Origin of the sequence: Microcoleus sp. EPA2 (genome assembly GCA_020882975.1) — a bacterium.
Lineage (GTDB): Bacteria > Cyanobacteriota > Cyanobacteriia > Cyanobacteriales > Microcoleaceae > Microcoleus.
The window spans coordinates 126,403-241,745 of sequence record JAHRFD010000003.1; the positions used below are offsets into that span (position 1 = coordinate 126,403).

The 115,343-nt window shown below is 44.4% G+C and carries 100 protein-coding genes, 1 tRNA gene and 4 pseudogenes (2 of these 105 only partly in view); 56 read left to right on the top strand and 49 right to left on the bottom strand.

The window, feature by feature from the left end:
• The 14 genes from AAFP14_RS04840 to AAFP14_RS04905 all read right to left on the bottom strand — a co-directional run.
• On the bottom strand, positions 1-1,210 hold the 5' portion of the coding sequence (locus tag AAFP14_RS04840; RefSeq protein WP_341731178.1) for a hypothetical protein. 119 nt of this gene lie to the left of the window's left edge; only the first 1,210 of its 1,329 coding nucleotides appear in the window; the start codon lies at positions 1,208-1,210; its stop codon lies off the left edge, out of view.
• 26 nt (positions 1,211-1,236) lie between these two features.
• Positions 1,237-2,598: a hypothetical protein gene (locus AAFP14_RS04845; protein ID WP_341731179.1), complete on the bottom strand. Its 1,362-nt coding sequence runs from the start codon at positions 2,596-2,598 to the stop codon at positions 1,237-1,239.
• A gap of 13 nt (positions 2,599-2,611) precedes the next feature.
• A complete protein-coding gene (locus AAFP14_RS04850; RefSeq protein WP_341731180.1) occupies positions 2,612-3,844 on the bottom strand; it encodes an SGNH/GDSL hydrolase family protein in 1,233 nt (410 codons plus the stop codon).
• A 4-nt stretch (positions 3,845-3,848) separates the two neighbouring features.
• On the bottom strand, positions 3,849-4,013 hold the full coding sequence (locus tag AAFP14_RS04855) for a DUF5989 family protein (RefSeq protein WP_190734603.1): 165 nt from the start codon (positions 4,011-4,013) through the stop codon (positions 3,849-3,851).
• Complete coding sequence (locus AAFP14_RS04860; RefSeq protein ID WP_341731181.1) at positions 4,014-4,421, bottom strand: SxtJ family membrane protein; 408 nt, start codon at positions 4,419-4,421, stop codon at positions 4,014-4,016.
• 181 nt (positions 4,422-4,602) lie between these two features.
• Positions 4,603-6,546, bottom strand: coding sequence for a carbamoyltransferase family protein (locus AAFP14_RS04865; protein ID WP_341731182.1), 1,944 nt, complete (start codon positions 6,544-6,546; stop codon positions 4,603-4,605).
• A gap of 308 nt (positions 6,547-6,854) precedes the next feature.
• Positions 6,855-7,343, bottom strand: a complete 489-nt coding sequence (locus AAFP14_RS04870; protein WP_341731183.1) for a hypothetical protein — start codon at positions 7,341-7,343, stop codon at positions 6,855-6,857.
• Between the two features lie 564 nt (positions 7,344-7,907).
• Positions 7,908-8,729, bottom strand: a complete 822-nt coding sequence (locus AAFP14_RS04875) for a biotin--[acetyl-CoA-carboxylase] ligase (protein WP_341731184.1) — start codon at positions 8,727-8,729, stop codon at positions 7,908-7,910.
• Positions 8,730-8,778: 49 nt separating this feature from the next.
• Positions 8,779-9,735 carry an FTR1 family iron permease gene (locus tag AAFP14_RS04880; protein ID WP_341731185.1) on the bottom strand — a complete coding sequence of 319 codons (957 nt, stop codon included), beginning with the start codon at positions 9,733-9,735 and terminating at the stop codon, positions 8,779-8,781.
• A 278-nt stretch (positions 9,736-10,013) separates the two neighbouring features.
• On the bottom strand, positions 10,014-10,448 hold the full coding sequence (locus AAFP14_RS04885) for a ferritin-like domain-containing protein (protein WP_293153590.1): 435 nt from the start codon (positions 10,446-10,448) through the stop codon (positions 10,014-10,016).
• 116 nt (positions 10,449-10,564) lie between these two features.
• A complete protein-coding gene (locus tag AAFP14_RS04890; protein ID WP_341731186.1) occupies positions 10,565-11,191 on the bottom strand; it encodes a hypothetical protein in 627 nt (208 codons plus the stop codon).
• Between the two features lie 21 nt (positions 11,192-11,212).
• Positions 11,213-11,686: a hypothetical protein gene (locus tag AAFP14_RS04895; RefSeq protein WP_341731187.1), complete on the bottom strand. Its 474-nt coding sequence runs from the start codon at positions 11,684-11,686 to the stop codon at positions 11,213-11,215.
• 37 nt (positions 11,687-11,723) lie between these two features.
• Complete coding sequence (locus AAFP14_RS04900; protein WP_341731188.1) at positions 11,724-12,359, bottom strand: hypothetical protein; 636 nt, start codon at positions 12,357-12,359, stop codon at positions 11,724-11,726.
• Between the two features lie 352 nt (positions 12,360-12,711).
• Positions 12,712-12,963 (bottom strand): hypothetical protein, encoded by a 252-nt coding sequence (locus AAFP14_RS04905; protein WP_341731189.1) that lies wholly within the window; start codon positions 12,961-12,963, stop codon positions 12,712-12,714.
• 103 nt (positions 12,964-13,066) lie between these two features.
• On the opposite strand from AAFP14_RS04905, the gene AAFP14_RS04910 reads away from it, so the two are divergent.
• The 3 genes from AAFP14_RS04910 (at position 13,067) to AAFP14_RS04920 (ending at position 15,513) form a co-directional block, all read left to right on the top strand.
• Positions 13,067-13,993 carry an energy-coupling factor ABC transporter permease gene (locus AAFP14_RS04910; RefSeq protein ID WP_341731190.1) on the top strand — a complete coding sequence of 309 codons (927 nt, stop codon included), beginning with the start codon at positions 13,067-13,069 and terminating at the stop codon, positions 13,991-13,993.
• The gene (locus tag AAFP14_RS04915) at positions 13,986-14,645 is read left to right on the top strand and encodes an energy-coupling factor transporter transmembrane component T family protein (RefSeq protein WP_341731191.1); all 660 of its coding nucleotides are present in this window, start codon (positions 13,986-13,988) and stop codon (positions 14,643-14,645) included. Before AAFP14_RS04910 ends, AAFP14_RS04915 begins: the two co-directional genes overlap by 8 nt.
• A 133-nt stretch (positions 14,646-14,778) precedes the next feature.
• On the top strand, positions 14,779-15,513 hold the full coding sequence (locus AAFP14_RS04920) for an energy-coupling factor ABC transporter ATP-binding protein (protein ID WP_341731192.1): 735 nt from the start codon (positions 14,779-14,781) through the stop codon (positions 15,511-15,513).
• A 70-nt stretch (positions 15,514-15,583) separates the two neighbouring features.
• On the opposite strand, the gene AAFP14_RS04925 is transcribed toward AAFP14_RS04920, so the two are convergent.
• The gene (locus AAFP14_RS04925; protein ID WP_341731193.1) at positions 15,584-15,940 is read right to left on the bottom strand and encodes a zinc ribbon domain-containing protein; all 357 of its coding nucleotides are present in this window, start codon (positions 15,938-15,940) and stop codon (positions 15,584-15,586) included.
• A gap of 215 nt (positions 15,941-16,155) precedes the next feature.
• Here AAFP14_RS04925 and AAFP14_RS04930 point away from each other — a divergent pair, with 215 nt between their 5' ends.
• On the top strand, positions 16,156-16,482 hold the full coding sequence (locus tag AAFP14_RS04930) for a phasin family protein (protein WP_341731194.1): 327 nt from the start codon (positions 16,156-16,158) through the stop codon (positions 16,480-16,482).
• A 222-nt stretch (positions 16,483-16,704) separates the two neighbouring features.
• Positions 16,705-17,301 (top strand): FKBP-type peptidyl-prolyl cis-trans isomerase, encoded by a 597-nt coding sequence (locus AAFP14_RS04935; RefSeq protein ID WP_341731195.1) that lies wholly within the window; start codon positions 16,705-16,707, stop codon positions 17,299-17,301.
• A gap of 263 nt (positions 17,302-17,564) precedes the next feature.
• Here AAFP14_RS04935 and dnaB read toward each other — a convergent pair whose 3' ends face one another.
• From dnaB to gloB, 3 genes are all read right to left on the bottom strand, one after another.
• Positions 17,565-18,887, bottom strand: coding sequence for a replicative DNA helicase (gene dnaB / locus AAFP14_RS04940; RefSeq protein ID WP_341731196.1), 1,323 nt, complete (start codon positions 18,885-18,887; stop codon positions 17,565-17,567).
• A 138-nt stretch (positions 18,888-19,025) separates the two neighbouring features.
• Complete coding sequence (gene rplI / locus AAFP14_RS04945) at positions 19,026-19,484, bottom strand: 50S ribosomal protein L9 (protein ID WP_341731197.1); 459 nt, start codon at positions 19,482-19,484, stop codon at positions 19,026-19,028.
• A gap of 97 nt (positions 19,485-19,581) precedes the next feature.
• Entirely contained in the window at positions 19,582-20,355 is a 774-nt protein-coding gene (gloB, locus tag AAFP14_RS04950) for a hydroxyacylglutathione hydrolase (RefSeq protein WP_341731198.1), read from the bottom strand.
• A 97-nt stretch (positions 20,356-20,452) separates the two neighbouring features.
• On the opposite strand from gloB, the gene AAFP14_RS04955 reads away from it, so the two are divergent.
• The 11 genes and pseudogenes from AAFP14_RS04955 to AAFP14_RS05005 form a co-directional block, all read left to right on the top strand.
• Positions 20,453-20,656, top strand: a complete 204-nt coding sequence (locus AAFP14_RS04955) for a hypothetical protein (RefSeq protein ID WP_341731199.1) — start codon at positions 20,453-20,455, stop codon at positions 20,654-20,656.
• A gap of 60 nt (positions 20,657-20,716) precedes the next feature.
• Complete coding sequence (gene galE, locus AAFP14_RS04960; RefSeq protein ID WP_341731200.1) at positions 20,717-21,715, top strand: UDP-glucose 4-epimerase GalE; 999 nt, start codon at positions 20,717-20,719, stop codon at positions 21,713-21,715.
• A 193-nt stretch (positions 21,716-21,908) separates the two neighbouring features.
• A complete protein-coding gene (locus AAFP14_RS04965) occupies positions 21,909-22,832 on the top strand; it encodes an alpha-1,2-fucosyltransferase (RefSeq protein WP_341731201.1) in 924 nt (307 codons plus the stop codon).
• A gap of 139 nt (positions 22,833-22,971) precedes the next feature.
• Positions 22,972-23,808 carry a hypothetical protein gene (locus AAFP14_RS04970; protein ID WP_341731202.1) on the top strand — a complete coding sequence of 279 codons (837 nt, stop codon included), beginning with the start codon at positions 22,972-22,974 and terminating at the stop codon, positions 23,806-23,808.
• An 83-nt stretch (positions 23,809-23,891) separates the two neighbouring features.
• Entirely contained in the window at positions 23,892-24,689 is a 798-nt protein-coding gene (locus AAFP14_RS04975; RefSeq protein ID WP_341731203.1) for a class I SAM-dependent methyltransferase, read from the top strand.
• Between the two features lie 11 nt (positions 24,690-24,700).
• Positions 24,701-25,858, top strand: coding sequence for a glycosyltransferase family 4 protein (locus tag AAFP14_RS04980; protein WP_341731204.1), 1,158 nt, complete (start codon positions 24,701-24,703; stop codon positions 25,856-25,858).
• An 85-nt stretch (positions 25,859-25,943) separates the two neighbouring features.
• The gene (locus AAFP14_RS04985) at positions 25,944-27,947 is read left to right on the top strand and encodes an ABC transporter ATP-binding protein (RefSeq protein ID WP_341731205.1); all 2,004 of its coding nucleotides are present in this window, start codon (positions 25,944-25,946) and stop codon (positions 27,945-27,947) included.
• 117 nt (positions 27,948-28,064) lie between these two features.
• Positions 28,065-29,264 carry a glycosyltransferase family 4 protein gene (locus tag AAFP14_RS04990; RefSeq protein ID WP_341731206.1) on the top strand — a complete coding sequence of 400 codons (1,200 nt, stop codon included), beginning with the start codon at positions 28,065-28,067 and terminating at the stop codon, positions 29,262-29,264.
• A gap of 106 nt (positions 29,265-29,370) precedes the next feature.
• On the top strand, positions 29,371-30,327 hold the full coding sequence (locus tag AAFP14_RS04995) for a glycosyltransferase family 10 domain-containing protein (protein WP_341731207.1): 957 nt from the start codon (positions 29,371-29,373) through the stop codon (positions 30,325-30,327).
• A 619-nt stretch (positions 30,328-30,946) separates the two neighbouring features.
• Positions 30,947-31,684 (top strand): response regulator transcription factor, encoded by a 738-nt coding sequence (locus tag AAFP14_RS05000; protein ID WP_340517458.1) that lies wholly within the window; start codon positions 30,947-30,949, stop codon positions 31,682-31,684.
• Between the two features lie 266 nt (positions 31,685-31,950).
• Positions 31,951-32,394 (top strand): annotated as a pseudogene (locus tag AAFP14_RS05005) (transcriptional repressor); the annotation flags it as partial.
• On the opposite strand, the gene AAFP14_RS05010 reads toward AAFP14_RS05005, so the two are convergent.
• The 3 genes from AAFP14_RS05010 to AAFP14_RS05020 all read right to left on the bottom strand — a co-directional run bounded on the left by AAFP14_RS05010 (position 32,367) and on the right by AAFP14_RS05020 (position 33,854).
• Entirely contained in the window at positions 32,367-33,218 is an 852-nt protein-coding gene (locus AAFP14_RS05010; RefSeq protein WP_341731208.1) for an Npun_R2479 family HD domain-containing metalloprotein, read from the bottom strand. The pseudogene AAFP14_RS05005 and the gene AAFP14_RS05010 sit on opposite strands and share 28 nt — an antisense overlap.
• Positions 33,219-33,344: 126 nt before the next feature.
• Complete coding sequence (locus AAFP14_RS05015; RefSeq protein WP_341731209.1) at positions 33,345-33,548, bottom strand: hypothetical protein; 204 nt, start codon at positions 33,546-33,548, stop codon at positions 33,345-33,347.
• A 150-nt stretch (positions 33,549-33,698) separates the two neighbouring features.
• Positions 33,699-33,854 (bottom strand): hypothetical protein, encoded by a 156-nt coding sequence (locus AAFP14_RS05020; RefSeq protein WP_341731210.1) that lies wholly within the window; start codon positions 33,852-33,854, stop codon positions 33,699-33,701.
• 108 nt (positions 33,855-33,962) lie between these two features.
• Between AAFP14_RS05020 and rpsL the strand changes: the two genes are divergently transcribed.
• The 7 genes from rpsL (at position 33,963) to AAFP14_RS05055 (ending at position 40,218) form a co-directional block, all read left to right on the top strand.
• Positions 33,963-34,346 (top strand): 30S ribosomal protein S12, encoded by a 384-nt coding sequence (gene rpsL / locus AAFP14_RS05025; protein ID WP_106150480.1) that lies wholly within the window; start codon positions 33,963-33,965, stop codon positions 34,344-34,346.
• A gap of 138 nt (positions 34,347-34,484) precedes the next feature.
• The gene (rpsG, locus tag AAFP14_RS05030) at positions 34,485-34,955 is read left to right on the top strand and encodes a 30S ribosomal protein S7 (protein WP_006632196.1); all 471 of its coding nucleotides are present in this window, start codon (positions 34,485-34,487) and stop codon (positions 34,953-34,955) included.
• A gap of 334 nt (positions 34,956-35,289) precedes the next feature.
• On the top strand, positions 35,290-37,362 hold the full coding sequence (gene fusA / locus AAFP14_RS05035; RefSeq protein ID WP_341731211.1) for an elongation factor G: 2,073 nt from the start codon (positions 35,290-35,292) through the stop codon (positions 37,360-37,362).
• Positions 37,363-37,463: 101 nt separating this feature from the next.
• The gene (gene tuf, locus AAFP14_RS05040) at positions 37,464-38,693 is read left to right on the top strand and encodes an elongation factor Tu (RefSeq protein WP_341731212.1); all 1,230 of its coding nucleotides are present in this window, start codon (positions 37,464-37,466) and stop codon (positions 38,691-38,693) included.
• 237 nt (positions 38,694-38,930) lie between these two features.
• On the top strand, positions 38,931-39,248 hold the full coding sequence (gene rpsJ / locus AAFP14_RS05045; protein ID WP_442921454.1) for a 30S ribosomal protein S10: 318 nt from the start codon (positions 38,931-38,933) through the stop codon (positions 39,246-39,248).
• Positions 39,249-39,698: 450 nt separating this feature from the next.
• A complete protein-coding gene (locus AAFP14_RS05050; RefSeq protein WP_341731213.1) occupies positions 39,699-39,887 on the top strand; it encodes a hypothetical protein in 189 nt (62 codons plus the stop codon).
• Positions 39,888-39,897: 10 nt separating this feature from the next.
• Entirely contained in the window at positions 39,898-40,218 is a 321-nt protein-coding gene (locus AAFP14_RS05055) for a DUF433 domain-containing protein (protein ID WP_341731214.1), read from the top strand.
• A gap of 294 nt (positions 40,219-40,512) precedes the next feature.
• Here the strand turns inward: AAFP14_RS05055 and AAFP14_RS05060 are convergent, their stop codons facing one another.
• Positions 40,513-40,713 carry a hypothetical protein gene (locus AAFP14_RS05060; protein ID WP_341731215.1) on the bottom strand — a complete coding sequence of 67 codons (201 nt, stop codon included), beginning with the start codon at positions 40,711-40,713 and terminating at the stop codon, positions 40,513-40,515.
• Between the two features lie 584 nt (positions 40,714-41,297).
• On the opposite strand from AAFP14_RS05060, the gene AAFP14_RS05065 reads away from it, so the two are divergent.
• Complete coding sequence (locus AAFP14_RS05065; RefSeq protein ID WP_341731216.1) at positions 41,298-44,939, top strand: leucine-rich repeat domain-containing protein; 3,642 nt, start codon at positions 41,298-41,300, stop codon at positions 44,937-44,939.
• A 233-nt stretch (positions 44,940-45,172) separates the two neighbouring features.
• Positions 45,173-45,814, top strand: coding sequence for an LON peptidase substrate-binding domain-containing protein (locus AAFP14_RS05070; protein ID WP_341731217.1), 642 nt, complete (start codon positions 45,173-45,175; stop codon positions 45,812-45,814).
• A 164-nt stretch (positions 45,815-45,978) separates the two neighbouring features.
• On the opposite strand, the gene AAFP14_RS05075 is transcribed toward AAFP14_RS05070, so the two are convergent.
• Positions 45,979-46,620 (bottom strand): pentapeptide repeat-containing protein, encoded by a 642-nt coding sequence (locus AAFP14_RS05075; protein WP_341731218.1) that lies wholly within the window; start codon positions 46,618-46,620, stop codon positions 45,979-45,981.
• 53 nt (positions 46,621-46,673) lie between these two features.
• Positions 46,674-47,594: a prephenate dehydratase gene (pheA, locus tag AAFP14_RS05080; protein WP_341731219.1), complete on the bottom strand. Its 921-nt coding sequence runs from the start codon at positions 47,592-47,594 to the stop codon at positions 46,674-46,676.
• 222 nt (positions 47,595-47,816) lie between these two features.
• Between pheA and AAFP14_RS05085 the strand changes: the two genes are divergently transcribed.
• Complete coding sequence (locus AAFP14_RS05085; protein WP_341731220.1) at positions 47,817-48,395, top strand: DUF1997 domain-containing protein; 579 nt, start codon at positions 47,817-47,819, stop codon at positions 48,393-48,395.
• Positions 48,396-48,457: 62 nt separating this feature from the next.
• On the opposite strand, the gene AAFP14_RS05090 is transcribed toward AAFP14_RS05085, so the two are convergent.
• The 4 genes from AAFP14_RS05090 to pgl all read right to left on the bottom strand — a co-directional run bounded on the left by AAFP14_RS05090 (position 48,458) and on the right by pgl (position 51,510).
• Positions 48,458-48,895 (bottom strand): FHA domain-containing protein, encoded by a 438-nt coding sequence (locus AAFP14_RS05090; protein WP_341731221.1) that lies wholly within the window; start codon positions 48,893-48,895, stop codon positions 48,458-48,460.
• 230 nt (positions 48,896-49,125) lie between these two features.
• The gene (locus tag AAFP14_RS05095; protein ID WP_341731222.1) at positions 49,126-49,569 is read right to left on the bottom strand and encodes an FHA domain-containing protein; all 444 of its coding nucleotides are present in this window, start codon (positions 49,567-49,569) and stop codon (positions 49,126-49,128) included.
• Between the two features lie 124 nt (positions 49,570-49,693).
• Complete coding sequence (locus AAFP14_RS05100; protein ID WP_341731223.1) at positions 49,694-50,485, bottom strand: FHA domain-containing protein; 792 nt, start codon at positions 50,483-50,485, stop codon at positions 49,694-49,696.
• Between the two features lie 296 nt (positions 50,486-50,781).
• Positions 50,782-51,510 (bottom strand): 6-phosphogluconolactonase, encoded by a 729-nt coding sequence (gene pgl, locus AAFP14_RS05105; RefSeq protein WP_341731224.1) that lies wholly within the window; start codon positions 51,508-51,510, stop codon positions 50,782-50,784.
• 326 nt (positions 51,511-51,836) lie between these two features.
• On the opposite strand from pgl, the gene AAFP14_RS05110 reads away from it, so the two are divergent.
• Positions 51,837-53,192, top strand: coding sequence for a hypothetical protein (locus tag AAFP14_RS05110; protein WP_341731225.1), 1,356 nt, complete (start codon positions 51,837-51,839; stop codon positions 53,190-53,192).
• A gap of 410 nt (positions 53,193-53,602) precedes the next feature.
• Here the strand turns inward: AAFP14_RS05110 and AAFP14_RS05115 are convergent, their stop codons facing one another.
• The 3 genes from AAFP14_RS05115 to AAFP14_RS05125 form a co-directional block, all read right to left on the bottom strand.
• The gene (locus tag AAFP14_RS05115) at positions 53,603-54,769 is read right to left on the bottom strand and encodes an LptF/LptG family permease (protein WP_341731226.1); all 1,167 of its coding nucleotides are present in this window, start codon (positions 54,767-54,769) and stop codon (positions 53,603-53,605) included.
• 67 nt (positions 54,770-54,836) lie between these two features.
• Positions 54,837-55,565, bottom strand: coding sequence for an LPS export ABC transporter ATP-binding protein (lptB, locus tag AAFP14_RS05120; RefSeq protein WP_341731227.1), 729 nt, complete (start codon positions 55,563-55,565; stop codon positions 54,837-54,839).
• Between the two features lie 314 nt (positions 55,566-55,879).
• A complete protein-coding gene (locus AAFP14_RS05125; RefSeq protein ID WP_341731228.1) occupies positions 55,880-56,350 on the bottom strand; it encodes an LptA/OstA family protein in 471 nt (156 codons plus the stop codon).
• Positions 56,351-56,987: 637 nt separating this feature from the next.
• Between AAFP14_RS05125 and msrB the strand changes: the two genes are divergently transcribed.
• The 6 genes from msrB to AAFP14_RS05155 all read left to right on the top strand — a co-directional run bounded on the left by msrB (position 56,988) and on the right by AAFP14_RS05155 (position 63,974).
• Entirely contained in the window at positions 56,988-57,386 is a 399-nt protein-coding gene (gene msrB, locus AAFP14_RS05130; protein ID WP_341731229.1) for a peptide-methionine (R)-S-oxide reductase MsrB, read from the top strand.
• A 148-nt stretch (positions 57,387-57,534) separates the two neighbouring features.
• Complete coding sequence (gene pyrH / locus AAFP14_RS05135) at positions 57,535-58,263, top strand: UMP kinase (protein WP_340520084.1); 729 nt, start codon at positions 57,535-57,537, stop codon at positions 58,261-58,263.
• Entirely contained in the window at positions 58,250-58,798 is a 549-nt protein-coding gene (gene frr, locus AAFP14_RS05140; RefSeq protein WP_340520040.1) for a ribosome recycling factor, read from the top strand. The genes pyrH and frr overlap by 14 nt, the downstream gene beginning before the upstream one ends.
• Before the next feature lie 83 nt (positions 58,799-58,881).
• Positions 58,882-59,976, top strand: a complete 1,095-nt coding sequence (locus tag AAFP14_RS05145; RefSeq protein ID WP_341731347.1) for a geranylgeranyl reductase family protein — start codon at positions 58,882-58,884, stop codon at positions 59,974-59,976.
• Positions 59,977-60,161: 185 nt separating this feature from the next.
• Positions 60,162-60,623 (top strand): NADAR family protein, encoded by a 462-nt coding sequence (locus AAFP14_RS05150; RefSeq protein ID WP_341731230.1) that lies wholly within the window; start codon positions 60,162-60,164, stop codon positions 60,621-60,623.
• A gap of 282 nt (positions 60,624-60,905) precedes the next feature.
• On the top strand, positions 60,906-63,974 hold the full coding sequence (locus AAFP14_RS05155) for a GAF domain-containing protein (RefSeq protein WP_341731231.1): 3,069 nt from the start codon (positions 60,906-60,908) through the stop codon (positions 63,972-63,974).
• A 79-nt stretch (positions 63,975-64,053) separates the two neighbouring features.
• On the opposite strand, the gene AAFP14_RS05160 is transcribed toward AAFP14_RS05155, so the two are convergent.
• Complete coding sequence (locus tag AAFP14_RS05160) at positions 64,054-64,827, bottom strand: pentapeptide repeat-containing protein (protein WP_341731232.1); 774 nt, start codon at positions 64,825-64,827, stop codon at positions 64,054-64,056.
• Between the two features lie 1,088 nt (positions 64,828-65,915).
• Between AAFP14_RS05160 and AAFP14_RS05165 the strand changes: the two genes are divergently transcribed.
• A complete protein-coding gene (locus AAFP14_RS05165; protein ID WP_341731233.1) occupies positions 65,916-66,353 on the top strand; it encodes a helix-turn-helix domain-containing protein in 438 nt (145 codons plus the stop codon).
• A gap of 559 nt (positions 66,354-66,912) precedes the next feature.
• On the opposite strand, the gene AAFP14_RS05170 is transcribed toward AAFP14_RS05165, so the two are convergent.
• Both AAFP14_RS05170 and tnpA read right to left on the bottom strand, forming a co-directional pair.
• Positions 66,913-67,266, bottom strand: a complete 354-nt coding sequence (locus tag AAFP14_RS05170; RefSeq protein ID WP_341731234.1) for a metal-sensitive transcriptional regulator — start codon at positions 67,264-67,266, stop codon at positions 66,913-66,915.
• A gap of 92 nt (positions 67,267-67,358) precedes the next feature.
• Positions 67,359-67,754 (bottom strand): annotated as a pseudogene (gene tnpA / locus AAFP14_RS05175) (IS200/IS605 family transposase); the annotation flags it as partial.
• Between the two features lie 50 nt (positions 67,755-67,804).
• On the opposite strand from tnpA, the gene AAFP14_RS05180 reads away from it, so the two are divergent.
• Together AAFP14_RS05180 and AAFP14_RS05185 are read left to right on the top strand one after the other, a co-directional pair.
• Positions 67,805-69,031, top strand: a complete 1,227-nt coding sequence (locus tag AAFP14_RS05180) for an RNA-guided endonuclease InsQ/TnpB family protein (protein WP_341731235.1) — start codon at positions 67,805-67,807, stop codon at positions 69,029-69,031.
• 24 nt (positions 69,032-69,055) lie between these two features.
• A complete protein-coding gene (locus AAFP14_RS05185) occupies positions 69,056-70,258 on the top strand; it encodes an HhoA/HhoB/HtrA family serine endopeptidase (protein ID WP_341731236.1) in 1,203 nt (400 codons plus the stop codon).
• Between the two features lie 428 nt (positions 70,259-70,686).
• Here the strand turns inward: AAFP14_RS05185 and AAFP14_RS05190 are convergent, their stop codons facing one another.
• From AAFP14_RS05190 to AAFP14_RS05200, 3 genes and pseudogenes are all read right to left on the bottom strand, one after another.
• On the bottom strand, positions 70,687-70,818 hold the full coding sequence (locus AAFP14_RS05190; RefSeq protein ID WP_341731237.1) for a hypothetical protein: 132 nt from the start codon (positions 70,816-70,818) through the stop codon (positions 70,687-70,689).
• Positions 70,819-70,912: 94 nt separating this feature from the next.
• A pseudogene (locus AAFP14_RS05195) lies at positions 70,913-71,191 on the bottom strand (IS701-like element ISAcma42 family transposase); the annotation flags it as partial.
• A gap of 76 nt (positions 71,192-71,267) precedes the next feature.
• On the bottom strand, positions 71,268-74,267 hold the full coding sequence (locus tag AAFP14_RS05200; RefSeq protein ID WP_341731238.1) for a DUF4347 domain-containing protein: 3,000 nt from the start codon (positions 74,265-74,267) through the stop codon (positions 71,268-71,270).
• A 511-nt stretch (positions 74,268-74,778) separates the two neighbouring features.
• On the opposite strand from AAFP14_RS05200, the gene AAFP14_RS05205 reads away from it, so the two are divergent.
• Complete coding sequence (locus AAFP14_RS05205) at positions 74,779-74,922, top strand: hypothetical protein (protein WP_341731239.1); 144 nt, start codon at positions 74,779-74,781, stop codon at positions 74,920-74,922.
• Positions 74,923-75,092: 170 nt separating this feature from the next.
• Here the strand turns inward: AAFP14_RS05205 and AAFP14_RS05210 are convergent, their stop codons facing one another.
• Complete coding sequence (locus tag AAFP14_RS05210) at positions 75,093-76,307, bottom strand: glutathione S-transferase family protein (RefSeq protein WP_341731240.1); 1,215 nt, start codon at positions 76,305-76,307, stop codon at positions 75,093-75,095.
• Positions 76,308-76,346: 39 nt separating this feature from the next.
• Here AAFP14_RS05210 and AAFP14_RS05215 point away from each other — a divergent pair, with 39 nt between their 5' ends.
• Complete coding sequence (locus tag AAFP14_RS05215) at positions 76,347-76,556, top strand: hypothetical protein (protein WP_341731241.1); 210 nt, start codon at positions 76,347-76,349, stop codon at positions 76,554-76,556.
• Between the two features lie 547 nt (positions 76,557-77,103).
• On the opposite strand, the gene AAFP14_RS05220 is transcribed toward AAFP14_RS05215, so the two are convergent.
• The 5 genes from AAFP14_RS05220 to AAFP14_RS05240 all read right to left on the bottom strand — a co-directional run bounded on the left by AAFP14_RS05220 (position 77,104) and on the right by AAFP14_RS05240 (position 84,754).
• Positions 77,104-81,627, bottom strand: a complete 4,524-nt coding sequence (locus AAFP14_RS05220) for an Ig-like domain-containing protein (protein WP_341731242.1) — start codon at positions 81,625-81,627, stop codon at positions 77,104-77,106.
• An 87-nt stretch (positions 81,628-81,714) separates the two neighbouring features.
• Positions 81,715-82,923, bottom strand: a complete 1,209-nt coding sequence (locus AAFP14_RS05225; RefSeq protein ID WP_341731243.1) for a trypsin-like serine peptidase — start codon at positions 82,921-82,923, stop codon at positions 81,715-81,717.
• Positions 82,924-82,973: 50 nt separating this feature from the next.
• Entirely contained in the window at positions 82,974-83,465 is a 492-nt protein-coding gene (locus tag AAFP14_RS05230; RefSeq protein WP_341731244.1) for a DUF1036 domain-containing protein, read from the bottom strand.
• Between the two features lie 71 nt (positions 83,466-83,536).
• Positions 83,537-84,109: an RICIN domain-containing protein gene (locus AAFP14_RS05235; RefSeq protein ID WP_341731245.1), complete on the bottom strand. Its 573-nt coding sequence runs from the start codon at positions 84,107-84,109 to the stop codon at positions 83,537-83,539.
• Positions 84,110-84,196: 87 nt separating this feature from the next.
• On the bottom strand, positions 84,197-84,754 hold the full coding sequence (locus AAFP14_RS05240; protein WP_341731246.1) for a DUF1036 domain-containing protein: 558 nt from the start codon (positions 84,752-84,754) through the stop codon (positions 84,197-84,199).
• 223 nt (positions 84,755-84,977) lie between these two features.
• Here AAFP14_RS05240 and AAFP14_RS05245 point away from each other — a divergent pair, with 223 nt between their 5' ends.
• A complete protein-coding gene (locus AAFP14_RS05245; RefSeq protein ID WP_341731247.1) occupies positions 84,978-88,610 on the top strand; it encodes a WD40 domain-containing protein in 3,633 nt (1,210 codons plus the stop codon).
• Positions 88,611-88,815: 205 nt separating this feature from the next.
• Here the strand turns inward: AAFP14_RS05245 and AAFP14_RS05250 are convergent, their stop codons facing one another.
• On the bottom strand, positions 88,816-89,691 hold the full coding sequence (locus AAFP14_RS05250; RefSeq protein WP_341731248.1) for a tetratricopeptide repeat protein: 876 nt from the start codon (positions 89,689-89,691) through the stop codon (positions 88,816-88,818).
• 268 nt (positions 89,692-89,959) lie between these two features.
• The gene (locus AAFP14_RS05255) at positions 89,960-93,175 is read right to left on the bottom strand and encodes a hybrid sensor histidine kinase/response regulator (protein WP_341731249.1); all 3,216 of its coding nucleotides are present in this window, start codon (positions 93,173-93,175) and stop codon (positions 89,960-89,962) included.
• Between the two features lie 395 nt (positions 93,176-93,570).
• On the opposite strand from AAFP14_RS05255, the gene AAFP14_RS05260 reads away from it, so the two are divergent.
• The 3 genes from AAFP14_RS05260 to kaiC all read left to right on the top strand — a co-directional run bounded on the left by AAFP14_RS05260 (position 93,571) and on the right by kaiC (position 96,632).
• Positions 93,571-94,512 carry a circadian clock protein KaiA gene (locus tag AAFP14_RS05260; RefSeq protein WP_341731250.1) on the top strand — a complete coding sequence of 314 codons (942 nt, stop codon included), beginning with the start codon at positions 93,571-93,573 and terminating at the stop codon, positions 94,510-94,512.
• A gap of 105 nt (positions 94,513-94,617) precedes the next feature.
• The gene (gene kaiB, locus AAFP14_RS05265; protein WP_340520079.1) at positions 94,618-94,932 is read left to right on the top strand and encodes a circadian clock protein KaiB; all 315 of its coding nucleotides are present in this window, start codon (positions 94,618-94,620) and stop codon (positions 94,930-94,932) included.
• A gap of 137 nt (positions 94,933-95,069) precedes the next feature.
• Entirely contained in the window at positions 95,070-96,632 is a 1,563-nt protein-coding gene (kaiC, locus tag AAFP14_RS05270; protein WP_341731251.1) for a circadian clock protein KaiC, read from the top strand.
• Between the two features lie 204 nt (positions 96,633-96,836).
• Here kaiC and AAFP14_RS05275 read toward each other — a convergent pair.
• A pseudogene (locus AAFP14_RS05275) lies at positions 96,837-96,974 on the bottom strand (transposase); the annotation flags it as partial.
• Positions 96,975-97,136: 162 nt separating this feature from the next.
• On the opposite strand from AAFP14_RS05275, the gene AAFP14_RS05280 reads away from it, so the two are divergent.
• The 10 genes from AAFP14_RS05280 to AAFP14_RS05325 all read left to right on the top strand — a co-directional run bounded on the left by AAFP14_RS05280 (position 97,137) and on the right by AAFP14_RS05325 (position 105,511).
• On the top strand, positions 97,137-98,570 hold the full coding sequence (locus AAFP14_RS05280) for a hypothetical protein (RefSeq protein ID WP_341731252.1): 1,434 nt from the start codon (positions 97,137-97,139) through the stop codon (positions 98,568-98,570).
• 161 nt (positions 98,571-98,731) lie between these two features.
• Positions 98,732-99,130 (top strand): hypothetical protein, encoded by a 399-nt coding sequence (locus AAFP14_RS05285; protein WP_341731253.1) that lies wholly within the window; start codon positions 98,732-98,734, stop codon positions 99,128-99,130.
• Positions 99,127-99,639 carry a hypothetical protein gene (locus AAFP14_RS05290; protein WP_341731254.1) on the top strand — a complete coding sequence of 171 codons (513 nt, stop codon included), beginning with the start codon at positions 99,127-99,129 and terminating at the stop codon, positions 99,637-99,639. Before AAFP14_RS05285 ends, AAFP14_RS05290 begins: the two co-directional genes overlap by 4 nt.
• Positions 99,623-100,117, top strand: a complete 495-nt coding sequence (locus tag AAFP14_RS05295; RefSeq protein ID WP_341731255.1) for a hypothetical protein — start codon at positions 99,623-99,625, stop codon at positions 100,115-100,117. The genes AAFP14_RS05290 and AAFP14_RS05295 overlap by 17 nt, the downstream gene beginning before the upstream one ends.
• Positions 100,114-100,383, top strand: coding sequence for a hypothetical protein (locus AAFP14_RS05300; RefSeq protein ID WP_341731256.1), 270 nt, complete (start codon positions 100,114-100,116; stop codon positions 100,381-100,383). The genes AAFP14_RS05295 and AAFP14_RS05300 overlap by 4 nt, the downstream gene beginning before the upstream one ends.
• The gene (locus AAFP14_RS05305; protein ID WP_341731257.1) at positions 100,371-100,922 is read left to right on the top strand and encodes a hypothetical protein; all 552 of its coding nucleotides are present in this window, start codon (positions 100,371-100,373) and stop codon (positions 100,920-100,922) included. Before AAFP14_RS05300 ends, AAFP14_RS05305 begins: the two co-directional genes overlap by 13 nt.
• Before the next feature lie 225 nt (positions 100,923-101,147).
• Positions 101,148-101,555 (top strand): hypothetical protein, encoded by a 408-nt coding sequence (locus AAFP14_RS05310; RefSeq protein WP_341731258.1) that lies wholly within the window; start codon positions 101,148-101,150, stop codon positions 101,553-101,555.
• Between the two features lie 130 nt (positions 101,556-101,685).
• Positions 101,686-104,706 carry a DUF5906 domain-containing protein gene (locus tag AAFP14_RS05315; RefSeq protein WP_341731259.1) on the top strand — a complete coding sequence of 1,007 codons (3,021 nt, stop codon included), beginning with the start codon at positions 101,686-101,688 and terminating at the stop codon, positions 104,704-104,706.
• Positions 104,707-104,846: 140 nt separating this feature from the next.
• A complete protein-coding gene (locus AAFP14_RS05320; protein WP_341731348.1) occupies positions 104,847-105,194 on the top strand; it encodes a hypothetical protein in 348 nt (115 codons plus the stop codon).
• A 122-nt stretch (positions 105,195-105,316) separates the two neighbouring features.
• A complete protein-coding gene (locus tag AAFP14_RS05325) occupies positions 105,317-105,511 on the top strand; it encodes a hypothetical protein (RefSeq protein ID WP_341731260.1) in 195 nt (64 codons plus the stop codon).
• A 66-nt stretch (positions 105,512-105,577) separates the two neighbouring features.
• On the opposite strand, the gene AAFP14_RS05330 is transcribed toward AAFP14_RS05325, so the two are convergent.
• A tRNA-Arg gene (locus tag AAFP14_RS05330) sits at positions 105,578-105,650 on the bottom strand.
• Positions 105,651-106,087: 437 nt separating this feature from the next.
• Between AAFP14_RS05330 and AAFP14_RS05335 the strand changes: the two genes are divergently transcribed.
• The 4 genes from AAFP14_RS05335 to AAFP14_RS05350 all read left to right on the top strand — a co-directional run bounded on the left by AAFP14_RS05335 (position 106,088) and on the right by AAFP14_RS05350 (position 113,506).
• Positions 106,088-108,961 carry a hybrid sensor histidine kinase/response regulator gene (locus tag AAFP14_RS05335; RefSeq protein WP_341731261.1) on the top strand — a complete coding sequence of 958 codons (2,874 nt, stop codon included), beginning with the start codon at positions 106,088-106,090 and terminating at the stop codon, positions 108,959-108,961.
• The gene (locus AAFP14_RS05340) at positions 108,954-110,387 is read left to right on the top strand and encodes a hybrid sensor histidine kinase/response regulator (RefSeq protein WP_341731262.1); all 1,434 of its coding nucleotides are present in this window, start codon (positions 108,954-108,956) and stop codon (positions 110,385-110,387) included. The genes AAFP14_RS05335 and AAFP14_RS05340 overlap by 8 nt, the downstream gene beginning before the upstream one ends.
• Positions 110,388-110,507: 120 nt before the next feature.
• Entirely contained in the window at positions 110,508-110,900 is a 393-nt protein-coding gene (locus AAFP14_RS05345; RefSeq protein WP_341731263.1) for a response regulator, read from the top strand.
• The gene (locus AAFP14_RS05350; RefSeq protein ID WP_341731349.1) at positions 110,900-113,506 is read left to right on the top strand and encodes a PAS domain S-box protein; all 2,607 of its coding nucleotides are present in this window, start codon (positions 110,900-110,902) and stop codon (positions 113,504-113,506) included. Before AAFP14_RS05345 ends, AAFP14_RS05350 begins: the two co-directional genes overlap by 1 nt.
• 22 nt (positions 113,507-113,528) lie before the next feature.
• On the opposite strand, the gene AAFP14_RS05355 is transcribed toward AAFP14_RS05350, so the two are convergent.
• Entirely contained in the window at positions 113,529-114,617 is a 1,089-nt protein-coding gene (locus AAFP14_RS05355) for a hybrid sensor histidine kinase/response regulator (RefSeq protein WP_341731264.1), read from the bottom strand.
• A gap of 91 nt (positions 114,618-114,708) precedes the next feature.
• On the bottom strand, positions 114,709-115,343 hold the 3' end of the coding sequence (locus AAFP14_RS05360; protein ID WP_341731265.1) for a sensor histidine kinase. The gene runs 874 nt beyond the window's last position; the window shows 635 of its 1,509 coding nt (coding positions 875-1,509); its start codon lies off the right edge, out of view; the stop codon is at positions 114,709-114,711.

Sequence of the window (115,343 nt, forward strand, 5' to 3'; positions counted from 1 at the left end):
CAGCATCTTTAGTCTTGTCAAAAACCTTAACCCCATTAAATATATTAATCTTATTTTTTTCTAAATTAGGCAACTTTTTAAACAGAGCCGGATATCCAATTTCCACTGCCTTAGCATAGGGAGTATCCTGATTAAAAGCAATCTGCTTTTCTGCTGGGCTAAACACCCTTTTTGTCTGATAATACTGATTGGGCTGGAGTACATGAACATAAGGCACATTGCTAGCCGACAAAACTTTGTGCATAAAAATTGAACTCTTCGCCCAATTCCATGCCATTTCTTCAAATGCTACCGCATCCTGTGCCACAGATTTATTAGTATTAAGGTAAATAACGCTCCCATCGTCTTGTTGTTTAGTGCGTTCTTTTTCAAACTTAATCACATCGGTTTTATAATTATTTACTAAGTTTTGAATATACACTGAATAGAAAGCATCACACGCCGCCAAACTACAGTGTTGCAAACTTTCCAAAGCCTGATTAATCTTAGCTTTATTTTCTTTAATTCTGATAGTTGCTTTCATCGCTTTTGTAGAAAGGCTATTATTCGCCAAGTTAGTCAACGGCAAGACATGCTGAATGCTTGGCATCGCTAAATCGACCTTATTTTTATTGTTTAAATTAGAAAGGGCTACTTCATTGAAGCCATCTATATTTACAACCAGATCGAATTCTTGACGAAGGGCTAAGAAATAGTTTAAAATTAACAATTGTTGGGGCTGTTTATAGCCTCCGGTAGCAAAAGACAAAATTACAAATTCTCGATTTTTCAAACTAGGCAACTGCTTGATATATTCAGGCAAAATTTTATTCTGGATTTCAAATATTGAATAATTAGAAGCAACAGAACCGCCAAATACCCCAATAATAAATTGATTTTTGTTAGTCTTTTTCAAAGGGTAATCGTAAGGAGAAATAAACCCATAGTTATTTACTTTAAAACCGGGGCGAAAATCCGCACTCGGTTTTTGAACAAATCCGAAAAAAGGATGAAATCTTTCGACTATAGACTGATTTAGCCGGACTCCTTCTAAATTAATGCCCAAGGCAGATTTATCTAACGGCTTTTGTCTGGTATAGAAAAATTGCTTGTGCTTGACAAAATACCATCCCAAGGAACCCACCTCTAGGAAAGCCAGTAACAACAGTAAATTAATCAAAGCAATTTTGATTATTTCTTGGTTTTTATTAAAAAAATTTAAATTTTTCATGTCTTTTTATAGCAATAAATAATTGTTTATTTTTTGGGGCTTTCTTTGACTGGTGTGCTAGTTGCTGCTGCATTTCTCACTACTTTAATAATTGAACTGGAAATATAGTTGGCAAATAATTCCTGTCCTACTAAATTATAGTGACAGCAAGCATCTTTGTAAACAATTTCTTTTGTATTGTCCAAGATATTCACTCCACTAAATACATTTACTCCCGCTTTTTGCAAATCATCAACTTTTGACAAAAGCAGCGGATAGCCTTTTGTTACCCCTTCCATGTAAGGACTATCTTTGCTAATGGCAAATGCTTTTTCCTTTTGGGGAAATATCCGTTTGGTTTGATAATATTGGTTGGGCTGAATAAAGTGAAAATAAGGAATTCTTCTACTTGATAAAATTTGATTCATCATTATCGAAGAGTCGTACCACATGGATACCATTTTGCTAAAAGCATCAGTATCATCTAAAACAGTATCAGATTTGGGAATATAGACAGTACCGCTATTTTTGGGGTCGCTTTTAGACTCTTTTACTTGTTTGTCGTACTTGAGAATTTCTTGTTGGTAATCTTTGAGTAATAGCCTCACCTGTATTGAGATAACAGCATTACACAACGCCAATCTACAATTTTGTAATTGAGCAATGGTTGTTCTCAATTCTTTTTTATTTTCATTTATTTTCACGATGGCAGCCATAGCTTCCGGCGACAAGTTATCATTAGCTAAATCCGTTAATGCCTGTACGTGTTGAACGCTGGGCATTCCTAGGTCTAATTGGGATTTGTTGTTTAAATTTGACAAAGCTACTTCGTTAAAACCGTCAATATTAACTACCATGTCAAACTCTTGACCAACAGCTAGAAAGTAGTTTAAAATCAATAATTGTTGGGGCTGTTTGTAACCACCATTGGCAAAATTTAAAACAATAATTTCTTTGTTGGCAAATTCTGGATAAGTTTTTAACTTCCTAGATAACATGGTACTTTCGTATTCATCCACGGCGAGGTTGTTGGCTACCGAACCGCCAAAAATCCCGATAATAAATTGATTTTTACTGGTTTTAGCAAAAGGATATTGTAAGGGAGTATAAAAACCGCTCTTGTTGACTTTTAAATTATATTTTTTATTGCTAAAAGCACCTTGTTTAATGACATAGCCAAAAAACGGGTGCAGTCTTTCAATGGTGGAGTCATCTAGCCGAATTCCGATTCTTTGAATGTCCTCTACTACTGGTTCTTTTGTTTTATTTCGGGTATAAAACAATTGATTTTGAGTGAGGAAATAAAAAGCTAGGGACAAAGATTCCAGGCAAATAAATATGATGGTAAAATTAATAGCGATTACACTAAAGAAATTTTTGCCTTTGTTTATAGCTGTTGAATCTTTCATCAGATTTGACATACTAGCGTTGACCCTTTGAAAGTTGAGATTGTTTCAAATTTTCACATAAATTTCGATTAATCATGATGCTAGCTAGCCGATGTCCAAGTTGATTCCAGTGGCCTCCACAGTTGACATAATTCTCGAAACCGTGGGCGCAAACCTGATGTTTGTCAGTGTATGCTTGAAACTGTTCGGCTAAACTCAGCACCCTAAAACCCTGGGTTCTACCCAAGTTGTCTAGTCGGCGATTGGGGTAAAACAAGTCCTGAATGTTGTTTTCTTTGATGAACTTTTGTCGCATGGCAACATCTGGGTGAACCTGAGTTGGATCGCCTATGGTTACAACTAAGAAATCAGCTTTTTTTTGGACTACTTCATCCCGCATTGTCAAAATCAAACCCTCTGTAATTTTCCAAGCATCTTGCCAAGCTGCATCGGTTGGGGCCTTAAAATTCTGGGTGCTTAAGTTTGTAAAATCATTCGATAACTGTTGCTTTTTTCTCTCTAATTCTACCTTTTTCACAACTTGCAAAATGCGGGAGTTGTTGACTAACCAAGTGGGTAGTTTGTCGATCGCAGAAACGGCATAACGGTTGCGATCGATGGGAAGTAGAGTCCGAAAAGACATATCTGGAACTAACTTACCACTAGCATCATACACAAAAAATGGTCGATAGCGATCGTATTCTAGTTGGGGTGAATTATTAATGACATCATTGCCAATAAAAAAAGCCAGGACTACAATATCAGGACTGTAATCCCACACTTTTTTCCGCAACATAACTAATTCTTGAGCTGTGCTGTAACCCTGGACTCCAAAATTGATGACTTCAACTTTTTTGCGTCCTTTGACGGCTTCGCAATTGGTCAGTTTCCGTTCTAATTTTGACCAGAAAGTTTCTTCGATAGGTACGTGAATGGCTTCGGTGAAAGAATCCCCCAAAACTGCTACTCGCAAAGTATTTGGAGGTTTAGCTTTGGTGTGTTCGCGATCGCGCAAACCGTCGCTATTCACCTGCACAAAACTCGCGCCTTCGCCCTTCCACTCCCCTGACACACCGGGTTTGAGTTTCCAGCCCAAATCGCGATCGGCAGTATGGAAACCTGTTGGTGCAGAGTCTACCAAATCTCCTATTTTGGGATAGCCTTGAATCCCAGCAACTCGCAATCCCAATTCACCAATTATCACCCCCATTAATAAACCGCCGAGTGTCAAACCTAAGTTGACGCCCAAAGTCTTCAACTTGCTCATTCTGTCAAAACAAAGTGTAAATAAAGGGAGCAATTACAGAACCTTGACTGAGGACAATCAAAGCTCCTAAAAATACTAAAGTGACAATTAAGGGCAACAGCCAATACTTTTGGCGTTCTTTCATAAACGCCCACAAGTCTTTGAGAAAGTCTAATGTTGATTCAAACACTTAAAAAGGACGCTCCATACTAACTTTGTTTCTGGCTTTACTGGGGACGCGGTAAGTATCCATTTTGGGATTTAGTTTACGTCGCATTGCATCTTCGCCAAATAGGCTTTTAATTACTCCCATTGGCCACACTATCAGGTAAAAAACTATCCCCAGAATAATCGGAGTTTCGATTTTGTTAAGGATGAGTCCAAACCGCATCCAAGCGTGATAAACGGGATTCAGGGATTTTGGCGCAACCAATCCTAGCACAACTAGCACTGCACCGATCGCCCAGGGCAACCAAGGTAGGGGATGACGGCGCAATAATGGTACTACTAAACCGAATAGCAGTGCTATCAAACCGCCGATGAGGAGTCCGAAATCGCGCAAGCCTTTTTTATCGAGTTTTTTAATTTCGTCGCTCATGGGAAATAAGGAAGAAGGAAGAGGGAAGAAGGAAGAGGGAAGAGGGAAGAGGGAAGAAGGAAGAGGGAAGAAGGAAGAAGGAAGAGGGAAGAGGGAAGAAAGCCCTTCGACGCTTCGACTCCGCTCAGCGCACCGATAACTAATGACTAATGACTAATGACTAATGACTAATGACTAATAACTAATCTAGTTCAAATTCATTTTTCCAAGCATCATCTTGTTTCCAAGGAATTTGTTCGGATTTAGAAAGCAAGAAATTCTCCAAAACCAGATAGTCCATTTCAGTACGCATGAAACAGCGATAAGCATCCTCTGGAGTACAAACAATCGGTTCGCCACGGACATTAAAAGAAGTATTAACTAAAATCCCACATCCCGATCGCTTTTCAAAGTGACTAATTAAGTCATAGTACCGAGGATTAGTTTCCTTGTGAACCGTTTGGACACGCGCCGAGTAATCAACGTGAGTAACAGACGGAATCTCGGAGCGCGGAACGTTGAGCTTGTCAATGCCAAACAGTTGTTCTTGTTCGGGTGTCATCGGAATGCGGAGACTGGTTTTGACAGGAGCCACCAATAGCATATAAGGGCTAGAATGATCCATCTCAAAATAATCAGCCACACGTTCGGCTAAGACTGACGGCGCAAAAGGTCGAAAAGATTCCCGATATTTAATTTTCAGGTTCATGACCGACTGCATTTTAGCATTGCGGGGATCGCCAATGATCGATCGACCTCCCAGAGCCCGCGGGCCAAATTCCATCCGTCCTTGGAACCATCCCACCACATTGCCCTGTTCCAGAATTTCTGCCAACTGCGGCATTAATTCGGCATCATCCAATCGATGATAGCTAGCTTTGACAGCATCCAAATATTCGAGAATTTCTGTGTCAGTAAACTTTGGCCCCAAATAAGAACCGCGCATTTGGTCGCGACAAGTTAAATGAGCGATAGACTTAGTAACAGTTGCCACTGGTGGGTTGGTAGTGAGAACTTCAGTCCGCTCCTCCTGGAGTTCCTTTAATGGGAATCCATCACCTGGAACAGTACGAGTTTGTTCGCAATACTGATACCAAATCGCCAAAGCCGCACCCAAAGCACCGCCAGCATCTCCTGATGCCGGCTGAATCCAAATATCTTTGAAAATGCCTTCCCGCAAAATGCGGCCGTTAGCTACGCAGTTAAGAGCAACGCCACCAGCGAGGCAAAGATAATCGACATTCAATTCTTTTTTAACTGTTCTGCAAAGCCGCAACACAACTTCTTCAGTGACAACTTGAATGGAAGCGGCAATATCCATTTCTCGCTGAGTTAATTTCCCTTCAGCTTGGCGTGGCGGGCCTTCAAACAGTTCGTCAAACTTCTGATTGGTCATGGTTAAGCCAACTGTATAGTTGAAATAATCCATGTTTAAACGGAAAGTTCCGTCATCTTTGAGGTCGATTAAATAGTTGAGAATTTTGTCTACATATTTGGGTTCGCCGTAGGGTGCTAAACCCATGAGTTTGTATTCACCTGAGTTGACTTTGAAGCCTGTGTAGTAGGTGAAAGCGGAATAAAGCAAACCCAAGGAGTGAGGAAAGTCGATTTCCCACTCAGGAGTTAGTTCGTTGCCCTCTCCCAGCCAGACTGAGGTTGTCGCCCATTCTCCCACGCCGTCGAGACACAAAACGGCGGCTTTGTGAAACGGGCTGGGGAAAAATGCTGAGGCGGCGTGGGATTGGTGGTGTTCGGTAAATAGTAGAGATGGTTTGAGTTTTGAGGTTTTGCAGTTTGCCATTTCTGCAAGTTCTCTTTTGAGCATGGTTTTGAGGTAAAGCTTTTCTTTTAGCCAGATGGGCATGGCGGTTAAGAAAGAACGAAAACCTTTGGGTGCGTAGGCTAAATAGGTTTCGAGTAGGCGCTCGAATTTGACTAAGGGTTTGTCGTAAAATACTATTCGATCGACTTCCTGTAGGTCTATTTGTGCTTCTTTTAGGCAATAGGCGATCGCATTCTTGGGAAATCTGGCATCGTGTTTTTTGCGGGAAAATCTTTCTTCCTGCGCTGCGGCGATAATTTTTCCGTCGCTAATTAAGGCTGCGGCGCTGTCGTGATAGTACGCCGAGATTCCAAGTATGTTCATCGCTCTCCTCACAAATCGCTATGCGTTTGCATTTGACTATTTAGAATAGCTAATGATTATAACTGCTTAAGTGCGGATTTGGAATTTTTCTTCCACATTCCTGGAGGTGCGCCAACCACAGAAACCAGATTTTTGAGTGCATCTGCCGGATCGAAGGAAGGATTTTCCCAGAAAAAACGGGCTTTTAGATGCCGATGTGTCCAGGACTATTTAATGGAAATCTTCTCAACAGCCAGCTTTCAACAGGCTGTTGAGGCTTGTTTTACAAGAGTGAGGGGAGATGTGCGATCGACAATTGACAATTCCATTTACAATCGCTGAATCCGTCGCCACCAAGCCCTGAAGTATGTCACCAGGGGGAATTGATAAAATTCACCTACCAACCACAGGACAATTCCTAAATGGGACAAAAATGCTAGCCCTGTCCAAGCTGCGGGCAACCACGACAGTCGGCTGCCGGGAACCGGGGGAAAATAGTAAGCTGACAGCCCTAGCAAGGTAGTGGGCAGGAAAATTAGACCCAGTGCTGCTGCTAAGTAGGGCCATCCGAATTCTACGCCTTCGAGGTGGGTTCCGATCCACTGTTTGCCGTTCCAGTGCCAAGTTATCGGTGGTGCTCGATCGGCCATTTTGAGCATTTGTCTTTCTTCGTTGCCCGTGAAAATGTGTTGACAGAAGTTGCAAGCTAGGGCTTCCATCATGGGCATGGGAGAAATTTCGCCAGTGCGACAAACTGGGCAAGGATATGTGTGTTCAGGGTGGAAAGGACGGGTGGATTTTTGGGTGAATGTTGGCATGGATTAGAGATTTTGTCAATAGATTGAACAATTTTAACGCAGTCATTAGTCATTAGTCATTAGTCATTAGTCATTAGTCATTAGTCATTAGTCAGTAGTCAGTAGTTAGTAGTCATTAGTCAGTAGTCATTAGTCATTAGTCAGTAGTTAGTAGTCAGTAGTTAGTAGTCAGTAGTTAGTAGTCATTAGTCAGTAGTCAGTAGTCATTAGTCATTAGTCAGTAGTCATTAGTCAGTAGTTAGTAGTTAGTAGTCAGTAGTCAGTAGTCAGTAGTCAGTAGTCAGTAGTTAGTAGTCAGTAGTCAGTAGTCAGTAGTTAGTAGTCATTAGTCAGTAGTTAGTAGTCATTAGTCAGTAGTCAGTAGTTAGTAGTCAGTAGTCATTAGTCAGTAGTTAGTAGTCATTAGTCAGTAGTTAGTAGTCATTAGTCAGTAGTCAGTAGTCAGTAGTCAGTAGTCATTAGTCAGTAGTTAGTAGTTAGTAGTTAGTAGTCAGTAGTCATTAGTCAGTAGTCATTAGTCAGTAGTTAGTAGTTAGTAGTTAGTAGTTAGTCAGTAGTCAACCGTCAATTTTTTAAGCGAACTCGCCCGGAGGCAAAGGCTTGTATGCGATCGCCCTCTAAACGCAATCGCAAACGACCACCTTCGTCAATGCCGGTGGCTTGTCCGTAGATGGTTTTGTCGGAAAGTTCGATTGCCACTGGGCAACCAAAAAGTGCATCACGGTGCTGTAATTCTGGCAACAGTCTGGCTAAACCGGATTTTCCTGCTGGTTTGTCATTTTTGTGAAACATATGGGCTAGTTCCAGGAGATATTGTCGCAGTCGATCGAGCAAACACAGTTCATCTGGCACTTGGCTAGCTATAGAATGCAAGCTTACTGCATTGCCGATCGCGCTGGCATCAAGTCCGCGGAGATCGAAGTCTACACACAGGTTGATGCCGATGCCGACTACGGCGCGAGTTGTGGCGGAAACATTGCTAGAAGTGGCTTCGCAGAGAATTCCGGCTAATTTGCGGCGATCGATCCAAATGTCGTTTGGCCATTTCAGGCGCAGCAGAGTGCGACAGTCAGCAACTAAATCTTCGATCGCATAAATCACGGCTAAACCGACGGCTAAACTGAGTCCAGGTAGCAGATTAGTGTTGAGGTTATCGAGTACAAAACTCGCAGTCAAAACACCGGTTGGGGCGTGCCATGTGCGCCCGTGTTGGCCTCTACCACTGGTTTGTCGTTTGGTAAATACGACATCTCCGTGTTTGAGTTGGGCTGCGCGGGCGATGGCGATCGTGTTGGTACTGGGACAGGTATCTAACCAGTGTAGCCAGTGAGGGATATTTGGGCGATCGGGTTCTGGAAATGGTGAAATTAAGGGCGATTCAGACAAGGTTTGATTGGTGGTATAGCAACCGCTGGTGTGAGCAAGTTAGACGTAACTAGCTTGCTTGTTCTGTAGCAGACTTAGCATTTTTGCTGGTCAAATTTGGCTTGTTGCCTAATTTTTGGAAATAAAGACTGCCGACGATGACTAAGAACATAGCATAACCGATTCCTTGGACTAGATAAAGTCGATCTCTGTATCCGAATAGTGCTTTGAGTACAATTCCAGGAAATTTGCGATCGGGCAAAATTGCCTCTGCATTCCACAGCATCGGACCTAAAATACAGGAGTGGAGTTGTGCAGTGCGATCGAAAAAAACACAAATCCCTGCATAGTTGATATCTGTCTGGGACAAAAGGGCAGCAGAGGAGTCAAAATGTTTGAGTGCGGATACTGCTAAACCGGCGACAATTAGCAATAATAAGATTCCCATAAATTTGAAAAACTTGCCCAGTTCAATTTTGACACCCCACTGGAAAATTAGCGCGCCTATGATTGCCGCCCCAAGCAAACCGGCTAAAGCACCTAAAGCCGGAGTTAAACCTTGTTGAAATTGAGCGCTGACAAATATAACTGTTTCAAAACCTTCGCGAAGTACGGCGATAAAAATTAAGCCGAATACGCCCCAGCCAGCATTAGCATTTTCTGTCAAAGCTGCTGTTACTGCTCCTTCGACTTCTGCTTTAAGAAAGCGGGCTTGCTGAGTCATCCAAATTAGCATCCAACTTAGCATTACTATGGCGACAATTCCCAAACCACCTTCGAGTAGTTGCTTAATTACTGGTGCGTAAGGCTGATTTGATGTTGAGAGTATGTGGAGTAACTGATTGAATAATGCACCCACACCAGCGCTAGCGCCTATGCCGGCTGCGATACCTGCATAAACCCAAGAATTGAGATTAGTTTGGTCGGCTTTTTTTAAGCAAGCTAGGACTATCCCCACGACTAAGGCTGCTTCTACGCCTTCGCGGAGGGTAATTACAAAAGTTGGGATGGCTTCAGTAAAGTTCATTTATTTGTTAGTTGTTATTGGTTATTTGTTATTTGTTAGTTGTTACTTGTTGTTTGTTATTTGTTGTTTGTTGTTGGCGGTGTCCTGCCCTTCGGCTACGCGGTTCGTGAGCGTACTCGAAGGGCAGGACACCGCGAAATGGAAGGGTTATTTGTTGTTTGTTATTGGTCACCATCGCGATTAGAGTTATTTGTTAGTTTTTATTTTATACCCATAACAACTAACAAATAACAACTAACAAATAACCAATAACAACTAACAAATAACCAATAACAAACTCAACTATAATCCCGTAGCATTTTTTTGAGTTCTACTTGGTGCAATTCTTCTTGTCCAATCAGAGTACGGGCATACTCTTCCAGATAAACGCTGGAGTCTGTAACGACTTCTAGTAAGGATTTATACTTTTTTAGCGCTTTTTTTTCGTGATTTAAACTTTCTTCCAACAAGTCTTTTATCGAATGTTTGTAGGTTTCTTCTATCGGAGCAATTTTCTGGCTGGGATGTCCATCTAAGCCTGTTAAAATTTCTCCGGCTTGTTGGGCATGGAGTAGGGATTCGGTTGCTTGTGCTTGAAAAAACTGCACGATAGGAATCCGGTTTGGTCCTGTCACCATTAGTGCGTAGTGGGTGTAGCGTACTACTCCTGCTAGTTCCCATTCCATGATGGTGCATAGCAGTTCTTGGGTTTTTTTCTCGTCGAGTTCTTTCATTTGTTGTTTAAGATGTAGAATGCTTTACAGGGCGCAACTTATAATATCACATTTAAATGATAATTTAAAATTAAGGTGCGCCATAAGTACCTTACTGGATAGATGTTTTAGGTGAGTTACGGGTTAACTTCTAAGGTTCCAGTAGGAGCGAATACCACTGTCAACTTCGCGACTGGTGCGGGGCTATTGCTAGTGGTAGTTTCGGAAGCTGTGAGCAGATTTGGTAGGGGAGTTTCTTGGGTGAAATCCTTGGCAGGCTGGTTGAGTGGCTCGAAATTGGCGATCGCCCCGTCTTGACTTGCACTGACTTGATAGACTAGATTTTGAGTGAACGTGGGGCTAGTTTTCCAAGTCTGATTTATGCGATCGTACACTTTGAGAGCTAACTCATCTAATTGAGGGCGATCGATGATTTCTGCTGTTTTCTTTGTAATATCCACCGCCGGAACTTCTGGCTTAGCTGCTGATGGTAAAGCTGGGACAGGCCGATCTTTAGGAATACTTGCACTAGCTGGTTCAGAAGACTGATTAGCGACAGTGGTAACATTTTTTGCTGGTGTGTCAGCAGGATTTTTCCCCTCAACTGTCAAAGACTTGATGTGGGAACCGAAAAACTTTTCTTTTTGGCTAACCCGCCACATGGCGATGGGATAAGTCACAAAGAAAAGAGTCAAAACTCCAACGCCAACCCAAACTATTTTGTGCATCTCCCTGGCCGGAAGTGGCTTATTTTTCGTTTCCATTATTAAACCTCGAATTATTTATTAAGTTAACGGCAAATAGGGGAATAGAGGATGCCAACACATAGCTGTGGCAGCGATTAACAAAGCAAACATCCAGAAAAATATGGTACGGCTTTTAATGTTCTGATTCTTCCATAGAGTATGGAGAATTGACCAACTGATAAGCCAACCGACAAGTAACATAGTTTCTTTGCCAGTGTAACTGCCGATATTACCCCACAATTCGCTATCAGTCTTGCTTCCGGGAATCCAAGTACCGAGAGACCAAATAAATGCTTCTCTGGCTTTAGATGTGTCTGACAAGTGGTGAGTCACCATCATGGTAAAACAACCAATTGTGGCACTAATTACTGCTGCTGCGGCGGGTCCAGAAACACTAAGCCCTGTTTCGGAGCCTTCAGCTAAACCGCTGGGAAACTGTTTGAATTTGCTCCATAATTTACCGTAAAAAGGTTGATGATTGGCATAAGATTGGCGATTTAATTGTCTAGTCATTTGAAAATGCTCCTATCTTAGGTAAAGTAACTACTAACTACAGAGCTTGAATTTTAGCAACACCAATTCCGCTCACCATGCCACCCATTGCAAAAAACATGATTGCCATCAAAGCTACACAGGTAGCTGTTAAAACTGGGCGATTTTTTTTGTCTAAAATTGAGTCGCCATAGTTCCATAAAATCCAGGTGCAAGCTACTGTTAAAGGCAGTGTAAACAATACGCTAAATTCGTGATATTCCATCAAAACGTACTGCCCTAGAGGAGAGTTTTCTTTTAGCAAAGCTCTTGCTCCGCCGAAATTTATACCTGCTCGATACCGCATATAAGCCCAGTTACCAGTAGCAATGGCCAAAAAACTCAAAATAGTTGACCAAAAGGCTAAGGTTCGCATTTGTGGCAAGATTTTACCGGCCCCTCGCAACAATGGAAATGCCAAATGTCCGGTATAAACCATCACCACTAATGCAAACATTGCACCCATGCCGTGAATTGTACCCATCCACCGCTGCCAAGGGCTCGGATGCAAGAGGTTAACTAGGGGTAAAAACAGAAATAAACCAGCGGATAAAAAGCTCAGCCCGTAGATGGAAACTTGAGCAATATCTAGTTGTCTGGGAAATTCCGATGTAGCTAAATCTGTAGTTGAGTCTTGTTTTGAGTGTTGTACCACTGCTGGGTCTCCTTGAGTTGGGATGATGCAGGAAGTTATTTGAGAATATTTGCATTAGTAGCTAGAGTCTTTTGAGAAAAAAACCTATATCACCAGAACCGATCGCCCATTAGCCCGATCGATAACTGCTAAATTATTGCTCGCTTCAGACCTAGTACCCAGAATATTTGGCTTTTGAGGTCAGGAATAGCCCATAATCTTGGTTTAACTAGGCATTTAGCTATTTTGCTGCTGGTGTTAGCGCTAATAACTTAATGCTATAGATTCTCAATAATTGAGAATAAAACTAATTAGGAGGTTTCAGTTTTTTCTTTATATTTTCTTAATATTTATGTCACAGCTTCGACTAGAGCTAGATTTTGCTGTTGAGTCCGTAAAACCAGGGGAGATTGGAGATGGGAATAATTGACATCGCCGATCGCTCTTTTGGGAGCTCGATCGCCTTAGAATCGGTACTTATGGAAAAATGAGGGAGCTGATAATGGTGTGTTTTGAGCCCTGGCTCAATTAATTCTTCAGAATTATTTAATTTGAAGGTAAAATCCTCGATCGTCTGGCTGTAAAGCCCGAATCTACGGGAAATAGTCGATCGCCCACCGCCCATACCCAGAGCGATCGCCCGTAGAAATGCCCCCAGAGGGGGTTGTAAATTTTTGTAAAAAATAGTTGACTAAAGGGTTGAGAGTTCTCCCGTTTAGGATAAATCCATGCACATACCTGATGGCTTTCTTTCACCGCCGGTAGCCATTGCCACCGGCATAGCAAGTGCAGCAGCAATCGCCGTTGCCCTGAATCGAACGCGCGAAAGTCTTGGGCTGCGGCAAGCCCCAATCATGGGTTTAACCACTGCTTTCGTGTTTGCAGCCCAGATGATTAACTTTCCTGTAGCGGGTGGCACCAGCGGACACTTATTGGGAGGAGCCCTAGCATCTGTGGTGTTGGGGAACCCTTGGGCGGCAACTCTGGCAATGAGTACGGTGTTTATCATTCAGAGTGTTTTATTTGCCGATGGCGGTATCACCGCCCTGGGAGCGAATATTTTTAATATGGGGCTAGTCGGAATTTGGGTAGGCTGGTGGCTGTTGCAGCCCTTGCAGCGACTGTTGGGAGGTTCCCGAAATCGTTTGCCACTAGCAGCGGGGATTGCAGCCGCCCTCAGCGTTGTGGCGGCTTCGATTTGCGTGGCAATCCAATTAGCAATTTCTGGAACAGTATCACTTAATATCGCATTGCCAGCAATGGTAGGAGTTCATATTTTAATTGGGATTGGAGAAGGGGTAATTACAGCCAGTGTTTTAACTTACCTAGTCAAAGTACGGCCAGATTTGTTACCAGGAGAGCAACCACAATTGCAGAAATGGGTAGCACCAGTAATAGCGATTTTATTAATTAGTGGCGTGCTGTCACTATTTGCTTCCAGTTGGCCAGACGGGTTAGAAGCAGTAGCCGAAAAATACGGTTTTAAAGAAAAAGAATCTGTGGCGATAGAAAATCCTACTCCCTTAGCAGATTACAGTGTTAAAGGATTAGAAGAACAGCCTATCGGTACCAGCATTGCTGGACTTTTAGGCTCTGCCGTCAGTTTCGGGGCGGCCTTTGGGATTGTTCAGTTAATTAAACCGAAAGATGTCTAAACTATCGATACCTTTTCGACTGCGCCTGTCTCTAACAATAGTCATTGGCATTGGTTTCATGAAGACAGGGGCTTGGCTGTGGCTGGGAATTTATGGGGCGATCGCACTTTGTTGGTCCTTGTGGCAGAGAGCGCCACTGCAAACCTTAGTCCAACTGTTAGGAACAGAATTAATTTTTCTCTCCTTATTAGTGCTACCCCAAGGTTGGGAACGTGCAAGTTTTCTGTTAGTACGTTCCCTCATTTGTCTGCTAATTATGAACAGTTTTCTGCTAACTTTGCCACCGCACAGTTTGGGAATAGCCCTGAAAGGATTGCCACTACCAGCCGGCTTACAAGAAATTGTGCTATTAGCAGGGCAATACTTAGAAATCTTGCTAGCGGAAGTCAACAGCATGAAAAGAGCGGCCCAACTACGAGGCTTATCAGGTACAGGTGGATGGCTGCGCTACGCTAGTGCATCAATGATCGGATCGCTTTATTTGCGAAGTCTCGATCGCGCAGAAAGAGTCCACGCAGCCATGCTAATTCGTGGCTATCAAGGAACCTTACCAGGCGACTCAAAATCAACACCAAAAGAGCGACTATGGCTAACAATCACCATTTTAACCGCAGCCGGATTAACAATAGCATCTTATGGAAATTGGGCCTAGAGCCTAGGCAATCAGGAATTGATTAATTCCTGCATCTATATTTTAACTTTTTACCTTCTCCATTCCTCTCTCTGCGCCAAGAGCGCCCTCTGCGGTTAAAAACTCTTAATCCAAAAATCGAGGCAAACAAAAATTGACTAATCTCAAAGTGACACCAACCATCAAAGTAGAAAAAATAGTCTTTGGATATCCACAGCAAAAACCAGTATTGCAAGAAATTTCCTTCACCTTGCAACCGGGAGAAAGAGTTGCCCTACTAGGTTTAACCGGCGCTGGAAAAAGCACTTTGTTAGAAAATTTAATTGGCTTAAAAATGCCTCTCTCAGGAGAGATTAGAGTGAAGGGAACTAAGCTAGAACAAAGTAATTTACCCGAAATACGCCGACAGATTGGATTTTGTTTTCAAGATGCCAACGATCAGCTATTTATGCCAACTATATTAGAGGATGTCATGTTCGGGCCGCGCAATTATGGGGTATCAGCGGGACTGGCGCGCGATCGAGCTTTAGCCCTATTAGATGAATTTGGTTTGGTAGAATTTGCCCATCGTTCAGCCCACGAGCTTTCTGGGGGTCAAAGAAGGTTGGCGGCGCTAGCGGCAATTTTAGCATTAGAGCCAGCAATTTTGATTTTGGATGAGCCGACCAATGGACTAGATCCATCCTGGCGTAGACATTTAGCCAAGGTTTTGTCGCAATTACCCATCGAGGTGATTTTGATAGCTTCCCACGATTTGAACTGGATTGGGAAGACGACTCAAAGGGCGTTAATTTTGGCTGAGGGTCAGATTCGGGTCGATGAGAAAACTCAAGAATTGCTCAAAGATCGATCGACTCTCGAATATTACAATTTGCCGCCAGATTGGTAATTAGTCATGGGGGTAAGTCCTGTTAAAGCTCGAATTTGCGACAGGTTTCATTAAAAATGCTCTGGAAGTGTTAAATTGAGAGAGCAATACTAATCACAATTAAAGCTAATAAAGCTAACCAAACTTGATGCCGCTGACACCAATTTTTGACCGCTCTTTGCCAGCCACCGCTGATGTCAGGGGTCGCCTGGGGTACGATTGGTTGGGCCTTGTTGTGATAAAGGGTACACTCTTGGGCGAAGGGACGCTGGGGATAGTTGCAGGTGTCGTCTTCGTGGTATGTACAGGTGGTACATAAAAATTCTTGGGGTTTCGATCGATAAAGGGGGATACCGGGATGTCCGAAAGCTTTGAGAGGGGTTTTGCAGTGTCCACAGGTGATGGCTTGGGTGTCCACGGGTAGGTGACAGCGAGGGCAATCTGGCATTGACGTTGCTGGTGATGGGATAGGTTACAGGTAGGTAGATTAGGGGGTTTTCCGCACGCCCATGGGTGGATTAGACTCGCCAGCAGGGGCTGGGATGCTCCAAAATAGAAAGGTAGGTCAGCGCTGATGTAACTTTAAGTTTACTAATGGTTTCGCAGCTTTGGCAGGTGACTTGAGTCGATCGGGTCTTTTGGGGCAAACACTAGGAAAAATCTATGGATAACAATAACAACTTACTCAAACAACTGGTGATGTTGGGGATTGGTACTACCTCCCTGGTGGCCGAGAAATTGCAGGAAGTCAGCGAGCAATGGGTTAAAGATGGCAAAATCAACCCTGAGCAAGCTAAAACCTTTGTGGAGGACATGACAGAGCAGCTTAAGTCGGAACAGGGGAATTGGGAGACGCAGTTGCAGCGGCAAATGCGGAATATGCTGCAAGATATGGGTGTGCCACGACAGTCGGAAATGGATGAGTTGCGTGGTAGGCTCGATCGACTCGAACGTCAGGTGAGGGATTTAGAAAATCGTCACTGGCGTTGAGTTTGGTGCGGTGGGGCTGTTCCCTGCTATCCTGCGATCGGAGGCTCGCCCCAAGGTAGAATGCTCATAAAGGTAGAAAGTAGAATTAACAGCTTTCTGCCTTCGGAATTCATACTTCTGTCTGAAGAATGAGTTTGCATCCGCCGTCTTTTTGTAACGAAAAGATTTTTGGGTTTTGAGCTGGTTTCGAGAAATAATTCTTGAATGTAAGGAGGATTAATTTTGCAAGGAGTTCTAGTCAGCTTGGGAGTAATGCTGGTTTGTGTTTTGTTTTTGATAGTCGCTCAATTTAGCGGTTCTGGGGAAAAAGCAATAGCCGCCGAAGTGAATAGTTCTTTACCCCAGACTGCGATTGAGATATTGTCAGAGCAGTCTTTAAATGAAAATAGTCTCCTAGTAGCTGATGCTACTTTACCGAATGTATCACCTACTAACGATGGAAGTAAGATGACTGAAAATACTGAGAAAACTGAGAAGATTGTCACCACAGATTCTGGTTTGAAATATGTTGAATTAAAAGAGGGTGACGGGGCGACTCCCAAAACTGGTCAGACGGTTGTCGTTCACTATACTGGCACTTTGGAGGATGGCACGAAATTTGATAGTTCGCGCGATCGCAATTCTCCTTTCCAGTTCAGAATTGGTGTGGGCCAAGTGATTAAGGGTTGGGATGAAGGTGTAGGTACAATGAAAGTTGGAGACCGACGCCAGTTGATTATTCCTCCCGATTTGGGTTACGGTGCTCGTGGTGCGGGTGGGGTGATTCCTCCCAATGCCACACTAATTTTTGATGTGGAATTGTTGAAGATTTCTGGTTAAGTAGCGGAATCTAATTCAACGTAAAACTTTTTTTACGCTGTTGAGAAACCCGGTTTTTTTAAGGAACCGGGTTTCTTGAATTTAGAGCTTTTACCTAGGTTATGAACAGGGAAGATGCCTATTGCACAAAGAGTTTATATCAATTCCTATCTTCATCGGAATTATTCATTTCTCTCCGCTCTCTCTGTATTCTCTGTGTTCTAGTAAGGTTCAATCATTCCGATGCAACGGTCAACGATATTACAAACAGGGATATGTTGCGATTAACTTCGTCTTGCTTGCAGATTTAAGAATTTTGTTACCTGACCATCGAATAATAATTTAATCACACCTGTAGGGCCGTTTCTGTGTTTGGTAATAATGACTTCTGCAATGCCGCGATCGGGGGTATCTGGATTATAATATTCATCACGGTACAACATAATTACTAAATCCGCATCTTGTTCGATACTTCCACTTTCTCTCAAATCCGACATCATCGGCCGCTTATTTGTCCGCGCTTCCACACCTCGACTCAACTGAGATAAGGCAATAATTGGTACGCTGAGTTCGCGGGCTAAACCTTTGAGGCTTCTGGTAATTCGAGATAGTTCTTGGACGCGATTGTCGCTGCTACCTTCCATTAATTGTAGATAATCTAGCAGGATTAATCCTAGGGTTCCGCCTTGTTCTGCTTGAAGGCGACGGGCTTTTGAGCGAATTTCTGTCACTGTAATATTAGGAGTGTCATCAATAAACATTGGCAATTCTGAGAGGCGGCCAATAGCTGTACTGATGGGTTCCCATTCGTTTTGACTAATTCTGCCCGATCGCAATCGATTACTTTCTATTCTAGCTTCACCGGACAAAATGCGCTGCACAAGCTGTTCTTTTGACATTTCTAGGCTAAAAATGGCAACCGGCAATTTTTGCGGCCCGGCCGCGATGTGGTGGGCGATGTTGGTACAAAAGGCCGTTTTTCCCATGGCCGGACGCCCAGCAACGATGATTAAATCCGATCGCTGAAAGCCTCCTGTCATAGCATCTAAGTCATAAAAACCGCAGGGAATACCGGGAAGTGTGAGTCCTTCATTGCGGTTTTCGAGGTCTTGAAATGTCTGATTTAGGGTTTCGCCGATGGATACTAAATCTTGTTGGGGACGTTCTTGAGTTATGCTAAAAATTTGTTGTTCGGCGCGGTCTAAAACTGTTTCTAAGGGTGTGGCTGTCTCGTAACCTAATTGTACGATGTTGTTACCTGCTTCGATTAATTTCCGTCGCTGGTATTTGTCTTCTACTAAGACGGCATATTGGTCGATGTTGACAGCAGAAACGGTGCGATCGACTAATTGTGCTAGTTTGCTTTGTCCTCCTATTTGTTCTAACTGATTGCGATCGGCTAATCGAGTAGTAACTGTCATTAAATCCGTAGGCTGACCTTGAAAAAACAAGTCTAAAGCCGAGCGATAAATGACTTGATGAGCGCTGATGGCAAAAAATTCAGGACGCAAAAGTTCAGCAATTCGAGAAATGGCTTCGGGGTCAATTAAAATCCCGCCCAGAATTGCTTCTTCTGCCTCTACATTTGTTGGCATCAAGTCGCTCATGAATTATGGGGAATGGGGAATCGGGAATCGGGAATCGGGAATTGGGAATGGGTTATCGGTTACTAGCTTGGGGCTGCCAATGCCCAATGCCATCCCCCCTTGGGGGGGGTTGCCCAACGCCCAATACCCAATACCCAATTACATAGGAATAACTTGAATTTCAACTTCAGCGGCAACTTCTGCGTGTAATTTGATTTCAGCTTTATAAGTACCAGTTTCGCGAATTTCCGGCAGGGAGATGCCACGGCGATCGACTTCTTGACTGGTAGAGTTGAAAATCAGTTCTGCTACTTCTTGGTTAGTAACAGTACCAAAAATAGCGTTTCCTTCGCCGACTTGCTTGGAGATGATGAAAGGACCTGCTGCTTCCAGCGCTGTTTTGCGGACTTCAGCTTGCTGCTTGAGCTCTAGCTGGCGGAGTCTTTCTGTTTCTCTGCGACGTTCTGCTTGCTTGAGAATGCCCGGAGTGGCGCGAAATCCCATGCCTTGGGGTACTAGGTAGTTGCGGGCGTAACCGGGGGCTACTTCTACTACGTCGCCAGCTTTACCCAGCTTGCTGACATCTTTGTTTAAAACTAATTGGACGCGCTTGGCCATGATCTTTGCTAGTGGTTTTTAACTCGAACATTCTATAATACCGAAGTCTGAGTGGCGATCGCAACCAGGAAGGAAAAAGCAAACAGGACTCCCATACTCAAAATTGCTCTTTCATACCCCGCAAGCGGGCGAAGGTTTGTACCGAATCCTGGCTGTGGGTGGCCGATTGAATACTAGGATGATCCCAGCGCAAAAATGGGTTGGTACTTTTTTCGAGTGCGATCGATGATGGTATCGTGGCTTGATTACGGCTGCGGGCGGCCTTGACTTCGGCGAAACGCTTCTGTAACTCTAGATTTTCACTATCTACAGTCAGAGCAAATCGCAGATTATTGAGGGTGTATTCGTGGGCGCACCAAACTCTAGTATTGTCTGGCAGGTTTCGCAGTTGTTCCAGGGAAGCTACCATCTGACTGGGAGTACCTTCTTTGAGTCGGCCACAGCCTCCGCCAAATAGGGTGTCACCGCAGAACAATTCGCCGGTTTGGGCTGGGTTGTTGGGCGGGAAATAGTAGGCGATGTGGGCTTTTGTGTGTCCGGGTACGAATAAGATGGAGGCGGTTCTGTCTGCGAAAGAAACTCGATCGCCCCCTTGTAAAAAGATTTGCTGTCCTGGAATTCTGCCCCTGTCTTCTGCGCCACCGTAGACTTTAACTTGGGGGAAGCGATCGATCAGTTCCAGGTTGCCACCTATATGATCGTTGTGGTGGTGGGTAATCAAAATTTTGGTTAATTCGGCTCCCAGTGCTTGCAGTTGCTGCAAGACAGGGTGGGCTTGGGCTGGATCGATCACTGCTGCTAGATTGCGATCGCGATCGTGCAGCAAAAAAATGTAATTATCCGACAGTACCGGAAGTCGATAAACTTGCATATAGCGTTTCTCCAATAAATTAGTTAGTCTTGGGGGGGGTAACTTCTTCCTTCTTCACATCGATCTTATTCCTTCTTCCTTCTTCCTTGATAATAATATGCGAACATCTCAGAACAAATCAAACTTAACACTCACTCAAATGGTCGATCGAATTTTAGCATCGGGCAAGCTCGCCCGCCGGGAACATTTAATTCTAACTTCTGCCATCCTGTCCAACGAGAAAATTTCCGAAGACGAACGATATCAAATAAATCGAATATTTGATTATATTCAAATTGGTCGCCTCAAGTTTATTGATTGAACTTCTTGTAAATTCATCATATAATCAACACAGGTAGTAAAACAAAAAAGGCAAAAAAAAATGAGTGTAGACCAAGGAACTATTTTAGTGACCGGGGGAGCTGGATATATTGGTTCTCACGCCGTTTTGGCACTAAAACGCGCAGGTTACAATGTGTTAATTTTGGATAATTTAGTTTACGGTCATAGTGATTTAGTAGAGCAGGTATTAAAGGTTGAATTAGTGGTAGGAGATACCAACGATCGCGCCCTACTAGACAAAATATTTGCCACTCATAATATTGCTGCCGTCATGCACTTTTCGGCCTATGCTTATGTGGGCGAGTCCGTGACTGACCCAGCTAAATATTACCGTAACAATGTCATCGGTACTATTACTCTTTTAGAAGCCATGATCGCTGCTGGGGTCAAAAAACTTGTGTTTTCTTCTACCTGCGCCACTTACGGAGTACCGCAGAAAATTCCCCTCACAGAAGACCACCCACAGCATCCGATCAACCCCTACGGTACTACTAAATTAATGGTAGAACAGATCTTATCAGATTTTGATACTGCTTACAATTTTAAGTCTGTTTGTTTCCGCTATTTTAATGCTGGCGGTGCCGATCCGAGTGGGTTGTTGGGAGAGGATCACAACCCCGAAACTCACCTGATTCCCCTAGTGTTACTGACTGCTTTAAACAAGCGAGATTCTATTTCAATTTTTGGCACAGATTATGATACTCCTGACGGTACTTGCATTCGAGATTACATTCATGTTAACGATTTAGCATCTGCTCATATTTTAGGATTAGAATATTTGTTAAATGGTGGAAAATCCGATGTCTTTAATTTAGGCAACGGCGGCGGTTTTTCTGTAAAAGAGGTGATAGAAACCGCGATGGAAGTGACGGGAAAAGAGATTAAGACTGTGGAGTGCGATCGACGTCCGGGAGACCCTCCTGCTTTAGTTGGTAGCAGCGAGAAAGCCATTAAAACACTAGGTTGGTCTCCTGAATATCCACATATTAAGGATATTATATCCCATGCTTGGCAATGGCACAAAAAACGCCACTCCTAGGCAAGCATTACTTAAATAATCGGGGGAACAATCTCTCAAATTCCCCCTTGTTTTACCCTTGGGCCACGGCGATTTCATTCTCAGGGATTGGGGGAACCCCTACCAGATAATAATGATTTTGTAGGCGTAGTGGATGGTACGTGCCTACGCTCCCCATCTACTACAAGCGATATTTATCATGGGTTTCAGTAGTATGCTAATCATATCTGCTAAATCGGGACAACTTGGGAACAGACTGCTACTTTTTGCTAATTTCATCGCTGTGGCGATCGAGCATAATTTAACAGTCCTCAATCCGGCTTTTGAGGAATATGCAGAATATTTTGTGGGTACAGCCCGCGATTTTTTATGTTGTTATCCTCCTCCATATTTTACCTGGTCAGCCAACAAATTTATCAGAAATAAATATTATAAATTAATTAAATGTTTAAACAATAAAAAAGTATGGAAAACGCAAGAAATAACCAGAGAAAAACCTTTTAATTGGGTGAATTATCAGGAGTCAGACACGCTCAAGTACAATTCTACTATTGGTTTTCAAGGCTGGCTATTTCGAGATGGCTGGTTTGTAGAAGATTTGCCAAAATTACACAAGTACGCTCACCAAATTAGATCCTACTTTACCCCCTTACCTCAATATAAAATTAATGTAGATAGTTTGATATTGAATGTAAAAAATAACGCCGATATAATCATCGGAGTTCATATTCGTCAAGGCGATTACGAACAGCACCAAAAAGGGAGATACTTTTACAAAACTGAGCAATATTTAGAAGTCATGAATTCAGTAGTAAAACTATTTGAAAGTAAGCAAGTCAAATTTTTGATTTGCTCTAATTTTCACCAAGAACCTAGTTTATTTGATAATTTTAACTGCGTTTTTGCCAAAGGTCATTTAATCGAAGATATGTATGCTTTGGCTGAGTGCGACTATATTGTCGGGCCACCTAGCAGTTATAGTATGTGGGCTTCGTTTTACGGCGAAAAACCTCTTTACACGATCAGAGATATCAGTAAAACAATTAATTTGAAGGATTTTGTGCATTTTTATGAATGGCAAGGACTTTTCCATTATCGAGATAACTGGAGCGAGAGTTTTTGGGAGTGGACGCACTGAGGTAAGCTGCTACCCCTCTCCCGTGTCTGTTAATGCGAGAAAGTGGCAAGGAGAGGGGAAGAGGCACAAAAATCTCTACTATTTTTCTAAGGGTATAAGTTTATAATTAAAATGCCAAAGTGCTTACTTAAATCAATCCATGAATTCAAAACAATTAGAAGCTCAGGGTTTTATCACTATTTTAACTGGTTTGTATTCTTTTCAAGATTGCATTCATTTTCTGGCATCTGTCAGGAAGTTTCACCGCGAACCAATTATTGTTTTAATAGATAAAGTCCCTAGATTTTTATATCCCTTACTTCAGGTGTTTGGAAATGTGAGATTGCAGCCAGCACCGCCGAATGAAAATCCTGTTTTAGCTTCGCGGCAAGCTAAACTGAGCTTATATCAAGTATCTCCTTTTGAGAAAACTATTTATCTGGACTCTGATATTTGTTTGTTGTCGCCAATAGATGAAGTTTTTGACTATCTCGATGAGGTGGAGTTGTTGGTGACAGAAGATGTACAGCCGGCGATCGCCAAAGCTGCTAATTTATTAAGAGTCAAGCAACATATTCTCTCGACTCTGCAATCAGTAGGATTACCCCTCAACGAAAATAGCATTCAATATAATGGCGGATTTATCGCCTTTACCAACAGCAGTAAAAATCAGGAATTATTCAATTATTTTAAGAAATATTTCAATTTGGTAACTACCAATCAAGATGTGCTACTATTGAAAGACCAAGGCGCTTTTGCTGCTGCTATTGCCTCTGTCAAACCGAAAATGAAAACCTTGTCGCCTGTTTACAATTACTTGGACAAATGGAAAGAAGTTTATAGGATTGACGAGCCGATCAAGGTAATGCACTGTACTTATCCTTACCGCCCGCAGTACGCGAAAAATGTGACGAGAACGCTATTTACTAGAATAGTCGATCGCGCTGCTAAAATATTTTTACCAAATCAACTTAACAATCCCTGGCGCTTAAAATAGACTTTCTCTAACTCTGCGCCCTCTGCGGTTCATTTAAAAAAAACATCATTCACAACAAAGGAAATAGGATAGCTCTAGCTGCTGTGCAACATTATACTCAAGAATTCTACAAATACTTGCAAAAAACATCCCAAGAATCAGCCAGAGAAATTATTCCAATTATTTGGGAATTTGTGCAGCCACAGCGAGTAATTGATGTCGGTTGTGGGACAGGGACTTGGTTGTCAGCATTCACAGAATTCGGCGTTGAAGATATTTTGGGCATAGATGGTGATTGGGTTGACCCAAAAATGCTGGAAATTCCGGCTGACAAATTTTTAACCTTAGATTTAAGTCAGCCTTTACCGATTGAGCAAAAATTTGATTTAGTTGTTTCCTTAGAAGTAGCAGAGCACATACCCCCGGAGTGCGCCCAGATATTTGTAAACTCTTTAGCGAAGTTGGGTCCAGTAATTTTGTTCTCGGCCGCAGTACCATTTCAAGGAGGAACAAACCACATCAACGAACAGTGGCCGGAATATTGGGCTAAACTATTTCAAGCACAAGGATATGTAGCGATTGACTGTGTGAGAAACAAAATATGGCAAAACGATCTAGTCCGATGGTACTATGCCCAGAACATACTGATATTTGCCCAACGGGAATATTTAACAACTAATCCCCTGTTACAAAAAGAGGCAGATAGAACTAACATTTTGCAGCTTGCCTTAATTCATCCATACCTTTATTTGCGAACAGCTTCAGAAGCAACTAAATTAAGACAAGAAGTCAAAGACGCTCTAGGATTAACAGACCCAAGAATTTCAGTAAAAAAAGTATTTTTTGCTTTGCTAACCTTGACAAAATCTCGGTTAAATGGCAAAATAAAACAACTTTTTTGAAAAAAAACCAAGTGAAAGTTTCGTTAGTCGCGAGCGATTTGTCAGGAGGAGGTGCACTTCGTGCTTTTCTGTTAGCTCAAGTTCTGATTGAGCTTAACTATGATGTAGAAATTGTCGGATTTATGTGGGGTAAGGAATTATATGCAATTCCTCCTAAAGGCATCCCGGTATATGCGATACCGGGGAGCAAATATCCTGGTTTTTTGATGAGAGCTCAGAAACTTTTGAAAAAAATAGATGGGGATATTATTTATGCAGTCAAACCTAAACCTAGCAGCTTTGGTTTATCATTGCTCAAAAAACTGGAGACTCACCGCCCTATAATTTTAGATATAGACGATTGGGAACTGAGCTGGTTCGGCGGAGACGAATGGAAATATCGCCCTGATTTCAAACAACTTTACCGAGACATTGTAAAAAAAAATGGTCAATTGAGAGAACCAGATCATCAGTTGTATATTAAGTGGATGGAAACTTTAGTTTCCCGTGCGGATGCTGTCACTGTGGATACGGAGTTTTTAAAACAACGTTTTGGTGGTGTATATTTGCCTAATGGCAAGGATACTGAAATGTTCGATCCCGCTAAATACCATCCTGAATTAAGCAGACGGCGTTACGGGTTGTCCGGGTATAAAATTTTAATGTTTCCCGGTGCACCGAGACCTCATAAAGGGGTTGAGGATGTTTTGATGGCCCTCGAACAGTTAAATCAGCCTAATTTAAAGTTAGCGATTGTGGGCGGAAGTCCTTATGATGATTATGACGATCGACTTATGCAACAATGGGGGCGTTGGATTATTAAACTGCCAAAATTTCCAGTGGAAAGGATGCCTGAAGTTGTAGCGGCGGCTCATATTGTCGTTGTTCCTCAGCGAGAGACTTTGACAGCGGTGGCTCAGTTTCCGCTCAAGTTGACAGATGGGATGGCAATGGCTAAGCCTGTTTTGTCTACGCGAGTGGGGGATATTCCTGAAATTTTAGGCGGTACGGGTTATTTAGTAGAGCCTAATTCTCCGACTCAAATTTCCCAGAAAATTCAATGGATATTTCAAAATTTGACAGAAGCAAATCTGCAAGGAATGAAAGCTAGGGAAAGATGCGTAGAAAAATATAGCATTAAAACAATGGCCCCGATCCTTTCAGATATAATTGCAAGTATATCGAGGTAAATTTTTAGTGACTGAATGGAGGAAGATACACTGGCTGTAATTTAATAAAAAATGAAATGTCGTACTATTTAGCTGGGAATGCTTCATGTCTGCAAATAAGCTACTCCTAAAATTTGCCAGACGATATCCAGGCAGGATTTTTTTGACTGTGTTCCTGGGATTCTCTGGGGCTTTATTCAATGGTATCAGCACTACTCTGATTGTACCAGTGCTTTTGAATTTTTTGCAGGAAGCTGTCGAGTTGCGGGCTGCTCCACCTTTAATTAAAATTTTGATGTATCCCTTTGAAGGAATGCCTCAAAATCAGCGTTTGGTGTTAATGACCGTCGCGATAGTTCTGACAATTATATTTAAAAATATTGCTAGTTATGCTAATACTTTAGTAGCTACTTCTCTGACGCGGGCTTTGACTTTTGACTTGCGAGAGGCTGGATTGCGCTTGTTATTAGAAGTAGATTTGGATTATTACTCAAAAACTAAAGTAGGGGATTTAATTAATAGATTGGGTGGAGAAGTAGGTAGAACCGCTAATGCAATTGGCACGGCTATAGGGGTGTTTACTACCTCAATTACTGTTTTGGTGTTTGTGGGTTTGCTGGTTTCAATATCTTGGAAAATGACGCTGACATCTACGATTTTGTTAGGGCTAGTTGCTTGGACAAATCAGTACATTATTAACCGTTCTAAGCATTTTGGTATGCTGTTATCGGAAATGTCTAAAGATTATTCAGTAGGGATATTGGAAACCATCACTGGAATTAGACTTGTCAAGTCAACGGGGAATGAAGAAAAAGAGTATCACCGGATTAAAAACTTAATTCATAGGCGAGAACAAGCGGATTTTTCAGCTCAGATAAACTATGCAGCGATCGCTCCTATTAACGAAGTTGTGAATTTGATGGTGATTATTTTAATTATATTTATAGGTAGGACAATTTTTGTAAATGAAATAGAGTCTATTTCTACGGTTCTTCTAACATATTTATTGGTGCTGTTTAGACTAATACCTCTGATTTCTCAATTAAATAGTGGCCGCAGTCAATTTGCTAACACATCGGCTAGTGTAGAGGTTGTTGATAATTTTTTAAGATGTGATGACAAGCCATTTATGCGGAATGGGTTAGTGGCATATACTCATTTGCGATCGGGAATTCATTTTAATAAAATATCTTTTAATTATCCAAATCATAAAAACTTAGTTCTGCAAGGAATAGATTTATTTCTACCTCACGGTACTACTTTGGCTTTGGTAGGCAGTTCAGGTTCTGGTAAATCAACTTTAGCAGATTTATTACCGAGATTTTACGATCCTACTGAAGGTAGTATCTCGATAGATGGCGTGGATTTGCGTGAATTTGATGTCAAAAGCTTGAGAAAAGCTATGGGAATTGTTAGTCAAGATACGTTCTTGTTTAATGCCTCAGTGCGCGATAATATTGCTTATGCTAGGCAAGAAGCAACAGAAGCAGAAATTGTCGAGGCGGCAAAGGGAGCAAATGCTTACGAGTTTATCCAACAGTTGCCACAGGGATTGGATACTCAAATTGGCGATCGCGGTCTGATCCTATCGGGAGGGCAGCGTCAGAGAATTTCCATTGCTAGAGCCCTGCTGCAAAACCCAGAAATTTTAATTTTAGATGAAGCAACCAGTTCCCTGGATACAGTGGCGGAAAGGTACGTGCAAGAGGCGATCGAGAAATTGAGTTACGATCGCACCACGTTAGTCATTGCCCACCGCCTCTCCACAGTCCAAAAAGCCCATAAAATCGCTGTGATCGATCGAGGACGAGTAGTAGAAATTGGTTCTCACAAAGACTTGTTAGCAAAAGGAGGATACTACACCCGCTTGCATTCTATGCAATTTGCCGAAGAAACTGCTCGCGACGAAGCTTTAATTAAAGGTTCTTACGAAATTCGCACTCGTCTAACTCCCATGATAGCTTACCTAAAATTGCTACTAGATGAAATGGTAGATTCTCCCGAAGAAAGGGATGAACTTATCCGAGAATCCTTTCAATCCGCTGCTAATATTTTTGAGACTTTAGAATTTATTGAAAATACAATCAGGCGTCAGGCTGTTCAAAAGTAGTCAGTTGGCAGTTGGCAGTTGGCAGTTGGCAGTAGTCAACAATTACCAATACCCAATGCCCAATGCCCAATGCCCAATGCCCAATACCCAATTCCCAATTCCCAATTCCCAATTCCCATGTCACACTATTATGTATTCTTCACCCGCAATATATTGCCACAACCGAATGTAGCTAGCTTAGTTCAAGTTGCCCACTCGGCGAATGCCGCAGCAAATCTCGGTTTACCAGCAGTGTTAGTATATCTCCGTAAAGGATGGAGTGCTCTTAATCCACTAGATTTACTCCATCCTTTTCAACCTAGAAAACCCGATGAAAAACTTGCCCAAATCTACAACATTCAACAAAAGTTAAAAGTAGCAGATTTACCGATGCCGTGGCCCATCGACCTTTGGGACAACAAGTGGACGAGTTCGAGTACAATAGTATCAAAATACTACCTACCAATCCACCTGCGGAAATCAACTCAAATTGTCCACAGCCGCGACTGGAACTTTGTCAAAGCAGCAATTAAAAATGGAATTCCCGCCATTTACGAACAGCATCATCACGAAAACAAGAAGTTTGAACCAGAAATTGTCCGCAATTCCCTGTTTCAAATTGCTGTAACTGTTGCCGATACAGTGCGCGAAAGCATGATGCAAAATGGAATGCCACCAGAAAAAGTAATTATGCTACATAACGGTTTCAATCATTTATTTTTCGCCAGACAAACGGCAGCATCTCAGAATTGGCGACAGCAGCTATTAACAGACGACAGACAGCATTTAGCAGTTTATGCAGGGGGACTTTATCCGTTTAAAGGTGTGGATATGTTAGTAGATGTAGCTGAGGAATTGCCCGGAGTTCAATTTGCGATCGCCGGTGGTAGCGAATCCCAAGTAACAGCCTACCAAAAATTAGCCAAATCCCAGCAAGTTAACAACATAAAATTTCTCGGATACCTCCCACAGAATCAACTTGCTAGCTTGCTACAAGCCGCTGATGTTTTAACTCACCCTCACTGTTGGACAGAAGCCGCGACATTTACATCTCCTTTAAAATTCTTTGATTATATGGCATCGGGAACTCCAATCGTGGCGACAGAGATTCCATCTTTGCGGGAGTTTAAATCGGGAAACATCGCTGCGACTTGGTGCGAACCCGATAACCCCTATCAATTTGCACAAAGCATTCACAGTAGTTTAATAAAATATCCCAGGAAGGTAGAAGGTTATGCAGAAACTATGGATTTTGTCAAGCAATTTTCCTGGGAAAATCGGATTGAGAAAATTTTGAGTTACGTAGACGAGCAAGTGCGATCGCAACTACTTACATAATTTAAAATTTGTCCCTAGTAAGTAAGGACTTTAGCCATTTTTGTGAGAGGAATTCAGTCCTAACTACAAACCTCTGATGGTTCGTATTAACCACATAATATTCAAAATGAACCCAAAAATCATCGGTACAATCACCACCTACCCCGCCATGAGCCAAAGCGACTGGCTGTGGCAACAAACCCCGGAAAATTTCGGCAACTGGGGAAACATTCAAATGCTAGCAAATCACCCAGAACCAGACTTTTTACTCATGTATCAATTCGACTTTCCCCAAGCGCCGAAAAAGCAATCGTGGCTGGAAAAAATTCGCCATCCTACCCCTCAAACTTCCGAAAATGAACAACTAATTCGAGAAAAATTGCGCGGAGTCCCCAAAGAACGCATTATTTACCTAATTCGCGAGCCACCATTACCAGAAGTCATTGAAATTACCAAAGCCAATTACGAACAAGCCAAACTTTACTGCGGTTACATTTCCGGGCCAGACGACTTCGCACCAAACCCAAATTATATGCCCGCAATTTGGTATCACAGCAACTCATTTCGAGAACTCGATGAAATGCCTCCACCCGCTAAAACTAAACCCTGTTCTTGGATTACTTCAGGTGTTAGCCGTAGTGCTAATCACCGCCAGCGATTAGAGTTTATCAAATTGCTACAAGCACAAGAATTAAATTTTGACCTTTACGGGCGAAATCTGCCCCATTGGGCGGGCGGTAAAGGCATTGTGAACAATAAATGGCACGCCGTTGCACCTTACTATTACAACTTAGCTATTGAAAATTATGCAGCAAACGATTGGTATGTGAGCGAGAAACTTTGGGATGCTTTGTTAGCTTGGTGTTTGCCGATTTATTACGGCGGTGCTGCGGCGGATAAATTGTTGCCGGCAGGGAGTTTTCTGCGGCTTCCCAGTCTGGATGAGACAGGAGTAGAATTTATCAGAGAGGTGATGGCAACCCCCGATTATTGGCATGAAGCGATCGAAAAAATTGCGCAAGCCCGACAAATAATTCTCCACGAATTGAACCTGCTCAATTGGTTGGCTAATTTTACATCCTAGGAGATTGGCGGGGAAGCATCTTAGTCAGCACTTACGCATGGGGGGTCAAAAACCCCTGGTGGTTGCCCTTCGACTACGTTTATCCTGAGCGTAGTCGAAGGGTTCAGGATAAACGTAGTCGAAACCCTGCGTGAATATTTGTCGAAAAAAAGGACTAATATAAAATCCTCTCTTCATCGTCCTGTATTAAACTCTCTCTTCTCTTGCTTCGCGTACTAGCCTACGGGAACCCCTGCGGGGAACGCGCCTTCGCGGTTAAATCACCTGACGGTACAACCGGAATTGATATAATTTGACATCCCATCGAGGGGGAGTCGGAACTCAAATTTGTCATCGAAGGACGGTCAGAGTCGCTGACAGCGCCCAGAGATGCTGCTAAAGTTGAGGATAGGAGCAGGCAAAAAATCAACCCCAGGCAAGATTTTTGGGGAAGGGGCTTTCTGATACACACCCTTAGCACTTATAATTACTACAAGAATATTTACATACTTCAACAGGTTCTTAAAGAACCTTACTATCCTTAATGAAGCTTAAAATTAGTAAATTGTTCGTTAAAGTTACCTGGAACCCCCAGAAGGCTGTAGGCTGCCCCGTCTGGTTAGCGGTGAGATAAATAATGATGCCTCGGATACTTGTTATTGACGATGACGCGGCGATCGCGGAACTCGTAGCCATTAACCTCGAAATGGCTGGGTACGAAGTAACCCACGCAGAAGACGGCATCAAAGGTCAGGCCCTAGCTATACAACTGCTGCCAGACTTGATCGTCCTAGACCTGATGTTGCCTAGAGTAGACGGATTCACAGTCTGTCAGCGTTTGCGGCGAGACGATCGCACCGCCGACATTCCCGTCTTGATGTTGACCGCCTTAAGTCAAACTCAAGACAAAGTAGAAGGCTTCAACTCCGGTGCCGACGACTACCTCACCAAGCCCTTTGAACTAGAAGAAATGCTAGCGCGAGTGCGAGCCCTACTGAGGCGCACAGACCGCATTCCCCAAGCAGCCAAACACTCCGAAATCCTGAATTACGGACCACTGACCCTTGTACCAGAAAGGTTTGAAGCAGTTTGGTATACTCAAATTGTCAAATTGACCCACCTAGAGTTCGAGTTACTACACTGCTTGCTTCAGCGCCACGGTCAGACAGTCTCTCCCAGCGAAATTCTTAAAGAAGTCTGGGGTTATGACCCCGACGACGACATCGAAACCATTCGCGTACACATCAGACACCTGAGAACCAAGATGGAACCCGATCCCCGCCATCCTCGGTACATCAAAACCGTATACGGAGCAGGTTATTGTCTGGAATTACCCAGCAACGAGCAAGTAGCGGAGGAAAGCAAATCATCTGCTTGAGCTAGCACCTGATATCACTTCCGGTTGTATCGGGATTAATCTTACCCAAAACCAGGGCACGGCATTAGCGTGTCGTCGCTTGTCATTCCCGCACCGCCGGAATTGATATCAGATGCAACAAGCAATTAAACATCTAGCTAAAAAAGCCTGGGAACACCTGTTCTCAGGCTTTTGAGTTGAAATATTTACTCCTGTCTATTTCTGTAGCTTAGTACAATTATTTATCAATAAATCCAGATATATTTCACTGTTGCTAACATACACCAGTAATAAACAGTGTAGGAGCCGAAGGAGAAAAGATTGGCTTATCTACTGTCTATAGAACTCTGCATTTACTAGCAAGAATTGGAATTTTACGGGAACTAGAATTAGCAGAAGGACATAAACATTACGAACTAAATTTGCCTGAATTGCACCACCACCATCACCTGGTTTGCATTCAGTGTCACAAGACTTTTGAATTTAGCGATGAATCGATTTTAAAGATTGGCAAAAAACAAGTTGAAAAAGCTGGTGTAGAATTGCTTGACTGTCAGTTAACCGTCCGTGCTGTTTGTTTGGAAGCGCTGCGGGAGGGATGGCCTTCTTTGATACCCAGCAATTGGTTGTGCCCTCAATACCATTCGGAAATTGAAGGTGAAACTATTGACGGGGCGCTGTCAACAGTGCCCACCTTTGGCAATCAAGCAACTTCCGAATCGCAGCGTTGATGTTCCATCCGAAATACATTCGCGTATAGACTAGCAACAATCTGTTTACCTTCCTGGGTTAACTGTAAGTAACCGAGAGATTCGCTGATGTGCGGATAAATACTGCTCCAGTAAAACTTCGAGTAGCTTTGGAGCAAGTCCCCCGGATGTCGGTAGCCCAAAACCTTAGTATCACCGCTTTCTTCCAATTCGTAAAACAGCGCCCCCATTTTTTGTAAATATTGTGGGTTGCTCAGTTGACCGATCAAGTCCGCACCGCGAACTAAACTCGAATGATTAACTACATTCTGATTAGCGTTGCTCTCAAGCACCGAAAAACGAGTTTCCTCGATGTTTTGCTTGATGGCTTCAGCATTAATTAGCTTGTGATTCCCGAAGCGTTCGTCAATGAAGAGTTTAGCTCTATCAACTCGGTAAGGTGCTAGGCTGGCTGCGGTTGCACCGGGAGGAAGTGCAATTTTTATGTCATTTTTTCCTGTAGCGTACAATCCTTCTGCTGGTTGGTCAAGTCGGCAAACTCCTTTAACATATCCGATATCTTGACAAAGCAACGAAATGATGAAGTGAAGCCAATCTTCGCAGGATACTCCTCCTTTGCGAATGTGTTTTCCCCGCAAGATTTCTTGACCGACTAGGGTGACACAAATTGCGTGTTCTACATTATGATAAAGAGCGTCGCTATTGGCAATGTTTTCTAATGCCATTGCTCCCACCCAAGAAATTATATCTGCATAATCGGATTTATACCCTCCGTAAGTACGGCTATAGCCATTCTCAAGGTGTTGAATGAAAGCCTCAATTAGTAGTTCAGTAGAATTAAACATACCCGTCCTTTTACCCTAGTATCGCCTTCATCTAATATGGATTTTAAAGTTTTGTCAGTTTATATTGAATCCCTCGCGAATTAATTAATCGAAGCTTAACTTAAAAACCACCAATGCCCTAGAAAGTTAGTCCATCACGGACAGCCATCCCCGGCGTACTGCGTAAAGTAGTCTGCTGATGATTTTTTGGTCGTCTGAGCTTCGGGAAGTTTGAGAATTAATGGCCGATTGAATCTCTTGTAACTGATTTTTGTCAATGGTTCCAGATTTCCAAATGTTTAAGTAGAGTTCGGAAATTGTATATTCGGGAATAAAAGTTTTGGTTCTCATGGCAGGTCTAGTTGAATTTATATTGTTTATTATTGGGGTAATTTCTATAATCTTATGTGATATGGATCGACCCGTAGCTGTGATGCGATCGCCAGAGTCAAGTTGAGACCCATCTACCAAAGGATTCAAGACCTCAAGGCTATTTTTAACTCAACCTCGTTTCTGCCTCCGCCACTGAGATTGCCTTGGCCACTGCCAAGCAGTGGCGAAAAACTCCCGGAAATAAGTTTCAGCCGTAGCGGGCGATCGAAAAAATATTGCCAAAAAGAGTTGAGTCGTGTACAATACAGAGTCTGGTATCCTCATTCATCCATAATTTTCCCCAAAATCCCATCTCCGCATAGGGGAAGGGACTTTCAGTGCGGATGCCACAAAATCACTCTATTCAGCAAAAAGCTAGAAATGCCGTAACTCATGCCCACTATTCAGCAACTCATTCGTTCAGCACGGGAACAAACGCAGAAAAAAACCAAATCGCCAGCTCTCAAGAGTTGCCCCCAGCGCCGCGGAGTTTGTACCAGAGTGTACACAACCACCCCGAAAAAACCTAACTCGGCGCTGCGAAAGGTGGCGCGGGTGCGGCTGACCTCTGGTTTTGAAGTGACAGCCTACATCCCCGGTATCGGTCACAACTTGCAAGAGCACTCGGTAGTAATGATCCGCGGCGGTAGGGTAAAAGATTTGCCTGGAGTTAGATACCACATCATTCGCGGTACATTAGACACGGCAGGGGTGAAAGACCGCAAACAAGGTCGTTCCAAATACGGGGCCAAACGTCCTAAAGCAGCGAAGAAATAAAACGTAACTTGCACCTTTGAGGGGTTAGAGAGCCAAAATAAACCCTCGATCGCCCGTTGATAGCTAATTAATAGTCGATCGATAGCTCACAAAAACCCCAAACTCCATCATTCAAAATCAAAAATCCCAAATAGAACTATGTCTCGCCGCACAGTTATTCAAAAACGCCCAGTCCCCCCCGATCCAACCTACAACAGCCGGTTGGTAAGCATGATGGTGAGGCGGATCATGCAGCACGGTAAAAAATCCGTTGCTTCCAGCATCGTCTACGACGCCCTCAAAACCATCCAAGAACGCACAGGAGCCGAACCGTTAGACTTGTTTGAAAAAGCAGTCAAAAACGCCACACCCCTAGTGGAAGTCAAAGCACGTCGTGTAGGTGGTGCCACCTACCAAGTGCCGATGGAAGTCCGTTCCGATCGCGGTACAACCCTCGCCCTCCGCTGGCTGATCAGATTTGCCAGAGCCAGAACCGGCCGCTCCATGGCCGCCAAGCTCGCCAACGAACTGATGGATGCAGCCAACGAAACAGGTAGCGCCATTCGCAAACGCGAAGAAACCCACCGTATGGCAGAAGCCAACAAGGCCTTCGCCCACTACCGCTACTAATCGCCAAATCTGGTAAGTCGAATTGGACGATTTTGTGGTATGAGAGCATTGGGTGAGAGATTGGAAAGTGTAAATTTTTAGTATTGAGATTGCTTCACCAAGGCCTAGGCTGCGAGGCACGAAGCAAACTCAACACTGGAAAAATCCCAATTCAAAACTCTCTTAATCCTCCATGTCACATACTTAATATTTTTGTAAACAAATCTTGCAAAAAATATTAAAATGTAACAATAAGCTCCATTAACTTATGTTGTCAGTCCGTCGCGACTACAAAATAGGGATTCTGTGTAGTATAATTGTATTATAACAGCAGAGAATACTCAAGGAGGTAGCTGTGGCACGTACCGTCCCGCTAGAAAAAACCCGCAACATCGGCATCGCAGCCCACATTGATGCGGGCAAAACAACAACAACTGAAAGAATTCTGTTCTATTCAGGCATGGTTCACAAAATGGGTGAAGTGCATGAAGGAACAGCAGTTACCGACTGGATGGAGCAAGAGCGGGAGCGGGGAATTACGATTACTGCCGCCGCTATCACCACCAGTTGGAAAGATTACAAAATCAACATCATCGACACTCCGGGACACGTAGACTTCACGATCGAAGTAGAACGATCCATGCGAGTGCTAGATGGAGTGATCGCAGTATTCTGCTCGGTAGGCGGAGTTCAGCCACAATCGGAAACAGTTTGGCGACAAGCCGATAGGTACAAAGTGCCACGGATTGTGTTCGTCAACAAAATGGATCGGATGGGCGCTAACTTTTATAAAGTCTACGGTCAAATTCGCGATCGCATGAGAGCGAACGCCGTACCAATCCAAATCCCGATCGGCAGCGAAGAAAACTTCCGGGGAATAGTAGACCTAGTGCACATGAAAGCCTACATCTACAACAACGACACCGGCACCGATATCGAAGAAGTAGAAATCCCCGAAGAAGTCAAAGATCTAGCCTCTGAATACCGCACCAAACTGATCGAATCAGTAGCAGAAACCAGCGACACCCTCACCGAGAAATACCTCGAAGGCGTAGAACTAACCCAAGACGAAATCCAGTCGGCCCTGCGCCACGGGACGATCGTTGGCAGCATCGTTCCCATGCTGTGCGGTTCTGCTTTCAAAAACAAAGGCGTTCAATTGTTGTTGGATGCAGTGATCGAGTATCTGCCGTCGCCCTTGGAAGTTCCCCCAATTCAAGGACACCTAGCCAACGGCGACATCGCAGAGCGACACGCCGACGACGATGCTCCTCTGTCAGCCCTGGCATTCAAAATCATGTCAGACCCCTACGGCCGCCTCACCTTTGTGCGGGTATACTCCGGTATTCTCAAAAAAGGTACTTACGTCCTCAACTCCACCAAAGACAAAAAAGAGCGGGTTTCTCGCCTGATTGTTCTGAAAGCGGACGATCGGATTGAAGTAGAAGAACTGCGCGCCGGAGACTTAGGAGCAGCCTTGGGCTTGAAAGACACCTTCACCGGTGACACCCTCTGCGACGAAACAGCACCAGTAATCCTGGAATCCCTGTTTATTCCAGAGCCAGTCATCTCGGTGGCGGTGGAACCCAAAACCAAACAAGACATGGAGAAGCTCTCCAAAGCCCTCCAGTCCCTATCCGAAGAAGACCCCACCTTTAGAGTCAACGTTGACCCAGAAACCAACCAGACAGTCATCGCCGGCATGGGCGAACTGCACTTGGAAATTTTGGTAGACAGGATGCTGCGCGAATTCAAAGTAGAAGCCAACGTCGGTAAACCGCAAGTAGCCTACCGCGAAACCATTCGCAAAGCAGTCCGTGCCGAAGGTAAATTTATCCGCCAAAGCGGCGGTAAAGGTCAGTACGGTCACGTCGTGATCGAAATAGAACCCGGAGAAGAGGGAACCGGCTTTGAATTTGTCTCCAAAATAGTCGGCGGCACAGTACCCAAAGAGTACATCGGCCCGGCAGGACAAGGGATGAAAGAAGCCTGCGAATCAGGTATTCTAGCAGGATATCCGATGATTGACCTCAAAGCTACTATGGTAGACGGGTCTTTCCACGACGTAGACTCCTCAGAAATGGCATTTAAGATCGCCGGTTCAATGGCGATCAAAGAAGCCGTGATGAATGCAACGCCTGTGCTGCTAGAGCCTATGATGAAAGTAGAGGTTGAAGTGCCCGAAGATTACATCGGGAATGTCATCGGCGACCTCAACTCCCGTCGGGGTCAGATCGAAGGTCAAGAGACGGATCAGGGAATTGCCAAAGTTTCTGTAAAAGTTCCACTAGCAGAAATGTTTGGTTACGCCACTGACATCCGCTCGAAAACCCAAGGTCGAGGCATCTTCACAATGGAATTCAGCCATTACGAAGAAGTGCCGCGAAATGTGGCAGAAGCCATTATCGCTAAGAACAAAGGGAACTAATGATTGGAGATTTGAGATTTTGGATTTTGGATTGAATCCAAAATCTCCCATCTCAAATCTCAAGTCTAAAATCGCTAAAAAAAACAAGGAACAAATCGAGAATGGCACGCGCAAAATTTGAACGGAATAAACCCCACGTAAACATCGGCACGATCGGTCACGTTGACCACGGCAAAACAACCTTAACCGCCGCGATTACCATGACCCTTTCGGCCCTGGGTCAGGCCAAGGGTAAGAAATACGACGAAATCGATGCCGCGCCTGAAGAAAAAGCACGCGGTATTACGATTAATACTGCTCACGTCGAATACGAAACCACAGATAGGCACTATGCCCACGTTGATTGCCCCGGACACGCTGACTATGTGAAAAACATGATCACTGGTGCTGCTCAAATGGACGGTGGCATCCTGGTAGTGTCAGCGGCTGATGGTCCCATGCCTCAAACTCGCGAACACATTCTGTTAGCTAAGCAAGTTGGCGTTCCTAGCTTGGTGGTTTTCTTGAACAAAGAAGACATGGTAGATGACGCAGAACTTTTGGAATTGGTGGAAATGGAAGTTCGCGAACTTCTAAGCTCTTACGATTTTCCTGGCGATGATATCCCCATCGTCACCGGTTCGGGACTGAAAGCTCTCGAAGCCATGATTGCAAATCCCAAGTCTGTCAAGGGCGAAAATCCCTGGATTGACAAGATTTATGCACTGATGGAAGCAGTGGATAGTTACATCCCCACCCCCGAACGTGAAATTGATAAGCCATTCTTGATGGCAGTAGAAGACGTATTCTCCATTACAGGTCGGGGTACTGTCGCTACTGGCCGGATTGAACGTGGTAAGATCAAAGTAGGCGAAAACGTCGAACTCGTAGGTCTCAAGGACACTCGCAGCACTACCGTGACTGGTGTAGAAATGTTCACCAAGTCTTTGGATGAAGGCTTGGCTGGGGACAACGTGGGCTTACTGTTGCGGGGGATTTTGAAGGCAGATATTGAACGCGGCATGGTGATTGCCAAGCCAAAGAGCATCTTGCCTCACACTCAGTTTGAATCAGAAGTCTACATCCTGAAGAAGGAAGAAGGTGGTCGTCACACGCCCTTTTTCTCTGGCTACCGCCCTCAGTTCTACGTTCGTACAACTGATGTAACTGGTACCATCATGCAGTTCACCGCTGATGACGGCTCCGAAGCAGAAATGGTGATGCCTGGAGACCGGATCAAGATGACTGTGGAGCTGATTCACCCGATCGCGATCGAACAAGGAATGCGTTTTGCAATCCGTGAAGGCGGACGCACCGTCGGCGCAGGCGTTGTTTCCAAAATCCTCAAGTAGGAATACGCTCATAGTCAGTAGTCATTAGTCAGTAGTCATTAGTCAGTAGTTAGTAGTTAGTAGTTAGTGGTCAGTTGTCCTTAGTTTATATTAGTAGTTACCTAATGACTAATGACTACTGACTAATAACTAACGACTAATAACTAATGACTAATGACTAATAACTAATGACTAATAACTAATGACTAATGACTAATGACTAAAAAAAACTGAACCTAGAAAATTAAAGAAACCAAAATGGCAGCTATCCCACAACAAAAAATTCGCATCCGCCTCAAAGCTTTTGACCGACGCATTCTAGACGCATCCTGCGAAAAGATTGTAGATACAGCAAATCGGACAGCAGCCACTGCGATCGGTCCGATTCCCCTACCGACAAAACGGCGGATTTATTGCTTGCTGCGATCGCCCCACGTAGACAAAGATTCTCGCGAACACTTTGAAACTCGCACGCACCGCCGCATCATCGATATTCACCAGCCTTCCGCTAAAACAATTGACGCTTTGATGAAATTGGATTTGCCAGCCGGCGTAGATATCGAAGTCAAGCTGTAGATTGACAGTTTGAGAAATCACAAAAGAAGGAACAAGGGAAAAATTCTTTGTTCCTTTTTTTATTAGTCCCGGAGGCAAAGATAGTCAAAAACCGGGTTGTTTACGAACTCAATTGGATTTAGTTATTAGATTGTCGCGGGTGGCCAGAAACCGGGTTTTTACGAAAATTGTTGGTGACAGCGCAGAAACTCAAAAAAACCCGGTTTCTTAGATTGTCGCGGGTGGCCAGAAACCGGGTTTTTACGAGAATTGTTGGTGATAGCGCAGAAACCCAAAAAAACCCGGTTTCTTAGATTGTCGCGATCGCCCAGAAACCGGGTTTTTGCGAGAATTGTTGATGATAGCGCAGAAACCCATAAAAACCCGGTTTCTTAGATTACGATGCCCGCAACTCCCCACGCCACAAAAAATCCTGTCACAATAAAATGAAGACTACCATCGACAAAAGATATGACGCGAGAAGAGTTGTTGCAGTTAATCGACAAAGCGGCTGATGAGGGCTCCACAGAATTGGATTTGGCGGGGTTGGGGTTGGAGAAATTGCCGCCGGAGATTGGCAAGTGCACGCAGCTTGAGTCGTTGGTGTTAGGGAAATTGGATATGATAGTTTCATCGATCGCACTATTCTACATTCCGTAAATTACCAACTATGAACGTTCAGTTGGTTGACTCCTTAATTCAAGTCATTGAATCGCTGCCACCTGAAGAGAGTTTGCTGTTCCAAGAAAAACTCTCAGCTAGGGCGATTCAGAGTACGCCTGGAGTGTGTGGAGGATATGCCCGAATTCGCAACACTCCGATTCCTGTTTGGACGCTGGTTTCACTTCACCAACAGGGGGCTGATGAGGCTGAGTTACTTCGCAATTATCCGGGTTTGTCGGGTTTCGATTTAGAGAATGCTTGGCGTTATTACGATCGCCACCGCGAAGAAATCGATCGGATTATAAGTTCTTATCAAACCGATGATTGAAATCACAATATCCACCAAAAGACAAGAGAAACTTGACTTTTACTAATTGATTAAGTTGTCGTATTCTGCGTGAGTACCAATCCAGAACCAGAGAATTCCTTGCTTGATTTCTGTACCCAAAGCTCTATGACTTTGCCCAGCTCGAACTGACCAGTATTTGCCAACTTTTTTGAAGTGTAAAGATGGGTGACTAGGATCGACTTTGAGGAGTCCGCATCGCGCGATCGGCGGTGGATTGCACATTTTCTGGCAGTGCAGCGTAGCAATTCCAAAAACGGCGGGTTGTATAGTGCATTAGATTGCTCGGTATTGCCCTGATTCAAAGTCAGCTAGTGCTTCTTCTGCCAAAGTATCGAGTTTACCACCAAGGATGTCTTGTTCGAGCTGTTCGCTCCAACGTTCATAGTCTAAATCTAACAGCCATTGCACCAGTTTTTGATAGTCGCCGGGAGGCAGTTTTAGGATTGCGGCTTCGATTTGCTCAATAGTGGACATAGAATCCGTAAATTTGCGTTGCTGCCTCATTATAGCTTGAGGACTGATGCGCAAGTAGCCAGAAACCGGGTTTTTACGGGAATTCTTCGTGACAGGCGCAGAAACTCAAAAAAACCCGGTTTCTCGATCGCTCTTTCCCTCACCCCAATAGTCCGGCAAGGGTTAAAACCCCTGCCTCAAAGCCAAAGTCGTCTGAAGACGACTGAAGAATGAAGAACTCATGAGTCCTCTTTGAGAGGACTTTCGCTATGAGACAGGGGTTTGAACCCCTGGCGGACTGTCGGGTAAGCGAAAAGACTCGGTGGACTGACAGCTTAAGTTGATACACCTTGGTTTCTTAGATGATCGCGGGTGGCCAGAAACCGGGTTTTTACGAAAATTGTTGGTGATATCGCAGAAACTCAAAAAAACCCGGTTTCTTAGATGATCGTGGGTGGCCAGAAACCGGGTTTTTACGAAAATTGTTGGTGATATCGCAGAAACTCAAAAAAACCCGGTTTCTTAGATTACGGTGCGCGATCGACTCCCCACGCCACAAAAAATCCTGTCACAATAAAACGAAGACTACCGAATCGACAAAAGATATGACGCGAGAAGAGTTGTTGCAGTTAATCGACAAAGCCGCTGATGAGGGCTCCACAGAATTGGATTTGGCGGGGTTGGGGTTGGAGGAATTGCCGCCGGAGATTGGCAAGTGCACGCAGCTTGAGACGTTGGTGTTGGGGAAACGGGATGAGGAGAAAGGAGAATTTCTTGGGAATAAGTTAACTGAGTTTCCTGATGCTGTTCTTCAATTAACTAACTTAAAAATACTTTCGCTTGTTGAAAATCAGATTACCTCCATCCCAGAAGCGATCGGACAACTGTCCAATCTGAGAGACCTTAACCTGAATGAAAATCAAATTACTGAAATCCCAGAAGCGATCGGACAACTGTGCAATCTGACAGGGCTTTACCTAGGTAACAATCGGATTACCTTTATCCCAGATGCGATCGGTCAACTATCCAATTTGACATGGCTTGCCCTCGGTGGCAATCAGATTACCGAAATTCCAGAGGCGATCGGGCAACTGTCTAATCTGACAGAACTTTCCCTGTGGAATAATCAGATAGCTCAAATCCCAGATGCGCTAGAAAAACTTTGCAAAGCACTCGCCCAACTGTCTAATCTGACACACCTTAACCTCCGTTACAATCAAATCACCCAAATCCCAGAAGCACTTGTCCAACTTTCCCAACTGAGAGAACTTAACCTCAATAGTAATCAGATAACCGAAATCCCAGAAGCACTTGTCCAACTGCCCAATCTGACACACCTTCACCTAGGTAGTAATCAGATTACTCAAATCCCAGATGCGCTAGGAAAGCTTTGCGAAATACTCGTCCAACTACCCAATCTAAAACACCTGGATCTTAGTAATAATCAGATTGCAAAAATCCCAGATGCACTAGGAAAGCTTTGTGAAACACTCGTCCAACTACCCAATCTCGAAGACCTCGATCTTAGTGATAATCAGATTGCCCAAATCCCGGATGCGCTAGGAAAGCTTTGCGAAGCACTTGTCCAACTGCCCAATCTCGAACACCTTGACCTCAGTGATAATCAAATTGCACAAATCCCAGATGCGATCTGCCAACTGCCCAATCTGAGACAGCTTTATCTCAGTGACAATCAGATTGAACAAATCCCAGATATGCTTGCCCAACTATTTAATCTGACATGGCTTCAACTCGGTGGTAATCAGATTACCCAAATCCCAGACGCAATCTGCCAACTGTCAAATCTGCAAGGGCTCGGCCTCTATGACAATCAGATTACCCAAATACCAGATGCGATCGGTCAACTGTCCAATCTGACAAGTTTTACCATCTTTGAAAATCAGATTACACAAATCCCAGATGCGATCGCCCAACTTTCACAACTTACAGGACTTGACCTCTGTAACAATCAAATTACCCAAATCCCAGATGCGATCGGTCAACTGTCCAATCTGAAACAGCTTGACCTCAGTAACAATCAGATTAAGCAAATCCCTGATGCTATTGGCCAATTGTACAATCTGGAACAGCTTTACTTGGGAAGAAATCAGATTGAAACTATTCCTGAATGCTTGGAAACACTGCCAAAACTTCTAAAATTAGACCTCCGATACAATCCCCTGCCCATTTCTCCAGAACTTCTAGGGGGGGCTGGAAAGTACGAAGGCTTCAGCACTCCCGCCGCCATCTTCAACTACCTGCGCCAACTCCGCAGCGGCGAAGTCCTCCCCCTCAACGAAGCCAAAGTCCTCCTCGTCGGCCAAGGAAGCGTCGGCAAAACCTCCCTGATCAACCGCCTCACCCACAACCAATACAACCCCAACGAACCCCAAACCGACGGACTCAACATCATAGACTGGCAAATTACAGTCAACACCAAACCCGTCAAACTCAACGTCTGGGATTTCGGCGGACAAGAAATCTACCACGCCACCCACCAATTTTTCCTCACCAAACGCAGCCTCTACCTCCTCGCCTGCAACTGCCGCACCAGCGAAGACGAAAACCGCCTCGAATACTGGCTGAAACTGATCGAAAGCTTCGGCGACGCCTCCCCCGTCATCCTCGTCGGCAACAAGTGCGACGAACAACCCCTGGATCTCAACCGCAAAGCCTTGCGCGACAAATATCCCAACATCAAAGCGATTATCGAAACCTCCTGCCAAAGCGGCACCGGCATCGACGAACTCCGCAGCGCCATCCACACCGAAATCTCCCAACTCAAAGAAGTCTACGATCTTTTGCCGCTAAGCTGGTTCCAAGTCAAGCAGCGCCTGGAAAACCTCGATAAAGATTTCATCAGCATCAGCGAATACGCCAGCATCTGCGGCAAAGAAAATATCTGGGAAGAAACCGACAAAACCCAACTACTCGAACTGTTGCACAATCTGGGCATTGTCCTCAACTTCCGCGAACACCCCATCCTGCAATCCACCAACATCCTCAATCCCCACTGGGTGACAGAAGGCATCTATGCCCTCCTCAGCGATGAGGCACTCAAAGTCAAAACTAAAGGAATTCTCACCTACGCAGAACTCAGTCGCATCCTGGACTCAACTAAATATCCCAGCCACCGTTACAATTGCCTCACCGAGTTGATGGGCGAATTTCAACTCTGTTTCCCCCTCAGCCATTGCCACGCGCCGACTTTCCTCATCCCCGGCATTTTGCCGAAAGAAGAACCGGAAAACACCGAACTCGAAGGCGAAACCCTGGAATTTCAATATCACTACCGCATCCTCCCCGACAGCATCCTCTCGCGTTTCATCGTCCTGATGCACGAGAAAATCCACAACTGCACCCACTGGCGCACGGGGGTAATGCTGGAGTACACGGAAGGCGCGGAGGTGTACAATATCGCCCGAATTAAATCTGACCCGGAAGATGAGAAAATCTTTATTGCCGTCAGCGGGCGGGAATCGACGCGGCGTTCTTTTCTGAGTTTAATTCGCGATACTTTTACTAAAATCCACAATTCTTTTGCCAATCTGGAGATCAGTCAATGGGTGCCGGTTCCGGGTTATCCCGATGCCGATCCGCTGGATTACGAGGAGTTGCTAGGATTGGAGGAGATGGGCGAGACTAAGGTGCGGGTGGGGAAACTTAAAAAGAGTTGGGATTTGCGGCCGTTGTTGGATGGATATGAGGCGATCGAACTTCGGCGCATGAGGAAAATGGGCGATGAAAAATACGGCAGAGAATATGATGACTTGGTAGATATTGCTAAACTAGCTGTTAGTAGACCTATTATTAATAAAGCCGAAGCAAAAATGACTCAAAATTCTTCTGAAACCAACCACTTTCAAGGTGCTTTTCTAGGTGCTAACTTTTCCGGCAATATCGGCGGTTCGTCGAACAGTGCCGAAGTTGGCAATCAATCCGTGCAAAACAATAACGCCAATACGGCAGAACTGCTAAAACTAATTTCATCGATGCGTGAAACCGCCGCGCAGTTTCCCGAAGATATTCGCGAGGGGATAATTATTGATATTGAAGATGTCGAATCCGAAATTAAGAAACCAGAGAAGGAAAGAAATCCAGCTAGATTAAAGAAAAGTTTAAAAGCTATTGCAGCGACGGCGGCTGCGATCGGAGTTGGTATTTCAGGTGCTGTTGACTTGGCTAATAAGACGATCGATCTAGGTGAAAAAGTAGGAATCGAAATTCAGCTACCGCCAGCCCCCTAAATAAGTTTTGCAAGACTTACGCATCAGCCCACAGAAACTGACTTTAGTACCTAATTTGTGGGTAACAACCAAGGATTTTCGTCAAAAACCCGGTTTCTGACGCCCGCCCTCAGCTTCCAGCCCCGATCGCCCTGGGCGCATTTTCCGGCGATCGCCCCTCACCCCGCCCAGAATTGCCTCAAATCAGTTAAAGTAAGAAAAAGAAGCGCAAGTAACCTCACATTCGAGCGACAATGGCATCCTCTTCCTCTGTAGCAGTTCGCGAACTCCCTCTATTTCCGTTGCCGGAAGTGGTTCTATTTCCCGGTAGGCCGCTCCCGCTGCAAATCTTCGAGTTTCGCTATCGAATCATGATGAATACGATTCTGGAGAGCGATCGCCGTTTCGGTGTACTCATGTGGGACCCCAACCAAAATAAAGTCTCCGCTGTCGGCTGCTGCGCCGAAGTCATTCACTGTCAGCGACTCCCCGACGATCGCATGAAAATTATGACTCTCGGACAACAGCGCTTCCGAGTCCTCGACGCCGTTCGGGAAAAGCCCTACTTAGTCGGTCTAGTAGAATGGATCGAAGACGAACCGCCCCAAAAAGACCTCAGATCCTTAAGTCAAGATGTCGAACAACTGCTTCGCGATGTAGTTCGACTTTCTAGCAAATTAATGGATCAGCCGATCGACCTACCAGAAGATATTCCCAGCTTGCCCACAGAGTTGTCCTATTGGGTAGCTAGCTACCTTTATGGCGCAGCCACGGAACAGCAAACTCTTTTAGAATTGCAAGATACTGCTGCTAGATTGGAACGCGAAACAGAAATTTTAACTTCTACTCGCAATCACTTAGCCGCTCGGACTGTACTTAAAGATACACTCAAGTAGTCCCATTATTGTAGGTGCTAGGGCCTAGCTAATCGAAAATTAGTATCTGAAAGGATTTCTTCATTCTTCCTGAAGCCACCCTCGCCCTTCGACCCTTCGACTACCCTGGCCCAACCGCTGAGTGTCAGGGTCGAAACACCTTCTTCCCTCTTTGTTGGGCCCGATTAAACTTGTCGCACACAAAACTGTATAGCACCGCTGAAAATTGCCCCCTTTAAGTTGGCTCCTTCCAAATTGGCACCGCACAAAAAAGCCCCACTAAGATTAGCGCCCTCCAAGTCAGCTTCTCTCAAATCAGCACCATGAAGATTCGCTTCATATAACAGAGCTCCTCTCAAGTTAGCCTTTTGCAAATTTGCTCCCCTTAACTTCACATCAGTTAAATTCGCGGAACTCAAATTAGCCCCCTCTAAGCAAGAATCTATTAAGTTTGCTTCGATGAGATTTGCACCTCGCAAGAATGCACCAGTCAAGTTGACACCGATCATTTTCGTGTCGCTCAAGTTGGCTTTTTGCAGGTTTGCCTCAACCAAATCAGCCCCTGTTAATCTCGCAAATGTTAGATCTGCTCCGCTGAGGTTTGCCCAACTTAATTGAGTCATCAGTAGGCAAGCGTTCTTGAGGTTTGCTCCTATTAAGTTGGCCCAACTTAAGTCTGCTAAAGATAAATTAATCTCTTTCAAATTAGAACACGCCAAATTAATATGACTTAGGAAAGCTTCGCTCAAAGCAGCTTCTTTTAAGTTGATTTCATGAAAATTTCTTTCCCCGGCAGCATATCGCTTCAGAAGTTCATCTGCATTCATTTTGCTAGCCTCTTAACTTTAATACTTGAAAAAATTGTACTACTTACAGTATACTACAGTACACTGTAACACCCAAATATTTTTAAAGTTTCAGTGTAGGTCTTTAGCTCTTCCAATGCCGATCGCACCACTGCGTGGCAGGCATTAGCTTCAACATCCATAAAGAAAATATATTCTCCGAGCGATCGCTTAGTCGGCCTAGATTCAATCCGACTCAGATTAATCCCGCGACTGGCAAATACTTGTAAAGGCTTGACCAGCGCTCCCGGCATATTGGCAGGCACGCTAAAAGCTAGGGAAGTATGGGTGCAATTAGACGGCGAACTATCCAGGATCAACTTACCAGCGGATTTGGTGATGGATTTAGTTGATGGGGGATGCACGCCTATTTCTACATTGTCCAGTTCTTCAACTTCCTTACCGAGTATCCAAAATCGAGTGTAATTGTCGGGATAATCATTAATCGGATGAGCTAACACTGGCAAATTATAAATTTGAGCCGCTCTGGGCGCAGAAATCACCGCCACACTTTTATCCTCCAGGTAATCCAAGGATTCCGTGGTTGAATTCGCCGGAATTAACTGAGCCGATGGGATAAATTTCCCCAACCACGATTGACACTGGGCTAGAGCTTGGGGGTGAGAATAAACTTTTTGAATCTGATTAAAGTTTTCAGCTTTTGAGATTAGGGCGTGGGAAATTGGCAAAACTAAGGCGTGTTGAATTCGGAGTCGATCGAGTCGCCACAGCGTGTCTAAGGTGACAGTAACACTTCCTTCGATCGAATTTTCCACGGGTACAACTGATAAATCAACCAGCCCTGTGGCCGATGCCTCTAGAGCCTGGGATATGGTTGCATAAGGATACAGGGTGCATTCCCAGTTAGTTTCTTGGCTCAACCACTGAACATAAGCCAGAGCGGCTGTTTCTGCATTGGTTCCGACTGGGCCCAGATGTGCGATCGAAATTTTCATAGTAGGGAATTTTACCTAATTGTGGCTACATAGCAGACAGGGACAAATCTGTGTTCCTCCCAGATAGCAGCAGCAAGTAAAATCCGAAAATTAGCGCCGTATCTGGGAAACTTTTATCCGTTATTTCTCGGATGACATTACTCGTTGCGTGACATATGTCACTGGAAAAGGGTTATAGTTTATTAAGATATGGTTACGACTCCTCTAATTTGATATCGTCTCATGTATATCCGGTTTAATGCTTGCCAATCAGTTGAGATCGCCGTACCAGAGGAACGGGTTCCCATTCAACACTATCTGCGTCAGCCCAAGCGACTTGTAAATGCTCTAGTCGATCGCAGTCGCACTGAGCAGTTAAGTGATGAATGTTTTCGGCTCAAAATGCGGCCGTTACAATTTATGATGCTGAGCATTCAACCCACGGTAGACATGAGGGTGTGGGCGCTCTCCGACGGCACAATCAATTTGGAGTCTGTCGCCTGTGAGATTCTAGGTGTCGATTATATCAACGATCGCTTTGCTCTCAATCTCAAAGGACAGTTGTCACCGCATCAAAGTGGCGGGGGGACATATCTGAAGGGAAAAGCGGATTTGGAAGTACGAGTAGAGCTGCCACCACCTTTGTGGCTTACTCCCAAACCAATTCTAGAAGCAACGGGTAACGGTTTGCTCAAGAGCGTACTGCTTAGTGTCAAACAACGATTGATGTACCAATTACTTTTCGATTATCGCCGATGGGCTGGTAACGCAACTGAAGTCCTGTTAACCGATAGCCCCACAATCTTATCTTTAGAAGGGTAAACCTGATTCTTCTGGAACAGGCTGTTTGGCCTGTTCCACACCAGCCTGTTTGTTGCAGATGTCTAATCAAGATCGATTTGAGTCAAGGCACCATCTTCATCATCCTCAATGATTCCGTGACGGAAAGGAGAATCTATTTGCTTCTGTGGAGAAGTTTGATCCTTTTGCTCAGGGCGCGATGGCTGTGGTGGCAGATTCGTCGCACCTACTCGAATGCGGATAGAAGGTCCAGAATTGCCCAAACGAATCGTCATCCCGTCCACCACCAAGGCTTGAGTGATGGATTGGTCATTGATGTAAGTGCCATTAGCGCCAAAATTAATAATTTCCCAGCCAAAGGGATGGTTCCACAACTCGACGTGGTGGCGAGAAACAACAGCACTGTAAATAATTACATCATTGTCGTTCGATCGACCGATCCGAACCACTGATTCGGAGTCAAAAGACCAACTTTGAACTGGGACTGATTGGATAGGATGAAGTAGGGTTAAGGTAATCACTGATCTTACAGAAATTTAGGCATAAATCCAAAGCCTTGTACTTGACCTGGGCTAGTACAAAGCGACGCGGAGCATAAACAGGAAACCTCAGCGCCAGCCAGTTTAGTGGTACATTGACGCGATCTATTAGACATCTCCCATCTCCAGAAAAGCCAGCTTTGAACAGGCTGTTTGGCCTGTTCCACCATAATTTCTGGAAATATCGACCATCATACACTGACTTCATAGGATTATTCAGCAGCATAATCGCGATTATTCTCCGCCTCCGTTAAATCATCCTCTTCCTTAGAAATGCCAATTTCTGTTTCTTCGGGAATCGGAATCGTGACGACTTGCGCCACTTCTAAAGGAGCATAAATTGCTTTAGTATCCCTCGGACTGACGTTAATTTTTTCGACCTGGACAGAGGGCGGATTGGGGACAAAGTTGATTTGAATTTTCGGCCCGGAGCGAGCCAAATGAACGATCAGACCGTCCACAATGGGAATGCTCGCGATCGGTTGACCATCGAGGTAAGTGCCATTGGTGCCTAAATTAATCAATTCCCAGTTTTTCCCCGATCGCCGCAATTCTATGTGGCGACGAGAAACCACCGCACTGAAAAGAACTACGTGGCTTTCTGTCGATCGCCCTATGCAGACGACCTCTTCGTCTTCAAAGGTCCAACTGCGCACGGGTATAGACTGGAGTGGATGTAGCAAGGTCAGCTTAATCACATTGGCATCAGTGAGTTTTGGTAGAGCGATTCTTGATGCGATTTTAGATTTTAGACTTTCTTTCGCCCAATCCAAACTCGATCTAAGAAACTTGAAATAAGAACGTAACCAGGTCTCCTTTGCCCAAAGAGATGCGATCTCCCGGTCGCAACCGGTGTCGATTTCCCTTCGGGAGGGGAGTATTGTTGACATAAGTACCGTTGGAACTACCCACATCCTCTAGATAGCAAGCATCTCCCTCAACCCGGAGATTAGCGTGTACCCTAGAGACTATCTCAGAATTAGCAAATCCGGCAACATCAATATCCGGGGGTACCAAGTCATTGGGCTTGCCTATGTGAATCACAGAAAGATTGTGAGGCAATTCCATCAGCGTATTGGTCTGGACGTGTATCAGCCGTGCGGACTGCTGTTGTAGTTGAGTTTTCGCTACACCAGGTGTCGGTTGGCCAGCAACCGGAGGAGTAGTATTAACGGAGGTTGCCACAGGTTCAGTGGTAACAGCAACCGAGGGTAATGGTGGCGCGTCGGGAACAGCAGGCGGAATGCTAAGGGGAGTTTTTTCCAAGTTAGGTCCAGGATTTGCCGTCACGACTGTTTCCGGTACTATCAGGGGTTCCGGCGACACTAAATCTGGCATCAATGGCGATACCACTGTCGGGCCCACAGAGGATGGCACTACAGTTGCCTCTCTTTCTGGAACCGAAGAACCTGGACGTAAATTAAAGCCACACTGACCACAAAAAGCTGCATCTGTCTGAACCGGAGCACCGCAGTTCGAGCAACTGGCAGTAACGGGTAAAGGCGTGTAGCAAGCCTCACACTGGTTAGCTCCGTCGGGGTTTTGGTGATTGCAATTGGGACAGACAATCATCGATTTCTCCTTGCTATCGGCCAGATTTTCAAATCAGCCTCATAAAAATAGTTTAGTGTACGGTCAAATTTTAACTTTAACCGCCACCATTCTCCTATTGCTTTGCCAATGCTAGCAACTGGCCTTGGGCGGTTCTGGGAGGGATGACGGGCTTTTTTAAGTTAATCAAGTAATCCACGGCTTGATGGCTGTGGCTTTCTGTTACCCTCAATAGCACCAGCGTCGATCGATGATTATAATCTTAATGAAGTTTTATAATACTATATTTAGACACTCCCACAGTTATCGCCCCACACCTAACCGAGGGATTGTAACTCTTCCCCCGCTGCCGCATCTAGCAACCACAAGAGTTCGCCACTGGGTTGAATCAGTCTGGATGGATAAGTCAAGTCATCGGCTACGGGGGCAAAAATTTGAGCGAGGGCGGGTTTTTTGCTGCCTCCTGCAACCATGAAGATGACACAACGAGCATGGTTAATTAAGGGAACTGTAAACGTGATGCGGGGTTGACCGTCCTTGTTACCCACCGTCACTAGGGCATCGCGCACTTGTAAAGCCGCTGTGTGCGGAAATAGAGAGGCTGTGTGGGCGTCGTCTCCGATACCTAATAAAATTATGTCGATCGCCGGAAACTCCCCCTTCGATACCTGGAAGAACTGTTGCAATTCTGTTTGGTAAGCCAAGGCATCCGCGGCCGGGTCCCCACTACCTGTCGGCATCGGGTGAATGTTACTAGGGGGGATGTTTACTTTGTCCAGCCATGCCAGACGTGCCATTTTTTGATTGCTATCCTGGTGATCTGAAGGTACGTAGCGTTCATCCCCCCAGAAAACGTGAATTTTATCCCACGGCAAGTCTTGAGCGCTCAGCAATTTGTAAAGTGGTTCTGGTGTGCTGCCGCCGGCCGCGGCGAGCGTACATATTCCTCGTTCTGCTATGGCTGCTTGGATTTGGGAACAGACAACCCGGAGCGATCGAGCTATTAATTCTTCCCGATTGGCTAATACTTCTACTATTTTTGTCATCTTTTTAATTTCAAATTGTCTTAAGTAGTCGGCAATTGCCAACGTCGGCTGTAACTTTTTTCCTGGTCAGTCGATCGCCAAACCCCCTACAGCAGGATTGACACCGTGCCCACTCTAATTTTATCATCCTGATGAGCAGTTGATTTTAATAGGCAATCAATTATTTTCTCATCGTGCTTTAGATAAATTTATCTTTTGTAGGTATTTGAAGCTATTTTTCCTCAAAAGTGCGATCGCCACATTCTCTGACAGCCAACAGCATAAACGGGGTATAATATAATCACCAAAACTTGTTTTAAGTCTGTGCTAAATACCAAAGCAAAACTATGTCAAGTTTTAAACGATTCCCTAAATCTGTCCGCTATCTCCTAGCGCGGTTACGTCATTGGATGCAGCCTACGGTTTGGGCACCGCTAGCAGTTCTCTGTGCCGGGAGTTTGTTTATCTGGGAAGTATCGGTAAATCCAGAACGCTTGAGCATAGATGGCGAAGATGCAGCAACTTCCAATAATCCCACTCCCATCGCGGGGCTATCTGCTGAAGATAGCGCAATTGCTGCTGAAATCGATAGCGTACCGCTGCTAGTCAATAAATTCAATCGCTCCAATCCAGAACTCGGTTTTTTTAATTCACCCATAGTCAAAACCCAAGGTTTATTCGATGAAATTAGCACTAGGCGAGCCGAAAAATTTCCCCCATCTCTAGTTTCCAAACAGCCAGCAATCAACACATCTTTATCCCTCCCCAATATCGCAAATTCTGTGGCTTCTGCCACCCCCAATAACCAGGCAAACTCAAGCTTGCCCACTGCAAACGCCACATCAGCTTTGACTCCTTCTCTCGACGGCGGGCAGACTGCCACCACTTCCAACCTTGGCCTGGGAGACTCCTTAGATACAACAACTTTATCCCAGGCCAACGGTAGTGCTAGTTCAGGCAAAAAAAACCAAAATTCTCTTCCTTTAAGTCCCTTACAAGCAGCTATGAAAAAATACATCGCTGCCGACACTTTAGTAATCGCGAATTCTACTGAAAAAACTGCCAAAGAAACTAAATCGCCCGATCGACTAAACGGCACTTTGTCTCCTACAAATCCCGACAATTTGCTCCCAACCACCACTACAGCTCAAGCAAAACCAAATTCTGTGAATTTTCCCACTCCACTGACGCAGGTTCCGGCTTCCACAAATATTATTAACGACTCTCAGCCAGTTTCCAACCCATCCACCACATTACCTGAATCCTGGGGCCGATTAAATTCCACAGTACCAGTTATGCCCGAAATTACCATACAGCCTGTCAATGTGGCGGCACCCAAAAATCCCTACCAAACTAATTTATCCGGTTCCGATTTCATACCTAAAACTCAACCTGCTGTAATTCCCGTCGCCACACCTTCCCCCATACAGCTACTTCCCAATGTCGAAAAATCTGCTGTTCCTAGTGCGATAGTCGAAACCAAAATCCTTAACCCTCAATTATCTCCCAATTCAGCCAATTCTCAATTTAAATCAGCTCAGCCGATTCAGTCCAACTCGCCCACCCAGTCTAATTTTGGAGTTGTTCCTCAAAACACCAATCAGGGCCTGCCACCAATTCCACCACAGCCTTCTCCTCCACAGCGACAGATTCCAGGACGCTATCTTGGTGGAGGCGAAATCAATACTTTTTCTAACCCATAATTTTTTTATTTGATTGAATATAAAAAAAACGCCCTTTTTTTTAGGGTTAAACGCTTGACTCTTGCCCTTTAATAAGGTACAATTTAATAATGGGAATAGCGACAAAAATAATTATTTTTGTCGCTATTCCCATTATCTAATAATATCATGCCAAATCAACGAAAGTCAATAGGTAATCCTTCTTTTTTATGGCCGAGGACTTAGGGAAGATGGGGAGAGCGGGAAGTCAGATAAAATCCTCTCTTCATCGTCCATTAAACTCTCTCTTCTCTTCTCTTCTCTTCTCTTCTCTTCTCTTCCTTCGCGTACTTCGCGCCTTCGCGGTTAAATCATTCCGATACAACCGGAATTGATATCAGATTTTAATTCAAAAAAAATTCAAATCTCACATCTCAAATGCCCCGATGTCCTTACCTAGAGGCGGCTCGTACTAACAAGAGTCCGCCGATGCCAAAGCCAAAGGCGATGGGCAGCCAAGCTGATAGGATGGGACTCAAGACAGCTTTCACACCCATAGAACTGGTGATGAAAGAAAATACATAGTAAGTGAAAATCACCACTACGCTAATACCAAAACTCGTGCCTTTACCAGAGCGACGCGGTTGAGTACCCAAAGCGGCTCCGACAATCGCAAATACCATAGACACAAAGGGAAAAGCATATTTCTCTTGAATTCTCACGCTAAGTTTGCGGATTTGTGGTTCGTCACCACTGTTTTTAATTAACTCCAATCGCTCTAGAGCTTGGGCAATATTCATTTCCTTAAAATCCCGCGCTCTAGCGGCTAAATCTAAGGGTGTACGGGGTAGTTTCAATTGTTGGTGTTCAAATCTAACAATATTGCGGTAAGAACCATCAGGAGCTACTATATAAGCCGTGCCGTTGAAAAAATCCCAGGTGTTTTCGGAGGGATTCCAGGTTGCTGATTCTGAAGAAACTATTTGATTGAGGCCGGGGGTGGAGCGATCGATAATTGTTAAACCTTTCATGCGTTTCCCGTCAAATTCTTCTGCATAAAAAAAGCGGGCTAGGGTTTCATTGGCGCTTTTGTCAGCTTTCCGAAATTCTGTGTAAATAATATTGCCTTTTTGAAATTGCGGTGTTTCTCGCTTCAGAGCTTTGTCTAAAGTCAATGTAGCCCGATAGTTGGCCGCGGGTACTACTAATTCTTGTAAGGGGAAGGTGAGGGCTGTGACAACTAACCCTAAAATTACTGCTGGGATTACCAGTCGGTAGACGCTAACTCCACAACTGCGTAGGGCTACGAGTTCGCTATCGCTCGACATTCGACTGTAAGCCATTAAGGTAGCTAACAGCATTGACATCGGAAAAGCTAATACTACGAAATAGGGAATTTGTAGCATGAAAATTTCCAGGGCTGCGCCGTAGGGGAGTCCTGATTCTGCGACTCTGCGTACTAATTCAAATAAGGCACCGACGGTGATGGCGACGGATGTAAAGAGTCCGACACCAAACAGAAATGGACCCATTAGTTCTTTGACAATGTACCAGTCCATTACCGAAATTCTCGGCAGCCAGTTGATGGGATTGAAAGATTTGGACATTGCTATTTTCATAGTTGCACGCGATCGCAGATTCTTCCTTATGATTAAATTTTGCCTGCTCTTCAATTCCTTCAGGAGATTATCGCACGAAGTTGTCGCCTAAATAATATTGCCGTACTAAAGGGTTCCCGTAGAGTTCTTCTTCTGCGCCGGATGCTAAAATTTGGCCGTCTCGCATGATGTAGGCTCGATCGGTAATTTCCAGGGTTTCTCGCACGTTGTGATCCGTGATCAGGATGCCGATTTGCCGATCGCGCAATTTGGCTATAATACTTTGAATTTCGTTGACGGCGATCGGATCTACTCCTGCAAAGGGTTCGTCTAAAAATAGGAATATCGGTCCGTCTCGCCCCGCAGCCAAAGCTCTCGCCAGTTCAGTCCGCCGTCTTTCGCCCCCGGAAATTTGAATTCCTAAACTGGATGCAATTTTTTCTAACCGAAATTCTTGCAACAGGAAATCTATGCGATCGCGCCATTCCCATCGTGGCACTTGAGTTTGTTCTAGGACTAACAAAATGTTATCCCGCACGGTCATGTTGCGAAAGATGCTGGCTTCTTGGGCGAGATATCCTATTCCCAAATGTGCTCGTTTGTGCATTGGCAATTGAGTGATGTCTAAATCGTTGAGCCAAACGCTGCCTTGATTGGGTTTTTCTAATCCCGTAGCGATGTAAAAGGTGGTAGTTTTGCCAGCACCGTTGGGACCGAGCAATCCCACGATTTCTCCTTGTGCTACAGAAAGATTGACGCGACTGACTATATTGCGTTTGCCGTAGGATTTGTGAATATTTTCGAGTACAATTTTCATTCTCGTCGAGCAATCTCTAACTCTTTTCTCAGACATTTCTTGAAAATTTCATACAAACGAGTAGTTGTATCCATCGTTTCGTTGAACAGGCTTAATTTGATTCCTAGAAACGCTAATCACAAATGTCTAGGATTTGAGTAAGTCTACCAGTTAAATTCCCGTAGGCGGGCAAAGGCGATCGAATTTCAAGTTTATCTGAGATTTTGTATCATTCTGCTGAACAGGCCCGACGGCCTGGCCTGTTCCACAAACAGTCAATTTAATAGTGGGGTGGGTAGGAGAACCCCCCCGCCAAATTTTGCTGTCAGCAGTTTTTAGCGCGGGGCTGTGGTGGGACGTGGGGAGCCGACTGCATTTTGAGCGGCTGCATCTTGCTCTGGGGCAACCAGATACACTGATTCAACCTGCCCTGGTTTGTCTGGTAGGGCAATAAACCGCCCTTCGTCGATTAGATATGTCACGGTTTCGCCCCGCAGGCTGTTCCCTTGCTGCAAGACGTAAACGTCTCCGCTGAGAATGATCCGGCGCTCGCGGCTGAAGTATTGGGCTTGAGCTGCGGTGGCTTGCATTTGGCGGGCTGGGTAGTTGATTTGGACGTTGCCGCGGGCTGTCACGATGCCGGTTTTGGAGTCTGCTTCTTGAATGTCCGATCGCACGCTGAGGGTGCGGGGCGGCGTTGCTTGGGGATAGGTGGGAGATGCTATCGCGCCTGCCAGAGTGAGGGGCAACAGCAGCGATAATCCTTTGAATATTCTCGAATTAAGTAATTTAGCGGAGGACATCATAGATTGTCTGCCTCAAAATTTGTAAAATTGCTCAACGGCATAACTTTTAGCTTTGACAGTTAAGTATTTTATCTTAACGACCGGGAAGACTCCCATTATGTCGATCAGTTCACGACCTACTATCAACCAATTATCCTAGCAACAGAAATGCCAATTTTACTGTCTATGTTGCTGAGTCTGCTGTCCGGGCTAATTTTTTCTAGGAAGAGTTAGGGACAGTTTACCGGGCTTTGGCATAGGGTGGCTATCGGTTCTGTGTCGATCGCCCCGATCTTACTTCAATTTTATTCTTAAATAGCAGAATCTGGTGATTATTTGCCGATCGCACCATCGCCATCTACTCCACTTCTTTAACAAGTAGGTGTTCTCAATTAATGCCCAAATCAAAAAATCCAAACAGCAGAGCTATTCAGCTACTCCTTTTTTCAGGTATGTTCATTTCGAGCAAATTAGGTTAATATTAATGGAGACATGAGTTGACTCGCTATATTATAAGGAACACGGCAGACGGCAGAGGTGAAATTCCATAAAATCGATGATTTTAGCAATTTCGACTGTCCCGATCGCCGGATTTATTCCTCCTCTATATACAGTCAACGATTCACAGTCAACAGCTAAGAGTTAACCACCTCAAATCATGATTAAAAAAGTTCAAAAAACTGACGCAGAGTGGCAACAACAACTAACACCAGAACAATTCAAAGTTACCCGAAAAAAGGGAACTGAAAGAGCATTTACTGGCGAATATCACGACAACAAAAAGCCAGGAACTTATAATTGTATTTGCTGCGGCACCCCACTATTTGAATCAGAAACAAAGTACGATTCCGGTACTGGTTGGCCGAGTTTCTACGCTCCAGTTAGCGAAGAAAATGTTAAGTGTGAATCCGATAATACTTTGTTTATGCGCCGCACAGAGGTGTTGTGTGCTGTCTGTGATGCTCATCTCGGTCATGTCTTCAATGACGGCCCCAGACCAACAGGTCAGCGCTACTGCATGAATTCTGCTTCTCTTAATTTCGTACCCAAGGATTGAACCTTGAGTTGACCGTCAACCGTCAATCGTCAACATGGCAAGCTCTTCTGGAATGGGTCAAAAATCCTGTTCCAGTTAATTTATGTTCAAAATGCTCCCATACTGCTATCTTATGGTGGAAGCAAACAGAATAAAAAATAGTGGCGGCATGGGGATGGTTTATCAGCGGGTTTTGCTGAAGCTCAGCGGTGAAGCGCTGATGGGCGATTTGGGCTACGGGATCGATCCGGTAGTTGTTAGTTCGATCGCTCAGGAAGTAGCCAAAGTCGTTTCTGAAGGTATTCAGCTAGCGATCGTTGTCGGTGGCGGCAACATTTTTCGCGGCGTGAAGGCAGCTTCGGCGGGTATGGATCGGGCAACGGCAGACTATGTGGGTATGATTGCTACAGTCATGAATGCCATCACATTGCAGGATGCCCTAGAACAAGCAGGAGTACCAACCAGGGTGCAAACGGCGATCGCCATGCAAGAAGTAGCTGAAACCTACATTCGACGGCGCGCCATTCGTCACTTGGAAAAAAAGCGGGTAGTGATTTTTGGTGCCGGTTCTGGTAATCCTTTTTTTACTACTGATACGACAGCCGCTTTGCGGGCGGCTGAAATTGATGCAGAGGTGATTTTTAAAGCTACTAAGGTAGATGGGGTGTACGATTCTGACCCCCACATCAACCCCAACGCTCGCAGATACCAAACCCTCACCTACGGACACGTCTTGAACCAAGACTTACGGGTGATGGATAGTACGGCGATCGCTCTTTGTAAAGAGAATAATATTCCTATTATGGTATTTGACCTGACGGTATCGGGCAACATCTACCGAGCAGTAATGGGAGAATCTATTGGAACCCTTGTGGGAGGTTTTTGTGAAGTTAGCTGACGTGGAAGATCATATGCAAAAGGCAGTTGAGGCTACTCAACGGTCTTTTAATACTATTAGGACGGGACGAGCCAACGCATCTCTCCTAGATCGGATTATGGTAGATTACTACGGTGCTCCAACTCCGATCAAATCTCTTGCCAATATCGGTACGCCGGATGCTTCTACCATCAGCATCCAACCTTTCGATCGCCAAGCACTCAATTTAATTGAAAAAGCGATTTCGCTGTCTGATGTGGGACTCGTACCCAATAATGACGGTTCCATAATTCGTTTGAACATTCCGCCGCTGACTAGCGAGAGACGCCAAGAATTTGTCAAAATGGCCGGAAAATTTGCTGAAGAAGGCAAAGTTGCCATTCGGAATGTCCGCCGCGATGCCGTAGACTCAGTTCGCAAGCAAGAAAAAAGCAGCGAGATTTCTAAAGATGAATCGCGCGACTTGCAAGATAAAGTTCAAAAGCTGACCGACAAGTACATTGCCAAAATCGAAGAAGTTCTGGCTGCAAAAGAGAAAGATATCGTGAAAGTATAACAGTCAAAAGTCATTGGTCAGTTAACTAACAATTAGCAACTGACTAATGACTTTTGACTAATGACTAATTGCTAATGACTAAAATATTTGATTGTATTATTGTCGGTTCGGGACCAGCAGGTAGCACGGCTGCTTATCACTTGTCCCAGCAAGGTCGTTCTGTTTTGGTACTAGAAAAGATGTCTTTACCCCGCCATAAACCCTGTGGCGGAGGTGTTTCTCCGGCGATCGCCCACTGGCTAGATTTTGACCTGACACCAGCTATTTCTGTGAAAGCTACTAAAATTAGCTACACCTGGAAAATGGCAGACGCGGTGGAAGTGGATCTAGAGTCGCCCATGTGGATGGTGCAGCGGGATGTATTTGATGAATTTTTACTCAAACAAGCTCAAAAGGCTGGTGCGGAAGTTAGAGATGCCACTGAAGTCATCGGAATTGAGTTTACCAACTCTGTGTGGTTAGTTAAAACTATCACTGAACCGGTTTATGCTCGCTATTTAATTGGTGCTGACGGTGCTGGTGGTCCGATGGCTAAGTGGTTGGGTTTGAAAGCACCAAAACTCTATGCGAGTGCAAGTTTGGAAACTTCTGCAATCACAGGTGATGTTCTAAATTTTGATTTTGGCACTATTAAAAAAGGTTTTATCTGGAGTTTGCCCAAGGCGGATGGGTACTCTTTTAGTATTGCTGCTATGCGGGGCGATCGACCAAAAAATATCAAAAATATGTTGGCTGATTACGCCACTAACTGCGGTGCGGATGTGATTGTCAGCGACATCCGCGAATATCCGATCTGTCTATGGGATGGCGATCGCCAATTACACTCCCAAAATGCACTGTTAGTAGGAGAAGCAGCTAGTCTCACCGATCCCCTGTCCGGCGAGGGGATTAGACCTGCTATTTTGAGCGGATTTAAGGCGGCTGAGGCGATCGATCGAGCTCTTGGAGGTGTGGGTGACGCTCTGGAAAAGTATACTCAAATTATTAGCGAAGAATGGGGAAGCGATATGCTCTGGGCTAGTCGCTTGGCTGCGGCATTCTATCAGTTTACTGGTGCTGCTTACAGAGCTGGGGTCAAATCCCCTAGAGCTAGTCAGGTAATGAGCAAAATTTTGTGCGGGGAAGTGTGTTATGCCGATATCGCTCACCGCGCTATTAAAAAGCTGATGCCATTTTAATTAGAAGGAAGAAGGAAGAAGGAAGAGGGAAGAAGGAAGAAGAACCCCCCCTACCCCCCAAGGGTGGAGGGAAGAAGGGGGAGGGAAGAAGGAAGAGGGAAGAGGGAAGAGGGAAGAGGGAAGAGGGAAATATTCTGAAGTTCTCACTCTTGATTTTTCATTTAAAATCTAAAATCTAAAATCGAATGACAATTTATTTTTATAAAGTAGATGAGCCTTACGGCTGCTTTTCTAACTTTTCACTCCATGACATTTGCATCGATGGTCAAAAATGGTTGACTGTGGAACACTACTATCAAGCTCAAAAATTTGTCACCAGTGCTGATGAAAGGCTGGTGGCTGCGATTAGAGCCGTACCTACTCCTCAAGAAGCTGCTAACTTGGGTCGCGATCCCAACCATTGCCTTCGTGCTGATTGGGAAGCGGTAAAAATTTCAGTTATGTGCGAAGCGGTTAAAACTAAGTTTCTCACCCATACAGATATTCAACAGATTCTCCTCAACACAGGCGATCGCCTGATTGTCGAAAATTCACCAACAGATTACTACTGGGGCTGCGGTTGCGACCAAACTGGGCAAAATCATTTGGGTAAAATTTTGATGAGCGTGCGCCGCGATATCTCTCAAAGCCTTGCTAACTCCGACTAACTCTAATTTTTAAGTTAATTATCGATACATAAAGTTATATATTAAAATAATAACAAATCATAAGTTGTGATGATTAATGTAAAATGATTTTAAGATTGCGAGAAATTGATCGGATCGTTAAAATAATAATCAGGAGTCAGAGGGATCGTTTAGTTCGAGCTGCGATCGAGCTAAAAATCTACAAAATATTAAGTTGGAATCCGATTTTTGATATCGGGACATCCCCATCTACAGTAAAAAATTCTGATAAATATTACATTACATTGCCGAAAAAGGAGATTTATGAAATTGACAGAAGAACCAGAAAAAATCAATCATCAACTAGACAGAGAACTCTTGGTACGTCGCATAACTGAACGTATCCGCCAATCTTTAGAATTAGAAGATATTTTAAGTTGTACTGTAGAAGAAGTGCGGTCTTTTCTGAAAACAGATCGGATTATGATTTATCGGTTTAGTCCAGATGGTAGCGGAGAAGTTGTTGCCGAATCAATCGATCGCAACCGTCTCCCTTCTCTAAAAGGATTAAACTTTCCAGCCGACGACATTCCCCCCCAAGCCCGCCAGATGTATGTCCGTCAACGCCAGCGGACAATAGTAGATGTCAAGTCAGCCACGATGGCCTTAAGTCCCCTCGATGCGCCCCAAACAGGTGAACCTTTAGCCACTGAGGATATCTACTATCGATCGCTCGATCCTTGTCACAGAGCTTATCTGATGGCAATGGGAGTCCTATCTTCCCTAGTCGTGCCCATTTTGCACCGCCGCACCGCCCCTGCAAACACCAAAACAGACATCTGTGATTCGCCGGAGTGCTTGACGAGATACGATCCAGACAAAAGTAGCCAAACTCACATCGAATTGTGGGGACTTTTGGTATCTCACCACTCCGCCTCCGGCAATATTTACCAAAGTGATTTGGAAGTAGTTCAGTTGGTAGTAGATCAATTGTCGATCGCGATCGCTCATGCCATCCTGCTTCAGCAAACCCGCTCTCAAACAGCCCTGGAAGCCACAGTCAGCCGCATCGCCACCCTATTGTACGGTCAAGCTAACATTCAATTGCAGCAGGCTTTAGAAGCTACTGTCACCGCCATGGAGGGCTGTGGTGGCAGACTCTACATCAGCGCCCCGAAAATCCTCCCACAAAAGTTATCAACTCCCAAAATCGATGGGGAATTTCCAGTTCCCACCAGTCATCAAGTTTCCACAGTCGCTTCTACTACTGATGCCACCAATTCTGCCTTTGAAGTGTTCACCATAGGAGAACAACCCATACTTCCAGAGTGGGAAAATGCCACAAGTGCGATCGAAACCCATCCTCTGTGGCAAAAATGGCTAACCACAGGATTGAACAATCATCAACAGACTCCCAACATTTCCCCCTTGGCAATGGCCAATATTTCAACTATGGTGGGAGCAGACTCCCAATTCCCCATTTGGATAATTACAGACTTATATAAAGAACCTCAATTTAGAGTTTTATCTCCAGCTTTCCAAACTACTCAAATTCGTGGTTTGCTGGTAATTCCCATCCACTACCAACAGCAATTAATTGGGTGTTTGACAATTTTTCGTAAGGAAATTGAAACCGAAAAGATGTGGGCGGGACGCTTTGACACCAGCGCTAAACAAGTGCTTCCTAGACAATCGTTTGAACTGTGGCGAGAAATAAAAAAAGGTCAGTCACCTCAGTGGAAACCGCACGAAATAGAACAATGTTTAGCGATTGCCAACCAATTTCGTTCAGCAGTTAAGCATTATATTTTGCATCAAGAAGTCCAGGCGATGAATGCCAATTTGGAGCGTCAAGTTCAAGAACGTACCGCTCAATTGCAAAAATCCTTGGACTTTGCCAAAGTATTGACGCGAGTCAGAGACCAAATCCGCAGCACCTTGGACTTAAAAACTATACTGCAAACTATTGTCCGAGAAGTGAGAGTTTTGCTAGATACCGATCGCACAGTAATTTACCAATTTACCGACGACAAACAGGGAGAGGTAGTTGTTGAAGATGTTCGCGGTGAGTGGCAGTCAATTTTGGGCGTGAAATCTCCACCAGAATGCTTTTCTCAAGAGTCGTCCTGTCTTTACCGATCGGGACGGGTGCGGGCAGTTAACGACATTGATAATTCGGATTTAACTCCCTGTCACCGCGACTTTTTGGCAAGTTTGCAGGTGAGGGCAAATTTAATAGTGCCGATCGGCAAAGATACCCAATTTTGGGGATTGCTAATTGTCCATGAGTGTTCCGCGCCCAGAGTTTGGCAAACAGCAGAACAGGAATTGCTGCAACATTTGGCAGATCAAGCTGCCATCGCCCTTCACCAAGCAGAACTTTATCAAGAAAGTCTGAATGCAGCCTCCGCCGATCAAGCAAAAGCCGAACAGCTAGCTCAAGCTCTCGCCCAACTCCAAAATACCCAAGCTCAATTAATTCAAACTGAGAAAATGTCCAGCCTCGGACAACTGGTGGCTGGCGTCGCCCACGAAATCAATAACCCCGTTAACTTTATCTACGGTAATCTCTCCCACGCCAACGAATACAGCAAAGATTTGCTCTGCTTGGTGGAACTTTATCGCCAGCACACTCCCAATCCCAACCCAGAAATTACAGAGTGCGAAGAAGCGATCGAAGTAGATTTTCTTACCGAAGATTTGCCGAAAATTTTGGACTCTATGAAAGTGGGAGTGGAACGCATCCGTCAATTAGTTGTATCTTTACGGAATTTTTCTCGACTCGATCGGGCAGAGAAAGATTGCGTTGACATTCACGAGGGCATCGAGAGTACGCTGTTGATTTTGCAGCACCGCATCAAAGCCACCTCCGATCGAGCAGCCATAGAAATCATTAAAGAGTACGATAATTTGCCACCAGTCGATTGCTATGTTAGCTCGCTGAATCAAGTGTTTATGAATCTCCTCGGCAATGCGGTTGACGCAATAGAAAGCCGAAAGATAGAACGAATTAGGAGTTTACCCGGATTAGATACCAATGCACGACCTATCAACTTCAGCTCCCAAAAATTATCCGTTGATTTGGAAGATTTAAATGTAACCAATCAGATTTTAATTCCCGATGTTCCCAATCCTTGCATACGGATTCGCACTCAATTAATAGATGAAAAAACCATAGGAATTTGCATTGCCGACAACGGTCACGGCATCCCGAAAGAGTTAATTTCTCACATCTTTAATCCGTTTTTTACTACTAAACCAGTTGGTAGAGGTACAGGTTTAGGACTTTCTATCAGTTACCAAATTGTAGTTGAGAAGCATAAAGGGGTACTCAAGTGCGTTTCTATTCCAGGTCAAGGTACAGAATTCTGGATTGAAATTCCTATCCATTAGTTAAAGGTTAACAGTTAACGGTTAACTGTTAACTTTTAACTCGAAGTCACGATGCGGATACTAACGGATTTGATATCAATTAAAACAGCACTTGTAGTAGGAAAGAACTGACGGAACCCAGAAGACTCATAAAGTCGCCACCGCCCGCTGTGCGGGGTTCTGTTGGCTTTTGGCGCGCTACAATTGCTTCGGCTAACTGCTTGGACAATTCCTGACCTTGGGAATTCCCTTGCGTGGCAAAAAGTTTGTTAGCTATTGCAGCGTCTTGAGTGGCACCGGCAAAGTCTCCTAAGTCGGCACGAGACATACTGCGAGCAAAATAAACGGAGGCTAAGTCGGGTTTGAGATTGAGGGCTTGGTTGTAATAATCTACGGCGTTTCTGTAGTTTCCAGCTTGGGCCTCGATTACTCCGAGTTTGTAGAAGTCTTCCGCAGTACCAATGTTAGTTGGCATTCCTCGAACTCCTAGCAGTTGGGTGCTGGTTAAATTAGTGTTGAGCAAATTGGCGTTACTCAGGTAGGCGCTTCTCAAGTCGGCACCACTGAGGTTGGCACCGCTGAGGTTGGCGTCAGTTAGGTTAACGCCAAACAAACTGGTGCCGCTGAGGTTAGCTCCGCTGAGGTCTGCCCCAGCCAGGTTGGCTCTACTGAGGTTGGCTCCTCTGAGGTCTGCACCTTGGAGATTGGCTCCTGCTAAGTTGGCTAAGACTAAGCCTGCACCGTTAAGGTCGCACTTGGGACACTGTCGGGTGGCTAGTAGTTGTTGGGTGTGTTGTATGTTTTCGGCCGATGCAGGGGCTAGAGGGGCTAGAGCGCTTAGCACTGTTGCAGCAATGACTATTCTGAGTTTCATTGTTAACCGTCCAAAATCCGAAATATTAAATCTAAAATAACTTGTATTGAGGCAAGTGGAAATGTATAGTTACTGGAGTCTTTCCCTAATAATGATTGTTAGAGCTTATTTACAGATTTTGAAAAATCTGTATTCTCATTAATGTGGCTTCATTAAAATCCAGCAAAAATTATCAATTTAATTTTATTAATTAAGGATTTATTTTTATATTTAATTATAATTAAGTCTGTTTTGGGGTCACTATTTTTGACGATTGATTATAATTACACTCTCTCTAAAAAGAACAATAACTCCGATTAGTTTGCAGCCTTCGTGATGATTAAAATAGTGTGTTTATTCATAAAAGATTTCCCAAATTAGTGGGATTTTTTTCTACATTGTTGATTTTACTGGTTTTGAATGTGACAACGATCACCAATAACTATGGGTAATATCACATAAAGACAGCTTTTTCGATCACAAGATGTTGCGGGAAATAGTACATAGTAGTATTGTACCTCTAACAAATTGACAACTCGACCTTCTACGTGTTTTACTCAAGTAACGATCGACCAAGTAGTTTCATCAATATTTGCCGATCGCAGTTTGTCGGTATCACATTGACTAGGCGCTACCTTAGTCAAATCATGAGACTGCTGAAATCTAAGCATTTCTCGAAGAGAGAAGAACAGAATGCACTTGTCAGAGTCTTGTCAATTCTCTACAAAAGTCCGATCGCCATTGCAGGTTAATCAAGAAGGGCGATCGACAGCATCTGTAGTGATAAATCTTATTTATTTGCTGCCAGCTAATGACAAACGGCCACAGATAAATCAGCAAAAATAACTAAAAAATAACAAAAAACAGGGATTGTGTATAGTACAAAAAACTTAATGAGGGTGTTTTAAGAAACAAAAAAAACCGCTAATTTCCTAGAAAAAATCAAACCTTAGTCAGATTGATGGGATATGTAACCATCAAATAGTTGAAGTAAATCGGTTGTATATTGCTAAGCTGCAAGTCCAAGGTTATCAGTAGCCTCGGAACAGATGCTGTTCCCTTGTCAAGCAAAGCTATTACAGATCGCGAATCCCCATGAGGTAATTAGTATGGCTGGAGTATGTAGACTTAGCATCACAGAGACAATTGAACAATTGAAAAGCTTATTAACCGAACAAAAAACGGCAAGTGGATTTCAAAAAATTCAAGCATTGTACTTGTTCAAAATTTGTCAAGTTAAAACAGTGAAAGAATTGGCACTGACAATCGGCGTAAACCGAATTACCGTGCAGCGGTGGCTCAGAAAATACCGTTCTGATGGACTCGAAGGACTCCTAGAAACAAAACACAGCGGAGGCCGCAAGCCAGCAATTCCTCCTTTGGCCCGCGCTAGCTTAGCAGTACGCCTCAGCGATCCCCATAAAGGCTTCAAAAGTTATGGAGAAATTCAAGATTGGTTGCAGCAGGAATATAACATTCAGGCTTCTTATAAAGCCGTTTACGCGACGGTAAGATACCAATTAAAAACGAAACTGACTAAAGTCTAAATTCAGCACTAATAGACATCTCCCAAACAGGCTGTCAAGCAGTGCTCTTTCATTCTCTTGTAGGGGCTGTCCCCCAGGGCTGTTTCATTCTCACCAAAAAAAGGGTTTTGTAGGGGTAGCGCCAAGAGTGCCTACCCCTGCCACCAACGATCCAATGCGCGTTTGGGGCTGACCGGGCCGGCACTCTTGGCACGGCCCCTACAGAGAATGAAACCGCCCTGGGCTGCCCCCCGTGGCTGCCCCCATCTCACCAAACACATACAAAATCGTGAAAGAAGAGGGTAGGCACGGGGCACTACCCCTACAAAATGATGATTTGTCACCAGAATGAAACAGCCCTGGGCTGTCAAGGGCTGGCTGTTTCATTCTCAAGAAAAGGATGATTGTCTAGGGGTAGTGCCTTTCTTTGCCTACCCCCCTCACTTGAATATCAATCTAAAAAGTCAAAATAGGGCTGATATTTGGTACCAAGTTGTACGCGCGATGAATGAATTGCGCCCTAGGTACAGCTTGCAGGTTTTGCTGTTTTTTAGTTGTTCGATCTTGAAATTGTCTGCATCTAAGGCAAAAACCGATCCAAAGCAGCTTTCAACTCTTCAATTTCCGTATCAATATTGCCTTCCTTAGCAGCTCTACCAATACATTGAGTTAAATGTTCGTCAAGAATGATTCTCGCGACGCGATCGAGAGCTCCTCTAACCGCAGCAACTTGTACTAGAACTTCAGGACAGGGGCGATTTTCCTGTACCATAGTTTTAATTCCACGAACGTGTCCCTCAATCCGAGACAAGCGATTCACCAGCCGTCGCATGGATTCTTCATCGTGATGGTGAGGGTGAGCAGAGTCACCATCGTGATGGTGGTGAGAATTTGAGGGCAAAGATGGGTCAGCAGAAGTATCAGATAAGATCATTGGGGTAAAATTTAATAGTTAGAATTCAGAATATCTTGAGTTTGTGCTCCCGTTCCTGACCAAAAAACGGGGATACAAGCCCCGTCCTTAAAGGACGGCTTTTCTTGATTTCTAATATAATCCTTCAGGACTTCTAGAGGTGTACCACCTGCGGAAACCGCAAAATAACTAGGACTCCACAAAGCTTCTTTATGGGGTTTTTTGTATCCGGCCTGTCCTTCGCGACGACTGGAAACCCCTTTGAGAGCGTTAACAATTTGAGAAACTGAAAGCTTCGGCGGATACTCAATCAGTACATGAACATGATTCCCTTCACCGTTAAACTCTAGCACTTGAAAATTCATCTTTTGGTCAACCTCTCGAAACGACCTTTCAATCAAATCAAGGCTTTCGTCTGTAAACACAGACCGACGGTACTTCGTAACACAGACAAAGTGCATTTTAAGTTCTGTAACAGAATGGCGTTCCCGGCGATAAACGGTTGTCATTTTTGGCAAACCAAGATACGATTTCGTAGCAGACCAATCCTAGCACACTCATGAAAGCAAGATTTCGCTACAGGTTTTACCGGACCAGTCAACAGCAGCAGAGTTTGGCTCAGTTGTTCGGCTGTGTTCGCGTAGTCTGGAACGATGCCCTCGCTCTCTGCAAGCAATCCGATAAAAAGCCAAGTTCAGCGGATTTGCAAAAAATCGTTATTACTCAGGCTAAGAATACCGAAGAAAGAGCTTGGCTAGGAGATGTGTCGTGCGTCCCATTACAACAGTCGGTTGCCGACGTGGATGTCGCTTTCAAGAACTTTTTCAACTCCTGTAAAGGAAAGCGAAAAGGACGCAAAGTCGGATATCCCAAGTTCAAAAGAAGAACCAGCAGTCAGTCGGCGCGTTTTAGAATTGGAGGATTTTCCTTCAAAGGTGATGGAGTCTATTTAGCAAAGATTGGAATTGTCAATCCAATATGGTCTAGAGAATTACCATCAACATCCAGTTCTGTGACAGTGATTAAAGACTGTGCAAACCGCTATTTCTTAAGTTTTGTTGTAGAGGTTGAGTCAGTTCAATCCGAAGCCAAGAATCCCAGCGTCGGAATCGACCTAGGGATTAAAACTTTTGCAGTAATGAGCAATGGTGAAAAAGCTGAAAGTCCTGGCTATAAAAAGCTAGATCGGAAAGTTCGCAAACTGCAACGCAAATTAACTCGCCAACCAAAGGAATCTAAGAGAAGGAATGTAACTCGAATCAAGATTGCCAAACTACACAATCGAATTGGCGACACCCGCAAAGACTTCTTGCACAAACTGTCAACCAAAATAGTCAACGAAAACCAAGTGATTATTGTGGAAGACCTCAACCTTTCGGGCATGGTGAAGAATCGGAAACTTTCAAGAGCAATTAGTCAGCAAGGATGGTACGAATTCCGAACACTTTGCGAAGCTAAAGCTGAAAAGTTCGACAGGCAATTCAAGGTAATTAGTCGATGGGAACCAACCAGTCAAGTCTGTTCAGACTGTGGCTTTAAATGGGGAAAGATTGATTTATCTATTCGCTCAGTGCTTTGCCTAAGTTGTGGTACCCACCAAGATAGAGATGAAAATGCAGCCAGAAATATAGAGAAAGTCGGGATGGGGAATCGCCACGACTCTAAACGGGCGCTGAGGGATTGTAAGACTACTCCGGTAGCAGAACCTTGTGAAGCGTCAAGAATCACCGCCCATGAAAGGCCCGTGAGTATTTTAATCGGCACCAGAACTCCAGCGCCCAACTAACTCAGCTAGCATAAAATTCACGCTATGGGAATACTCAAGTTTTTTCGCCCAGCACCCCGAATAGTGTCTTCGCTGTTGGGCGTATTTTTAGGAATTACGATCGCCCTACAGGCTTGGACAATCAGCCCAGCATCAGCATCAGCGACTGTTCCAAATCCCCAAAAGTTGGCACTCAGGGGCTCAGAATTATCAGCGACTGCTAGCAACAATAGTTTTGTGACGCTAGCAGTCGATCGCGTCGGACCAGCAGTGGTGCGAATTGATACCGAGCGCACTGTTAGCCGCAACCTCGATCCAGTCATGGAAGACCCGTTATTTAGGAGATTTTTTGGAGACGAGTTTCCTACCCAAAGCCCGAAACAAGAACGCCTGCGGGGTCAAGGTTCCGGCTTCGTCATCGACAAAAGCGGGACTGTATTAACCAACGCTCATGTGGTGGATAAAGCCGATCGAGTGACTGTCACCTTAAATGACGGGAGCGTTTTTCCGGGAGAAGTGTTAGGTACGGATGAGGTGACAGATTTGGCTGTTGTCAAAATTAATACTAAGGGTGTTAACTTGCCGGTGGCCGCTTTGGGAGATTCTGATGCGGTGAAAGTGGGAGATTGGGCGATCGCCGTGGGAAACCCCCTAGGATTTGATAATACCGTCACCTTGGGAATTATCAGTACCTTGAAGCGATCGAGCGCAGCCGTGGGGATTCCCGACAAGCGCCTCGATTTCATTCAAACAGACGCAGCCATCAATCCCGGCAATTCCGGCGGCCCCCTGTTAAACGGTTTAGGAGAAGTAATCGGCATCAATACAGCAATTCGAGCCGATGCAATGGGTATTGGCTTTGCAATTCCCATCAACAAAGCCAAAGCTATTTACACACAGTTAGCCCGCGGAGAACAAGTCAGTCACCCATTTTTGGGAATTCAAATGATTGATTTGACTCCAGAAATTGCTAGAGAGAATAATGCCGATCCGAATGCTCCTTTGATGATACCGGAAGTGAGAGGGGTGTTAGTGATGCGAGTTGTGCCAAATACGCCTGCGGAGAAAGCGGGAATTCGCAAGGGAGATGCGATCGTTCAAATTGACGGCGAGGCTGTCACGACGGCGGCAAAGTTGCAAAATCTGGTGGAAAATAGCCAAATCGGTCAAAGTTTGAAACTGAAACTGCGGCGAGGTTCTTTGACGAAAGATGTTGTTGTTCAAACGGCTCAATTGAGGGATTTTTAGAGTATAAGGGGGTATTTTTCCCAGTCTAGGAGTGAAGAGTAGATTGTGACGCCAGTAGGGGCAATCCAGAAGTGGTTGCCCCATTTGTGCCTTCTGTGGATTTTGAGCTTGAGGGTTGCGTTTTCAAGCAGTAGAAATTGTTACTCCCGATATGTTTATTGATAGGTTTAGTTAATTGTAATTCGGCTATTATAACCAATTGTTCAGGCAAAAGTTTAAGTTGACCCCCACATCGATGGGTTTGAGGGGAAATACTTTGGGTTTGGCGATATTGTTTGAGCAATTTTTGCACAAAACTTAGAGCCACGCAAAAACGCTTGGCTATTTGTCTTTGTGAGAGCGGCTCACTATGATAAACATTAATTATTTTTTGCCGAAAGTCAACCGAGTAAGATTGATTTTTTCGTAATGTATGATACTTTCTACAATCACGGAATAGCTTTTCGCGATCGACTGCTGTGACACGATCGACTGTGGGCGATCGACTGCTGTGACACGATCGACTGTGGGCGATCGACTGCTGTGGGCGATCGCGAAGGAGTGATCTGGGCTTCAATCACAAAATTGAATGAGAGCTGTGCGATCTTTTTTAATTTAATATTTCCACTCTCTTCTTGTCAGTTACATTGTATCTCATCTACCTGAAAAAGGCTATAATTCAGGATGTTTTGGTTCACTATAAAGCTTTTCTATGACGGTATCATCAACACTTAATATCCCTCCTTCTAAGTTGATAACTTTCTCTATCATCCCGAATAAGTCTTTCGGTTCATATCTTTCTCTGAGCAAAAAGCGATTGATGCTATCATGGGAAACGTCTCCCAATATCTCTGCTAACCTACTGCACCCCCCAAACTTGGGTTTGGAGAGTAAAAATAAAGTGTAAATGTCCTTATTGCATTGCGCTGTCGAGGTTTGAGTTATTTTTCTGATTGTCCGATACCGGTTAGTAGACGTTCCCTCTTGATCAATTCACTATTTGGTTATTTTGTCAATGCGTAAGTCCTAGCTAAGCAGGAACCCAACGGAAGATAGTTCCATTCCCCAGATTGACGCCGTACATATTGCCATCGGGGCCTTTTTCCATATCGACTACATTGGGTAGCCCAGAGTCAAACACCCGAGTTCCGGTTATATTGCGATTTTGATCGAGGGTAGCTTCATAAATATTACCTTCCCCAACATCGCCATAAATCAGCCGATTGTTGTCATAAAAATCACCCATGATGATGGCGATCGCTCCATTAGCATGGGTACGAGCATAAATCGGAGCCGTTACTGATTGACCGCTGGCATAAAATGCTTGAGCTTCTGGTAAACTAGCGTATCCAGTCGATTGTTGCACGCTGACACCATTTCCCCCCTCATAATAAGGCCACCCAAAATTTACTCCTCGACCTCGATTAATTTCTTCCCAACTATTCCAACCTACATCACCAATTACTGGCAATCCAGTCACTGGATCGAAGGTGAAACGGAATGGATTTCGCACACCATAATCAAACACTTTGTCGCGATTGTTATCTGCACCATCGCTGCCATTAAAGAATGGATTATCGGATAATCCTGCACCTGTAATTGGATCGATTCTGAGTATTTTTCCGGAAAGATTATTTAAGTCTTGAACGCGCACGGTGCGCGGATCGGCAAAATTGTAGGAAGTGCCATCACCATTGCTGACGTACAAAGCACCATCGCTACCAAAGTGAACTGCACCGATGCTGTGGGATTCGCTATCGGTTGCTAAATAGTCGCGAATGTTGTTAGTTACATTGCCGTTAGCGTCGCGTTCTAGCAGCGTTTGGGGAGCTACAATTGTCGTGCCATTGTTAATTCCTGAAGGCGGAATTGATGAATCGTTGGTGCTATTGCCATCCGGACGACTTGTATATTGCCAACTGCTATTTTTACCCAACAAAACTACTTCGCTTCCGGGGACGGCGGTAATATTACCAGTGCCATCGGTTGTCGCCGTAACGCGAAGCAATTGCGATGGACGATTCCCGGCTCCATCTCGATCGTCTAAAGTTGTACCTGGGTTAATATTATTGGCGACTTCTGGCGGATCGTAGGTATAGAGGAGATAAACGTAGGGATTGGTGGCAAAGTTAGGATGAATTGCCATCCCCAACAAACCGCGATCGCGCGTATTATTAACCAGGTTGGAAATGTTAACAAACGGCGTTGCTTGCAATGTCCCATTTCTGAATACGCGAACGACGCCATCTTTCTGCGCGATCAACATATTGCTACCATCCGGCGTCCAATCTACTACCGTAGGTTGGTTAAGTCCAGATACCACATTTTGGCGAGTAAAACTGGGATCGTTATCTACAATAGTTAGCGTCGCCGTATTTGGAGAACCAATTGTTGTCCATTTACCGGGGTTGCTGAGTGCGATGTTGAGCGTTTCGCTCGATTCGATCGCAGCGTCATTGATAATTGGAATCGAAATTGTCTTGGTAGTTTCTCCCGAGGCAAAACTGACGGTTCCTGAAGTTGCCGTGTAGTCTGAGGATGCGATCGCCGTACCGTTGCTAGTGGCATAATTTACCGTTGCAGGTTTGCCAAGATTACCTGCTCGTTGAACGGTAATTGAAGCATTTCCGCCATTTTCATTCGCGCTATAACTGGACTGAAGAAAGCTAACCGTAGACGGGCTATCATCATCAACGAGCGTGAATGTAGCTGTTCTGGGAGTACCAACTTGACCGACTCCATTAGTTCCCAACAACCCTATAGTAAATGTTTCATCGGGTTCAAATACATCATCGTTAATCAAGTTAATCTCAATTGTTTTGCTGGTTTCTCCATCTAAAAACGTCACGCTTCCATTCGGAATATCCACATAGTCCGATCCAGCTAAAGCCGTTTGATCGTCAACACTATAATTAACCGTTACGGCACCGCTACTTCCACCCGTTCTCACCACCGTCAGCGTTGCTTTACCCGCGTCTTCACTTACAGGAGGCGGAGTAGAAGTTGCCAAAGCGATCGTACCCGGATTCGGTGGAATCGTACTAAACAGCTTCGACTGGGGAATAATTTGCTTGCTTTGGCTGGGACTTGCCCAAGAAAGATTCACCAGCGCATCTGCGTTATTTTCTACATACTCTAAACGCACATCATATCGTTGACCGGCATTGAGGCGAATTGTGCCGCTAGCTTCTTGCCCTCTTCTTGTAGAATTGATTATTTGCTGCCCGTTAATCCACAGCCTCGCGGTATCATCAGGAGTGCTAAAAAAAGTGTAGTTTTCCGTATAATCAGCGAGAACTTGACCCGTCCAACGAATTGAAAAAGTATCTTTGTCAATTGAACTAGCAGGCGATCCTTTGGCCCAGTTAAAGTTAACTGTTGGATCGGTGCGGGTAATCCTAGAATTGGTAAAATTATTGTTATCAAAATACTCGCCCCGCAACCCGTCCCCGCCATTCAGAATTCCTGCGTAAGACTGTAGAACTTGAGGTTGAAAAGCAGAAGTTAATTTCATCCGTCCAGTCTTAACTTCCAGATCCCAGTCACCGCCTCGCGCGGCGCTACCCGTGAGATTGGATGAAGCCGCAATGTCCGTCCCGGTTAAATCTCTCAAATCTTGGATAAACTGCTTGCCCTCTTCTCCAGCAGCGACATGACATCCATAAAGCAGAACCTCGGCACTGGGAGTCAAATAATTCGCCCAACTTTGCAATTCTTCACTGTAGCCGTCGAGGGTATTAGAGTTAACTTCTGCGTTTCCTAAGTACAATTTTCCCGCTTGTCCATGGGAGACAATATGCACGCTGGAAATGTTGTTCCGCTGAGACAATACCTCACTAATTTGCTCAATCCCATCCTTTGATGGGTCGAGAACGATCGCTTCTGCATCTGCCAACACCCCTGCTGCAAGTGTTTGATAATCCTCTACCCCTGGATCGATAAAAACAATAGCACCTGTAGAGTTTGCAGGCAATAGCTGTTGCCTTCTGTTGTTCTCAAAAGGGGAGTCCTTGCTAGAATTTACAAACATTGACTAAATCCTTTTTATAGAATGATAACTGCAATGCCTATGTTAATGCTAAATAGTGCGTCAAATTAGCTTTAGCAACAATTTTTTACTTGTTTGCAGCGTTTTTCCTACTGTTCCTACTTTTTTATGTCAGGACTTACGCAAAAAACCAGGTTTCTACGAAAAATCGTGGGTTTTACTGATAGCTAAAAAAAGATAAGGACTTCCATGTTTCGCGACTTGCATCGGAAACTATTTCTGATAAGTTTTAGCAACTATAACTGTTCTTAGAGAAAATTTATATAAAGTTTATATAAAGTTGTGTTTATAAATACCTGTTTAATTAAAGTTTTGATAAAGATGGAGAAAACTTAGAGCCACGCAAAAACGCTTGGCTATTTGTCTTTGTGAGAGCGGCTCACTATGATAAACATTAATTATTTTTGGCCGAAAGTCAACCGAGTAAGATTTAATTTTTCGTAATGTATGATGCTTTCTACAATCAGGGAATAGCTTTTCGCGATCGACTGCTGTGACACGATCGACTGCTGTGGGCGATCGACTGCTGTGGGCGATCGACTGCTGTGACACGATCGACTGCTGTGACACGATCGACTGCTTTTCGCGATCGACTGCTATGACACGATCGACTGCTGTGGGCGATCGACTGCTATGACACGATCGACTGCTGTGGGCGATCGCGCAGGAGTGATCTGGGCTTCAATCACAAAATTGATCGTTATCTGAGAGTGCATCAATAATGCAGATTGCAAGTAGGGTGCGTCGCGATCTATAATCTGCAAGTTATATCCAAAATCTCGCAGCGACGCACCCTACGGATTAACACTACACAAAATTAGCCGGATCTTGATCGCGCCGATGCTTCAGCAGAATCGGAGAACCTTGGCCATCACCCACCAAAGCCGCCGTTTCCTCCAAAGCCTCCCTCAGCCGCTTCGCCGCGTAAATAGACATATCGCGGGGCACATTCACGCGATCGCGCAAATACCGCAAAGCCCCATCAGAACCACCCGGCGGCGTACAAATTTCACCAGTCATCATCAAAGTTAAAGCACAACGCAAAGCCTCATCAAATAAATTGTCATCAGCAGGATTAACTTTAATAATGTTGCGATGATGCTTAATAACGCGGTGGAGTGCTTCAGCGCGGGAGGTTTCCGGTTCTGGATACATCACATCCGGCAATCCAGCCCAAGGCCCATTATCCACGCGGGTTTTGTTGACTAGCATCTGCGGTTCGCCGTTTTCATAACAGCCGCCCATTTGAGGTGGCAAATCGTGTACATGAGTATGGAAATCACTCTGAGTACCGCGATAGGTGGGGCGGGTTTCCATCGCCGCAAACCAGTCAGCAAATCGCGGGTTTTCTTCCCGCATGGAGTAGCCTTTGTAATAGTAAAGACTGGCATTCATCCGTTCGACGTAGGGCGTAAAGATGACATCCGCAGTGCCAAATTCAGTGAGGAAATAAGGCCCTGGAGTGCTAGCTAGGGCGGCTTCAACTTGGGCGACGACGCTGATAAATTGGTTGCGGTTGTGTTGTTCTGCTTTGGCTGAATTTGCTGGGTAGCACAGCCAAGTACACCAGGCTCTAAACAGTAGTCTTTCTAACCGCCTCATGGTTATGACTGCGGGGTGTTCCATGCCCAAACTCAAGGGGCCGAAGACTCGTTCTAGGGCGATTAAGATGTCGTCGCTTTCGGTGATGATGCGGCCGTCTAGTTCGATCGCCGGTAGCATTCCTGACGGTACTTTGCGCTTGTACCAGATTTCTTTTTCCCCATAGCAGAACATGGTAACTTTCTCAATGCGGTAGGGGATTTGTTTTTCTTCCAACCACAGCCAGATTTTTTGGCAGTAGGGACACCACGCATGATTGTCGCGGTAGAGGGTGACTCGCACATCGGATTCGGTTTTTCCGAAGAGGCGCAACCGGGATTGGGCGTTGGTTGGGCCGTTGGTGCGATCGATTTCAAAGTCTGTGAGGGCTGCTAATTCTGTCCAGCTTAGGGGAGAGGCGATCGTAGGGGTGGATGTCATGGGTGAATTAGTGCTGATGATGGTAGAAATATAGACTAAATGTATATCGTTTATTGGTTGCGATCGCCCCGAAGCCAATGGCAAATTTGCCATTGGCTGATGTTTGTTACTGACTACACCATCCCTACTGGCGATCGCAACTCGATCGGCACTTACACACAAGTAATATCAAATCCGGCAGCATCGGAATTATTATTAGCCGAAATTAGGAGACGGCAGTGCCGTGTCCCTACAATTAATCTGGCGTAGGGATACGGCACTGCCCATAGGTGTCAACTTAAGCCTGAAACCCTTGAGAAATCTCGTTTATATCCGAGTCCAGATCCCCCTAAATCCCCCTTAAGAAGGGGGACTTTGAGAAGACTCCTGTCCCCCCCTTCTTAAGGGGGGCTAGGGGGGATCTAGATTTAATAGTCAAACAACAGTCTCTGACTGGGTTTGACGTTAAGTTGACACCAATAGGCAGTGCCCAAAGCGTGTCAACTTAAGCTTTTCCACCAGTCTTCCCGCCCACCCGCGAGTCCGCCAGGGAATGAATTCCCTGTCTCATAGCGAAAGTCCTCTCAAAGAGGACTGAAGAACTCATTAGTCGTCTTCAGACGACTTTAGCTTTGAGGCAGGGGTTTAAACCCCTGCCGGACTGTCGGTTTGAGGTTAAGTTGACACCAATAGGCACTGCCGTCTCCTCGCTAATCATAACGAGTGCAACCGGAATAACGTATTTCTGTCATTGCGAGGCACGAAGCAATCTCAAAACCCTTGGCACACCGTAGAGCGTGCGTAAGTCCTGTCGATCTCAAATCAGAGCGAACATATCTTGGGTAAGTGAGCTGGATGACAAACCAGTGACAGACGCTAACAACTCACCAGTGCTGGCGATACGGATCAGGGTGTCCTGCGCTTGCATACCACTACCCTGGCTAATTGTCAACTGGTCAAATCTGACACCGCCGCTTAATCCCAATAAATCTTGACCAATCTGGAAATCAGTAATGGTGTCTACTCCTGCACCAGAGGTGAGCACAAAGCGATCGCGACCCTCACCACCGATCAGCGAATCATTGCCTACACCGCCATTGAGCAGGTCATCACCAGCACCACCATACACAGTATCATTTCCCAAGTCTCCAAAAAGGGTGTCATTTCCCAAGTCCCCGGAAACTAGGTCATCGTCCTTACCGCCGTGGACAACATCATTACCTTTACCGCCATAGACAGTATCATTTCCCATGTCTCCGAAGAGGGTATCATCTCCTGAATCTCCTAAAACCAGGTCATTATCTTTGCCACCGCGAACAATATCGTTGCCTTTACCGCCGTAAAGAGAATCGTTTCCCCGATCGCCGTTGAGAACGTCTTTGCCTTTATTGCCATAGAGCAAGTCATTACCCAATCCACCAACAAGAGTGTCATTTCCCAACTTACCGATTAAGACATCATCATTTTGAGTACCTGCGATTGAGTCGTCATTGTCCGTGCCAATTAAGGTGTCACCGGCGATCGCCTCAAGCGTTTGCGTTGGTTCTGGATTGGGTGTTGGTGTCGGGATTGGTTCTGGATTAGGTGTTGGAGTTGGTTCTGGATTGGGTGTTGGAGTTGGTTCTGGATTGGGTGTTGGAGTTGGTTCTGGATTGGGTGTTGGAGTTGGTTCTGGATTGGGTGTTGGTTCAAGAATAGAATTCGGTGTTGGTGTTGGGGTTGGATTCGGTGTTGGTGTCGGTGTTGGATTCGATGTTGGTGTCGGTGTTGGATTCGATGTTGGTGTCGGTGTTGGATTCGATGTTGGTGTCGGTGTCGGTGTTGGTGTCGGTGTCGGTGTTGGTGTCGGGGCCGGAGTGGGATTCGGTGTTGGTGTTGGGGTCGGAGTGGGATTCGGTGTCGGGGTGGGAGTGGGTTCTGGGTTGCTGGCAGCTTTCACTGTGACGATCGCCTTGGCAGTCCCACTACCGCCATTGCTGTCACTCACAGTGTAATCAAATGTCGCCTCTCCAATGAAATTTGTGGTAGGGGTGAAAACAACTTTGCCATCTTGGTCGAGTACAACACTACCGTTGTTAGCATTACCAACCTTGCTAATATTTAGAACATCGCCGTCTTTATCGCTGTCGTTAGCCAGTAGGGTTGTTGAGGCGATCGTAACGGGAGTATTTTGATTGGTAGTAGCGGTGTCATCCTGCGCTAGCGGTGCATCGTTGACGGGAGCGATCGCCAGCGTCACGATTTGGGAGTCTTTCCCGCCTTTGCCATCGCTGACAGTATAGCTAAAGGTTCCAGCAGCACCATTAGCATTAGCAACAGGAGCAAATACTAATCCTGTTAGCTTATCAATCGTTAAGGTATTTCCAACTGCCACTGCTGTATTATCAGCTAATCGAACCACACCTTTAGTTGTCTCTGGCACCGCGTCAATTGTAATAGTTAATGCGTCGCTATTTGCATCAGTTGGTGCTGTGATACCCAAGGTGGTAGCGGCGGCATCTTCTAAGACTGTTAGGGTTTTGTCATTATTTGCTATTGGCGGATTGTTGCTAGATATCGGCGCGATCTTAACATTCACGCTGGCAGTCGATGTAAAGTCAAAAATGTCAAATGCCTTAGCCGTAATAGTTCTGCTGCCAACTGTCCCTGAAAGATTGGCAAACGTAGCCTGATATTTGTTAGTACCTGTTGGAGCTGCGACAACAGTTTCGTCAGGAGCATCGACAACACCATTGCCATTGATATCAAAGGAAACACGCACTGACTTAATTGCCGAGTTGTCAGTTGCAGTTAGATCGACTGTCAAAGAACTACCAACGACTATTTCAACGCTAGGCGCTGGTTGGTTAATACTAACCAAGGGAGTTTCGCGATCGGAAGGCCCATGTAATTGTTCAATTGTTTCGAGGGTAATTTCTGAGTCTTCAGAGTCCGGCAATTTCGTACCCATTTGGTATTCTTTACCAAAGCTATTTCCTAAATTATCTAAATAGTTGGAGAAATCAAGTTTGATATGGCTCCAGTCATCAAAAGGCAGACTTCTCGAATAGTCTCGGACTAGCTCACCCTTTTGGCCTGGAAAACCCTGATAGATATAATTCATCAGGCTTTGGTAATTAACCTTGAGGTCGTAAATTGTTTTATTGTAACCGTCAGTACCAGGTGGGGTAGTTTTTAAATTATCAAATCCACCGTGAAACAAGCCCAAATTATGACCTAGTTCGTGAGCCAACGTTTGCCCTTGGTAAAATCCTTTTACATAAGGGATTTCTTTCTTCGATTCAGGTGAACTGGGATTAGGAACGTAAGATAACTTGTTATTTTGTGGGCCGCGACTGCCTTGTAGAGAAATGATTAGGTCGTTGCCAGGAATAGAATAGCGTTCTTTGCTATCGGGAACAGATATTTCAGCCCAACCTGAATTTCCGGGGAACTGATAAAGATTATTTGAATTTTTTTTTGCAACCTCATCTGCAAATATAGCATAATGGAAAGCTAGCTCTCGCGCTCGCTTGGTTGTTGTACCAAAGAAATTATTTTTGATACTTTCAAACGATCTGACGACTATAGGGCGACCCAACGGATCTGGATCTTTAAAAGTCACTGGCTCATCTGGGCCAAAGAAAACACCATGTATGTGGTTGCCAGTAACTGCTTCGGCAATCTCATCGCCTCCTTGAAGATATAGCGGGTTGGGGGCACCTCCTGCCAAAGGACTCATATTTCGATAAAGGATCTTTCCAGCATCAACGTGAACAGTGATGCCATTGCTGCCATCTGGATTTGTTAGCGGTGCCTTGGCAAACATATCCACGAGAAAATCGATCGCCTCTGGTTCAGGAGAAAAATCACGCTTCGTGACCAGATCCGGCTTCAACCAATCAATTTCTAGAAATAGGTCTTTCCGAAGGGGGTTGGCTCCCATTGCTGCCAAGTTGAGATCTACAACCCCATCTCGATCGATGTCAATTCCCTTAGTCTCCCAATCATCTAGCAAGCCATCTCCATCGGTATCAAGATGCTCGGCACGCACGACCATATCCCCTTTATCCGTAGAAGCCCAAAAAGCAAGCCTGTGGTCGCCTGGTTGTTGTTTGCTCACATCTGTTGTGGCTTTGCCGAGAGGGTCATAGACCGCGATATCTTTAACTGTGGCGTCATTAATTTTATCCCCTATTTGAATGGCAGGAATCGGACTGGTTTTATTAAAATCAAGTAATTCAGGCGGTGCGGTAGGATTTAGGGGTTTTTCCACTGCAACCCGAACCGTCCAAAGACCTTCTTGACCTGAGAAAAAGAAAGGTTTATTAATAGTGGCCGGATTGTTGCGGCTAAGTGTGTTTGGTGTACCAATAAAAGAAACAACGAAGCTATCGCCAGCAGTTATGCCATTCTCTCCCTTATCTAGGTAAGAGACAGCCACTCTACTGTCCAGATCGAAGCTATCTAAGAATATAGGCTCGCCTGACTCGTCGTATCCTAATTCCGCTTTGGGTTCCGTCGTGTTTTCTCCGGCAATGGTAATAATTGTACGAAAGCCAAATTCATCTTTAATATTATTGATGCTGGCAAAAATACCAGGGCCTTTGCCTCGATCGCCTGCAAAAACAACGATGTTTCCATCATCACTAATACCCGGACTCATACCCAGTTTAGTAAATTGCCTGTAGGGAGGATTAGGACTGGCAGTGGCGATATCAACAGACTTACCTAAGTCATAATCAAACAACTTAATCGGCGAAGGCGGAGTAGTTCCATCCCCAAGCTTATTTCCAAACCGCACCACGATTTGTCCGTTGTCAGCAATCATCGGACGCGCTGCTACAGCAGATTGCGTTGAGAGTGGGATTGTGTTATATCCAATCAATGCTTTCTTAGTTGCTAATAACCGATTTACATCGTCTAAAGCAGAGAAAACTACTTCTCCCTTGTTGTTGATGCTTGGCTGGCTAAAGACGGTATCGAAAGAATCTAAAATACTGCCCGAAGTCGTTACAATATTTTCAAAATTTTCATCTTTTGTTGCTCCTGGCTTGTCAGCATTCCTGACTCTAATTGCGCCGATAGCTAAATTGTTATTAATTCTTGAATCGTGACTTACGATTTTGTTTTGATTATTAATCTGAACAGCTCGTGTGGAATTAGCAGATACAGAATTACTTCCTGTAATATCTCTAATTGCTTCACCATTGAACGGGCCAGCAAAAATATCAGTTGATATGTCGGGAGTAGCCGTAAAGGCTACGATGCCCTTATCATTAATCGATGGGTTGTCTCCTATACTTTTCCATCCCAATGTATTTGCATCTGCAATGACATCGAATTTGTAAAAAGCGCTCATAAATTATTTCCCTGTTTGTTGTGGTATTTGCATTACAGAAAATTTGCGATCGCCCTTCGCCATCCCTACTGACACAAGGGCGATCGCCTAGTTAGCATCAAAAAAAACTCCATCATCGTTAACCGAGTAAATTTCTGAATGATTATTATCATCCACGAATCTAACTCTACTGTTTCCTAAACTTGAGATATTGCTCCAAGTTTTGCGCCAACCATCGTAACGATAAAGGAATGTTAAGTTTCCTTGAGGTTCGATACGGTATATCTCACCTTTTCCAGCTTCGCGATCGTAGAAGAGAACCATATCTGTTCTGATAGCAACAATCTGATCCCAACTTTTATGCAAACCAGAATATCTTTGAATAATTTCTCCACTATCCTGGCGAGCCAAAGTACCTGTTCCATTACTCCCAAAATAGTTGATAACTTTTCCATTACCCAGGCTGACTGATATAGAACGAGCTTGTAGAATCGCTTGCGAAAATGCGAGGGTGGGAACACCTACATTTCCTTGTCCAGGAGTGTAATTTTGGGTGAAATAACTTTGAGCCGATTCGGGAGAGCGATAATCAGCAGCATTGATGGCAACAATAACTGGTTGGTTGTTCTGCCAAATGAAAATAGGTCCACCTGAACCACCTGTACCATTATCGCAGTCAGTGTGAATGAGACCATCATTAACAAAAACATCCCGAACCCGACATCGGATATGAACTTGTGCAGTTTTACCACCGACGAATTCCTGAACACTTTCATCTCCAAAGCTTGAGTAGCCTGCATAGATAACTGTTTTACCCTGTAGCTCTTGGTAGTTGAGAGACTGGTAGCCAAACCAACCATAGCGATCGCCAATCGGTCGCTCCAATCGAATTATTGCCCAGTCAGCCCTTCGGTTTTGGTTCGGATTATCTGTTCCCCACCAGTAGTAATTTCCTTGTACTGTTTCGGGAGACTGCCCATTCCTATAATTTGGGGCAAAAGTAATATTTTTGCGTTGTCCGTTCTCCCATATACAATGAGCGTTTGTCAATACTAAATCTCTGCCTATCAAGGCTCCGGTGCAGTGTCCACCATTGTCTATTTGAACTCGTCCAATAGCGCTCCAAGGGTAAGCATTGCTTCTCATCGGAACACGATCGTCATCTCCAAAGCCTAAATTGAAACTCGTCGGTCCATCGGTAATAGGTTGACCATCAATAGGAGATGGAATACCAGATGTTTGGGCAACCGCTGCATTAATTAAGTAGAAAGATAAAGCGCTAAAAAGAAGCGCTGAGGCAATATTTCTGTATTTCATCGTCTTTTATTTAATCATTGAAATTCAGTGCTTGAATCTTACGTGTAAATTTAATCTCCTAAATTGTAAGTAAAGTTCCTGGCATTACCGGTATCGACTTCGATAAAGTTCTTCCATACTCTACCTATTCCTTCACATTGTTTGTCGGCTCTAGCTAATGTAAAAGGTTTGTTTATTGTGCAAAACCTATTTTTACCGCTCCATTCTCCTCCATCTTCAGCTTTTGCGTATACATAGTAAATGCCGTTCCTTTTATTAAGCTCATGGGGATATACTCTCGCGCATTCACCAGAATTTAACTGCCACCATCCTTCAGTAGTCCAGCCTCTAGAGCGTCTTGGTGGAGTGTTGCCAAAAATATCTGATTCGGCTGCATCTATTTCCAGATACGCAAAGGCAACAGAAGCTCGATCGCCTGATTTATTACACACATCAAACCAAGCACTTGCAGTTGAAGGATACAATAGATTTAAAGCCCAAAATGTCGAGCTAACAATTATAGATGTAGACCATTTCAAAACTGCCAAATTAATTTTTGACATCGAAATCTCTCCCAAGTCGTACAAAATTTGTAGATATAGGAAATGCAAGTTTGCTTCAAGTCAACAAACAACTAAGACCCTATTCTCCTAATTGTCCATTGATTGTCATTTCCAGCATCACCACTGCCGGGCTTGCAGCGATAAACTTCGACGGGTGCCCCAGCCCAATGATCGTCTACTCCTACGACTCCTAAGCACAGACCAGTAACCCTATTTTTGATGTAACTGTATCCATTTCTTAAAGGCTGAATTGTCCATTGATTGTCATTCCCAGCATCACCACTACCGGGGTTACAGTGGTAAACTTCAACCCTTGCCCCAGGCCCATGACCATCTACTCCTACGACTCCTAAACAGAGATTGGAAACCTTATTTATGATGTGACTGTATCCATTTCCTAAATCCTTAATTGTCCATTGATTGTCATTTCCAGCATCACCACCACCGGGGTTACAGTGGTAAACCTCAACCCTTACCCCAGGCCCATGACCATCTACTCCTAGGACTCCCAAACAGAGATTGGAAACTTTATTTGTTATAAAGAAATGTGATTGCCTCTCTGCTTGAGCCTCTACCCTGGATAGTGAAGAGGCTACAAAAGCAATCGAAATTAAGCTAACTAGAATTTTTGCTTGTCTTTGCATAGTTTAAATCACCTAATTATTGATTGAGTTGTGACCAGGCTTTTAAAGAGCTTTTCGAGAAAGATGCTGAGGCGCTCTTTTGTTAACTCAGTTGGTTAAATTAAAAGAATATGCTTGGCGGCTAGGACGCACGGGTCTAAAAGCTACCATTTCTCCACCAGCTTGCTCACAGTTTTCTTTCTGATACGCTTTTTGGTATTTAAACTCGAATTCTGATGAATTAATACAATAACTTAACTTTGAGTCTGAACCCCTCCAAACAGAATCTCCACCTTTGGCGTAATATCCACGCACTCTACTTGCATCATTTTCGTATACCTTTTTGCAAGCACCAGTCTCTATCTTCCACCATCCGTGCGACTCTGTGTAACGAGGTGCGGGGAATCCGTCGCTGGGAAAAGGTCCACTGTAATCAAGTGCAATAGCAACATATACATTGTCTACACTTGTCTTATTACAGATAGTTAACCCCTTTTGAACCGGAGGAAGTCGTTGACCGGGAATTGGCTTATTACTTGGGCATAAAGCGTCTGGTACAAATGGAGGACAGTCAGCCAGAACTGACGGTTGTCTCACGAGAAGACCAAGAGGTGATACAACCAAAATACTTACAGCAAGAATTAGCGATAATTTTTTATTTGGCATTTTCCTAAAATATCCTTCCCTCTTAATATTGAAATTCACTGGTTCAATCAACCTTGATTCAGTAATAACCCGGATGCGGCAGCGGCGTCAGTGAGAAATAGTTATAAATAGTTATAACTTGAGTGTAAAATATGTTATCATCTTGAGTATAATTGCTTAATCTCCTGTGTCGTCCAGCAGGAACCACCGCTTTTTCGCTAACACACCCGATAATTTTAAATAAATGACGATCGACGAAGCACTGCTTTTCCTCGACTCCGTTCTCAAACAACAGCATCTCAACGATATTCACATACTGGTATTGCGACAGACTTGGGAAGGACACTCTTATCGAGAGATTGCCAAAAGCGCTGGTTATGATGCCGAATATATTAAGTTTGTTGGCTTTCAGTTATGGCAAGTTCTCAGTCGGGTATTTGGAGAAAAAGTCACTAAGAGTAACTTTCAGTCTGTTTTGCGACGGCAAGCACAACAGGCACAAGTCACCGCCTCACTACCAAATAGCCAAATTACTCACAATATCGACGCACAAGTCGATCGCAGTGGTACGATCGCCGATCGAGATCCTACTCACTTAACAAAAGTCAACAAATCGATTAATTGGGGAGAGGCAATTGATGTTTCTATTTTCTACGGACGTGCAGAGGAATTAGCTTTATTAGAAAAGTGGCTGATCGTCGATCGCTGTCGCCTAGTAACGCTGTTGGGAATGGGTGGAATTGGCAAAACTTCTCTCTCTATTAAAGTAGCAGAACGCATCCAAGAACAATTTGATTATATTATTTGGCACAGTCTCTGCAATGCTCCCTCTCTTCTCGATTTGTTACTAGAATTGATTCAATTTCTATCGCACCAACAAGAAACGAATTTACCGGACACGGTAGATGGTAGAATCTCGCGACTGCTGCACTATCTGCGACAACATCGGTGTCTGTTAATATTGGATAACATGGAGTCAATTCTACAGGAAGAAGAACGCACGGGTTGTTATCGAGAGGGATATGAAGGATACGGTCAACTTCTGCGATGCGTAGCTGAAATAAATCATAAAAGTACCCTGCTATTAACCAGTCGAGAAAAGCCGATCGGTTTAGCCGTTCGAGAAGGCGAAACTTTGCCCGTTCGTTCGTTACAACTGAAAGGTTTAAGCACTCCTAAAGCACGGATTTTTTTTCAACGTATCGGTGATTTTCAAGGGTCGGACTCTGAATGGGATATTTTGATATCTCATTATGGAGGAAATCCCCTAGCCTTAAAAATGGTCGCTCCCGCGATTCGCGATTTTTTTGAGAGTAGCCTCCCCAAATTTTTAGAACTTTTAAATCAAGGAACTTTAGTATTTGACGATATTCGCAATCTATTAGATAGGCAATTTAATCGTTTATTAGATTTAGAAAAAAAGGTGATGTACTGGCTGGCTATTAATCGGGAGCCAGTCTCGGCGGCCGAATTACAACAAGATTTAGTTACCAAATTAACTATCAAAGAATTACTAGAAGTTTTAGGTTCTCTCCTGAGACATTCTCTGATTGAAAAAACCTCAGAGGGCTACACTCAACAACCTGTCGTCATGGAATACATGACGGAACGATTAATCGAACAAGTCTGCACTGAAATCGCCACCAGCAAAATCGATATTCTCAGAAGCCTGGGTCTGCTCAAAGCTACAGCTAAAGAATACATTAGAGATACGCAAGCTAGTCTGATCCTCAAACCTATTGCCGATCGCCTTTTTTTTTCTTTTGAACGCCCGCAAATCATCGAAAACCAACTCAAACCCATTCTGACAGCCCTGCGCGGTAAACCCACACTAGAAACTGGCTATGTTGCGGGTAATATTATAAATCTATTGTGTCAAATGCAGACAGATTTAAGCGGTTGGGATTTTTCTCATTTGACTGTTTGGCAAGCTTATTTACCCGATACGAATTTGCATTTTGTCAACTTTGCTGGGGCAGATTTAACTAATTCTGTTTTCGCTGAAGTTTTGGGAAGCGGTTTGTCCATCGCTTTTAGCCCGGATGGAAAACTTTTAGCAATGGGCGACACTAATAGTGAGGTTCACTTGTGGCAAATGCCAGAATTTAGGCTGCTGAGAACTGGCAAAGAATACGGCAGCATTGTGCTATCCGTTGCTTTTAGTCCAGATGGAAAAACCTTTGCTACTGGCGGTAGTAACGGTACGATTAATTGCTGGGATGTTAGCAGTTGGTCGATTCGTCAAATATTGCCGGGAAATCATAGCAGTGTGCTGGGAGTGGCTTTCAGTCCAGATGGCAAGATGCTTGCTAGTAGCATCGGTGATGGAACTGTGCGTTTTTGGGATTGGAGTAATGGACGATGTTTGCTAACTTTGCCGGCACACAAAACTCAGGCTTGGTCGATCGCATTTAGTCCTCAAGGTAATATTTTAGCTAGTGGCGGTGATGACGGAATACTTAAACTGTGGGATGTTGCTACCGGACAATGCCTGAAAATGTTTGAGAGTGACTGTTGTCAAATTCGATCGGTGGCTTTCAGTTTAGATGGTAAAACTGTAGCCTGTGGCGGTCATGATGCTTTGATTCGCATCTGGGATCTTAGCACGGATCGAGTCGTTAGCATTTGCTCTGGACATTCACAAATAGTAATGTCTGTTGCCTTTAGTCCTGACGGTCAGATTTTAGCAAGTTGCAGCGAAGACAGCACCGTGAGATTGTGGGAGGTGGCATCGGGTGAGTGTCTAAAAACGCTGCAAAAACACACCAGTCGAGTTTCATCTGTCGCGTTTCGTCCAGATGGCAAAATTTTAGCTAGCACTGGTGAAGACTGTACGGTGAGACTGTGGGATGTTAAAACAGGTCATTGTCTGAAAACAGTATTGGGACAAAGCAATCCAGTAAATTCGGTAGTTTTCTCGCCCGATGGTCAAACTTTAGCCAGTAGCGATCGCGCCGTGAGATTATGGAATATCAAAACCGGGAAGTGTTTTAAAAGCATACAGGATGGACATACTAATCGATTGAAATCCATTGCCTTTAGTCCGAATGGAGACTTGTTGGCGAGTGGATTCTCTGACACTACTGTCAGGTTATGGGATGCTATGACTGGAGAATGTCTAAAAAGTTTAGAGGGTCATTCTGCTTGGGTGTGGGGAGTTGCCATCAGTCCCGACGGCAAGATATTGGCAAGTTTCAGTGAGGACCAGACCATCAAACTATGGGATATTAGCACAGGGCAATGTCTTTATATTTGTACCGAGCATGAGAGTTGGGTGATGGGAGTTACTTTTAGTCCTTCAGGTGATATCCTGGCTTCTGCAAGTACCGATAAGACGGTGAAGTTATGGGATGTCAGTACAGGGAAAGTCTTAAGCACTTTGATGGGAAATAGCGGTTGGGTTTGGTCTGTTGCCTTTAGTCCTGATGGTAATATTTTGGCAAGCAGCAATAGTGACGGTAGCATCAAGTTTTGGGATATCAATACCGGACAATGTTTGACCAGCATCGAGGGACATGATGGTATTGTGTCATCGGTAATCTTCAATCATGATGGTACACTGTTGGCGAGTGGCGGTCACGATCGAACTGTACGAGTTTGGGATGCGAGGACGAATGATTGCTTGCTACTTCTGCGGGGACACGAAAATTGGGTGTGGTGTGTTGCTTTTAGTTTAGATAGTCAAATGTTGGCTAGCAGCAGTCAAGATGAGACGATTAAGTTTTGGGATGCAGTAACGGGTGATTGTCTCAAAACTTTGCCTGTTCCGAAACCTTATGAAGGATTAAATATTATGGGTGTTAAAGGTGTAACTGAGGCGACTGCGGCGATGTTCAAAACACTGGGGGCAGTTGAAGTAAGTCGATCGTGGTTGTAGGATTCTTAAGAACAGGCAAGATGCCTGGGTGCATCTCAATGAGTGCAAATATATTCGTAGGGGCGAAGCCTATGCAAAATCGGGATGCTCCCAGATGCCTGTTCCATAAAGAGTGAGTTTTTTGGTAGGGAGGGCTGGAAGTCCTGCCCCTAAAATGGTTATTGAATCCTAGTTCGACATCTCAGTTTCACCAGACTTGGAGATGCTAAATTTGCCCCGAAGGTGGAGCGTCTTGAATTTTAGCGAGTGCTGCTTTCATTTCGGGAGTTGCTAGGAAGTTTTGGGTATCTGCGATCAAGCGATCGCCCCAGAGGTTTTCTTTGAGAAAATCTACAGTAGCATAGCGTTTATCTAGTTTTAGAGCAGCTTCTCCCATCGCTAAGCCTTTTTCTTTGTCACCTTTGCCGTACCATGCTACTGCTAGAGCAAGCATTGGTTCGGCTGCTTTGTTGTCGATCGCGATCGCCTGTTCCCAACGTTTAATCGCGCCATCGGCATCTCCCTTTTCGTATTTGACTAATCCGATATTGTTGAGAGCGGGCCAGAGATTTTTTTCTAAAGCAAAGGCTTTTTCATATTGGGCGATCGCATTATCCAATCGTTTAAGCTTGTAAAAAGCATTGCCTAAATCAAATAATGCACCCGGATTATCTGGTTTTAACTTTAACCCTGCTTGTAAGTATTCAACTGCTTTTTCATAGTTTGCTTGCCGAAAATGAGCTTCTCCCAAGACAAATTTAATTGCAGGATTTTCCGGCGACAGAGATTGAGCTTGTTGCAAAGCGTCAATGCCTTTTTGCAACTGGTCAACTTGAAGGTACAACCCGCCTAACAAAGTCCAAGCTTGAGAATTCTTAGGGGCTAATTGTGTGGCGAGTTCGGCTCTGGGTACCGCGAGTTGGTACTGCTGGAGTCTGGCTAGCTGGACAGCTTCTTCTCCCAGGCTCAAGGCTGTTTGTTCGAGTTGGGCAGAGTCGATTTGTAGGGTGTAAGGCAGGAGTGCCTGGGCGACAACGGGTTTGGGCATTGTACACAAACCGAGGGCGAGTAGCAGAGATATGAGAGGAATCCGATTAGGCACGCGAGCAGCCCCAGCAAAAAATATAAAGGTTTCTCGATCGCCTATGATATCATTTCCGGTTACACCGTCAGGTGATGTTGACAGTTGACAGTTGACAGTTGACAGTGAACAGTGAACAGTGAACAGTGAACTCGAATTTACTATTCCGATGAAGAGAGGATTTGATATGATAACCTATAATTCTCCCCTTCAGTCTCGCCGGACTAGATTATATTAATGGCGATTGAGACCATAGTCCGATCGTTCGGTTAATTGTTATGAATCTTTGCTACGCCTGGATGCTCTGTTGAATTCTATCTAACAATTGGGCTGCTGATAAAGAAGAAGGCAAAATTTTAGCAGCTACTTCTTGTAGTACCAAGTCGATCGCCTCCGATTCGGAATTGACACTACACCGATAATCCAAAACTAATATCGGCGGTTTTGTTGCCATTTCTCGCAGACTTGATAGTGCTGGCAACACACTGCCCGATTCCGAGTGCGTGTCTCGTAAGCAAAGCAAAACTAAGTCCACGCTTTGATATTGCAACTGCTGCAAAACTTCCCTCCAATGGAGAGCAATTGAACCTCGAAAGCCTGCGGTTTGGATGTACTGAATCAAAGCTTGAAAGTTAGGGGCAAATTTTTCCGAATTATGAATAGGAAAATCTAATTTTTTCCCTCGATAATCGGCATTTTCGGCGGCGGCTAGATCCTGATTTTCCCTCATATTTTGCTGCAAGTCCAGTAAGGTAGAAATATCAGCAAATAAAATGCTGGGCTTCCAACTCATCCCAGCAGCTACTTGAATAACTTGCCACAAAGCAGAGGCTACCAAAGGAGTGTCGGAGGTGTGGCTGTCGGTGGCTAAACACGGAAATACTGACAGTCCCTTGACTTGATTTGCCAGTTGTGTAGTTGCCTGATCTAAAGTTACTAAAGGCAGAGAACCCAAACTCGAAGACTGACTTAACTGTTTGATAAAAGCTGAAGGGTTTTGCAGTTGGTTTGTGCCGTCTAAAACGATCGCATCGGGACGCCAGATACGAGCCACCAGTTCTGCCTGACCGAGGTCATCTGCTTCTAAAACGCGGCAGTAGGTAGGGTTGAGCAATAAAGATGAGCCTTGGGAGGCACTGTTGTGCGGGCACAGCCACAAAATAGTCAAAGAACTTCTGGCATGGCGACTATTGCCATCGGGGTGTCCGATCAAATCACTTAGTAGCATTCCCAAGGCTGGCTCTGTGACTGGTAAGCTTAAAAAACCTTCGGCTCGGTTGACGGAGGCCCGTTCTTTTTCACCTCTGGTGGCTGTGATGATGGCTGGTATCGATCGAGTATCTGGATCGCTCTTGAGCAGTGTCAGCACGTCCCAGCCGGACAACAGTGGCAACAACGGGTTCAGGAAAATCACTTGGGGACTGAATCGGCGGGCTTTTTCCAGTGCTTCGGTGCCGGAACGGGCGACAATTACTTGATAACCTAAACCCATCAGAACTTTGGTTAAATCTTCGATATATTTGGGAACTGCTTCGACGATTAATACGAGGCGAGATCGAGAATTGGCGATCGGGTACTGATATTTTGGTTTTAATAATTCTGGCTCTATGTCTGCATATTCTGCGACATCTTCTGTAGTGTTTCCCGGAGGATTTGGTGGCAGGAGTAAGGTGAATTGAGAACCTTGACCTTCTGAGGAAATAAACGAAACGTCTCCACCGTGGAGCCTAGCTAAACGTTGAGTCAGTACCAGTCCTAATCCGGTGCCTTGAAATCGCCGAGTTAGGGGGCTTTCTAACTGTTGGAATTTTTGAAATATGAGGTGCTGTTTGTCTGCGGGGATGCCGATGCCGTTGTCCCAAACTGTGAAAGCAATCCAGCCTTCCCAAACATTTACTTTCAAGCCAATTTTGCCACCAATTTCTGTGAATTTGAGGGCATTGGATAGCAGGTTGACGAGCATTTGTCGCAACCGCAGTTCGTCGGCGATTAAGTGCCTTAGTCCCGGTTCAATTTCAAGTATAAATTCGGTTTCGATGGGGGATTCTTCCCCAGGGTTGGCGGTAGTTACCTCGGATTTTGATGGGGATTTTTCTTCTTGCTGTTGGAGTTGTTTGGCTTGTTCAAAGGCTCTGTTGCAGGCTGCGGTAATTTCGACTGGTTCGGGAATTAGTTCTAGCTGCCCGGTTTCCATCCTGGTCAGGTCTAAAATGTCGTTGACTATGGTCATTAAGTGTCGCCCGCTTTGATGGATGAGTTTGGCGTAGCGAGTTTGGCGATCGTTGAGTTCTCCGATTAATTTATCTTTGAGGAGGCTGGACAAACCGAGGACGGCGGTGAGAGGGGTTTTTAGTTCGTGGCTGATACAGGATAAAAATTCGTCTTTTAGTCGGTTGAGGTGGATTAAGTCGGCATTTTTAGCTGCTAGTTCTTTGGCGACTAAATGTTCTTCGGTGACATCTTGTCCCATGACTAAAATTAGGTTGTCCGAGAGTGGCTGTTTGACAAATTGCCAGATTCGTTCTTGACCTTTTTGGACTGGACAGTCGCAAATGTATGTGTCTGGTTTGCCTGCGATGGGACACCAGGCTGGGCTGGTTAAGGTGGATGGGGAGGCGGCGGCGTAGAGGGGTAGGGGGCAACTGGTGGGTGCGGTGGAGTCGCGATCGCCCCCTGGACTTACTCCTACTAAGCTTCTGAATTCTGGGGAGATGGCTAAACTTGGGGCACTATTATATTTAGTCGGTTCTGGGCTAGGTAGATGGGGAGATGAGCGGTTTCGATTGACTACTGTTTCTGGGACTGGTTCTGGGCCTGCTCCCAGTAAAATCCGCCACGCTGCGTTTTGACTGACTATCTGTCCGGTGGGGGTTTGCAATCTCAGGGGTAGGGGCAGTTTTTCCAGGAGTTGGACTAGGGAATTGAGGTTTTCCGAGGGTTTGAGTCCTGCTTCGAGAAAGCGTAATTGAGCGTCTAGGGCGCTGGCCCTCGCTGAATGTACCGACTCTCTGGCTGCTGTTTCTTGAGCTTTGATGCTGTATTCGGCAGCGGTGGAGATCGGGATGAAGTTGCTGTGGGCGACGAATTGCAGCAGGCTGAGGCTGTTTATAAGTCCCAAAAATTTGCCTTCGGAATTGGTGAGGGCGATGGGAGTATCGACCTCTGTGCCCTCGATTTGGCCGACGTCCGATAGGTGGTTAATTTCTGCTGTTTGCAGGTATTGCCAGAATTCGCTGACGCTCCAATCAGCAGGTACCGATCTCACCGGAGCGATCGCGATCGGGTTTTCTGACAGGGGTTGTTGCCATTTCTGGTCTTGGTCTGGCAGGGGCATGAGGCTGCGGAGATATATTAATCCCAGGGGCTGTTGTTGTTCGTTGACTAATGCGATGCGATCGCAGTTGCCCTGACTAAAAATTGACCGCAGTGTTTTTAGCTGAGCTGTCGGTCTGCACAGTGGCACTGGCTCGATAAAATTTTGGAGACTAGGGCGGGTTTGTGGCATAACGAACCTGAGAGTCTGCTCCCCTGAGCAGTAATATTTTTGAGACCCAATGTAGCTGCCGATTTCTGTATCTAATTTGTTTTATATCAGTCTGCTAAGGCACCTTGAGGCTTGACCGATCCCCGCCAGTTCGATGCCAGTGCTTGATTTGGGGCTACTAGCACCTATTTTAAGGCTTAAGCTTAATTGCAGAAATCACGCTGGGGGTGCTTGAGCTAGCAGCAAAGGACTACAGTTTTATTATCCCTCTGTTACAAGGTTGTCACCAATTTTGGAGTTAAGATTGGTAACATAAATGTTGCGATGATTGTTAAAATGTTAAGTGTTTTGTAAAGGAGATATCAACTCTGAGCGATCCACCATTTTCAGGCAACTTAAATGTTTCACCTACAGCTTTGCTTCCCCAACTGTCTATATGTATCTTTGTCCAGTCAGAGGAACTCGCAGGCTTTGCGATCGAGGTTTTGCGGGGCAGACGTTATGCTTTGACGCAGGTTAAGTCGGAGACTGAGTTTTTTGGATACCTAAAGCACAATTACCACCTTGACTGTTTGGTTTTAGAAGTAGATGGGGAACTCCGATCTCTGACGGGTAAGCTCCAAGAGCGATCGATCTTTTTACCTGCTGTGATTTTTGCGACCAAGCCCGGAGATGATGAGACGCAGGAAGTGCCACGGACATCGGACAATGGCTGCTATCCGTTGGTAACTAGCCCCGAACTGAATCAACAGCAAAGTTGCTCTTTTTTTTACCATGCTGCTGAGGTGCAACTCCCAATCGATCGATGGGACGAACTTACAGCCAGTATCGATCGGGCGATCGCCCAATTTTTGAAACTTTCTACTCCGGTTCCTTTAGATGACCAATCTGCAAAGGTAGGTGCAACGGCACAATTAACTGCTCAAAGTTTACTACAACGACAGCAACGCCGACTTGCTGAAAAATTGCGGGAGCGATTAGGATACTTAGGTGTGTATTATAAAAGAAATTCCCAGAATTTTTTGCGTAATCTGTCTCAGGAAGAAAAGCCCAAATTTTTGGAGCAATTCAAGTTAATTTATCGAAAAATTGTTTTGAGTTATTTTTCTGAAGATACTGCCGTAAATAATCAAATAGATGAATTTGTGAATATAGCTTTTTTTGCGGATGTTGCGGTGACTCAAGTTGTAGAAATTCACATGGAATTGATGGACGAGTTTGCCAAGCAACTCAAATTAGAAGGGCGCAGCGAAGAAATATTGCTGGATTACCGCTTGACTCTAATTGACGTCATCGCTCATTTGTGCGAAATGTACAGGCGATCGATTCCCAAAGATGCCTCGGAACGTGGAAGGTAAAACCGGGCTAAAAATATTATAAAATACGAAAGAATAGGGGATTTAAGACAAATAACAACTACAACTAAAATTTGATAACTAACACTCAATCTCTCATAAAAGTTCATGACTCCTCTGAAGAAAACCTACGTTCTCAAGCTTTACGTTGCGGGAAATACTCCCAACTCAGTGCGAGCTTTGAAGACCCTTAAGGACATCCTCGAACAAGAGTTTCAAGGAGTCTACGCGCTGAAAGTGATAGATGTTCTCAAAAATCCTCAACTAGCAGAAGAGGATAAAATTTTGGCAACCCCTACCCTGGCAAAAATTCTGCCGCCTCCGGTGCGAAAAATTATTGGTGATTTGTCCGATCGGGAAAAAGTTCTGATAGGATTAGATTTACTCTATGAAGAACTTCGCGAAGAAGACATGAATTCGTAAGATAATTAAGTTACAGTCATTAGTCAGCAGTAATTAGTTATGGAGTGCTAGCACCAGCTAAACAATGAGTACAAATACTAACGAGCTGCGGTTAATGGCTGAAAACTTAAAAATACTGACAATTGATAAAAATCGACATGAATGAAATTAGTCAAACGGTGCAACCAGAAGGATTGGTAACGGCGGGAGTTCAAAAAATCCGCACCATGATTGAAGGCTTCGATGACATCAGTCACGGCGGAATGCCCATCGGTAGAACTACCCTAGTCAGCGGCACGTCGGGAACCGGAAAAACCTTATTTGCTGTACAATTTCTTTACAACGGAATCACCCATTTTGACGAAGCCGGAGTTTTTGTAACTTTTGAAGAATCTCCCACAGACATTATTAAAAATGCCTACAGTTTCGGCTGGGATTTGACTAAGTTTATCGATGAAGGTAAGCTATTTATTTTAGACGCTTCCCCAGACCCAGAAGGTCAGGATATCGTGGGAAATTTTGACTTATCTGCCTTAATTGAACGCATTCAATATGCCATACGCAAATATAAAGCGAGGCGGGTTTCTATTGATTCGGTGACGGCAGTATTTCAGCAATACGACGCTGCATCTGTGGTGCGACGCGAAATTTTCCGTTTAGTTGCACGCCTTAAACAAGTAGGCGCAACTACAATCATGACTACGGAACGGGTGGAAGAATACGGCCCGGTGGCCCGGTTTGGAGTGGAGGAATTTGTCTCGGATAATGTGGTGATTGTTCGCAACGTTTTGGAAGGAGAACGTCGCCGCCGGACTATGGAAATTTTGAAGTTGCGAGGGACCACTCACATGAAGGGGGAGTATCCTTTTACAATCACCAATGACGGCATTAATATTTTTCCCTTGGGGGCCATGCGATTGACTCAAAGATCTTCCAACGTTCGGGTTTCTTCCGGCGACAAAACTCTCGACGAAATGTGCGGGGGCGGTTTCTTTAAAGACTCGATTATTTTGGCTACGGGTGCGACGGGAACCGGCAAAACCCTATTGGTAAGCAAGTTTTTGGAGAATGCTTGCATGAATGGCGATCGCGCTATGCTGTTTGCCTATGAAGAGTCGCGGGCTCAGTTGTTCCGCAATGCTTATTCTTGGGGCATTGATTTTGAGGAAATGGAACATAAAGGTTTGTTAAAAATTCTTTGTAATTACCCAGAATCTGCTGGTTTGGAAGACCATTTGCAAAATATTAAATCAGAAATTGCCGATTTTAAACCCTCTCGAATTGCGATCGATTCCCTGTCCGCGTTAGAACGGGGAGTTAGCAATAATTCCTTCCGGCAATTCGTGATTGGAGTGACAGCTTTCGCCAAGCAGGAGGAAATTACAGGCTTTTTTACGAATACAAGCGACCAGTTTATGGGTTCTAATTCGATTACAGATTCCCATATTTCTACGATTACTGACACGATCATCATGCTTCAGTATGTGGAAATTAGAGGGGAAATGTCGCGGGCAATTAATGTGTTTAAGATGCGTGGTTCCTGGCATGACAAGGGAATTCGGGAATACACTATTACTGATAACGGACCCGTAATTCGGGATTCTTTCCGCAGTTACGAACGCATTATCAGCGGTTCTCCGACTCGAATTACAATTAATGAGAAGAGTGAATTATCGCGGATTCTTCAGGGGGTACAAGGTCAAGACAATGATGATATTTGACCCTGAGTCATGATTCGTGGTTAAAATGAGGTTGGGCTTGGCAGCTCAACCCCAATTTTTGAAACCATTAAGGTGCGTCAGTTCGTAGTCGATCGATCGATGGTGGACATAGATAACGCCAACTCTCCACAAGTGTAAGTGTGGAACAGGCATCCTACCTATTCCAAAATAATTATCCCAGAGGTATAGCAACCGCCAAGGCGGTTAGGACGCAAGATGTAAGACAACCTCGATCGCATCTCGCAAAGAATCAAACTGATTCTTGAGTTTACGAATTCGACTTTTCAGCCAAGACCAGCATTGTTCAATTTTGTTGAAATCAGGGGAATATGGTGGTAAATATTCGAATCAAAGCCTCGCTCTTGAATTACGAATTTCCGTCGTTCTAGGCATTTTTTGCACCCACTCTGAAAGTCCTGTTTTTGATTTGAGCGAACACTGAGCGACTTGCTGTAGGCTGAGTGCATCAGTCAAACTCAGCACTATCAGAGTAGGGAGCGAAAGATGAGCGAAAAGTCTAATCCTGTCACTGTAAGTACCACCGCAGACTACCTTGTTGGTTACGAGCGGATTCTAGACTACTTCAAGCAAGCACAGAAAGAATGTCCCAAGGGCGTAGGGCTAAAAAGAGACAGGAAGGGTAGCGGTGGTTACATAACACTGCAATTCAAGTTAGGTAACAAGCGGGTCAACAAAACTTGTGGGTGCTACCTGACGATGCAAGGTATCACTGATGCTCTGAGGAAAGCTCATCTAGTTGCTAGCGCTTTACAATCCTTCTCTAGCGAGAGTCGATTTTTAGCCTGGTATGATGATGTTATTTTGGACAAAAACGTCATCAAAAATGATTTGATAACCTTTGGTGAGGCGATAGCAAAAGTAGAAAAAGAATACTGGGAGGGGCGTACTAAACGCCGTCAACAACGTGACAGGAATAATGCTAGCCATCAAAGCTCCTGGGGATGTGTTTACGGACAATATTTTAAACTGCTACCAAGGGAGGCAATTGTAAACTCAGTAGATATTTTGTCTGTGATTCACATTAAGAAGCAAGGAACTAAATGCTTTAATAACTGCTTGTGTGCAATGAAAAAACTAGCTGAGACTATTGGCGATACTGAGTTGTTGGGTAGACTTAAAGAAATTGACGGTACACAAACAGAATTTCGGGAAGACCTTCAAACTTTATCAGTCGATGATTTCCTAAAGCTTCGCATTCAGGTTCTCAGTGTCTCTGATGATAAGCGATACCATCTGGAATCGCGTAAACGGTGGCTGTGGGTGTTCTCAATGCAGATGGTGTATGGCTTTCGGGTTCACGAAGTGTTTGCTATTCAGAACATCGACAAACCTTTCAAAACAAAGGATGGCGTTATTATCCCGGCACTGATTGAGCCAAACAATATAAAGATGATTGCTGTAGTTGGTGACAAGACATTACTCGACACGACGACTAAAACTGGCTACCGACTGTGTGTGCCGATGCTTCCCCCTACTCATCTTGACTTGATAGAGTGCTTAGAAATTAAGTCAGGTAAATTGCCTGAGATTGGCACGCTATCCAGTAATCCGAAAACAATTGCGGGACTATATAGTGACCGCGCTCAAAATATCTTAAGAAGGTGGAACAAAGGTTTTACCCAAACCCATGCTTTACGCCATTTAGCTAATCTCAGTGGTCAAATGGCTGGAATGTCTCAGGAAACAAGAGCTAAAAGTCTGGGGCATTCACCCCAGATGAATGAAACTGTTTACAAGCGTCGCGCTAACACTGAGACAACTATTGATTTATTAACTCAGTCTACGAAGGAAGCTATTCCTTTGGGTAGTGCAATTGGGGTACTTAAGCAGTTAGGTAGTGATGTGAAAAATGTCAAACTGCTAGCCGCTATTTACGGGATTACACCCGACGAAGTGATGGGGTTACTCACCGAATAATTATCGACAAAACTTTACAACCGAACTGTTGACAGTTTGCTGGGAAGCTGCGATCGTATGTAACTAAGGAAGATTGATGCGCGACTGACAAGCACTTGCAATGCTAGCCAAGTCACGACTTCCCCAAACCGTTAACTTACAACGTTTGGAGCCTAAATATAATGCCACATTCAGCCGATTGTCCCAAGGGACGATCGCAATTGTTTACGTTTTCCCGTCGCGAGTTGTTCCCAAAAATCGCCTCGACTGCTTTGTTGTGTTTTGCGCCTCATCGGCAATCAGCTATTCAGTTACCCGCAAAATATCCCGCGCCGTCGTTTGGTATTGGGGACAGAGTAGCCAGTCATTGGCCTGTCGGTAGCTATGAAGATGACGACAGGGACTGGGTTGGTGATGCGCCACCGCCGGAAATTGGCGAAATAGTCGGCATCTGTTGGCATCCAATACACCAACATTGGGAATATCAAATTAACTGGGTTAGTGGTAGCGGTGACGATTGGATGTATCCGTGTTTTGAGGAACATCTATGCGACTGTAGCGGGCTAGAGGTTTTGCCATGACTGAACCCCCCATCAGCCACCGTCGCATTGACAAGTTAAAAGCGATTGCCTACGACCGTGGTTTTACCAATGAAGATGCCAAACAGTTCGGGAAACTCAGCAAAACTGCCACATGGGAGGCATTGCTAGAACTGTACCTAGTTGACGGTGAATCCCTTGAGACGGCGACTGTAGACAGTGTAGACAGTGTAGACGCCAATAAAGTTGCAAGTGTAGACAGTGTAGACAAAGCATCTGAACCGCTTGACCTACAAGCTGTAGACAGTGTAGACACCCTCGACTGGACTAATGACGGTTCCTTTCCCGTCTGCAACTTTACCCGCCACAATTCCACATTCTTTGACTGGGTTGATTTTGGACAACTCATTGCACTTGCACTCGCTTCTGTGGGGGTATTTGTGCTGGCTATGTCTATGTGGCGACAAATCAACCCGCTCAATCTATTCCCTAAAATCCGCATCAACATTCAAATAGGAGCCGAATATGGGACGCATGAACAAAATCTTTAAGAACGACGAAAAATCGGGCGGTTTAAGCCATGGTAGCCACGCTATTAACCATTCCACCGTTTTAGCCCCAACCAGTGCCGACGCAATCAGTCCGCTAAATCCGGGCAAGTTCGCAGCAAGTGAACGCTCAGTCCCCATCATCGAAAAACCCCGCTACTTCACAGAAGAAGAAGCCGACGCGATGAAGACGCTGGCAAAGGAGAAAACTGAGGGCGCACGTCACGCCAAACGAGCCTATGAGGCTGCTGGCAAGATTGAGGAAGCCGATGCCAAAGTCCACAAACACCACCGCAAATATGAGGGCGTGGTTGCCGACAACGAGCTCGTAAAAAAGCGCGCCGACGCACGTCTGGGTAAACACTTGCACGGGTTGCGTCCAGCCTACGCTCGATTGGGTATGGGTTTGGAGCAAGCAGCCAGCAATGCCGAGAGCCGTATCAGCGAAATTAAAGCCAAGTTACAAGGGACAAAACTATGAGCAGGGCGATCGCACTTTTCAACACTTTTGTGAGTTGTGCGATCGCTTCCAGTTTTCTCTGCTGGATAGCGTCGCTCAATTCTGGGTTACAGGCTTTGGTAAGAGCCTTGTACCTAGTCGTAGTCCTGTGCTGGATTCTAGGCTGGATACTAGACGACTGGCTGTGCTTGAAATTCCGCATCACAATCCTAGACCTGCAAGGGATTTTGGTTGCAGGTATAGTCGCTGTTTTATTCGGTTTGGGGGTGATGCTATGTCGCTTTTAAAGGTTTGCGCGTTAACAACCTCTGGGTTAATCCTCTGGCTAGCACCACCGTTCACCCTCAGCCGTAAGATTCCGCTGCACAATTGGGTTACTGGGCTGTCTCTAATGGGCGGTTTTGCTTGCTGCTTTGAATCCCGACGAATTGCCCTCAAACTAGCTCAAGCTGAAGAGTTTGAGTCTATGCGTGAGGCTGTTGTAGTGGCTGATGCCGTTGATGAACTGGCTACCAGTGCTTATGTCTCTGAGCAACAACGTCGGATGGAAGCCGAATCTATCCTAAACACGGCGGGTTCTGAACAAGTGGAACACCTAGAACGCTCTCTAGCCCTAAGTCACAGCCAAGATGACGGCTGGAGTTCTGAACGTTCAAATCAACTAGCCGAGAACGCCGATTCAGAACTTTTAGAACGGATTCTGGAACTACAGGCCAAGGGCTATGGCAAGGCAAAAATCATCCTTGAGTTGTGGGGTGTAACTAAGGGTGGTAGTCCAAAATACAAGGCTGCTGAGGCTGAGTATAAGCGCTTAGTTGAGGAGTGAGCAAAAATCTCTGCAAGTGTTCAGAAGTTGTCACGAAAGACTTAAATGTTCCGTGATATGGGAAACACTTTGCAGAGGTTTTGCAACCTACTCACAGTAAGGCTTATAAGCGTTGTATGTTGTGGCGGAAGACTTAAATGTTCCGAGATCGCACTCACAACTCCCAGCACCCTATTTTTGGGTAATTGTAGCGGCGGTCTTTCCCGACTCTTCTAGAATAAAACGATGGACTTTGAAGAATGTAAAGAACAAATTAGGCGGATGTGGGCTCGGCGGGTCAAGGGCGACTCGTTAGCAGAGGTGTGGGCAAACCAAAGGAAGTGTTCGTGGAAAAATCCAGCATTTTGGAAAGTTTTTACCTACACCCTCAGAAAATTTGTTTCTAGCTCTTTCGGAGTTAATCTAAGCCTCATCCACTCTTTCGCCTGCATTATTGGTCAAATCAGAAGCGGAGCAATCCAAAGAGTTTTGGCCAGCCTCGAAGTCTTTGCGTTACTCGAAGTCTTTGCGTTAATCGTAGAGACGCTGGATAAGGAAATCCAGAGAGGCCCGCCAAAGGGTTTTGTACCGCTTCCCGACATCGAGATAGGTGGCTGTGCTCGCAACGACAGCTTAATCGCACCCGCAATCTAACCCGCGGGGCGGTTCCTCCTGTGTCCTAAATTTTCAAAAAAAGTAAACGCCAAAAAACCGCTGCATTCAATTGGAACCTGAGTAACAGCGGTCTTTGGTACATAAAGCGTCTTTTAGAGGCGCTAAAAACATGACTAAATCATACCCCACCGGGGAAAATTCCGCATCCGATTCCTCAGAAATTTCCAGCCAACTGAGCACAGGCTTTTTCGATATCCGTGACCATTTGGACAAGCTGGAACCAGGCAAAGAGAAGAATAAATACACTTGCCCGGTATGTGGCGGACACAACCTAAGCGTTGAACCTAGAACTGGCAAATATAAGTGCTGGTCTGGCGACTGTAGCAGCGCTGCTATCCGTGAAGCTATTAAGCCGTTATCCGAGTTCTTGGCAGAGCAGCATGGCAACAAATCTGCCAGCACCCGTCAGCCCGCCAAGAAAGCTACCAAGAAAGCACAGTCAGTACCAGTCCCAATTCCCACAGGATTGAAGCTCTTAAAGCTGCTAGTGCCACAATCCGGGCCCGAACCATTTAAACCTCAGTACACCCCAAAGGATGTACCTGCCGATGCAGAGCAAGTCACCTACGTTTACAGTGCCTCACAGGAAGTCTTTCGTTTCCAATGGGTAGACCTGAGTAAACCAAAGGGACGGGACAAAACCTACCGTCAGATTCACATTGATGGCAACGGTAAACGGGTATGGGCTAAAGGTGACTCACGGTGGCCTGCTTACCGGATTAATGAAGTAGTCGAGACTTTGAAGGGCGTACCAGACGGTGAACCCGTTGCAGTTCTGATGCTTGAGGGTGAACCAAACGTAGAACTCGCACGGTCTCACGGTATCGCAGCTTTGACCATGCAGGGTTCTAATTGGAGTCACCCTGAGATACAAATGATGGCTGAAACACTGCAAGCAACAGGGAAAAACATCGTACTCGTGAAGCTGCGGGATAACGATGACACAGGAGTTAAGAAGGGTACAGAGGTTCGGCTGGTTTGCAACCACATTCAATTCCCTTGCCTAGTCGTTGACCCGGTTGCCATTTGTCCAGATATCCCAGACAAAGGGGATATCCGAGAGATTTTGGAAACTATGGACATTGAAGAGTTTATTCGCCGATTAGAAGCGGAAATTCATGGCGCTGCAACGGAAGAAATACAAGAAAATCCTTTACTCTCACGCCCGCATACGTGTGAAGATGTAGTATATTTGTCGTCTAATAGTAACCTTGACGATTACATTCCAGACACAGCACCAGTTTCAGAAGAAAATTACGTTCTAAAAGCTGAATCTGCACTGTACTCTGACGGTCATTGGGTGTCGATTGCGGGTCAAATTTACCGATTCACTGGCAGTTACTACGAGTTGCGTTCTGAGGCTTCCGAGAAACGTCGCATCTTTGAGTGGTTGAGGACTTACTCAGAGAAAGGGAAAGGGGGCGTGTACCGTCGCAACCGGGCTAACTCTGGCAGTGTTAATCAGGTTTATGACTGGATGGTCTTAGGACTGGCAGTGGACATTGAGACTGTGAACCCGCCGGGATTGAACTGTTCTAACGGGGTGGTAAAAATCAATTCTGATGGCTCACACACGATTACCCCCCATGACCCAAAACAGGTCTACACATACATCGGCGGCAAATATGACCCTGACATTGATGCCACAGATTGCGATCGCCTTTTGGAGTGTCTTGAGCCACAGCAGCGAGAGATTTTTCTGAGGACAATTGCTGCTGCACTGTGTCTGCCATTGGCTCGTTTGAAGATGTCGCGGGTCAAAGGACTGCTTTGTCACGGCGATGGTAGCAACGGTAAAGATACTTTGCGGACTGCGTTGGTGGCGGTGTTGGGACGCGGTGTGACTGGGAAGTCTTTAAAGGACTTTCAGATTTATGACACTGGGAGAAAGTTTCCCCTCGCTGGTCTGGAGAATTCTTTGTGCAACTGGTCAAGTGAGAATGCGGACGCGGTGAAACTGGACAAGCTACAAAGTCTCAAGCAGTTCATCACCGGGGATGAGTTGACTATTGAACATAAGGGACGTGGTGAGTATCCATACAAGCCAGAGGCGATATTTCTTGCTAACTGCAATGTTCTGCCATCTATCAGTAGTGACGCAGAAGCTATCCGCAGCCGATACTGCATTCTGAGTTTTAAGAAAACTTACGTGGTCGGGGCTTCTGCCGGTAAAGGTGAATTAGAAGCAGACCCTCGGTTTAAGGAAGACCCAAACTTTATTCTGGAACGAATTGCACCGGCACTGCTGAACAGGATGTTAGAGCGGATACCGTTGCTGCTTGCCCAAGGGATTAATTACGGTTCCAGTGACGCGGCTTTACGGGAAGCTCAGGAAAAGTCTCAGCATCTGTGGCAGTTTGTCAGAGATATGGGGTATGAGGTTGGTCAAGGTGAGCGGGTTTACGCTAAAGATTTGTGGCAGGAGTTGCGGAACTGGTATATAGAGGCAGGCATTCTTGAGATAGAGGGTGACAAGGAAAAACTGATTTGGAACGAGTTGCCGGGGCGGGACACTCCCGTTAAGGCAATCAACCAAGTGTTTGCTCGGTTCAGTGAACTATTCCCTAAGTTAGAAAAACACCGACACACGGAACGGGGTTTTGAATCTCAACGAACGATGGGAGATTTTTACTATCTCGGCATCAGCAAGCAAAATTCTAAAAGAAGTGAAAAAAGTGCTCCAGCGTCTCCAGCACCTGATTCTACCGTTGTTTTATATCCAGCAGTGCTCCAGCAAGAAAATTATGCTGGAACACCGCTGGAGCAAACAATCCTTACGCAGAGCGCTGCTGGAGACGCTGGAGCACTAAATCCAACTTTTTCAGAAGTTTGCAATTTACTCTCAAAACTCACGTCTAAGTTCACTGATGAGGAACGGCGAAAACTGGCAGAAATACTCACTCAACCTCAACCGGAACAGCCAACACCACCAACACAGCCCAAGCGCGTAACCCTCAAAAAAGGTGTGCGAGTCCGCTACGTGGGTGACAACGCTGGCTGCGTAGCTCAGTACGCAAAACTTGACCTTGTGGTTGATGAGGTTAAAAACCACTACGTTGCTTGTCTGAAGCCTGATGGCAGTTTTACGACTTGGCTCAACCCCCAAGACTTAAGGGTGATTCCTGACTAGGCAATGACCAAGGACTGACGGCTAGAATCTTATCCCCCTTAATTGGGGGATTTTTGTGTCTACAAATTTTGTAGACAAATTGTTGACACTGTAGACATCTATCGGTTATTGTAGACAAATAATGTTTACAGGTGTCTACAATGAGTCAAAGTCAAGTCGTATCGTTCAGAGCTTCCGGCCACTTTCTTAACTGGATAGAAGCCCAAAGGCTAGAGGGTGAATCGGTAAGTCAAGCTGCACAACGTATTCTCAAGGAAATATCGGGAGTGTACGGTGACTACAAGCTGTATATAACTAGCGGCAATCCTGTGTCTACGCTTCCCGCCGATGTGTCTACACTTCCCACCGATGTGTCTACAAAAAACTCTCATGACGTCGTGTCTACAAACATTGTAGACATTGTAGACAAGGCTGTAAGTTCAAGTCTTGACCCTGTGATGGAGCGGATGGCCGCTATTGAGGAACGGCTGGGAAAATTGAGCGCCTGAGTGACGGCAACGATGAATCACTCAGGCAGGAATTAAAAGCGGCCAACAGGCAACTTGCAGAATGGGACAAAGAGCTCAATCAGTTACACGAGCGCAACGGCGATTTGGGCTTGAAGGTTCAGATGTTGGAGCAAGAACTCAAGGAAGCACGGCTCTCATGTCAGGAAAATAAAAACTCAGCTCCGGCAGTCGCAGAATTTCCCGGTGCCGCCGATCTACTCAACCAGTTGAAAACCAGACGCAAAAAGTCCGGGGCAAACTTGGCGGATATAGAGGTGGTTTTGGAGATACTTGAAACCGACAGGAGCGAAATTTGAGCGGAAAATAGGACTATCGGTAATAAAATTAACCTAAAACCCTTGGCGTACAAAAGACATACAAAATGAGCACGGAGGGACTCGAACCCCCGACCCTCAGGACCGGAACCTGATGCTCTATCCACTGAGCTACGTGCCCTCAACTCTCTTGACTGTATCACGTCTTCCCCAAAATAGCTAGTCCGATCGCAAATTCGATCGCTAGCCTCCACATCCCTTAACAATCCAGCAATTGCCTTCGAGTCGCCCGGATTCTTGCCCACGCACGCTGACTGACTAAACTAAATCTACCATTCCCCATCGACTTGACCTAACCCTTAAATAAAGTATCTGGGGCATTTTTCCTCGTCGCCGACTCAAAAATCTGTCTAAATTGTCAAAATCATAGGACAATTGATACAATAACAGCCTATAACATCGCCAATACTAGATTTAAATTGATCGGGGGTTGAGCATCTACCGCAGCGAATAACCAGAAAACAATTACCTATAGCTAATTGGCCGTTGATGGCGCTGCTTTTGAGACAGATTGTACCAGGACTGTCCTAGATTAAGTTCACCAAACCTCTCAAACTTATGGTTTTTAAACTTTTAGAGAAACTTCCCCTGCGAACTGTACTGATAGTTCCCTTTGTACTGCAAATAGTCGGAGCAGTGGGACTTGTAGGATATCTTTCTTTTAGAAACGGACAAAAAGCAGTTAATAACTTAGCTAGTCAGTTGATGAGCGAAGTTAGTGCTCGCGTCGAGCAAAACCTGCAAATTTACGTCGCCACGCCCCATCAAATTAATCAAAGCAAGCTGGATGCAGTCAAACTGGGGCTGTTAAACATGGAAGATTTATCAGCTTGGGAGAAATACCTTTGGCGGCAAGTACAATTATATCCTTATATCAATTTTACATCCATTGGCAATAAAAATGGAGAATATAGAACCGGAGAAAAACTTTCCAATGGCTCCCTGATGATTAATATGTCAGGACGCTCTAGTGGGTTTGACTTTTATTCTTACAATACTAACAATACAGGCGATCGCACTACAGTAGCAACTGTTGTCAAGTCTTTCGATATTCGCCAACATCCTTCCTACCAAAATGCGGCTAACGCAGGCAAACCCACTTGGAGCTCAGTTTACATCTCCTTTTTGGAGCCGACATTAATCATCAGCGCTCTGCAACCAGTCTACGAAACAGACCAACTGGAAGGAGTATTAATTACTGCCTTGCGCCTAGACCACATTGGTCAATTTTTAAACAGTCTCAAAGTTGGTAAATCGGGACAGGCATTTATCATGGAAAGAAACGGCACGCTGCTGGCGACTTCCACTTCCGAAAAACCTTTTCGTACCAGAGGTAATAACAAAGAACTGTTTAAGGCTGAAGAAAGTGTTGATGCTACGACTCAAGCCACAGCGAAATATGTAGCAAGTCATTTTCAAAAATTAAAAGAAATTCAAGCTTCCTATACTTTGAATTTTCCAATAGAAGGCAAACAACAATTTGTCAAACTCTTACCATTTCAAGATGGCAAAGGTTTAGACTGGCTAATTGTGGTCGTGGTTCCCGAAGCTGATTTTACCGCCGAAATAGATGCCAATACCCGCATGACGATTTGGTTATGTTTGGCTGCTTTGGGAGTAGCTGTAGTTATTGGAATCTTTACTTCTCGGTGGGTGACAAGTCCTATTTGGCGCTTAAATACAGCAGCCAAAAACCTTGCCAAAGGTGAATGGAATCAAACAGTAGAAATTCAACGTAAAGACGAATTGGGAGAATTAGGCAAAGCATTTAACAGCATGGCTCAACAACTGCAACATTCTTTTGAAAATCTTGAAAATAGAGTGGAAGAACGGACGGCAGAATTAGCTGTAGCTAAAGACAAAGCTGAAGTCGCAAATCAAGCTAAAAGTGCATTTTTGGCTAACATGAGTCACGAATTGCGATCGCCTCTAAATGCAATTCTCGGCTTTTCCCAACTAATGACTCGCAGCCAAAGTCTATCGCGAGAAGACCAAGAAAATATGAACATAATTAGCAGCAGTGGAGAACACCTGCTCACCCTAATTAACAATGTTCTCGATTTGTCCAAAATTGAAGCGGGACGCACTACCCTCAATCCCAAAAAGATAGACATTTATCGCCTGCTGTGCGATGTTGAAGATATGTTTCAATTAAAAGCAGATGACAAAAAATTGCAGTTAATTTTTGACCGCAGTCCCGATGTACCACAATACGTGGAAACTGACGAACTAAAATTGCGACAAGTCTTAATTAATTTGCTTAACAACGCTCTCAAATTTACTGATGAGGGTGGTGTCTCGGTTAAAATTAGCAAGCAGGTAGAATCGGAAAATTATCCGACTGTAAAAAAGTCTAAGCCAATCAAAGATCGCCAAATTAAAGATGTTGAAGATTCCGAATTAACTATGTATAAAAATCCTAATTTTGCCTCACCAATTCCCCTTGGTGATTCAATTTATGCCCCGGATTCAGTCCCGGTTAATTCTTCTTTATTTCTGCATTTTGAAGTAGCAGATACAGGCAAGGGTATTTCCCAGGAAGAATTACATAATCTTTTTGAACCTTTTGTACAAACACAAACAGGAAAAGACTCCCAAGAGGGTACAGGATTAGGCTTGCCAATTAGTCGCAAGTTTGTTGAATTAATGGGGGGTGAAATGAGTGTCAGTTCCGCGGTGGGAAAAGGCACAGTTTTTAAGTTTGATATTCAAGTTATTGTGGTCGAAAGTGCTGAAGTTGAAAGCAAAAAATCAACTAGCCATGTGATTGCCCTGGAACCAAACCAACACCCCTATCGAATTTTGATAGTAGACGATAAACCGCTGAATCGCCAACTATTAATTAAAATTCTGAATCCTCTAGGGTTTCAATTGAAAGAAGCTATAAATGGTCAAGAAGCAATTGAAATTTGGGACACTTGGGAACCACATTTAATTTGGATGGATATGAGAATGCCTGTAATGGACGGTTACGAAGCAACCAAACACATAAAAGGCACTCTCAAAGGTCAAGCTACTGCAATTATTGCACTCACTGCTAGTGTTTTGGAGGAGGAACGGGCAGTGATTTTGTCCGCGGGTTGCGATGCCTTTATGCGGAAACCTTTCCGGGAAGCCGAGATTTTTGATGCTATGCACAAACATATTGGAGTGCGGTATATTTATGAAAATACAAAGGAAGTTAATGTACTGAAAACAAACAATGGGGATTTTGAGGTACTTACTGTGGATGCTTTCAATGGATTACCCCAGCAATTAGTAGCTGAGTTAAAACTGGCTATACTGAATATAGATCTGGATTTAATAGATAGCTCGATCGCCCAAATTAGTTTGCAGAATCCTTTACTGGCCAGTGCGATCGCAAATTGTATAGAGAATTTTGACTACGATCGAGTGTTGAATTTAATTTCTGAAACAAAATACCATGAATAACGACACGAATACTAACAACGGTAATATTTTAGTAGTAGATGATACACCAGCTAATTTGCGCCTGTTAGCGGGAATTTTGAATGGAAAGGGCTATAAAGTCCGCCCGGTCCCTAATGGGGAATTGGCACTTTCTGCTGCTAGGGGAATGCCTCCAGATTTGATTTTGCTGGATATTATGATGCCAGAAATGAATGGCTATGAAGTATGTCAAAAAATCAAAGAAGATGAACGCACTCGCGACATTCCGGTCATTTTTATTAGCGCCATTAACGATGTGCTAGATAAAGTAAAAGCTTTTGCTGTAGGTGGTGTAGATTATATTACTAAACCTTTTCAAGTAGAAGAGGTGTTGGTGAGAGTGGAAACTCATCTGGCAATGTGTCAATTACAAAATAAACTCAAACAAAAAAATGAAGAATTAACAGTCGCTTTAGCACAATTAAAAGCCACTCAAAATCACTTGATACAGTCGGAAAAAATGGCCGCCCTGGGACAACTGATTGCTGGGATTGCTCACGAAATCAATACGCCCCTAGGCGCGATTCGATCGTCTATTGGGAACATTAACAATTTTTTGGATAATAATCTAGAAAGTTTGCCCGTTTTTTTTAAAGAACTTTCCGTCGAACGCCAGCAAGATTTCGTGAATTTAATGCACAGTTCCACCAAACAAGATTACTCTTTATCGACGCGAGAAAAACGGGAATTCAAAAGAGGTGTGAAGCAGCAGCTAGAGTTCCAAGAGATTGGTAATGCGGACAGTCTTGCTGGTATGTTAGTCAATCTTGGCTTGCAGACAGATTTAGAATCGTTTTTGTCGCTCTTAAAAGACCCCGACAGCGAAAAAATTCTCAAGACAGCTTATGAGTTTTCTAGTATTCAGAGAAGTGCTAAAACGATCGCTACCGCTACCGAACGTGCAGCAAAAGTCGTGTTTGCGTTAAAAAGTTATGCGCGTTACGACTTTAATGGAGAAAAATTAGAGGTGAATATTGCTGAGGGAATCGAAACTGTATTAACTCTTTACCAGAATCAACTCAAACACGGTGTCGAAGTCATCAAAAACTATCAAGCCGGAGTGCCAGCGGTATGGTGTTATCCCGACGAACTCCATCAAGTTTGGACAAATTTAGTGCATAATTCTTTACAAGCGATGGACGATAAAGGAATTTTAAGAATTGATATAGTACATGAAAATAACTGGGTAAAAGTTAGCATTACCGATAGTGGCAAGGGAATTCCGCCTGAAGTATTGCCCAAAATATTTGAGCCGTTCTTTACTACTAAATCTATGGGTGAAGGCAGCGGTTTAGGATTGGATATTGTCCGAAAAATAATTGATAAACATCAGGGTAAAATTGATGTGGAATCTATGCCTGCTAAAACTACATTTACAGTCTCTTTGCCAATAAATTTACGGGATTAGGTAAGTGGGTTATGCCCTCGCAATAAGTCCCTGTCGGGATTGTATAATTAATTGTGCAATCTTTTGCAGAGCGATCGCGATCGCCCAATCAGCATACTAGATTAAAAGAGGAAACTAGCCATGGTTAAACCAGCAATTCTGTGTGTAGACGATGAAATATCGGTACTGGAAAGTCTGGAAATAGAACTGCAACAGGCTTTTAACGGACATTATCTCTATGAATTTGCTGAAAGTGCAGCCGAAGCGCTGGAGATTATTGCAGAGTTATGTCAAGATGAGGTGAATATCCTCCTGATTGTCTCTGATTGGTTAATGCCTGGAATGAAAGGAGATCAGTTGCTGATCGAGATTCATCAAAAATATCCAAAAATTGTGACGGTGATGCTGACTGGACAAGCTGACAAAGATGCCATTGAACGTACCAAAACTCAAGCAAACGTCCATGCTTTATTAGCAAAACCTTGGAATCATCAAGAATTAATTGCAGCGATTAAGTCTGGTATAGGAAGATGATGAAAAAACCAGTCATTATTTGTGTAGATGACGAGCCGACTATACTAGATAGTCTGGAAATAGATTTGCTCAACGCCTTTGAAGATAAATATTTAATTGAGACCACAGAAAGTGGTGAAGAAGCCTTAGAGTTACTATCACAATTACTTGCAGATAATTATGAAGTTCCTTTGATTATTTCCGATCAGATCATGCCGAATATGAAAGGAGACGAACTACTAAGAAACGTTCATGCTATATCTCCGAAATCTCTGAATATTATGCTGACTGGACAAGCGGATTTAGAAGCAGTTACTAATGCTATTAACTATGCCAAATTATATCGCTATATCGCTAAGCCTTGGCAGCCGGACGATTTGAAACTAACAGTGACAGAGGCAATATATAAGTATTTTCAGGAGAAACAACTTGCGGAAAAACAAGTAGAACTTCAGGAGATGAATCAGGAATTAGCAAAATTAAGTCGCAAGCAGGCAAGGTTAATTGCGACACTTCACGAAAACGAAAGTCGCTTGAGGCAATATTTGGAAGCGATGCCGTTGGGTGTGTGCGTGCTGGATGCCAGCGGTCAATCTTTTTATGCAAATCAGAAAGCGCGGGAGATATTTGGCAAAGGAACTGTACCCCATATTAATTCCGAGCAAAAAGCAGCAATTTATCAATTTTATAAATCAGGAACAAATCAGAGATGTCCTGTAGAAGAATTGCCAATTATGCGCGCACTTCGGGGCGAAAATGTGCGGACTGAAAGTGTAGAAATTCGTGCGGGTAATAAGATTATTCCCGTTGAAAGTTGGGCGACTCCAATTTATGATTCTCTAGGGGAAATTTCCGATGGGATTATCGCTTTTACTGATATTACGGAACGGAAAAAAGCGGAAGCAGCGTTAATTCAAGCTGAGGAGAAGTATCGCAGCATATTTGAAAATGCTCTTGAAGGTATTTTTCAGACTACGACAGACGGACATTTTATTAGTGCTAATCCGGCTCTGGCTCAAATCTATGGCTATGATTCGCCAGCAGAATTGATAGCAAGTGTTAATGATATTGAACACCAATTGTATGTGATGCCGAATCGCCGTCAAGAGTTTCTGAATTTGATGAAAAACCACGGTACTCTATCTGAGTTTGAGTCTCAGGTTTACTGCAAAGATGGTAGGATTATTTGGATTTCTGAGTATGCACGCACTATTTTTGATGGGAATGGTGAAGTGCTTTATTACCAGGGTTTTGCGGAGGATATTACTTTGCGAAAAGAGGTAGAAATGGAACGGCTCAGGTTTACCAATGATTTGGAAAAAGCTTTAGTAGCAGAAGAAAAGTTAAATGAGGAACTGTCAGAAAGTGAAAATCGGCTGACTCAATTACTGGAAGCGATGCCTGTGGGGATATTTGTCGTAGATGCTAAGGGAAAACCTTGTTACATGAATTCGGCCGGTACAAAGATATTTGGTCAAGGTTTAGTTTGCGATGTTATTCCTGATAAGTTACCAGAAGTTTATCAAGCTTATTGTGCGGGAACTAATCAATTATATCCTATCGATCGCCAACCGGTGATTCGGGCCCTGCGAGGAGAAGTTGTGCGTGTTGATGATGCGGAAATTCACCGCCCGGATCGGATTGTGCCCATTGAGGTTTGGGCGACACCAATTTACGACGAAGGAAAAAATATAGTCTATGCGATCGCAGCATTTCAAGATATCACAGAACGTCAATGTGTAGAAAAAGAGCGCCGTCAATTCACAGACGACTTAGAAAAAGCCCTAGCAGCAGAAGAAAAATTAACCGATGCTTATGGGCGATTTGTGCCCCATGAATTTCTGTATTTTCTGGGATATGAAAGTATTTTAGAGGTGAAATTAGGGGATCAGGTACAAAAAGAAATGTCGGTGCTATTTTCAGATATTCGTGATTTCACAACCCTATCTGAAACTATGAATCCCCAAGAAAATTTTCAATTTATTAATGGTTATTTATCGCGGATGGAACCCGCAATTACTGATAATTATGGCTTTATTGATAAATATATTGGTGATGCGATTATGGCATTGTTTGATGGTAGTGCAGACCATGCTGTGAAAGCTGGAATTGTGATGTTAGAGCAACTAAATGAATACAATACTACTCGCACTCAACCCGATCGCCAGCCGCTACAAATTGGCATTGGTATCAATACAGGTTCTTTAATGTTGGGGACTGTTGGGGGGCAAAATCGGATGGATAGTACGGTGATTAGTGATGCAGTGAATTTAGCCTCCCGCATTGAAAATTTGACGAAAGAATATGGAGTATCGATGTTAATTACTCACAATACTTTTATCCAGTTGGAAGAAGTTTATGATTTGAGGTTGGTCGATCGCGTCAAAGTTAAAGGTAAATCGCGACCGATCACAGTTTATGAAGTATTTGAGGCGGATGGGCCGGAGTCGCGACAGAAAAAGTTAGAGACTAAAGCCATCTTTGAACAAGCTTTGGTATATTATCATAGCAACAGGTTTGTAGAAGCTAGAGAATTATTTACTGCCTGTCTGCAACACCATCCTACAGATAGTGTAGCTCAAATTTATATACAACGGTGTGTCAAACTAGCGATCGCCACTGTTTGACTGAAGCAAGGCTATATTCTATTTAAACGGGCAGACATACAGAGACTATGGTTGATTGATGGGGGGAACTATCTATTTTTAAGTTTCCGCCATGTAATTCTGTAATGCGTTTCACAATTGCCAAACCTAATCCCAAACCTGCTTGTTGGTAAAGTTGGCGCTCGAATTGCATATAAGCTTCAATTTGTGAAATTTGCTCGGAAGTCATACCCCGTCCTTCGTCTTTCACCGACAGAATGAACTTCTGATTTTCCACCCAAACACTCACCAAAACTGGTGTTCCTTCTGAAGAAAATTTGAACGCATTGTCCAGGAGTTCCTCAAGAACTTTTGTCAGCTTCACAGAATCTATTGCTACCGATGAATTTTGCAAGCTTAATTTTAAATCGTCTATTCTATTAGCCAGCTTTGCTTGCTGCCGCGCTTTTTCCGATAGCAAAGATTCTACGCAGCTAAATTTGCTGTTTCGCATCTCCTTAATTAATTCGGGATTGGTTGCTGATATTTCCAGATCTGTATATAGCAAAAAATTCTGAATTAGTCGGTACAAGCGATGGCCGGAAATTTGGATGTGACCGACCATTTCTAAGATATCCGCTTCCTCAAAAAGCTTATATTCCGACAATATCAGTTCAGAAAAACCGAGAATTGCATTCAATGGAGTGCGCAATTCGTGAGGTAGGGACGTACTAATATTGGAACGTAAATCGTCAAGTTTTTTTTGGGATTGACTGCTAATTGCTTTGTGTTTTTCCAGTCTAATAGCAACAGCTTTTAGAAGTTCTTGTGGCGTACAAGGTTTGGTTATGTAATCGTCTGCTCCCAGTTCCATCCCTAGGCGAATGTCTGTTTTTTCAGCTTTTGCTGTCAGAAAAATAAACGGAATTGTTGCCGTTAAAGGCTCTGATCGCAATGCTTTGAGGACACCATGACCGTCAATTTCTGGCATCATCATGTCGCACAAAATTAAGTCCGGCATATGTTCGATCGCCATTTTGATACCGACTTTGCCGTTAGCAGCTCCTAGGGATACAAAATTCTCGGCTTCTAGCAAGTCTAAAATATTTTCTCTAATCGCTGCTTCGTCTTCTATTACCAAAATTTTTGCCATAGTTATGTTTCCTGTGATTTTTTGAAGTTAATTTTTGAATTTATCCAGTTTTTAAATTGTGTGTTTTTAGATTATTTTAACCACGGACTAATTAGCTATTTTGGGCAGAATTACAAATTAAAGGTAGGGTGACTTTTAAAGTTGTACCTTTCCCTTTTTGACTGTGCATGGAGATTTGGCCACCGTGGAGTTCTACAGCTCTTTTTACAATTGGTAAACCGAGACCTGTTCCCGAAATATTGCCCACATTTGTAGCGCGATAAAAAGTTTCCCAAATTCGCTTTTGGTCGGATTTAGGAATCCCGATTCCTCGGTCTTCAATTTGAAAAATAACTTCTCCATTTTGAGTTTTTAGGTGTAAATCTACTGAGGTTCCGGCTGGAGAATACTTGAGGGCATTTGAAAGTAAATTTCCCAATATTTGCCTGAGTAGTTTTTCATCCATTTGAGCTTTGGTGTTGTCGCCGGAGACCATCAAGGCGATGGGGTGTTGGTTGCTATCATTGAGTTGTTGTTCTTCTATAATCTGACGGCAGAATTTTTCCAGGTTTAAGGAAACTGGTTGAAACTGTAGTGTATTGGCTTCGATTTTACCTACTACTAGGATATCTTCTAATAATTCTGTCATGCGTTGAATCGCTAGTTGAATCCGCACAAAATGAGTGGATTTTTTCTCGCTAGACCAATTTGAGCTGTAATCTTGTAGCAATCCAGCGGAAAATTGGA

What these genes read in the sequence shown, in the direction of transcription:
- AAFP14_RS04845 (WP_341731179.1), bottom strand. Translation starts at nt 2,598, where the DNA reads ATGAAAGATTCAACAGCTATAAACAAAGGCAAAAATTTCTTTAGTGTA.
- AAFP14_RS04850 (WP_341731180.1), bottom strand. Translation starts at nt 3,844, where the DNA reads ATGAGCAAGTTGAAGACTTTGGGCGTCAACTTAGGTTTGACACTCGGC.
- AAFP14_RS04860 (WP_341731181.1), bottom strand. Translation starts at nt 4,421, where the DNA reads ATGAGCGACGAAATTAAAAAACTCGATAAAAAAGGCTTGCGCGATTTC.
- AAFP14_RS04865 (WP_341731182.1), bottom strand. Translation starts at nt 6,546, where the DNA reads ATGAACATACTTGGAATCTCGGCGTACTATCACGACAGCGCCGCAGCC.
- AAFP14_RS04870 (WP_341731183.1), bottom strand. Translation starts at nt 7,343, where the DNA reads ATGCCAACATTCACCCAAAAATCCACCCGTCCTTTCCACCCTGAACAC.
- AAFP14_RS04880 (WP_341731185.1), bottom strand. Translation starts at nt 9,735, where the DNA reads ATGAACTTTACTGAAGCCATCCCAACTTTTGTAATTACCCTCCGCGAA.
- AAFP14_RS04885 (WP_293153590.1), bottom strand. Translation starts at nt 10,448, where the DNA reads ATGAAAGAACTCGACGAGAAAAAAACCCAAGAACTGCTATGCACCATC.
- AAFP14_RS04890 (WP_341731186.1), bottom strand. Translation starts at nt 11,191, where the DNA reads ATGGAAACGAAAAATAAGCCACTTCCGGCCAGGGAGATGCACAAAATA.
- AAFP14_RS04895 (WP_341731187.1), bottom strand. Translation starts at nt 11,686, where the DNA reads ATGACTAGACAATTAAATCGCCAATCTTATGCCAATCATCAACCTTTT.
- AAFP14_RS04905 (WP_341731189.1), bottom strand. Translation starts at nt 12,963, where the DNA reads ATGGGCGGTGGGCGATCGACTATTTCCCGTAGATTCGGGCTTTACAGC.
- AAFP14_RS04910 (WP_341731190.1), top strand. Translation starts at nt 13,067, where the DNA reads ATGCACATACCTGATGGCTTTCTTTCACCGCCGGTAGCCATTGCCACC.
- AAFP14_RS04915 (WP_341731191.1), top strand. Translation starts at nt 13,986, where the DNA reads ATGTCTAAACTATCGATACCTTTTCGACTGCGCCTGTCTCTAACAATA.
- AAFP14_RS04925 (WP_341731193.1), bottom strand. Translation starts at nt 15,940, where the DNA reads ATGCCAGATTGCCCTCGCTGTCACCTACCCGTGGACACCCAAGCCATC.
- AAFP14_RS04930 (WP_341731194.1), top strand. Translation starts at nt 16,156, where the DNA reads ATGGATAACAATAACAACTTACTCAAACAACTGGTGATGTTGGGGATT.
- dnaB (WP_341731196.1), bottom strand. Translation starts at nt 18,887, where the DNA reads ATGAGCGACTTGATGCCAACAAATGTAGAGGCAGAAGAAGCAATTCTG.
- rplI (WP_341731197.1), bottom strand. Translation starts at nt 19,484, where the DNA reads ATGGCCAAGCGCGTCCAATTAGTTTTAAACAAAGATGTCAGCAAGCTG.
- gloB (WP_341731198.1), bottom strand. Translation starts at nt 20,355, where the DNA reads ATGCAAGTTTATCGACTTCCGGTACTGTCGGATAATTACATTTTTTTG.
- AAFP14_RS04955 (WP_341731199.1), top strand. Translation starts at nt 20,453, where the DNA reads ATGCGAACATCTCAGAACAAATCAAACTTAACACTCACTCAAATGGTC.
- galE (WP_341731200.1), top strand. Translation starts at nt 20,717, where the DNA reads ATGAGTGTAGACCAAGGAACTATTTTAGTGACCGGGGGAGCTGGATAT.
- AAFP14_RS04965 (WP_341731201.1), top strand. Translation starts at nt 21,909, where the DNA reads ATGCTAATCATATCTGCTAAATCGGGACAACTTGGGAACAGACTGCTA.
- AAFP14_RS04970 (WP_341731202.1), top strand. Translation starts at nt 22,972, where the DNA reads ATGAATTCAAAACAATTAGAAGCTCAGGGTTTTATCACTATTTTAACT.
- AAFP14_RS04985 (WP_341731205.1), top strand. Translation starts at nt 25,944, where the DNA reads ATGTCTGCAAATAAGCTACTCCTAAAATTTGCCAGACGATATCCAGGC.
- AAFP14_RS04990 (WP_341731206.1), top strand. Translation starts at nt 28,065, where the DNA reads ATGTCACACTATTATGTATTCTTCACCCGCAATATATTGCCACAACCG.
- AAFP14_RS04995 (WP_341731207.1), top strand. Translation starts at nt 29,371, where the DNA reads ATGAACCCAAAAATCATCGGTACAATCACCACCTACCCCGCCATGAGC.
- AAFP14_RS05000 (WP_340517458.1), top strand. Translation starts at nt 30,947, where the DNA reads ATGCCTCGGATACTTGTTATTGACGATGACGCGGCGATCGCGGAACTC.
- AAFP14_RS05010 (WP_341731208.1), bottom strand. Translation starts at nt 33,218, where the DNA reads ATGTTTAATTCTACTGAACTACTAATTGAGGCTTTCATTCAACACCTT.
- AAFP14_RS05015 (WP_341731209.1), bottom strand. Translation starts at nt 33,548, where the DNA reads ATGAGAACCAAAACTTTTATTCCCGAATATACAATTTCCGAACTCTAC.
- AAFP14_RS05020 (WP_341731210.1), bottom strand. Translation starts at nt 33,854, where the DNA reads ATGAGGATACCAGACTCTGTATTGTACACGACTCAACTCTTTTTGGCA.
- rpsL (WP_106150480.1), top strand. Translation starts at nt 33,963, where the DNA reads ATGCCCACTATTCAGCAACTCATTCGTTCAGCACGGGAACAAACGCAG.
- rpsG (WP_006632196.1), top strand. Translation starts at nt 34,485, where the DNA reads ATGTCTCGCCGCACAGTTATTCAAAAACGCCCAGTCCCCCCCGATCCA.
- tuf (WP_341731212.1), top strand. Translation starts at nt 37,464, where the DNA reads ATGGCACGCGCAAAATTTGAACGGAATAAACCCCACGTAAACATCGGC.
- rpsJ (WP_442921454.1), top strand. Translation starts at nt 38,931, where the DNA reads ATGGCAGCTATCCCACAACAAAAAATTCGCATCCGCCTCAAAGCTTTT.
- AAFP14_RS05050 (WP_341731213.1), top strand. Translation starts at nt 39,699, where the DNA reads ATGACGCGAGAAGAGTTGTTGCAGTTAATCGACAAAGCGGCTGATGAG.
- AAFP14_RS05055 (WP_341731214.1), top strand. Translation starts at nt 39,898, where the DNA reads ATGAACGTTCAGTTGGTTGACTCCTTAATTCAAGTCATTGAATCGCTG.
- AAFP14_RS05060 (WP_341731215.1), bottom strand. Translation starts at nt 40,713, where the DNA reads ATGTCCACTATTGAGCAAATCGAAGCCGCAATCCTAAAACTGCCTCCC.
- AAFP14_RS05065 (WP_341731216.1), top strand. Translation starts at nt 41,298, where the DNA reads ATGACGCGAGAAGAGTTGTTGCAGTTAATCGACAAAGCCGCTGATGAG.
- AAFP14_RS05070 (WP_341731217.1), top strand. Translation starts at nt 45,173, where the DNA reads ATGGCATCCTCTTCCTCTGTAGCAGTTCGCGAACTCCCTCTATTTCCG.
- AAFP14_RS05075 (WP_341731218.1), bottom strand. Translation starts at nt 46,620, where the DNA reads ATGAATGCAGATGAACTTCTGAAGCGATATGCTGCCGGGGAAAGAAAT.
- pheA (WP_341731219.1), bottom strand. Translation starts at nt 47,594, where the DNA reads ATGAAAATTTCGATCGCACATCTGGGCCCAGTCGGAACCAATGCAGAA.
- AAFP14_RS05085 (WP_341731220.1), top strand. Translation starts at nt 47,817, where the DNA reads ATGTATATCCGGTTTAATGCTTGCCAATCAGTTGAGATCGCCGTACCA.
- AAFP14_RS05100 (WP_341731223.1), bottom strand. Translation starts at nt 50,485, where the DNA reads ATGATTGTCTGTCCCAATTGCAATCACCAAAACCCCGACGGAGCTAAC.
- pgl (WP_341731224.1), bottom strand. Translation starts at nt 51,510, where the DNA reads ATGACAAAAATAGTAGAAGTATTAGCCAATCGGGAAGAATTAATAGCT.
- AAFP14_RS05110 (WP_341731225.1), top strand. Translation starts at nt 51,837, where the DNA reads ATGTCAAGTTTTAAACGATTCCCTAAATCTGTCCGCTATCTCCTAGCG.
- AAFP14_RS05115 (WP_341731226.1), bottom strand. Translation starts at nt 54,769, where the DNA reads ATGAAAATAGCAATGTCCAAATCTTTCAATCCCATCAACTGGCTGCCG.
- lptB (WP_341731227.1), bottom strand. Translation starts at nt 55,565, where the DNA reads ATGAAAATTGTACTCGAAAATATTCACAAATCCTACGGCAAACGCAAT.
- AAFP14_RS05125 (WP_341731228.1), bottom strand. Translation starts at nt 56,350, where the DNA reads ATGATGTCCTCCGCTAAATTACTTAATTCGAGAATATTCAAAGGATTA.
- msrB (WP_341731229.1), top strand. Translation starts at nt 56,988, where the DNA reads ATGATTAAAAAAGTTCAAAAAACTGACGCAGAGTGGCAACAACAACTA.
- pyrH (WP_340520084.1), top strand. Translation starts at nt 57,535, where the DNA reads ATGGGGATGGTTTATCAGCGGGTTTTGCTGAAGCTCAGCGGTGAAGCG.
- AAFP14_RS05150 (WP_341731230.1), top strand. Translation starts at nt 60,162, where the DNA reads ATGACAATTTATTTTTATAAAGTAGATGAGCCTTACGGCTGCTTTTCT.
- AAFP14_RS05155 (WP_341731231.1), top strand. Translation starts at nt 60,906, where the DNA reads ATGAAATTGACAGAAGAACCAGAAAAAATCAATCATCAACTAGACAGA.
- AAFP14_RS05160 (WP_341731232.1), bottom strand. Translation starts at nt 64,827, where the DNA reads ATGAAACTCAGAATAGTCATTGCTGCAACAGTGCTAAGCGCTCTAGCC.
- AAFP14_RS05165 (WP_341731233.1), top strand. Translation starts at nt 65,916, where the DNA reads ATGGCTGGAGTATGTAGACTTAGCATCACAGAGACAATTGAACAATTG.
- AAFP14_RS05170 (WP_341731234.1), bottom strand. Translation starts at nt 67,266, where the DNA reads ATGATCTTATCTGATACTTCTGCTGACCCATCTTTGCCCTCAAATTCT.
- AAFP14_RS05180 (WP_341731235.1), top strand. Translation starts at nt 67,805, where the DNA reads ATGAAAGCAAGATTTCGCTACAGGTTTTACCGGACCAGTCAACAGCAG.
- AAFP14_RS05185 (WP_341731236.1), top strand. Translation starts at nt 69,056, where the DNA reads ATGGGAATACTCAAGTTTTTTCGCCCAGCACCCCGAATAGTGTCTTCG.
- AAFP14_RS05200 (WP_341731238.1), bottom strand. Translation starts at nt 74,267, where the DNA reads ATGTTTGTAAATTCTAGCAAGGACTCCCCTTTTGAGAACAACAGAAGG.
- AAFP14_RS05210 (WP_341731240.1), bottom strand. Translation starts at nt 76,307, where the DNA reads ATGACATCCACCCCTACGATCGCCTCTCCCCTAAGCTGGACAGAATTA.
- AAFP14_RS05215 (WP_341731241.1), top strand. Translation starts at nt 76,347, where the DNA reads ATGTATATCGTTTATTGGTTGCGATCGCCCCGAAGCCAATGGCAAATT.
- AAFP14_RS05220 (WP_341731242.1), bottom strand. Translation starts at nt 81,627, where the DNA reads ATGAGCGCTTTTTACAAATTCGATGTCATTGCAGATGCAAATACATTG.
- AAFP14_RS05225 (WP_341731243.1), bottom strand. Translation starts at nt 82,923, where the DNA reads ATGAAATACAGAAATATTGCCTCAGCGCTTCTTTTTAGCGCTTTATCT.
- AAFP14_RS05230 (WP_341731244.1), bottom strand. Translation starts at nt 83,465, where the DNA reads ATGTCAAAAATTAATTTGGCAGTTTTGAAATGGTCTACATCTATAATT.
- AAFP14_RS05235 (WP_341731245.1), bottom strand. Translation starts at nt 84,109, where the DNA reads ATGCAAAGACAAGCAAAAATTCTAGTTAGCTTAATTTCGATTGCTTTT.
- AAFP14_RS05240 (WP_341731246.1), bottom strand. Translation starts at nt 84,754, where the DNA reads ATGCCAAATAAAAAATTATCGCTAATTCTTGCTGTAAGTATTTTGGTT.
- AAFP14_RS05245 (WP_341731247.1), top strand. Translation starts at nt 84,978, where the DNA reads ATGACGATCGACGAAGCACTGCTTTTCCTCGACTCCGTTCTCAAACAA.
- AAFP14_RS05255 (WP_341731249.1), bottom strand. Translation starts at nt 93,175, where the DNA reads ATGCCACAAACCCGCCCTAGTCTCCAAAATTTTATCGAGCCAGTGCCA.
- kaiB (WP_340520079.1), top strand. Translation starts at nt 94,618, where the DNA reads ATGACTCCTCTGAAGAAAACCTACGTTCTCAAGCTTTACGTTGCGGGA.
- kaiC (WP_341731251.1), top strand. Translation starts at nt 95,070, where the DNA reads ATGAATGAAATTAGTCAAACGGTGCAACCAGAAGGATTGGTAACGGCG.
- AAFP14_RS05280 (WP_341731252.1), top strand. Translation starts at nt 97,137, where the DNA reads ATGAGCGAAAAGTCTAATCCTGTCACTGTAAGTACCACCGCAGACTAC.
- AAFP14_RS05285 (WP_341731253.1), top strand. Translation starts at nt 98,732, where the DNA reads ATGCCACATTCAGCCGATTGTCCCAAGGGACGATCGCAATTGTTTACG.
- AAFP14_RS05290 (WP_341731254.1), top strand. Translation starts at nt 99,127, where the DNA reads ATGACTGAACCCCCCATCAGCCACCGTCGCATTGACAAGTTAAAAGCG.
- AAFP14_RS05295 (WP_341731255.1), top strand. Translation starts at nt 99,623, where the DNA reads ATGAACAAAATCTTTAAGAACGACGAAAAATCGGGCGGTTTAAGCCAT.
- AAFP14_RS05300 (WP_341731256.1), top strand. Translation starts at nt 100,114, where the DNA reads ATGAGCAGGGCGATCGCACTTTTCAACACTTTTGTGAGTTGTGCGATC.
- AAFP14_RS05305 (WP_341731257.1), top strand. Translation starts at nt 100,371, where the DNA reads ATGTCGCTTTTAAAGGTTTGCGCGTTAACAACCTCTGGGTTAATCCTC.
- AAFP14_RS05310 (WP_341731258.1), top strand. Translation starts at nt 101,148, where the DNA reads ATGGACTTTGAAGAATGTAAAGAACAAATTAGGCGGATGTGGGCTCGG.
- AAFP14_RS05315 (WP_341731259.1), top strand. Translation starts at nt 101,686, where the DNA reads ATGACTAAATCATACCCCACCGGGGAAAATTCCGCATCCGATTCCTCA.
- AAFP14_RS05320 (WP_341731348.1), top strand. Translation starts at nt 104,847, where the DNA reads ATGAGTCAAAGTCAAGTCGTATCGTTCAGAGCTTCCGGCCACTTTCTT.
- AAFP14_RS05325 (WP_341731260.1), top strand. Translation starts at nt 105,317, where the DNA reads ATGTTGGAGCAAGAACTCAAGGAAGCACGGCTCTCATGTCAGGAAAAT.
- AAFP14_RS05335 (WP_341731261.1), top strand. Translation starts at nt 106,088, where the DNA reads ATGGTTTTTAAACTTTTAGAGAAACTTCCCCTGCGAACTGTACTGATA.
- AAFP14_RS05340 (WP_341731262.1), top strand. Translation starts at nt 108,954, where the DNA reads ATGAATAACGACACGAATACTAACAACGGTAATATTTTAGTAGTAGAT.
- AAFP14_RS05345 (WP_341731263.1), top strand. Translation starts at nt 110,508, where the DNA reads ATGGTTAAACCAGCAATTCTGTGTGTAGACGATGAAATATCGGTACTG.
- AAFP14_RS05350 (WP_341731349.1), top strand. Translation starts at nt 110,900, where the DNA reads ATGAAAAAACCAGTCATTATTTGTGTAGATGACGAGCCGACTATACTA.
- AAFP14_RS05355 (WP_341731264.1), bottom strand. Translation starts at nt 114,617, where the DNA reads ATGGCAAAAATTTTGGTAATAGAAGACGAAGCAGCGATTAGAGAAAAT.